General features: G+C 44.0%; 78 protein-coding genes (1 of these 78 running past the window's edge). 59 read left to right on the top strand and 19 right to left on the bottom strand.

The genetic code is table 11. The annotated features are described in order from the left end of the window. Positions 1-199: 199 nt before the first annotated feature. Positions 200-1,345 (top strand): histidinol-phosphate transaminase, encoded by a 1,146-nt coding sequence (locus MR764_RS02825; RefSeq protein WP_247977874.1) that lies wholly within the window; start codon positions 200-202, stop codon positions 1,343-1,345. 2 nt (positions 1,346-1,347) lie between these two features. Here MR764_RS02825 and MR764_RS02820 read toward each other — a convergent pair whose 3' ends face one another. The 3 genes from MR764_RS02820 to MR764_RS02810 are packed head-to-tail and all read right to left on the bottom strand — an operon-like array spanning position 1,348 to position 4,638. After that, entirely contained in the window at positions 1,348-2,205 is an 858-nt protein-coding gene (locus MR764_RS02820; protein WP_247977873.1) for an HAD-IIA family hydrolase, read from the bottom strand. 5 nt (positions 2,206-2,210) lie between these two features. Continuing rightward, complete coding sequence (locus MR764_RS02815; protein ID WP_247977872.1) at positions 2,211-3,248, bottom strand: hypothetical protein; 1,038 nt, start codon at positions 3,246-3,248, stop codon at positions 2,211-2,213. A 34-nt stretch (positions 3,249-3,282) separates the two neighbouring features. After that, positions 3,283-4,638 carry a glutamine synthetase family protein gene (locus MR764_RS02810; RefSeq protein ID WP_247977871.1) on the bottom strand — a complete coding sequence of 452 codons (1,356 nt, stop codon included), beginning with the start codon at positions 4,636-4,638 and terminating at the stop codon, positions 3,283-3,285. 241 nt (positions 4,639-4,879) lie between these two features. Here MR764_RS02810 and MR764_RS02805 point away from each other — a divergent pair, with 241 nt between their 5' ends. Continuing rightward, the gene (locus tag MR764_RS02805; protein ID WP_247977870.1) at positions 4,880-7,072 is read left to right on the top strand and encodes a glutamine synthetase III; all 2,193 of its coding nucleotides are present in this window, start codon (positions 4,880-4,882) and stop codon (positions 7,070-7,072) included. Between the two features lie 210 nt (positions 7,073-7,282). Here the strand turns inward: MR764_RS02805 and MR764_RS02800 are convergent, their stop codons facing one another. The 7 genes from MR764_RS02800 to MR764_RS02770 form a co-directional block, all read right to left on the bottom strand. Beyond that, a complete protein-coding gene (locus tag MR764_RS02800) occupies positions 7,283-7,834 on the bottom strand; it encodes a DUF1697 domain-containing protein (RefSeq protein WP_247977869.1) in 552 nt (183 codons plus the stop codon). A 50-nt stretch (positions 7,835-7,884) separates the two neighbouring features. Next, on the bottom strand, positions 7,885-9,906 hold the full coding sequence (locus MR764_RS02795; RefSeq protein WP_247977868.1) for an LTA synthase family protein: 2,022 nt from the start codon (positions 9,904-9,906) through the stop codon (positions 7,885-7,887). A 10-nt stretch (positions 9,907-9,916) separates the two neighbouring features. Further along, entirely contained in the window at positions 9,917-11,155 is a 1,239-nt protein-coding gene (locus MR764_RS02790; protein WP_247977867.1) for a YaiO family outer membrane beta-barrel protein, read from the bottom strand. A 3-nt stretch (positions 11,156-11,158) separates the two neighbouring features. Further along, entirely contained in the window at positions 11,159-12,592 is a 1,434-nt protein-coding gene (locus tag MR764_RS02785; RefSeq protein WP_247977866.1) for a glycosyltransferase, read from the bottom strand. A gap of 3 nt (positions 12,593-12,595) precedes the next feature. Next, positions 12,596-13,762, bottom strand: coding sequence for a hypothetical protein (locus MR764_RS02780; RefSeq protein WP_247977865.1), 1,167 nt, complete (start codon positions 13,760-13,762; stop codon positions 12,596-12,598). A 303-nt stretch (positions 13,763-14,065) separates the two neighbouring features. Further along, entirely contained in the window at positions 14,066-14,434 is a 369-nt protein-coding gene (locus MR764_RS02775) for a response regulator transcription factor (RefSeq protein ID WP_247977864.1), read from the bottom strand. A 399-nt stretch (positions 14,435-14,833) separates the two neighbouring features. Further along, positions 14,834-16,351 carry an AbgT family transporter gene (locus MR764_RS02770; RefSeq protein WP_247977863.1) on the bottom strand — a complete coding sequence of 506 codons (1,518 nt, stop codon included), beginning with the start codon at positions 16,349-16,351 and terminating at the stop codon, positions 14,834-14,836. 221 nt (positions 16,352-16,572) lie between these two features. On the opposite strand from MR764_RS02770, the gene MR764_RS02765 reads away from it, so the two are divergent. Both MR764_RS02765 and MR764_RS02760 read left to right on the top strand, forming a co-directional pair. After that, complete coding sequence (locus tag MR764_RS02765) at positions 16,573-16,950, top strand: cobalamin-dependent protein (protein ID WP_247977862.1); 378 nt, start codon at positions 16,573-16,575, stop codon at positions 16,948-16,950. Continuing rightward, entirely contained in the window at positions 16,940-17,911 is a 972-nt protein-coding gene (locus MR764_RS02760) for a radical SAM protein (RefSeq protein ID WP_247977861.1), read from the top strand. Before MR764_RS02765 ends, MR764_RS02760 begins: the two co-directional genes overlap by 11 nt. 21 nt (positions 17,912-17,932) lie before the next feature. Here the strand turns inward: MR764_RS02760 and MR764_RS02755 are convergent, their stop codons facing one another. From MR764_RS02755 to MR764_RS02740, 4 genes are all read right to left on the bottom strand, one after another. Continuing rightward, a complete protein-coding gene (locus tag MR764_RS02755; protein ID WP_247977860.1) occupies positions 17,933-20,467 on the bottom strand; it encodes a TonB-dependent receptor plug domain-containing protein in 2,535 nt (844 codons plus the stop codon). Then, on the bottom strand, positions 20,467-21,330 hold the full coding sequence (locus MR764_RS02750; RefSeq protein WP_247977859.1) for a FecR domain-containing protein: 864 nt from the start codon (positions 21,328-21,330) through the stop codon (positions 20,467-20,469). Before MR764_RS02750 ends, MR764_RS02755 begins: the two co-directional genes overlap by 1 nt. Beyond that, positions 21,323-21,814 (bottom strand): RNA polymerase sigma factor, encoded by a 492-nt coding sequence (locus MR764_RS02745; protein ID WP_247977858.1) that lies wholly within the window; start codon positions 21,812-21,814, stop codon positions 21,323-21,325. The genes MR764_RS02750 and MR764_RS02745 overlap by 8 nt, the downstream gene beginning before the upstream one ends. An 89-nt stretch (positions 21,815-21,903) precedes the next feature. Beyond that, a complete protein-coding gene (locus MR764_RS02740; RefSeq protein WP_247977857.1) occupies positions 21,904-22,824 on the bottom strand; it encodes a hypothetical protein in 921 nt (306 codons plus the stop codon). 215 nt (positions 22,825-23,039) lie between these two features. Between MR764_RS02740 and MR764_RS02735 the strand changes: the two genes are divergently transcribed. Then, positions 23,040-24,677, top strand: a complete 1,638-nt coding sequence (locus tag MR764_RS02735) for an alkaline phosphatase family protein (protein WP_247977856.1) — start codon at positions 23,040-23,042, stop codon at positions 24,675-24,677. Between the two features lie 12 nt (positions 24,678-24,689). Here MR764_RS02735 and MR764_RS02730 read toward each other — a convergent pair whose 3' ends face one another. Further along, entirely contained in the window at positions 24,690-25,094 is a 405-nt protein-coding gene (locus tag MR764_RS02730; protein ID WP_247977855.1) for a carboxypeptidase-like regulatory domain-containing protein, read from the bottom strand. Between the two features lie 413 nt (positions 25,095-25,507). On the opposite strand from MR764_RS02730, the gene MR764_RS02725 reads away from it, so the two are divergent. The 6 genes from MR764_RS02725 (at position 25,508) to MR764_RS02700 (ending at position 31,590) form a co-directional block, all read left to right on the top strand. After that, the gene (locus MR764_RS02725) at positions 25,508-25,999 is read left to right on the top strand and encodes an NAD(P)H-dependent oxidoreductase subunit E (RefSeq protein ID WP_247977854.1); all 492 of its coding nucleotides are present in this window, start codon (positions 25,508-25,510) and stop codon (positions 25,997-25,999) included. Between the two features lie 10 nt (positions 26,000-26,009). Next, entirely contained in the window at positions 26,010-27,194 is a 1,185-nt protein-coding gene (locus MR764_RS02720; RefSeq protein WP_247977853.1) for an NADH-ubiquinone oxidoreductase-F iron-sulfur binding region domain-containing protein, read from the top strand. 18 nt (positions 27,195-27,212) lie between these two features. Next, positions 27,213-29,003 (top strand): NADH-dependent [FeFe] hydrogenase, group A6, encoded by a 1,791-nt coding sequence (locus MR764_RS02715; RefSeq protein ID WP_247977852.1) that lies wholly within the window; start codon positions 27,213-27,215, stop codon positions 29,001-29,003. Positions 29,004-29,063: 60 nt separating this feature from the next. Continuing rightward, positions 29,064-29,552 (top strand): methylated-DNA--[protein]-cysteine S-methyltransferase, encoded by a 489-nt coding sequence (locus tag MR764_RS02710; RefSeq protein WP_247977851.1) that lies wholly within the window; start codon positions 29,064-29,066, stop codon positions 29,550-29,552. Positions 29,553-29,716: 164 nt separating this feature from the next. After that, positions 29,717-30,751, top strand: coding sequence for an alpha/beta hydrolase (locus MR764_RS02705; RefSeq protein WP_247977850.1), 1,035 nt, complete (start codon positions 29,717-29,719; stop codon positions 30,749-30,751). 5 nt (positions 30,752-30,756) lie between these two features. Beyond that, positions 30,757-31,590: an endonuclease/exonuclease/phosphatase family protein gene (locus MR764_RS02700; protein WP_247977849.1), complete on the top strand. Its 834-nt coding sequence runs from the start codon at positions 30,757-30,759 to the stop codon at positions 31,588-31,590. Here the strand turns inward: MR764_RS02700 and MR764_RS02695 are convergent, their stop codons facing one another. Continuing rightward, positions 31,591-31,791, bottom strand: a complete 201-nt coding sequence (locus tag MR764_RS02695; RefSeq protein WP_247977848.1) for a helix-turn-helix transcriptional regulator — start codon at positions 31,789-31,791, stop codon at positions 31,591-31,593. 38 nt (positions 31,792-31,829) lie between these two features. Further along, entirely contained in the window at positions 31,830-32,306 is a 477-nt protein-coding gene (locus tag MR764_RS02690) for a hypothetical protein (protein ID WP_247977847.1), read from the bottom strand. A gap of 117 nt (positions 32,307-32,423) precedes the next feature. On the opposite strand from MR764_RS02690, the gene MR764_RS02685 reads away from it, so the two are divergent. The 7 genes from MR764_RS02685 (at position 32,424) to MR764_RS02655 (ending at position 38,558) form a co-directional block, all read left to right on the top strand. Beyond that, a complete protein-coding gene (locus tag MR764_RS02685) occupies positions 32,424-33,797 on the top strand; it encodes an alanine/glycine:cation symporter family protein (protein WP_247977846.1) in 1,374 nt (457 codons plus the stop codon). Between the two features lie 105 nt (positions 33,798-33,902). Continuing rightward, the gene (locus tag MR764_RS02680; RefSeq protein ID WP_247977845.1) at positions 33,903-34,532 is read left to right on the top strand and encodes a YkgJ family cysteine cluster protein; all 630 of its coding nucleotides are present in this window, start codon (positions 33,903-33,905) and stop codon (positions 34,530-34,532) included. 45 nt (positions 34,533-34,577) lie between these two features. Continuing rightward, entirely contained in the window at positions 34,578-35,183 is a 606-nt protein-coding gene (locus MR764_RS02675) for a hypothetical protein (RefSeq protein WP_247977844.1), read from the top strand. Between the two features lie 114 nt (positions 35,184-35,297). Then, positions 35,298-36,185: a LysR family transcriptional regulator gene (locus tag MR764_RS02670; protein ID WP_247977843.1), complete on the top strand. Its 888-nt coding sequence runs from the start codon at positions 35,298-35,300 to the stop codon at positions 36,183-36,185. 75 nt (positions 36,186-36,260) lie between these two features. Continuing rightward, positions 36,261-37,184, top strand: a complete 924-nt coding sequence (locus tag MR764_RS02665) for a putative sulfate exporter family transporter (protein WP_247977842.1) — start codon at positions 36,261-36,263, stop codon at positions 37,182-37,184. An 18-nt stretch (positions 37,185-37,202) separates the two neighbouring features. Continuing rightward, complete coding sequence (locus MR764_RS02660) at positions 37,203-37,913, top strand: sulfite exporter TauE/SafE family protein (RefSeq protein WP_247977841.1); 711 nt, start codon at positions 37,203-37,205, stop codon at positions 37,911-37,913. A 93-nt stretch (positions 37,914-38,006) separates the two neighbouring features. Then, positions 38,007-38,558: a DUF5362 family protein gene (locus tag MR764_RS02655; protein WP_247977840.1), complete on the top strand. Its 552-nt coding sequence runs from the start codon at positions 38,007-38,009 to the stop codon at positions 38,556-38,558. 25 nt (positions 38,559-38,583) lie between these two features. Here MR764_RS02655 and MR764_RS02650 read toward each other — a convergent pair whose 3' ends face one another. Continuing rightward, the gene (locus tag MR764_RS02650) at positions 38,584-39,930 is read right to left on the bottom strand and encodes a saccharopine dehydrogenase C-terminal domain-containing protein (protein WP_348773067.1); all 1,347 of its coding nucleotides are present in this window, start codon (positions 39,928-39,930) and stop codon (positions 38,584-38,586) included. 423 nt (positions 39,931-40,353) lie between these two features. On the opposite strand from MR764_RS02650, the gene MR764_RS02645 reads away from it, so the two are divergent. The 7 genes from MR764_RS02645 (at position 40,354) to MR764_RS02615 (ending at position 49,179) form a co-directional block, all read left to right on the top strand. Beyond that, positions 40,354-41,940, top strand: coding sequence for a hypothetical protein (locus MR764_RS02645; protein ID WP_247977838.1), 1,587 nt, complete (start codon positions 40,354-40,356; stop codon positions 41,938-41,940). After that, complete coding sequence (locus MR764_RS02640; RefSeq protein WP_247977837.1) at positions 41,930-42,646, top strand: 3-oxoacid CoA-transferase subunit A; 717 nt, start codon at positions 41,930-41,932, stop codon at positions 42,644-42,646. Before MR764_RS02645 ends, MR764_RS02640 begins: the two co-directional genes overlap by 11 nt. After that, positions 42,637-43,323, top strand: a complete 687-nt coding sequence (locus tag MR764_RS02635; RefSeq protein ID WP_247977836.1) for a 3-oxoacid CoA-transferase subunit B — start codon at positions 42,637-42,639, stop codon at positions 43,321-43,323. Before MR764_RS02640 ends, MR764_RS02635 begins: the two co-directional genes overlap by 10 nt. Continuing rightward, positions 43,307-44,650, top strand: a complete 1,344-nt coding sequence (locus tag MR764_RS02630) for an aspartate aminotransferase family protein (RefSeq protein WP_247977835.1) — start codon at positions 43,307-43,309, stop codon at positions 44,648-44,650. Before MR764_RS02635 ends, MR764_RS02630 begins: the two co-directional genes overlap by 17 nt. Before the next feature lie 41 nt (positions 44,651-44,691). After that, positions 44,692-45,894, top strand: coding sequence for a 3-oxoadipyl-CoA thiolase (gene pcaF, locus MR764_RS02625; protein WP_247977834.1), 1,203 nt, complete (start codon positions 44,692-44,694; stop codon positions 45,892-45,894). A gap of 166 nt (positions 45,895-46,060) precedes the next feature. Further along, positions 46,061-47,608 carry an aldehyde dehydrogenase family protein gene (locus MR764_RS02620; RefSeq protein ID WP_247977833.1) on the top strand — a complete coding sequence of 516 codons (1,548 nt, stop codon included), beginning with the start codon at positions 46,061-46,063 and terminating at the stop codon, positions 47,606-47,608. 221 nt (positions 47,609-47,829) lie between these two features. Next, the gene (locus MR764_RS02615) at positions 47,830-49,179 is read left to right on the top strand and encodes a saccharopine dehydrogenase C-terminal domain-containing protein (RefSeq protein ID WP_247977832.1); all 1,350 of its coding nucleotides are present in this window, start codon (positions 47,830-47,832) and stop codon (positions 49,177-49,179) included. Positions 49,180-49,344: 165 nt separating this feature from the next. Here the strand turns inward: MR764_RS02615 and MR764_RS02610 are convergent, their stop codons facing one another. Beyond that, positions 49,345-50,145, bottom strand: a complete 801-nt coding sequence (locus MR764_RS02610) for an endonuclease/exonuclease/phosphatase family protein (protein ID WP_247977831.1) — start codon at positions 50,143-50,145, stop codon at positions 49,345-49,347. A 97-nt stretch (positions 50,146-50,242) separates the two neighbouring features. On the opposite strand from MR764_RS02610, the gene MR764_RS02605 reads away from it, so the two are divergent. From MR764_RS02605 to fabD, 34 genes are all read left to right on the top strand, one after another. After that, positions 50,243-51,514 (top strand): PQQ-binding-like beta-propeller repeat protein, encoded by a 1,272-nt coding sequence (locus MR764_RS02605; RefSeq protein ID WP_247977830.1) that lies wholly within the window; start codon positions 50,243-50,245, stop codon positions 51,512-51,514. Positions 51,515-51,628: 114 nt separating this feature from the next. Further along, positions 51,629-52,003 carry a BlaI/MecI/CopY family transcriptional regulator gene (locus tag MR764_RS02600; protein WP_167605427.1) on the top strand — a complete coding sequence of 125 codons (375 nt, stop codon included), beginning with the start codon at positions 51,629-51,631 and terminating at the stop codon, positions 52,001-52,003. A 3-nt stretch (positions 52,004-52,006) separates the two neighbouring features. Next, positions 52,007-56,122 carry a M56 family metallopeptidase gene (locus MR764_RS02595; RefSeq protein ID WP_247977829.1) on the top strand — a complete coding sequence of 1,372 codons (4,116 nt, stop codon included), beginning with the start codon at positions 52,007-52,009 and terminating at the stop codon, positions 56,120-56,122. A 539-nt stretch (positions 56,123-56,661) separates the two neighbouring features. Then, the gene (locus MR764_RS02590; protein ID WP_247977828.1) at positions 56,662-58,353 is read left to right on the top strand and encodes a hypothetical protein; all 1,692 of its coding nucleotides are present in this window, start codon (positions 56,662-56,664) and stop codon (positions 58,351-58,353) included. Between the two features lie 27 nt (positions 58,354-58,380). Further along, the gene (locus MR764_RS02585; protein WP_247977827.1) at positions 58,381-59,244 is read left to right on the top strand and encodes a 4Fe-4S dicluster domain-containing protein; all 864 of its coding nucleotides are present in this window, start codon (positions 58,381-58,383) and stop codon (positions 59,242-59,244) included. Beyond that, on the top strand, positions 59,237-60,463 hold the full coding sequence (nrfD, locus tag MR764_RS02580; protein ID WP_247977826.1) for an NrfD/PsrC family molybdoenzyme membrane anchor subunit: 1,227 nt from the start codon (positions 59,237-59,239) through the stop codon (positions 60,461-60,463). The genes MR764_RS02585 and nrfD overlap by 8 nt, the downstream gene beginning before the upstream one ends. Before the next feature lie 30 nt (positions 60,464-60,493). Next, the gene (locus MR764_RS02575; RefSeq protein ID WP_247977825.1) at positions 60,494-61,210 is read left to right on the top strand and encodes a hypothetical protein; all 717 of its coding nucleotides are present in this window, start codon (positions 60,494-60,496) and stop codon (positions 61,208-61,210) included. An 83-nt stretch (positions 61,211-61,293) separates the two neighbouring features. Next, positions 61,294-62,994 carry an ATP-binding protein gene (locus MR764_RS02570; protein WP_247977824.1) on the top strand — a complete coding sequence of 567 codons (1,701 nt, stop codon included), beginning with the start codon at positions 61,294-61,296 and terminating at the stop codon, positions 62,992-62,994. 1 nt (position 62,995) lies between these two features. Further along, positions 62,996-64,339, top strand: coding sequence for a sigma-54 dependent transcriptional regulator (locus MR764_RS02565; protein ID WP_247977823.1), 1,344 nt, complete (start codon positions 62,996-62,998; stop codon positions 64,337-64,339). A gap of 63 nt (positions 64,340-64,402) precedes the next feature. Then, entirely contained in the window at positions 64,403-64,948 is a 546-nt protein-coding gene (locus MR764_RS02560) for an archaemetzincin family Zn-dependent metalloprotease (RefSeq protein ID WP_247977822.1), read from the top strand. Positions 64,949-65,445: 497 nt separating this feature from the next. Continuing rightward, complete coding sequence (typA, locus tag MR764_RS02555) at positions 65,446-67,257, top strand: translational GTPase TypA (RefSeq protein ID WP_247977821.1); 1,812 nt, start codon at positions 65,446-65,448, stop codon at positions 67,255-67,257. Positions 67,258-67,569: 312 nt separating this feature from the next. Next, a complete protein-coding gene (locus MR764_RS02550) occupies positions 67,570-69,297 on the top strand; it encodes a nucleoside-triphosphatase (protein WP_247977820.1) in 1,728 nt (575 codons plus the stop codon). A 118-nt stretch (positions 69,298-69,415) separates the two neighbouring features. Continuing rightward, a complete protein-coding gene (locus MR764_RS02545) occupies positions 69,416-70,627 on the top strand; it encodes a PQQ-binding-like beta-propeller repeat protein (protein ID WP_247977819.1) in 1,212 nt (403 codons plus the stop codon). 123 nt (positions 70,628-70,750) lie between these two features. Next, positions 70,751-71,989 (top strand): PQQ-binding-like beta-propeller repeat protein, encoded by a 1,239-nt coding sequence (locus MR764_RS02540; RefSeq protein ID WP_247977818.1) that lies wholly within the window; start codon positions 70,751-70,753, stop codon positions 71,987-71,989. Continuing rightward, positions 71,990-73,240, top strand: coding sequence for a PQQ-binding-like beta-propeller repeat protein (locus tag MR764_RS02535; protein WP_247977817.1), 1,251 nt, complete (start codon positions 71,990-71,992; stop codon positions 73,238-73,240). A 9-nt stretch (positions 73,241-73,249) separates the two neighbouring features. Beyond that, the gene (locus MR764_RS02530) at positions 73,250-74,674 is read left to right on the top strand and encodes a PQQ-binding-like beta-propeller repeat protein (protein WP_247977816.1); all 1,425 of its coding nucleotides are present in this window, start codon (positions 73,250-73,252) and stop codon (positions 74,672-74,674) included. A gap of 229 nt (positions 74,675-74,903) precedes the next feature. Continuing rightward, entirely contained in the window at positions 74,904-75,875 is a 972-nt protein-coding gene (locus MR764_RS02525) for a hypothetical protein (protein ID WP_247977815.1), read from the top strand. A gap of 310 nt (positions 75,876-76,185) precedes the next feature. Then, on the top strand, positions 76,186-76,758 hold the full coding sequence (locus MR764_RS02520) for a hypothetical protein (protein ID WP_247977814.1): 573 nt from the start codon (positions 76,186-76,188) through the stop codon (positions 76,756-76,758). A gap of 12 nt (positions 76,759-76,770) precedes the next feature. Then, a complete protein-coding gene (locus MR764_RS02515) occupies positions 76,771-78,156 on the top strand; it encodes a 4Fe-4S binding protein (RefSeq protein WP_247977813.1) in 1,386 nt (461 codons plus the stop codon). A gap of 275 nt (positions 78,157-78,431) precedes the next feature. Next, positions 78,432-80,306, top strand: coding sequence for a PQQ-binding-like beta-propeller repeat protein (locus tag MR764_RS02510; protein ID WP_247977812.1), 1,875 nt, complete (start codon positions 78,432-78,434; stop codon positions 80,304-80,306). Positions 80,307-80,458: 152 nt separating this feature from the next. Further along, positions 80,459-82,822, top strand: coding sequence for an NAD(P)H-dependent oxidoreductase subunit E (locus tag MR764_RS02505; protein ID WP_247977811.1), 2,364 nt, complete (start codon positions 80,459-80,461; stop codon positions 82,820-82,822). Between the two features lie 18 nt (positions 82,823-82,840). Beyond that, a complete protein-coding gene (locus tag MR764_RS02500; protein WP_247977810.1) occupies positions 82,841-83,917 on the top strand; it encodes an SGNH/GDSL hydrolase family protein in 1,077 nt (358 codons plus the stop codon). A gap of 109 nt (positions 83,918-84,026) precedes the next feature. Next, positions 84,027-85,580 carry a 2Fe-2S iron-sulfur cluster-binding protein gene (locus tag MR764_RS02495; RefSeq protein ID WP_247977809.1) on the top strand — a complete coding sequence of 518 codons (1,554 nt, stop codon included), beginning with the start codon at positions 84,027-84,029 and terminating at the stop codon, positions 85,578-85,580. A 43-nt stretch (positions 85,581-85,623) separates the two neighbouring features. Beyond that, entirely contained in the window at positions 85,624-86,733 is a 1,110-nt protein-coding gene (locus tag MR764_RS02490; RefSeq protein WP_247977808.1) for a PQQ-binding-like beta-propeller repeat protein, read from the top strand. Between the two features lie 53 nt (positions 86,734-86,786). Beyond that, complete coding sequence (locus MR764_RS02485) at positions 86,787-88,073, top strand: glycosyltransferase family 4 protein (RefSeq protein ID WP_247977807.1); 1,287 nt, start codon at positions 86,787-86,789, stop codon at positions 88,071-88,073. Positions 88,074-88,161: 88 nt separating this feature from the next. Next, positions 88,162-88,839, top strand: coding sequence for an ABC transporter ATP-binding protein (locus MR764_RS02480; protein ID WP_247977806.1), 678 nt, complete (start codon positions 88,162-88,164; stop codon positions 88,837-88,839). Between the two features lie 93 nt (positions 88,840-88,932). Continuing rightward, positions 88,933-92,199, top strand: coding sequence for an FtsX-like permease family protein (locus tag MR764_RS02475; protein WP_247977805.1), 3,267 nt, complete (start codon positions 88,933-88,935; stop codon positions 92,197-92,199). A 132-nt stretch (positions 92,200-92,331) separates the two neighbouring features. Next, complete coding sequence (locus MR764_RS02470; RefSeq protein WP_247977804.1) at positions 92,332-93,624, top strand: NAD(P)/FAD-dependent oxidoreductase; 1,293 nt, start codon at positions 92,332-92,334, stop codon at positions 93,622-93,624. Positions 93,625-93,707: 83 nt separating this feature from the next. Further along, a complete protein-coding gene (locus tag MR764_RS02465; protein WP_282189108.1) occupies positions 93,708-94,184 on the top strand; it encodes a nucleoside deaminase in 477 nt (158 codons plus the stop codon). A gap of 150 nt (positions 94,185-94,334) precedes the next feature. Beyond that, positions 94,335-95,315, top strand: a complete 981-nt coding sequence (locus MR764_RS02460) for a PAS domain S-box protein (RefSeq protein WP_247977803.1) — start codon at positions 94,335-94,337, stop codon at positions 95,313-95,315. Positions 95,316-95,621: 306 nt separating this feature from the next. After that, positions 95,622-97,643, top strand: a complete 2,022-nt coding sequence (locus tag MR764_RS02455; protein WP_247977802.1) for a DUF4954 family protein — start codon at positions 95,622-95,624, stop codon at positions 97,641-97,643. 107 nt (positions 97,644-97,750) lie between these two features. After that, positions 97,751-99,589 carry a glutamine--fructose-6-phosphate transaminase (isomerizing) gene (gene glmS / locus MR764_RS02450; RefSeq protein ID WP_247977801.1) on the top strand — a complete coding sequence of 613 codons (1,839 nt, stop codon included), beginning with the start codon at positions 97,751-97,753 and terminating at the stop codon, positions 99,587-99,589. A 200-nt stretch (positions 99,590-99,789) separates the two neighbouring features. After that, positions 99,790-100,344, top strand: coding sequence for a VTT domain-containing protein (locus tag MR764_RS02445; RefSeq protein ID WP_247977800.1), 555 nt, complete (start codon positions 99,790-99,792; stop codon positions 100,342-100,344). Positions 100,345-101,138: 794 nt separating this feature from the next. Continuing rightward, a protein-coding gene (gene fabD / locus MR764_RS02440) for an ACP S-malonyltransferase (RefSeq protein ID WP_247977799.1) crosses the window boundary here: on the top strand, positions 101,139-101,643 show its 5' portion. It continues 383 nt past the right edge of the window; the window shows 505 of its 888 coding nt (coding positions 1-505); its start codon is at positions 101,139-101,141; its stop codon lies beyond the right edge, outside the window.

Below are 101,643 nucleotides of genomic sequence, written 5' to 3'. Positions count from 1 at the left end.
CTATCTCAGTGACAACTTGCAATTTAAAGGACATCGAATAGTCCTTCTGTGTACGCTTAACGTACTGTGAATGATTGATTTCTTTCATAACGCTACTTTTTGTGTAACGCTATTTCAGGACGAGACAATTGCAAAATAAAGAAGGCTGTTCCGTACGCGGGACAGCTTTTTTTGTATTCTTTTGTGCCCCGAAAGAGCTATGATCAGAAATAAAATACAAATAAACCAGCATCTGTTTTACGAAACCTCGCATTCTCCTTCGTTGGTTGATATTGTGGGTGAGGAGATGCTGGACCGTGTGGTGGATTTTTGTTTTATTGAAAATCCGTATTACCCGGGAAAGGCATTGTTGCGAAAAATTCAGCGGAAACTTCCGGTTGTCATTAAATCGTATCCTTCGAGCAATCCAATATTGGCGCAGAAAGACCTGGCTTCGGTGGTTCATGCCCGGCCCGAGCATTTGTTAATCGGAAACGGGGCGACCGAGCTAATTACGATTATTCAGAATCAGCTGGTGGCCGAGATGGGAATTCCGATTCCTACTTTTAGCGAATACATCGAAAAATTGCAGCATTCGGGGAAAGTAAAGCTTTTTCAGTTGCCTGCCGGAAATCAGTATCAGCTTGACCTTGATGATTATGCAGAATGGCTGGAAAATGAAAAACTGGATACTGCGCTGATCATCAATCCCGGGAATCCGACCGGTCAGTTTATTTCGTTGGAAAAAATGCTGGCTTTTCTGGAACGGATGAAGCATATGAATCTGATTCTGGTAGACGAATCGTTTATTGATTTTTCAGGAGATGCGGTGCCGTCGCTTATTCCGCATGTTGCTTCCTTTTCAAACCTGATCATTGTGCGCAGTATGAGTAAGCATTGCGGCGTTCCGGGCTTGCGCCTTGGGTATTGTTGCACTTCAAATGAGGTTTTTCTGAAAAAGATCAAAAATGTACTTCCAATCTGGAATATTAACACTTTGGCGGAATATTTTTTAACCCAGCTGCACGATACCGATAAAGAGTACCATGCGGCAAGGAAAAAAGTTATTGCCGATGTAAAGCTGCTTTACGATCAGCTCTGCACTATCAAAGGCTTTGAAGTTTATCCTACCGGTAGCAATTTTATTTTGCTGAAAATTAAATTTGGCCCAACAGCCTACGATTTGCAGATGCGCTTACTTCAGGAGTTTGGGGTTTATGTGCGCGATTGCTCCAATAAGGCCGGCCTCGATAAATTTCATATCCGGGTTTCGTCAAAAGGGCGAAAAAAGGACAAGTTGCTGGTGAAAGCACTTCGCAAATTGTCAACAGAGGACTTCCTGAAATTGCCCCGGCAGCGCAGTTGAAATCAAGGTTCTATTACAGCCGATTCGCAAACATAGGTCGGAATTATTCCTGAGCTTCCGATTCGGATGCTGGCCATCTCGGGTAAGGTATTTCCGGAGAGTACCAGTGCAGTATCCAAACCAAATTTATTGCCGCCAATTATATCGGTGAAGAGCGTGTCGCCGACCATCAGTATCTCATCTCTTTTTACACGAATGTCTTGCAGGGCACGTTCGTAGGCCAGTAAAAACATTTGCGCATCGGGTTTTCCAAAGCGAATGAACTTTTTCCCCAGAATTTTTTCAACCAGGTCGGCCAGGCCGCCAATGGCTATCGAAATGTCGTTTTTGTTTACCGGGTAGTTTTTGTCGGTATTGGCAACTACCACGTTCATGTTTTTCTTTCGGAGCAGGTTAATGGCCTTATTAATGTCGACGTTCCAGTCGAAGCCTTCATCGTCCAGAAAAGCAAACGATTGAATGTGATCAATGTTCTTCAAATCGATGTCGCTGATCGGCACGGTTTGCAGTCCGGCAGTTTCGATGTAGTGGGCCGATTCTTTTGTCCCCAGGTAAGCAACCGAATTTCCATCCTGGAGTTTGGTCTTGAAAAACTCCATGGCCAGCATCCCTGAAGACAGGATTTTATCGGTGGTTATGCAGCTCAGTCCTCTTTTTACGTACCAGTTCGAAAGCTCTTCAGGGCTTCGCGACGAGTCGTTGGTGAGCACATAATAATAGATTCCTTTTTCTTCCAGGTATTCAAACGTGTGGTGAATGTCCTGGATCAATCCACTGTGATTTTTAAGTACCCCAAAGGCATCAAAAAATACTGCCTTGTAGTTTTTTACGATGCTTTTAAAACTTTTTGTTCGCAACATACTGCTTATAATTTTAAGGTCTTTAATATTTTTTCAACCCGGTAATTGGCATCCATTACCGGGAAATAGGTGTCATAAGCCTCTTTGATCAGTTTGTTGGAATAGTATTTTCTGAAAAAATAAGGGCCGTCCTTGATTACGTAATTCAGGATAAAAAAGCGATAGGTTTCTTTAATCAGACGGACTTCGGGTTCAGTTAGCGGAAATATGCGGTGGTATTCTTTTAGAAACATCATAAAGCGGTCTTCCATGAGCGGGTCAACCAGGTAGCTGAATACCGTACGATCGCCGACATCGGACACCACACGGGCAAAAAAGTAAAAATCCATTACGCGCGACGACATGCGAAACCAGTCGTAATCCCAGCGCGAATAAAATTTTCCGTCACTGGTTACCGAAAAATTGCCAATGTTCCAATCCACAAAAACCGGAATGGTTTCAATTTCGGTCATGTAATTGGCTTTGTCGGCATTCTCCAGGAAATGATCGGCATGGCGAAGGATCATATCCCGGTGAGCTTCACACATTTTAATTTCGTCCATGTTTATCGAGCGCTTGAGCCGCTGGATGTCCATGATTACATTTTTGGACGAATGAGGTAACTGGTTGGAAACATTCGTACAGGCTTTATGAAAACGGGCGAGTTCGCGCCCCAGCTTTTTAATTTGCTTCTCTTCGAGCCGCCGCGGCAGCTTTTCTTTAATCAGGATCGGGTTGTAGAAAACCACCCAGGCGCTTCTTTCTTCTTCGTGGTAACGGTAAATAAATAATTCGTTGCGTTTTACCAGCGACTGTGCCAAAAACATCTGATACGGAAATTCAAGGTTGTTGGCCAGGTTGTTAATGATGATGTGGTCCTCTTTGAAATCTTCGTAATGTCCGTATTCCGAAAGTTTGGCAAAAACAGGCTCACGCTTGTAAAACGATACTTTGTATACATGGTTGGTCGAAACTTTGGCACTCACGTCAAACACCCCTTTGATTTCGTGTCGGTCGCCATCGAGTTCGCGCCAGGCCAGTTTTATGATTTGCGAATAATCCATTCCTATTTAACCGTTATTTGTCCCCAAAAATAAGCTAAATAATTTCAAAATATCTTTTAAGTTCCCACTTCGGATCATTCTTGTCGATTTGCCGGCATTCCCATTCGCGGGTGGCAGTAAAGTGTTTTACAAAATCGTGCCCAAATAACTCAGCGGCAATTTCTGACTCAGCCATTTTTTTCGTCGCTTCTTCGAGTGTTACCGGAAGTGTGCCGTGCGATTTGTTTTGATAACCGTTTCCCGAAGTTGCTTCATCCAGCGGAAGCTGCTTTTTTATTCCGTACAAACCTGCGGCAAGAGCTGCTGCCATAACAAGGTAAGCATTGGTGTCGGCTCCGGGCACACGGGTCTCTATTCGGGTCGATTTGGGCATTCCGGGAATGGCGCGAATCGAAGTGGTTCGGTTGTCAATTCCCCAGGTGAGGGTGGAGGGAGCCCAGTCGCCGCCGCTCAATCGCTTGTAGCTGTTTGGATTGGGTGCAAACATTGGCAGTATTTCGGGAAGGCAGTGCAATTGCCCGGCAATATAGTGTTTCATCGTGTCGCTCATCTTGTTCGGATCGTTTGCATCGAAAAACAGGTTGTTCCTGTTGTCAGTATCCCAAAGACTTTGGTGCAGGTGGCCGCCGCTTCCGGGAAGATTCAAATTCCATTTGGCCATGAACGTAGCTACAAACTGATGCCGGTAAGCGATTTCCTTTACCGATGTTTTGAATAGAATCGCCTTGTCGGCTGCCTGTAGTACTTCGTCGTGAATTACCGTTGCTTCCATTACTCCGGGGCCGGTTTCGGTGTGCATCCCTTCCAACGGAACATCAAATTGTTCGAGCAGGTCAAATAATTCGTGAAAATAGTCCTGGTTTAACGAGGTGCGTATTACCGAGTACCCAAACATTCCCGGGGTAATTGGAGTCAGTTCCTCGAAATTCGCCGCACTTATTTCGCCGGGTGTTCCGCGGAAATTGAACCACTCAAATTCCTGCGAAAATATGGGGGTGTATCCCATTGTTTTGCATTCTTCTGCAATTCGCATCAACAAACTTCGCGAGCAGACAGTCGCAGCATATTTGGGATCGCCGCTAAAATCGCCCAGAAAAAAAGGAGTGTTTTTTTCCCAGGGGATTTCACGAAACGTAGATAAATCAATTCTGGCTTTTGCATCGGGGTAACCGCTGTGCCAGCCGGTGATTTCTGCATTGTCATAACATTTGTCGTTGCAGTCCCAGCCAAATATCACATCGCAAAAGCCCAGTCCGTTTTCAACTGCATTCAGAAATTTATCGCGGTGAATGTATTTTCCACGTAAAATGCCGTCGATATCTGAGAATGCGATCTTTATTTTTTTTGTATCTGAATTTTGAATTTTATAGAGAATCTCAGCCTTATTCATTCGTTCTTGATTTTAGTGGCAAAATACTGTTTGTTGGAGTAATTTTCAAATCTCACTCCTATTCTTTCCGTGGTCAAAGATCGTTCTTTTTTTAGTGTTTTTTAGAAAGAGGTCCCTTTAAAGATGGTGTGTAATGAAAAATTATAATGAATTTTAATGATTGGTCCCTGTTTGAATGAAAGATTAGTTCGATAAATGTTATTTTTGAATTCAGACATTTATCAGACTTAAACTTCATACAATGGCACAGTTCAGATTTAAAGCACTCGAAGAGATGTTAAACCGCAAACCCGATGAGATTGTCAGGGAAGAGAACCTGGTGTCGGACTATTTCGGAATGCTGGTTTTTGATAAAGCAAAAATGAAAAAGTACCTGTCGCGTGAGGCGTACAAAGCAGTAACCGATGCGATTGAAAATGGTACAACCATCGACCGAAAAATGGCCGATCAGGTGGCACAGGGAATGAAAGCCTGGGCCATAGAAAACGGAGCCACGCATTATACCCACTGGTTTCATCCCTTAACCGACGGAACTGCCGAAAAGCACGACGCTTTTATTGTACACGGCACCGATGGGGGAGTGATTGAATCGTTTTCGGGGAATTTGTTGTCGCAACAGGAACCTGATGCCTCTTCTTTTCCAAGCGGCGGTATCCGGCAAACATTTGAAGCGCGGGGTTACACGGCCTGGGATCCAACCTCTCCGGCTTTTATTAGCGAAACAACGCTAACCATTCCCACGATTTTTATTTCGTACACCGGTGATGCGCTCGACTATAAAACACCACTTTTGCGTGCTTTGCAGGCGGTGAATAAAGCGGCCACCGAAGTATGTCAGTATTTTGATAAAAATGTGACTTCGGTTCAGGCTAACCTGGGCTGGGAACAGGAATATTTTCTGATCGACGAAGCGTTGTTTATGGCGCGTCCTGATTTGATGCTTACCGGCAGAACATTGATGGGGCATGCATCATCCAAAGACCAACAGCTGGCCGATCATTATTTTTCGTCGATTCCGACACGTGCCAACCGCTTTATGCAGGATGTGGAAAACGAGGCCTACAAACTGGGTATTCCGGTAAAAACCCGTCACAACGAGGTGGCGCCGAATCAGTTTGAATTTGCGCCGATATACGAAGAAGCCAACCTGGCCAACGACCACAACCAACTGATGATGGATATTATGCAAAAGATTGCGCGGAAACATAAATTCCGTATTCTTTTTCATGAAAAACCTTTTGCAGGAATAAACGGTTCCGGAAAACACAACAACTGGTCGCTGACCACCAATACGGGCGTAAATGTGTACCAGCCAGGTAAAAATCCGAAGTCGAACCTGCAGTTTTTGACCTTTGTGGTAAACACCATGCAGGCGGTGTACGACGGACAGGATTTGCTTCGGGCGAGTATACTTACGGCATCCAATGCTCACCGCCTTGGAGCCAACGAGGCGCCGCCATCTATTTTATCGGTATTTCTTGGTTCAGAAGTGTCGAACATGCTCGATTTGATGGAGGAAGCTGTGGTGGATCGTAAAATGACACCGGATGAAAAAACGGCGCTCAAACTAAATATCGGACGTATTCCGGAAATTATTCTGGATAACACCGATCGTAACCGGACTTCGCCTTTTGCCTTTACGGGTAACCGTTTCGAATTTCGTGCCATCGGGTCATCTGCGAATAATGCATCGGCTTTGATCGTATTGAATACCCTGGTAGCCAATCAGCTGCAGAAGTTTAAAGTGGCCGTCGATAAGTTGATCGACAACAAAGGGGTGAAAAAAGATGAAGCCATTTTCCAGGTGTTGAAAGAGCTGATCATCAAATCGAAACCCATACGTTTTAACGGAGACGGTTACAGCGAAGAATGGATAAAGGAAGCGAAAAAACGCGGGCTGTCGAACGTAAATAGTGTGCCGGAAGCACTGGAAGCGTACTTGAAACCAGACAGCACAAAACTGTTTGCCAAGCAGGGTGTGCTAAACGAGTCGGAACTTCGCGGACGTGTAGAAGTGGAGTACGAGAAGTTTGTGATGAAGATCCAGATTGAGGCTCGCGTGCTGGCGGATATGGCCATCAATCACATTGTTCCTACTGCGGTGGAGTACCAGACCATGTTGCTGGAGAATGTGAAACACCTGAAAGACATTTTTTCGCCTGAAGAATATGAAGAAATGGCCAGTGGGCGTCTGGAGCTGATTCGTGAAATCGGTCATCATGTTTCTGAGATCAAAGCCAAACGGAAAGCGATGACCGAAACACGTGCACGGGCCAATAAAATTGAGGATGTACATCAGCGGGCCAAAGTATATAACGGAGAAGTGCGTCCGTTCCTTGATGATATTCGTGATCACATCGACAAGCTCGAATTAATAGTTGACAACGAAAAATGGCCGCTACCTAAATACCGGGAGTTGCTGTTTGTAAGATAAACTTTAAAGAAACCGCTCTGAAATGGGCGGTTTTTTTCTGAAAGTTTATCGAAAATCAATAGCAAAATAAGTTTCAATATTGTCTGACTCACCCTGATTGTGCCTGCGACACAATCTTCCCTCTTTAGGCATAGAGAGGGAGCGAGGGAGAGTAAAGTTCATTACTTTCATATCTGTTGGTGATTCCCGAGAATCATGATTGTTTGGTTTTCATAGCCAAACGTTTTTTGCTATTTCCAACAGTTTTAATGTTGTTTTCCAGTTACGGGTGGTAGCCTGAACACCCAGTTTGGCTTCCAGAAAGTTATTGTTTAGTTTGGTACGGCCATAACCATGCGGGCAATACAAGTAAACAGCCCCGGAAGTAATTTGTATTTCTTCTCCGTTCGATAGCCTGGTAAGAATGGCATCCTTGCTCGAAAGTTCCGGAGCGGAAGCCAGAAAAGTTACATGCAAAAATGCCGGATCTTTTGAGCTGTCTTTTGCAAAAGGATTTTGTTCGATGATTTGCTGCCAGCTGTCAACATTTACTACCAATACTGGAATATCATAACCAAAAGTCGACTGTATCTGAAGATGGATTTTTTTTGACAGCTTTTCCTGATCTGTTTCGGAAGATTCAAAAACTACATTTCCACTTTGAATGTAGGTGGTGACTCGTTGAAATCCGAGCGCTTCATACGCCGTTTTTAAATCGGCCATTTTTATGCTGTTCCGGCCACTTACATTTATTCCCCGAAGAATTGAAATACAGGTTTGCATGAAATACGTCTTTCAGGAAAGAACACCTTTACCTGATGAAAGTTTAAAGTCTATTTTTTACTGCCGCTATATTGCATTAAAGAGTCGGGGATGAGTTTGTTGTTGAAGCAGGCATAGTTGTTCTTTAGGATGAAATTATCCAGTTTTGCTTTTATCTCTTCTGTTTTTTGAGAAGCTTTTTCCGGTTCAATATCCATGTTCTTGTAAACCTGGTAAATTATCCCGTTTGCCAGCATCATATCTTCATCAATAAAATCGAGAATCTCATTTTTATTTCGCATTAGCGGATAGGAATTCCGGTTTCGGAAGTCTTTGTGATCGTCCAACCCGTGTCCGATCCAGGCAGCTACTGCAGGGCGCGAAATCATGTTATTGCCATCCAGTAGGGCCACCAGCGAAGGTGTGATGTCGAAATGAGTAACAACCGATGAGAATTTCTCTGCTTTTTTCAGCATCGGAGAGTAAATCACCAGCGGTACATGAAACCTGTCGAGCTGAGTGCTGATCGGGATTTCGGGCATGCGGTGGTCGCCGGTAATTACAAAAATCGTGTTTTCGAACGAGGGGAGTTGACAGTATTCCCGGAAGAAATACCTCAACGCATCGTCGAAATACAACACGGTGGAGAATTGTTTGTCGTAGCCGTGGTTAAAGGTGCGCGTTTTATCATCCAGATTTAGCGCATTTACCCGTTGCTGAAATTCTGCAATGTATTTATCCTGGTCAGGAACATTGAACGGATCGTGCATGGCCAGTGTCATCATTACATCAATCCGGGGTTGTACAGTATCTGTCTGAATTTTGCTGAGGTAGCGCCTGAAAATTTCTCGGTCGCCGAATCCCCAGGTAAAACCGCTGGCGGAAGCCGGAAGTTTTTCATAGTCCGCTCCAAAATTTGAATTGTCGATAATTTCGTCAACGCCCTGACGGTTCAGAAACACATCCATATTATCGAAGTGGGCTTCTCCTCCGTATGTGAAGGAACTTTTGTAAGCCGCTTCGTTTTTGAGCAAACTGATTAAACTGATATGATCGGGCATATTTTCACCCAGTTCCGTAAAACCTTTCTTTCCGAATGGAAGCGATGCCAGTGTCGACGGCAGCACTTCAAATGTTCTTCCCGAAGTGCTGAGACAATTTTCCCAGTAAAGGCTGTGCTGCATCAGCGAATCGAGAAACGGAGTAAAGCTGCCCAAATAAGCATCTTCTCCGCTGTAAGCCCGCCCCAGACTTTCGACCACGATAAAAACCAGGTTGGGAGGCGTTTCTTTCAGCTGAAAATAGGGACTGAGAATATCCGGAGTGGTTTCTGTATGCAAAAACGGATACTCCGCGTCGACGTAAGAAAAAGTACCGTCTTCTGTTACCTCCGAAGTTTTGAAAGTATAGTTTTGCTGATCCAGTTCCCCTTTGTATAAATAATGATTGACGACGCTTTCACCAAAAAAGTTCAACTTATTGGTGGCAGCAAACATGCTGAACTCGTTGTTGTAGTTTGAAGGTTGCTGCTTCAAAAAGGAGAGGGGAAGAAGGGAGGCAATCATTAGAATGCAAAAAACGCCGAGCATCCATGGTTTTAGTTTGTAATATACATGCCGTTGGAAAATACGGATCATGTACAGCAGGAAAAGCGCCATAAAGACAAAGGGTACTATTTTTAGTTCTCCCGATACCTGTATGGTTTGTTTTATCTCTTTCACTGAGTAGCCAAACAGATCGGCGCCCAGTGGTACCATTGAAGCTGAGAAATACTTTAGGAGCAGCATGTCGCCCAACACCAGCAAAACCGAAACGAGGATAAAAAAGTAACGCGCAGCTTTTTGACTGAAATAAGCGATCCCTAAAAAAGGAAGAACCAAAATGGCTGAGATCCGCAGGTAAAGCAAAAGGTCGTATTTTAATCCGACGAGCAAATAAAGAATGGTTCCGGGCGGGTAGTTGAAGTAGTTGGAGGTGACCACCACTTCGTACATGCGAACGACCAGAATCATTGCGGCCAGGATGAAACTTAGGCTTACAAAACGCCGGAACGATCGAATGATCAACTGGATGGAATCAGCAACTTTCGCCATGAATCAACTTTTAAAACAATCTTGAAATCCCGACATCAAAGGTGTAATAACCCGAGTAGTTTCCCGGTTCGCGTTCTTCGCTTCCGGCAACGGCAGCGGCATTAAAAGTCCAAATCTTATTGAAAATATGATTGTACTCAGCCCTGATTGAACGGGTTTTTAGTGTCAGCTTATCCAGGGTTTCGAGTGGATTTCTCCGGTCGTCGGGCGAAATCCCGTAGCCGGCTCTTAGTCCGATATAATTTTCAGAATCTGAGAAATAGCGGCGGACTGACAGGAATCCGGAAACCGAAGTTCCGCCGGAATCGGGTGTTACAAACGAGCGCAACGAAATCCAGTAATTGCCGATGTATTTTCCCAAAGTTGCGGTATAAATATCCACTGTCGAACCTCTAAAGTCGAGCAGGCGAATTCCCAATGAACCTTCGAAAGCATGCGGGAAATTATGGTACCATTCCGCACCGTAGCGGTTTTTGGGAAACAGGGCATTGTCCGAAAAACCATAATTCAGGTAGCCGTAATTGTTCTCACTGATTTTCGGATAGGCATCCAGTTCAAGCTGAAGTCCGTTTTCTTCAAATCGCCTGGCATAGTTAACTCTTCCGATTACGGTTCCCAGTTTTGTATTTCTTCCGTAAGAAACCGCCAGCAACTGCCACGGATCGCGGTTAAAATCATCGTCAAAAAAGTCGAAGGTGTAGATGATTTTGATGTTGTTCTTTAACAGATCCAAGCGGTATTCATTCAGTTTTCGTACGAAGTCGGTTTGCCCGGGATGTTGCCGAAGGAAATCTTCCAGAACGTTCACTGCTTCTTCAAAGCGTTCGCTGCTGTATAAAATCCTCGCTTTTTTTAAGGCGAATGCGTGAGAACCGGGCTCGGTTTTAAGTGCGGCATCGCAATATTCGATGGCTTTTTCGTTGTTATCCGACCAGAATTCCACATCCGAAAGCGCGTCATAGGCTTCGGTGTTTCCGGGGCGCTGTGCCAAAACATTCTGAAGCACCACACGTGCCGAATCGTATTTTCCGTCCCAGGCGTAGGTTCGTCCCATCAAAAGGGCCACATCCGAATTAAATCCCTCTTGCAGAATTGCGCGGCAAATGCTGCGGGCCTTTTCGCGTTCTCCGTTAAAAGCAAATTTTCGGGCTTCCTCAAAAGTCTGTGCTTTTAGGAGGCCTGTAATTCCTCCCAGTTGCAGCAATACGGCAAGCAATATGAAAAACCGGATGTATAGGTTGAGTTTCATCATCTAACGTTTTGTCTTTTTATATTTGGGCATTTCAAAACCCGATCGGGTCATTTTTCCCCACGATTTTTTCTTTTTTATGAAGTAGTCGAAATTGCCTCTCAAACCCCAGTATACAACGAACGGATGGTAGAAGAACGGCTCGATCCAGGCGGTTAAAAGCAATTTGAAAATCATTCGTTTCTTTTTATAGCGGTTGTAGGAAAGGTGGTCGAAAAGGATGGCGTAGTTCGAAAACATAATGGCAAAGAAGTAAACAAAGCCAAGCATCACATAGAAAAACGACCAGCTGGCCCAGCCCATCAGCGCAATGATGATAAAGTATAAAATACCTGAGAACTCGATGATGGGAGCCAGCCACTCGAAAAACACCCAGTAAGGATGCGATACCATTCCCATAAAACCATATTTGCGGTTGAAAAAGATATTTCGGTGAAGCATAATGGTATCGATGGTACCCCGTGTCCAGCGGTTTCGCTGGCTTCCCAAAACTTTCAGGGTAGAGGGCGCTTCGGTCCAGCACAACGGATCGGAAATATATACCACTTTGTATTTCTGGTTGTTGTCGGCCATGTATTTGCGCATCCGCACCACCAGTTCCATGTCTTCGCCTACGGTTTTTGTGTAGTAACCTCCGCAGTTGATCACCACTTCCTTGTCGAAAAGCCCCAGTGCACCCGAGATCAGCAAAAGACCGTCCAATCGGCTCCACGCCAGTCGTCCCATTAAAAACGCACGGCTGTATTCGATTACCTGGCAGCGGGGCAGAAACTTGTCGGGAACATTTACTTCAACCATCTGGCCGTTTTCGATGACACACGAATTGGCGATCTGAATTACTCCTCCGGCTGCAATCACGCGTTTATCCGTTTCTTCAAAAAATGGCTTGATGAGTTTTTTCAACGCATGCGGATCGATAATGGAATCAACGTCAATCGAAATAAAGTAATCTCCTTTGGAAATATTGATCCCGGCGTTCAGAGCATCGGCTTTTCCGCCATTCAGCTTGTCGATAACCGTAAGGTTCGAGAAAGCTTTTACCTTCGACTTGTAGATCCCCCTTATGGGCTGACATTTAATTTTGTAATCTGTGGCAAAGGGAACGAGTTCCATATCGAAAGCCTTGATGGTTTTCTCCAGAGAGTCGTCTTTGCTTCCGTCGTTAATAACGATGATCTCAAAGTTGGGGTAATATAGTCCGAGCAGCGCCCTGATATTATCGACAATAGTGAGCGATTCGTTGTAGGCCGGGGCCAGCACCGAAATTACAGGTGCGAAAGGTGAGGATAACAAGGCATCGAAATTGGTGGTTTTTGCTTCGCGAACATTTTTGATCAGTTCTTTCGCGGAAACGATGGCCAGCCAAAAATAAAAACTTAGAATGCAGACGGTGTACAGCAAAAAAAGTAATTCTATGATCGTTTTTATCGTTGACATAATTTAATTTCTCGGGTCAGTAACATGTGCAATGAGTAGTTTCAGCTCGTCGTTCGACTGGTTGTTTATCTCGAGTAAACGTTCCCTGCTTTTGGGGCTCATAAAATACATCGACCGGCAGGCTTCGGTTTTTAACGACATCGTTCCGTTGGTCATTATAATTTCCAGGAATCCAAAATCATCTTCCGTTCCGATGTTGCGGAGGGCTCTGATAATTTCAAGCTTGTTTTTCTCCGTCTCGTTTTCGAAGCGGTTTTTAATCAAGTCGCGGCTGTCGTACAAACGCAAATTATTAATGGCTTTGTAAGTGAGGAAACGTGTTTTATCAAGCTTGCTATCTACCATTTTCAAAATATCCGGAACATTTTCAAGCTGCTGAAAAAAGGTGATCATCCGAAGACTGAAGTTACGGATGTTGGGGTGGCGAATTGTCAGGAATTGCGCAAAAGAAGGCACCGGAAGCTGGTGAACACGAATCAGGTTGAACACCGACAACTGGGTCCACATCGCGAAAGGTTGTTCCAGCTGGTAAAAGAAATTAAACGGAGTTTCCGGATTTAACTTCACATAAGCTGTTTGCGCTTCGGCGCGCACATAATCGCTCGGATCGTTGATCAGTTTATCGATTATTCCTTTTGCCCCTTCGGGATATAAATGGGTGAGCTCAATAATTCCTGCTACTTTTTTATGGTTGTAACCCGAACGTGCCAGTCGCATAGAATCGTGTTGTAATCCCAAACGCGTATAGATTTCCGGAATCAGACTTTCGAATTCACCCTTGAAATTTGTATTGAAATTCATGAGAACAGAAGTCAGTATTCTTCTGTTTTTAGGTTTGTTTCTTCCCCGCAATTTCAGAAAGGCAGTTTCCCAGTCGATGCTCCCAAAAAGGTAGGACAGCAAAACTTCCTCATACATTTTGCTGTACACTTTCTCAAATTTTTCCTTGTAGCTTTTCTTTCTGATCGTATAATTCAGAATAATAAAAACAAGTAAAATGTTGATAATGAAAAACAGACTGAGTGTCACCAAAAGAAAAATGATCGAGAATTGAAAAGCGTTTTCAACGACCGAAATGTAAAACGACCGCACACCTCGCGGAAAGTGATCGTTTCCGTACGAAATCAGGTTCTTTTTTATCCGGGAAATTTTATCTGTTGAAAAAAACACTCCCAACACCGAATTTCGCTGGGGTTTAGAACGGTTAACCTCAGCGTCGGTTGCTGGAATTTCTGTTTCAGTATTTGAATCGGAGCTTTGATTTAGCGCAATAGAGTCGCTTGCAAATGTGCTGATCTCCTGGGGGCTGTTGCTTGTTGCGGTGCATAGTGCCGCTGCCTGACCGTTTTGTGTCGGGAGCAGAAAGCATAAAAAACAAAGAAGGACATAACAACTCGTTATCAATTTTACAGGTGTAAATTTGATACATCCCATGTAGTCAGATTTAGTAATTGAACCTAAGCTATAAAAATACTATTTTTTAGATGCCAGCAGTCGTTTGACCCTAACATTAAGTTCAATTAAACTAAAGGGCTTTACCATGTAGTCGTCGGCACCCATGTCGAAAGCTTTCAAAACGCTTTCTTCAGCTCCGGCTGCCGAGAGCACCATGATCGGCATTAAGCTTTTGTAGTTGCTGTTTAGTTTCGAAATCACTTCCAAGCCATTGACATTAGGCATGTAAAGGTCAGTGATGAGTAGATCCACCTCGTTGGTTTCGAGTTTGGTCAAACAGTCTTTGCCGTCTTCTGCTTTGATAATGTCGTATCCTTCACGGGATAAACTATGTGCTACCGTCTCCAGAATTAATCTGTTGTCTTCTGCCACTAAAATCCGTTTCATAATCATCTGTTTTAATAAAACATGTAAAAAACGGACTGCAACGATCAGCAATTTTTACAGCGCACTACTCCGGGTTTTTGGATATATGATTGCCTGTAAAGTTCTGCTAATCTAATTTTTACTAAGTTCTTTTAATAATTGCGTCCAAATGCAAAAATAGATTTTTTTTGATATTTCTTACATAATCTTCAGTTTTTTTGAAGCAAATTCATCCTTTTTGAACTGATTTTTAGGATTGTCAATCGAATATGAACCGTTTCCCAAATTCATAATTCATATTTTATGTTAAATATAGGCCGATTACAATTTTCTTATGTAACGCAGAATACAGTATCAAACAATCTCTATTTAGTATTTTTTCGTGATCGTATCTTTATTGTATTCGAATGTGCCGCCTTGTTAGCCAATTCCCTGATAAAAGAGCCCCGAATCCGGTCCGACCGGCCAGCCAAGTAGTAACCACGCCACCAGTAACAAAACCCAGACAATAAAGAAGAAAATTGTGTAGGGCAGCATCGTGGCAATGATTGTTCCGATTCCGGCGCGTTTGTCGTAGCGTTGAAAGAATGCGACAATCAGTGCAAAGTACGACATCATGGGCGAAATTATATTGGTAACCGAGTCCCCGATTCGGTAGGTATTTTGCACCAACTCCGGCGAATAGCCCAGCAGCATGAACATGGGGATGAATGCAGGCGCCAGAATGGCCCATTTGGCCGAGGCACTTCCCATGAACAAGTTGAGTATTCCGACCAAAACAATAAAGGCAATCATTAAAGGGACCGAACCCAGTTCGAGTGACTGGATAAAATGTGCCGATTTGATGGCAAAAATTAACCCGATGTTGGTCCATTTGAAATAGGCAACAAACTGAGCCGCAAAGAAGGTGAGTACAATGTAAATACCCAAGGTTTCCATGGCTTTCCCCATACCTTTCATTACATCGGTGTCGTTTTTATAGGTTTTGGCTCCAATTCCATAGGCAACACCCAATACGGCCGCTGCAATAAAAATGATGGCAACAATTCCCCGGAGAAAAGGAGAGTGAAGCACGTCGCCGTTTTCGCCTCTTAAAAATCCATGTTCAGGCAAAATTCCGATCAGAATGAAAGCCGTTAACGCGAGACCGGCGATTATCGCGAATTTTAGTCCGCGTTTTTCGTATTTATCCAGTTTTCGCAGTTCTTCCGGTTTTTCATCACCTTCGTAAACCCCCAATCGGGGAACGATTATTTTTTCGGTTACCCAGGTTCCGGCAACGGCAATAAAAAAAGTGGAAACAAACATAAAGTAGTAGTTGGCTGCCGGATTTACGAGGTATTCAGGATCAATAATGTGAGCGGCTTCTTCTGAAAGACCCGCCAGCAGCGGATCGATGGTGCCCAATAAGAGGTTGGCGCTGTAACCGCCCGATACACCTGCAAAAGCTGCAGCCATACCCGCCAGCGGATGCCGGCCAACAGCCAGGAAAATAATTGCGCCCAGAGGGACTAGCAATACATAACCCACTTCGCTGGCCGTATTCGATAATATGGCAGAAAATACAATCACAAAGGTGAGCAGACGTTTGGGAGCAGAAGTAACCAGCAAACGCAGCACGGTGGCAATAAAACCACTGCTTTCGGCAATGCCGATACCAAGCATGGCTACCAAAACGGTTCCAAGCGGAGCAAAACCGGTAAAATTGGTCACCATTTCTTCCAGTATCCGGCCTATGCCATGTTTCGACATCAGGTTCACCGGTTCTATCATTTCACCGGTACGGGGATGTAACGCGTGAATATCAAAAAGACTGAGAAATCCTGACAAGAACACCACCAGTAAAGCAAAAAGAGCAAATAGAGTTGCGGGATGCGGAAGGGCATTTCCACCCTTTTCTACGATGTTTAAAAATCTCGCAAGGTATTTGTTATTCATAAAAACGTTTTAAAGAACTGTAATATGCCTTAACTAACCACCAAGCATCCATTTGGTTCAGTATCCCTGTTAAATTGCATCATTATTTTTACACTTTCCGGCCGATTTCATTCTTTAGCTTTTCCGGCCGAATAGCCGTAACTTTAATCATTGGCTCTGCCTACTTCCGAAAAAAAAGGATTTATACGTTTCGTGCGCTGGTAATTCAAAATCAACTTTCGATGGAAACCAAGCCATTAAAATTTGTTCTGATCAATCCAACTTCCCCGTTATGGCGTGTCGGTTCAAACGAAAAGCCTGTTAGTCGCAGTGTTTTTCGCTTTTCCATGTTGCCAAGCCTGTATGTAACGGCAGCCATGCCTTCGCATGTTACTTCGCAAATTATTGATGAAGACGTGGAACCCATCGATTTTGATACCGACGCTGATATTATTGGCGTTTCTTTTATGACGTACAACGCGCCGCGGGCATACGAAATTGGCGATCGTTTCCGCTCGAAGGGGAAGACCGTAATTTTTGGCGGTTATCATCCTTCTTTTATGCCTGATGAAGATTTGTATAGGAGAGGCGGAATACAATGTTCCTTTAATGATAGCTGATTTTCAAAACGGCGGATTAAAGAAATTTTATAAAAGCGAGTTGGTCGATCTGGCCGAATTGCCCAAGCCTGACCGGCATCTGATCCGGAAGAATGCTTACGTAACCCCCAATGCCATGCAGGCTACCCGGGGCTGTGTTCATAGCTGTGCCTTTTGTTCGGTGGCAGCTTTTAATCGTTATAAAATGAGAACACGGCCTGTCGATCATGTTATGGAAGAGCTGAAAACGTTAGGGAAATATGTGTTGTTTATGGATGACAATATCATTCTGGATAATGCCTATGCCCGTGAACTTTTCAGGGCCATGATTCCGCTGAAGAAAAGATGGTTCAGCCAGTGTGGGATAGGAATTGCTGAAGATGAGGAATTACTGGAACTGGCGGCGCAAATTGGATGCAGGGGGCTTTTTATTGGTTTTGAGTCGTTATCGGAACAAACGCTGAGTGCTTATTCCAAGCATTGCAACCGAAAAAGGAATTACAGGGATGTGGTCAAACGAATTCATGAGGCGGGCATTGCGATTTGCGGCGGTTTTGTTTTTGGCAGCGATGAAGACGGGGAGGATGTTTTTGAAAATACACTTCAGTTTCTACTCGAATCAAACATGGATGCCTTGCAATCTACCCGGTTAACTCCATTCCCGGGAACACCTCTTTTTGATGAATTGGATAAAGAAGGACGAATTGTGGACAAAGACTGGAGCCATTATGATTTTTTTCACGTGGTTCATCAGCCCAAACAAATGAGCTGCGAAACGCTGGATAAAGGCACAGCCTGGCTGCAACAGCAGTTTTACAGCTACAGCAATATTACCCGGAGAGTTGGAAAAGCATTCGGTTATTTATCTTCTGAGACCATCTTTAAGGCGATGTTGCCGCTAAACCTGGGGTGGCGGTACAAATTAACCAGTTACGGAGCCTTTAAACTGGGTAACTATTTTCAGAAATCCGGCATCAATTAGGATTCAGGTAGTAAAGGTTTGTCAGAATTCGAGCTTCAGGAAAATGGCCGGAGTAAAGGAAACGGCATCGGCATAAACTCCGATCAAATCCAGATCATCGGTCGAACTTAACCGCAGGTTGGAATATTTTATGTTTTCGGTATTTAATACATTTAAGATAGAGATTCCCGCTTCAGCTTTTACTTTGCCCGGTTTGAATTTGTAAACCAGCGAGGCATCCAGCCGATTGTAGGGTTGATCCAGTTTTTTGCCACTCGCGGTTTCTATGTCAAATCGCTCAAATCCCGATCCGTAAACATAGCTGGTCGAGAAATAAAAGGATTTGTAATTCAGGATTCCGGCAAATTTTATTTCATGTTTTTGTTGCTGGGGAGCGGGTCTGTAATAATCACGCAGGTAAAAAGAGAAATGCTCGTCGGCCTGGCAATACGAATAGGAAATCCATGCCACGTGTCGTTTGTATTCTTTTTTCAGAAAAAGATCCAATCCGTAAGTGCGAGCTTTGCCTTCAAAAAATCCGGCATCAAAACGTACGTTTTGCGCATAATAACGGGTAAGTCCCCCGGTGGTTTTGTAATATCCCTCCAGACTGGCGGTCCAACCTTGATGATTGTATGACCACCCGGCCACTGTGTGCATGGCATTTAATACGGGTATGTTTTGTTCATCGGCATTCATCCAGAAGTTGGTGAAGTTATTTAAGCTGTCAACGACGGTTGTTTTGACTAAAAACTGGTGGTAAATTCCCCATGAAGCATTGAATTTGACGTCTTTTGTAATATTCAGCGAGGTGGAGAAACGAGGGTCGATGTATAATTTGCTGAGGTTGGTGACGTAATTGGCCCGTAATCCGGCATTGATCTTTAAAATACTATTTAGCGGAAATTCATCCTGAACGTAGCCAACTATTCGGGAAAGAGAGCGATCAAAATCGATGGTATTTGTTTCGAGTGTTGTTCGTTGCAGCTGCACGCCATTGCTGATTAATCCAACTGCAGAAACCAGTTTATGTCCGTCATTAAAAGAGAAGGTGTGTTCGGCATTGAGGCTGAGTTCATCCACTTTGTTTTCGCTGTCTACCTCACGGGTAATGCGCGAAATTTCCGTGCGGGTATTGAAAAGCTCGTTTTTTTCAGCGAATTCATGCTGGAAGTAAGAGTAGGCAGCCGTTACGTTTGTGACGTTTCCATTGGCCCACGGGTAGCTGAATTGAGCGGATCCTCCGTATTGCTGATTTTTTTCTCCTTCAGATTGCGTAATGATGTTTCGGACGATTTCGCCTTCCATGTCGTAACTGAAATCGTCGCCACCACCATAAAAACTAAGTGAAAACAGACCATCATCCATAAAACGGTGCGAAAACTTCAGGTTGGCATCCCGGAATACATAATCGGGCTGAACATTAAAATCGACAAGGGTTGAAGTAGTGTTTTGCCCCAGGCCACCTCCCGGTGCAGCATTGTTTCTGCGAGAAAACAGCGACAGGCTCGACGGATCGTACAACGGATAATACGTTTGCCGGTAAGCAGCAATTACCGACGATCTTTCGCCTATGGGCGCTTGAACCATGGTGTTTACCGTATTCGAATTGATGTTCAGGATTATACCGGGCTTGAACATGGAGCCATCTTTTGCGGCTATATCCACAATGCCACCCACACGATCGCCATAGCGGGCTTCGTATCCTCCTTTCATCACTTCAATGTTTTTTACCATGAAAGGATTGACAACGCTGATGTTGTCGTTGAAATTCTTTAATCCGAAAACCGTAAAACCATCAAACTGAATTTTACTTTGGCCTTCGTAAGCACCCCAAATGAGCAGGTTATTCGATTGCTCGCCTGCTGCCAGCACACCGGGCATCAGTCGCAATAAATTAAATACAGAATTGTCTCCGTGTCCCGGAAGAATGGGGGCTATCTGGAGGTTGATTTTCATGTAACCCGCCTTGTCGCCAATCAGAGTGGATTTTTCAATGGGATTGCCGCTAACTCTCACTTCCTGAATACTTTCAATACGCGGCATCAGGAAAAACTTACGGTTTAAGCTGTTGGTAACAATCGTGTCATAAACAAAATACCCCAGGTGCGATATTCTTAATGCAAAAGTTGAATCGGTGGAGGCTATAAAATTGAAGTTTCCGTTTTGGTCGGTTTGCACCGGAGTCCGGTTAACCGACACATAAGAAAAGGGGAGTGGTTCGCTGGTAAGCGATTCAAGTACCTGTCCCGAGATTTGTGTTTCAGCGGTTTTTGTTGGGGCTTGCCGGGGGAGGATTAGAAAAACATCGTCCGATTTTTCCAGTTCCAGCGGAAGGTTTTTGATTAAAAAACGAAGTGTTTCTTCTGCCGATTTGAATTCGCGGTTTGCTGAAACCGGATAGTTGGAGAGAAGATCGGCATCGAAGGCAAACTGAAAGCCATAGTTTTCTTTTAAATCAAGCAAAACCTGATTTAGCGGGGTTTTTCGGGCAGTTACTTTTATTTTTTCGGGAGTTTGCGCTGTCAGTTGAAAAACGAGGAGCAGCAACATTCCCAGGCAACTTAATTTTACCATTAACTTTTTTCAACGATCCGGTAAACGTTTTCCGATTGTTTGACAAACTTCAGATTCATGGGTTTACAAACAAAATCCAACACATCTTCAACGTTGGTCTTTTTTGAAAAATTGCTTCCAAAGTTACGATTATTTAACTGTGGATCGAGCTGTATGGTAACGGCATATTGTCGTTCAATTTCGTCGATTACTTCTTTTAACGGGCGGCCTGCAAAAAAGAACTGATTGTTTTTCCAGCCGATGGCTCTTTCCGGATCAAACATCTTTTTCACGACCAGCTTACCTTCTTTGAGTTCAACATGATTATTGGGTAACAGTATCACTTTTTCTCCGGCAGCAGCGCTAACGGCCACTTTCCCGGTTAGGCAGGTAACGCGGTAATTTTCGTTGCGGGCATAAATATTAAAAGAAGTTCCGAGTACCTGCGTTGTCCCGTTATTCGATTGAACCATGAATTTCTTACCCTTCATTACATTAAAAAATCCTTCTCCCTCAAAAGTGAGTTTTCGTTGGAGTTTCCAGGTTAGCGGATGATACCTCAGCGTTGAGCCGGCATTTAATTCTACTTTGGAACCGTCGGGCAATAGCGCAGCGAGGTGCTCTCCGGACAGGCTTTCAATGGTTTTGGTGTAAAAAGTTGCGATTCCGGCCAGCCCGACAAGAATTAAAACCATGGCTGCGACTGACCAGCTAACGATTTGCGGGCGTAATTTCACCGATTTGCCAGCTGGGCGGGCAGAGATTTTCTTTTCCAGTTCTGCCCAAACCTCTGTTTCCGATTTTTCCCAGGTAATCTTTCCCTTTCCCAAAACAGAAGTTTCGCCGTTCAAAATATCTTCGCTATGTCTCTTATTATTATTCATTTGTTTTCAGATTCACCTGAAGGTGTTCAAGTGCTTTTTTCATTCGTTTCTCTACTGCTTTTACGCTGATCCTGCACATTTCTGCAATTTCAGTGTATTTCAGATTTTCGACGCGGCTCATTAAAAATACGGTTCGCTGGAGCTCCGGCATGGCTTGCAAAGCCTTGTCGTATCGGCTTTTTAATTGTTCAAATGCCAGCTCGTCTTCCGGCGACCGACTTTCGTTCCCGGGCCGATAATGTTTAAAAAACTGGAAAGAACGCTGCTCTTTGCGGTAGTAAGAAATAAAAAGATCGTTGGCGATTTTAAAAAGCAGGCTTTTTATCCGGTCAGCATTCAAAGAACCATTCTTTTCCCACACTTTCATAAAAGTTTCCTGGGCGATGTCGGTCGCAATTTCGGTATCTCCCGAACGGTAGAAAACATAATTGCGAACCCGGGCAAAATGCAAGTCGAATAGCTCTTTAAATTCCTGTTGCGTCAAAATGGTATGCTTTGTGGCTATCAAAGATAAAGCAGAATTCAGAATAAAGCACCCGGAAATAGGTTCTTTCCGGGCACTCTTTATTAACTTTATTTACCGGATTGATGCATGTTCCTAAACTGGTGTCTTGCAAGATCTATTTCCCTTACATTCCCTTCGCTGTCTGTCATTGTTGCAATATCGTCGCATTCTCCGTCGCCATAATCCAATGTACTCACTACCGTGCCGTTAAGTGTAATGGAGATGGTGCCTTCCACAATGTAACGGCAGTCGTATATTTTCTTGAGCGGATTGATAATTTCTTTGGAGTAGGTGTCGCTGACTCCGTCTTTAGTCATCGTTGCGCTCGCTCCGCCTGTAATAATAAACACATCGTCGCTTTGGTCGTCTTCAGTATCCATACCGGCGAGCCATTGCCATACCCGTTCCGAAGATCGTTCGATTACCGTTCCATCGGCCAGGGTAAACGTAAGGTCCGAAGTGTGCTGACGGAACAGCGTATCCACTTTGTCGATGATGATGGTGGAAAAGCCGTTAATGGTGATAGAATCAACCGAAAAATTGTTGTAGGTAACGGTTTTTTCAAAATCCTGGCTGTAACGCGGCGCAGAAAAGTAGATCTCTATGACTCCACTCAGAACTTTTCCGTTTCTTAAAAGCGTACTGTCGCCATAATCCAGCGTAATTGTTTTGGGATATTCGTCGTTACCTTCGCTGGCGATTGCAATATTCGGGCAGTGACTGGCTGTGTACCTGAGTTTTGGGTTCCACTGAAAGTGATGGCCAAAACGATACCAGCGGGAAAGCTGACCTTCCATATTGGCAAAAAATTCGACTTCGTATTCCGACTCGGTGGTGGCTGCTTCCACTTTTACTTCGTTCAACGTAACCTGTGCCGATTTTTCTGAAAGTAGTTCATCGTTTACGCTTGGTGTGTCAACTTCTTCGTTATTGCACGCGAACATAACCATTGCAAGTGCAAATACTGATAGTCCAATAATTCTTTTCATGACATTTAAAAATTAAAGTGTTTTGTTAGTAAACCGCAGCCCGAAACGTTTACCCTACCGACACGATACTTTTTTTTGCGAATATTTTTCTTTTGCTCCTGAAACGATTGATACCCAAAAAAATATATTTTCCGAAAATTTTTTAAACAGGGGGATTCATTTTTGTGTGAACCATTTCATTTCGTATTTTTGGTCGCTTAACGGTTGAAAAAGGTATGAGAATTAAGATATTTATTCTGGGTGTATTTATCCAGTTCGTTTTTACATCAGTAGGTTTTACTCAGCAAATTTTTCAGGAAACGCGCCCCAAGGTGGTTGTTGGCATTGTGGTCGAGAACATGCGTCCTGATTATGTTCAACGTTTTTGGAACAAATTTCAGGATGGAGGTTTTAAAAAGCTTTATTCGAACGGAGCAGTTTGCACCAATGTAAAACTTACCCTGCATTCTCATAATTATGCCAGTGGAATGGCAACCTTGTATACCGGAGTAACTCCTTCCATTCACGGGATTGTAAACAATACCTGGTACGATCGTCTCAGAAAAAAAGAAGTTGATTGTACCGAAGATGATTATTACATGACAGTGGGTGCCGATACCAAAGAGGGCAATGCTTCTCCGGTTCAGTTGTTGTCGAATACCATCACCAACAGCCTGAAACTTTTTACGATGGGTAAAGCAAAGGTATTTAGCGTTGGACTGAACCGCGAATCGGCTATTTTCAGCGCCGGGCACACAGCTGATGCGGCTTACTGGTTTGATATTGTTTCGGGGCGAATGATTTCGAGCTCTTTTTACGTAAGCAACTTTCCCGACTGGGTGCGCCTGTTTAACAGTGAAAACTATGCGGCGCGGTACGGTTACCGAAACTGGGTGACGTTGTTACCTGAAATTGAATACACCGAATCGACTCGCGATGATTACTTGCTGGAAAGAGGATATTTTGGAGAGTTCAATACTTTCCCGCATGCCGTGAATAAATACCTCAAAACAACGGAGAATTTCAGGCCGTTTAAAACCACTCCTTCCGCCAATCTGATGATCAAGGATTTTGCCTTGCAGTTGATGGATAACGAAGCGATTGGCGACGATGATGTTACCGATTTTGTAAGCGTAGTTTTCTCGTCGATGGATTACGAGAACGGTTCATTTGGCCCGGCTTCGCTCGAAATGGAAGACTCTTACCTGTATCTTGATCAGTACCTGGCAGAATTTATTGAAGGTGTTGAAAAAAAGTATGGGAAAGAAAATGTATTGTTTTATCTGACATCGAATAACTCGGCTTCCTATCCGGTTGAATACCTGAAAGACGAGTTTCACTTCCCGGTTGATTATTTCAACATTGAACGTGCTGTAGCATTGCTTACCCTGTATTTGAACAATACCTACGGTTCGGAAGAATGGATCGAATATACCAGCGATCTTCAAATTTACCTCGATCACGAGTTGATAAAAAAGAAAGGTTTGGATGTGAATGAGATCAGTGAATCAGCGGCCAATTTCATTAACCAGTTCGAGGGAGTTCAGTTATCCTTGCCCGCGCATCAGTTGGAGCAGGGGAGTTCGGCCAACGGTTTACTTCAGCCCTTGTATACGTCGTACTACAAAAACCGCTCTGGAGATTTTCTCTATCTCTTAAAGGAAGGCTGGCAGCCCGGTTATAAATTCAAACGTGTTAATTACAACGACCAGTCGCATATTCCGCTAGTATTTTACGGAAATGGAATAAAGCATCAGGTCATTCGCACCAAATACGAAGGAGTTGATCTTGTGCCTACACTATCTCAGTTATTGGGCATACCCGTTCCGGATAAATGCCAGGGAAAGATCATTAAAGAAATGATTTCGAACTAAGCGGGAGGACTCTCAAAAAGGACTCCAATTTTGCTGATCCGTCGATTTTTTTTCCGGTTTTGCTTCGGCATGAATTTCGCCCGCTTTTTTCTGCCGGCGTTTATCGTCAGCTTTGGGTACAAGTTTTACAACAAGTGTGGTATCGGCGCTTAGCGAAAGCTGTTTGCTGAAATCTTTAAAACCATCGTTTGAGATTTTCAGGTCAATGTCTTTTCCTTTTAGAACAAGCCGGTAAAATCCATTTTGATTCGAGATAGTGCCGACTCCCGAGTTGGCTTCAAGGATACTTACATTTTCAATCGCTTTTCCGCTAATGCTGTTATTAATATACCCTGAAATGGTAATCACCTGTGCCCATCCCGGGCCTGGTAGCATCCACAAAATAAAAATGACATGGGTGAGGATAACTGTTTTCATGTTAAAATTGTTTTCTCGTTTTCTGGCTCTATAAATTTAAACAAAAAAAATGGAAAGGGGTTGCAATTTTTCTGTTTAAAGGATTAAGAAATCTTTAATTATTGAAGCTGTTCTTCAGGCATAGTTAAATCAATCTCCGAAAAGCTATTGTATAACATATGTTCACATGACAAATGTTAGGTAATTGAAGAAAAAATTCTTCATTTATTCTGTAAATGGCGAAAGGTGCTGAATAACATTATATTATAATGTAAATCTTCTGTTTTTTTTGTTTTTGCCTACTTATTTTTGTTAGTGACTGATTGCGATATTTTGTAATAAATTCAACCAGAATTCAACGACCGATCCGGCCCGCAGGGCGCTCTGTTTCTCAATAACAACTAATAACCATTTTACAACCAAAAAATTCACTCATGGATCCGATCCAAACTTTAATCAAAGATCTGGCTGATATCCACGGTAGGAAAAGGGAAAGTCTGTTGCCGATTATGCAGGGAGTGGTGGAGAGGGAAAAATACCTCTCTGAGTTGTCGATGATAGAAATTGCCCGGGAAATGGATATTCCCGCTGCCGATGTTTACGGAACGGCCACTTTCTATTCCTTTCTTGAAACCAAATCAACCGGAAAGTACACCATTCGGGTGTGTAAAACCATTACCTGTGCCATGAAGGGGAAAAACCAGGTATTGTTTGCCATCCAGGACATGCTCAAAATTAAGTTGGGCGAAACTACTCCCGATCATTTGTTTACACTTCTGGAAACCAATTGTTTGGGGTGGTGTCATAAAGCTCCGGCAATGCTCATAAACGATGACGTTTATACTGAGCTTACTCCCGAAAAAGTACGTGAAATACTTTCGGTGTACTTGAAACAGAACGGCAGTAACGGTAACGGGTACCACTAAAATTAAATCCATGGCAAATTCACACCAATTAAAACGTGTCGATTTCATTTTCAGAAATGAGAACGATTGGGAGAAAGTACTTTCCAACACGATAAAAAAAACTCCCCAGGACCTGATCAACGAACTTATCAGCTCGGAATTGAAGGGGCGGGGTGGAGCTGGTTTTCCTACCGGTTTGAAATGGAAACTTACGGCAGAGGCCGAATCAGATGAAAAGTATGTGATTTGTAATGCAGATGAAGGAGAACCGGGAACGTTCAAAGACCGCGAGATTCTTTCGCGCGTTCCGTATAAGGTTTTTACCGCAATGGCCATTTGCGGATACATCACAGGCGCCCGCGAAGGCTACATTTACTTGCGTGGTGAATACAAGTTTTTAAAGGAAGAGCTTGAAAAAGTGCTCGATGAATTTGATTACTACTGCAACGAAATAAAACTCGATTTTAAGATCAGGGTTTTTATGGGCAGTGGCGCTTACATTTGCGGCGAAGAAACCGCGTTGATGGAATCGATGGAAGGAAAACGCGGAGAGCCGCGTAATAAACCGCCATTTCCAACCCAATCGGGTTACCGCGGAAAACCAACGGTGATCAACAACGTGGAGACACTAGTTCATACGTTTACCATATTTAAATACGGAGCTAAGAAATTTTATGACCTGGGGGTGCAATATTCCCGCGGGACAAAACTGTTCTCGGTTTCGGGAGACACTCCCAAACCAGGAATTTATGAATTGGAACTGGGTATGAGTCTTCAGGATTTTGTGTATGAATTCGGAGACGGAGATACCAAAGCAGTTCAGGTTGGTGGAGCATCGGGATTTCTGGTGCCCCGTAAAAAATTCAAAGATGCGGCTATTGGTTTTAAAGGGAAACTTACCGGAATTTCACTCCCGACCGGAGGTTCCATGATGCTTTTTAATAGTTCGCGTTCGATGTTCAATGTGCTGGATAATTACCTGGAATTCTTCCGGGAAGAATCTTGCGGGCAATGTACGCCTTGCCGGGTGGGTTGTCAGCAGCTTTTGCTGGGAATTAAAGCGGTAAAACGGGGCGACAAACCGGCCGCTTATCTCGATAAATTGTTGCGTTTGACTGAAACCATGCAGTACACTGCCAAGTGTGGCCTGGGACAATCAGTCGCTAATTCATTCTCTTCGATTGTGGAGAATTTCCGGGAAGAAATGATCTATTAACCAAAACGGAACATTAAAATGAGTAAAAAAGTCAATATAACCATCAATGGATATCCCGTTGAAATATTTGCGGGAAAAACGATATTGGAAGCCGCTGAATCACAGGGGATAAAAGTTCCTACTTTGTGTTATCACAAAGATTTGTGCGTGGCCGGAAATTGCCGGGTATGTGTGGTCGAGGTGGTGGGGCAGAAACGATTGTCGGCGGCTTGCGCCACGCCATGCGAAGAAGGGATGGAGATCCTGACCAACAGCCTGAAAGTTCGAAATTCAAGGAAACAAATCATTGAGCTTTTGCTGGCGGAGCATAATGCAGATTGTACCAAATGTTACCGAAACGGAAATTGTGAACTTCAAACACTGGCGTCGGAATACAAAATCATGACACAGGAATTTATCGAATTGGTTCCGCTCAAGAAGTTTTCGATCGATATGTACTCGCCGTCGATTATTAAAGATGACAGCAAGTGCATCCGCTGCCAGCGTTGTGTGCGCACCTGTGCTGAGCTGCAGGGCGTAAATGCGCTGACTGTGGCCCACAAAGGTGATCAAATGAAGATCACTACTTTCTTTGAAAAAGCGATGCGCGATGTGGTTTGCACCAATTGCGGGCAATGTGTGAACCATTGTCCTACCGGTGCGCTGGTCGAAAAGAACTACATTGAGGAAGTATGGGAAGCCATTGCCAATCCCAATCTTCATGTTATTGTTCAGACTGCTCCTGCGGTGCGGGTTGGTTTGGGAGAAGAATTGGGCATGCCTCCCGGCGAAAGCGTGACGGGAAAGATGGTCGCTGCATTAAAGCGATTGGGATTCGACTCGGTACTCGATACCGATTTTACCGCCGACCTCACCATTATGGAGGAAGGAACCGAGCTGTTGACCCGTTTGAAAAAAGCGTTGGTGGATAAAGATGAAACAGTGAAACTACCGATGGCTACTTCCTGTTCGCCCGGATGGATCAAATACATCGAGCATATGTATCCCGATCATCTGAAACATTTGTCGACCTGTAAATCGCCGCAACAGATGTTTGGTGCACTGGCAAAAACCTATTATGCCAAAGCCAGAAACCTGGAGCCGGATAAAATAGTGTCGGTTTCAATAATGCCGTGTACCGCAAAAAAGTATGAGGCTTTTCGCCCTGAAATGCACGACAGCGGTTATCGCGATGTGGATTATGTATTGACCACCCGCGAACTGGCCATTCTGATCAAACAAGCCGGTTTAGACTTTAAAAAGCTGGAGCCGGCAAAATATGATCGTTTAATGGGAGAGTCAAGCGGTGCAGCAGTGATTTTTGGAGCAACCGGCGGAGTAATGGAAGCAGCGCTAAGGACTGCTTACGAGATTGTTACCGGCAGAGAAGTGCCGTTCGAAAATTTGAATATTATTCCAGTGCGAGGGATGGACGGTGTTCGTGAAGCTTCTGTGAAAATTGAGAAGCCATTGGAAGACTGGGCTTTCCTGGATGGGGTTGAGCTAAAATGTGCGGTTGCTCATGGCCTGATCAATGCAAAAAGTGTTATGGATTCGGTGAAGAACGGAAGTGCCGATTACCATTTTATTGAATTTATGGCCTGTCCGGGTGGATGCCTGGGAGGAGGAGGGCAACCAATTCCAACCAATGCCGAAATCAGGCAAAAACGTGCTGAAGCTATTTACGCCGAAGACAGCGGGCTTCCAATACGGAAATCTCACGAAAACCCGGAGGTTCACAAACTCTATAAAGATTTCTTGAAAGAGCCGTTGGGAGAAGTGTCGCATCACTTATTACACACGAAATATACCAAACGCGAACGTTATTAGTGGGTAAACATCAAAAAACAGAGAAATCCGGTATCTTCGTGGTACCGGATTTTTCAGGTTATGCCAGAAACTTTTGATCAATACATTTTTTCTCCGGTGGGCTGGCTCAAAATCAGCACCACTCAGAAAGCGCTTGTTTCCATTTCTTTTGTCGAAGAAGAAGGGAAATCTTCAACGTCGCAACCTGCAGTAATGGAGGAAGTGATCCTTCAGCTAAATGAATATTTTGACGGAACACGTTTGGTCTTTGATATTCCTTTAGATCCCGAAGGGACTGATTTTCAGAAAAAAGTTTGGCAGCTGGTTTCAATAGTTCCGTTTGGGGAAACCGTTTCTTACCTGGATATCGCCATTCTGTCGGGTTCGGAGAAAAATACACGTGCCGTTGGTCTGGCAAACGGCAAAAATCCCATTCCCGTTATTATTCCCTGTCACCGCATTATCGGGTCCAATGGAAAGTTGACCGGGTATGCCGGAGGATTGGATAAAAAGCGGTGGTTGCTGCAGCACGAACTTCGTTACGGCGGCAAGAATAGTCTTCTGTTTTAGTCCCATATCGAGACTGCGAAACCCAGTATGAACATCATTTTTAAACAATGTACTTTCTAGTTTGCTATAAATCAGAGGTTTTGTGGTTTTGGTTCAGCGTTTGTTTTAATGGAACACGAAATCAGGAAGATAAAAAGATAAGAAATAGGGACCTCCCTGGAAAAATGGAATCTAAAACGGATTCCATTTTTCATTTGCACTCCTTCGCACGAAATGATTATATTCACCAGAAAAAAGACATGAGAAGATACTGGTTGGTAAGTTTTGTCTTCATTGCACTCTCAATTCTTACACATGCACAGGGCAGGTACCAAAGTGTTGCGTTCGATGAAATATCGACTGAAACCGTAACCTATGCCACCAAAGACGGAGAAAACCTGGATTTGGATATTTATCTGCCGCAAGGTGATGCAGAAACAGAACGTGCGACAATTATTTTTGTGCACGGTGGTGGTTTTTCAGGAGGAACACGGAACTCGGAAAAAGTCGTGAATTTTTGCAATGAGATGGCCAGTCACGGATATGTTGTCGCTTCCATTTCGTATCGTCTTTTGCGAAAAGGAACACCCGAAGGTTTTGGCTGTCTATGTCCGGCAAATGTGAAGTTGAATACTATTGATGCTGCGGTTGAAGATCTTCAGGATGCGACTTTCTTTTTGATTGAAAACCGGGAACAATATGCCATCGATCCTCAACGAATAATACTGGCGGGGAGCAGTGCCGGTGCCGAAACGGTGCTGGCGGCAGCCTATAAGCCTCCTTACTGCTATGGTCTTGATTCCGGCCCGGTGTCGTTTGCCGGAGTAATCAGTATGGCTGGTGCAATTGCTGATACTACCGTTCTCTATGATGAATCGGCCGTGCCTTCGCTTTTATTTCACGGAACCGACGACAATCTTGTTCCCTATGCTACGGCTCCTCATCGCTACTGTGGTCAAGATGATCCGGGCTACCTCATGATGAACGGATCATACACTATCGCGGAGAAGCTGGAGAAGCTGGGAGTTCCATTCTGGCTGCACACAAGTTGTGGCGCCGCTCACGAAATCGCCAATAAGCCCATGACTGATTATGTGGATGAAGTCGTCGATTTTTGTTATGATTTCGTAATTAAAGGAGTGCAGGAATCCAGACGTACAATTGTACCTGGAGTTCAAAAAGATCCGAAATACGAGCAGTTTGATTTTTGCGAGGATTAATTTTTATGAAGAAAGCATTTGCATTCATTTTTCTGCTGATTCCGTTTACTCTTTTAGCTCAGGAAATGAATATCATGACTTTTAACATACGGTTAAACACTCCGGCTGACGGAGAAAATGCCTGGCCCAACAGGGTTACCATGGTAAACGGATTGCTGGACTATTACGATGCAGACATCTTTGGTTTGCAGGAAGCTTTTATCGGACAGATTAAGGATGTTGAAGGCGGTTTACCCGGTTTTGAATGGATCGGTGTTGGCCGCGACGACGGTGACAAAGCAGGCGAATTTTCACCCCTTTTTTTTAATACTGCAAAATTTATTCTTTTGGATAACGGCCATTTCTGGCTTTCGGAAAACTGCGATAAGCCCGGATTGGGTTGGGATGCCGCCTGTAACCGCATTGTCATCTGGGGGAAATTTCAATCGAAGGTGAGCGGAAAGAAATTCTTTGTTTTTAATACGCATTTCGATCATCAGGGAGTGGAAGCGCGCAAAAATTCAGCCTTACTGATTCGCGATAAAATAAAGGAAATAGCAAGGAATAGTGGTTTTCCGGTGATTCTGATGGGCGATTTTAACCTGACACCCGAAAGTGAACCTATCGCAATGATCAAAAAATACATGGCCGATAGCCGCGAACTAAGCGAAGAACCACCATTTGGCCCGATTGGAACTTTCCAGGGATTTAAAATGGATGCGCCGATGAAAGACCGGATCGACTATGTGTTTGTAAACAGCAAGGTGAAAGTGTTGAAATACGGAGTGCTGGCTGATTTTAAAGATCATCGTTTTCCTTCTGATCATTTTCCGGTGTTGGTAAAAATCGTTTTGAAGTAATTAATCAGAATCCTCCAATTCAAAAATTTCATTTACTGTCTTTTCAAATATCTCTGAGATTTTCAGTGCTAAAACAGTAGATGGAACATATCGACCGGTTTCAATTGAGTTAATAGTTTGTCGGGAAACACGTATTAGTTTAGCCAAGTCGTCTTGGGTGAGGTTTTTTACAGCACGTTCTGTTTTTATCCTATTTTTCAATTTTGCTTGTTTTGGCAGAGTAAAGTACTTCGGAATAATCAGACCTTTCTTGACTTGTAAACTGTAATGTTAAAATAAATCAATGCCATAAGCATAGATGTACCAATAAGTATACTGAGCAAAAAATTATTCAAAAAAAAGTTGTCATCTTTACTAGCAAGCCCCAAAGAACTGAAAGCTCCAATCATTCCAACAAATGATACAAAGGAATAAGTAAAGGATTTAAATCGAATCTGCTCTGTGAATTCATCTTCTGTTTTCTGTCTCGAAAAAAGGAAAATAAATAGGGCAAGGTTGATTGTTGCTACCAAATATTCTAAAGCTTTGTCTGCAGTCCTGTTTGAAACAAAAGCGATAATTGCGGAAATAATAATAGTCAATGAAATCAGTTTACTCCAATATGGAAGCAAGTTGAATTTTATCTGAAGGAGGTCAAATTCAAAAGCAGACTTGGGAATGATGGCGATAATTAATATCAGATAAGAGAAAAAAATAAGAAGAGTAAACCAAGTCATTGTTGTATATTTTGTTTTAATATGTTAAACATACTTTACATTTCTTTATTAGTCAAGTTTTCTTTACATTTTCTTGCGTAATTTGTTTTTTAACATGTTTTCTTCTTTCTTAGTGAGATGTTTGAAAAACTCGGTCAGCTCATTATATCTGTTTCAGATGGAATTTGGGGAGCACCCATTTTAATACTGCTTTTGGGCGGTGGTTTTTATTTTCTTATTTATTCGCGGCTGGCCCCTTTGCGATACCTTGGTCATGCACTAAAAATTCTCACCGGAAAATACGACGACCCTGATGAACCCGGGCAATTGCGTCATTACCAGGCCTTATCAACTGCGCTGGCCGGAACAGTGGGGATGGGAAATGTTAGCGGAGTTGCGGTTGCCATTACCATGGGAGGTCCGGGAGCTATTTTCTGGATGTGGGTTTCCGCTTTGTTGGGGGTCAGTACCAAGTTTTTTACCTGTTCGCTGGCCGTAATGTTTCGGGGTAAAGATTCTGCCGGAGAAATTCAGGGAGGCCCGATGTATTACATTACCGAAGGTCTTGGGAAAAACTGGAAACCGGTGGCCATTTTCTTTGCCCTAATGGCAATGATTGGCGTTTCTCCTTTGTTTCAGGCCAACCAGCTCACCCAGATGATTGGCGATGTGTTGCTGGCTCCGAATAATATTCCGGTTTCATTTACCACTAACCTGATCATCGGAATTATAATTTCAGTTATTGTCGGGCTGGTGGTTATTGGTGGTATTAAACGAATTGGCAGTGTTACCGGTAGCCTGGTGCCAACCATGGTGGTGGTGTATACCGTAACTGTTTTGTATATCATTTTTTCTAATCCAACGCATATTATTCCGGCGTTCCAAACTATTTTAGAGGATGCCTTTTCGGGAAAGGCGGTTATGGGAGGAGCAATGGGCGCAGTGATTATAACCGGCGTTCGGCGGGCAGCTTTTTCCAACGAAGCCGGACTGGGAACTGCACCAATGGCACATGGAGCTGCCAAAACCAATGAACCCATTCGCGAAGGACTGGTGGCTATGCTGGGCCCGATCATCGATACCATCATTGTATGTACCATGACCGCACTGGCGCTGATTATTACAGATACCTGGCTGGTGAGCGATGCCGACGGAATTACCCTGACTGCTCAGGCTTTTGATTCGGCCATTCCCGTGTTTGGAAAATACATCCTGATCATTTCTGTGATTTTCTTTTCCATGTCAACCATGTTTGCGTTTCCATACTATGGCGTAAAATGTTTGGGATTTGTAGCCGGTGTAAAATACCAACATCTGTATAATTATGTGTTCGTCGCGGTAATCATTATTGGTGCGGTTTCCGATCTTCGGGTGATCATCGGGTTAATCGATATTGCTTTTGCATTGATGGCTTTCCCCAATGTAATTGCCACGGTTCTGCTTTCGCCTCATGTTAAAAGGGCATCAAAAGACTATTTTGCCCGGTTGAAACTGGAAAAAGTCAGAAGATAACCCCGGATTTTCACGCATTTATTTTTGAAATAATGTTGGGCGAATTCATTGAATATAATTCAAAAATGATCTATTTTGCCGGCAAAATCCTTTAACAAAAACAGCGTGAGCACATCATCCGGAAATTTCGAAAAAGCATTTTATCACGACGGTTATCAACTGGGAATGAAAGCCTGTAAAGATCAGTCTTCGGACGAGAATTTATCTGCCGCCCTGGCTGAAATGTACCGGAATATTGACGAGCTGACGGATAATCTTTTTGTGTACGCCAGGCAACAGGGAAAGTCGATCGAATGCAAAAAAGGTTGTCACTGGTGTTGTCATCAGCCGGTTTTTGCCATGGATTACGAATTAAAATACCTGCGAAACTTCATCGCAGGCAACTTTGCACTTCAGGAACAAACCGCCATAAAGCGCCGTGCCGGAGAGAAAAATGAGCGGTTAAAACCGCTAAAAGGAAACGATCTTTTAAATGCGAAACATCCGTGCCCGCTTCTGATGAACGGAGCTTGCATGGCTTATGAAGCGCGTCCGGTGGCCTGTCGCATCTATCTTTCATCGAGTGTAAATTCATGTCAAAAATTTTATAAGTCGCCCGATGATAAAAACAACTATCCGGCTTTACTCGATTTTCCCATGCGTTTGGGGAGAATGATGAACGAGGGTTTTAAAGCCGCTTTAAAAGCCAATGGAATTATTGCCAGGGAATTTCGGATCGAAGAAAAATTAATGTAAATTCATCGTTGACAAACTGGTTAATCACTCCATATCATTTTTCCTATGGGATTCGGCGGTTCAGTTCTGGCAATGATTCAGTCGCTTCGGGCCAATGCGAGGCCCAAACACAAAGCTTATCAGGATTGGACAAAAACTGAAAACAGGCGTTATTCCAACAATCCTCAGGTATTCTTTAAAAAAGTTTCTGCCGAAAAGCTGGCCGAAATAAAAGCACAGAACAAGCTCGAAACAGAACGGGAACAAAGAAGAAGCTACCGGGCAGTTATTTTATCGGTCGTTGTGATTCTTCCGGTTGTAACCCTGATTTTGTTTGAGTTTTTCTTTAATCCTGATCGAATTAATGGTAGTCCTAAAAAGGCAGAGGTCGTGGAGGCAACACTTTCTGCTGAACAGATCGATTATTTGCTAAATTCAGGTTATAGTTGGCTGAACAAGGATCATTACAAAAACGCACGTTTCCAGTTTGAACGGGTGCTTGAAGTTCGGCCACAAAATAAAATGGCAGTTTACGGAATGGCGGCCAGTTATGTTTACGAGTGCAAAAAATTAGGGAAGAATTGCCAGGAAGCACAAAAGAGGCTGAGTGAATACATCAAAAAGTATGGCGAAGATTCTTCAACTGACCACCTAAAGTTAATGCTGCCATAGTAACTGAATTATACATTACAAATGTCTGCGAATTTTATATTCTCTCGCTTCTCAAAGCCATAAACAGTATCTTTATGGTGGTCGATTAAGGTCTTCCCGGGAAAAAATGTAGAAATGGATTACAGAGACACTGTTTTTATAGCTGTTGCAGAAAACCTGAGCTTTTCAAAGGCTGCCGAAGAGTTGCACATTAGTCAGCCGGCTGTAACCAAACATATTAAAGAGCTGGAAAGCAAATACAACATTAGCTTGTTTGAGCGGAAAGGAAATAAGGTTTACCTCACGCGAGCCGGGAAAACGGTGTACAATTCACTCAAAAAAATCGAACAGCTTTACCGCGATCTCACTTTTGAAATCGGGCAGATGAACAACACGGTTTCCGGAGAATTTGTCATCGGCGCAAGTTCTACCATTTCGCAATATGTTATTCCAAAAGTTATTGCTTCGTTTCATAAGCGCTATCCGAAAATCATGATCCACCTGGTAAATGGCAACTCGTTTGAGATGGAACAATTACTGCTGGAGAACAAGGTTGATCTGGCATTGGTGGAGAACGAATCGGCACAGGCAGGAATCCGGTACAAGAGTTTTCTTGACGACGAACTAATTGTTGTCACGGGTGCGAAAAGCGTGTATGCCAAGCGGAAAAATATCAGTGTTGAGGATTTTACAAAGTTTCCGATTGTACTTCGCGAACACGGTTCGGGTACATTGGAAGTGGTAAAACGCACACTCGAAAAGCAAAATGTTGATTTTGACGGATTAAACACACTCATACATCTGGGCAGCACCGAATCCATCAAAAGTTTCCTGCAGGATTTTGACGGAATAGCGGTTATTTCTGAAAAGGCAGCTACCACCGAACTGTATCTGAACAGCCTGATAAAACTCAACGTAACGGGCATTTCCATTCCCCGAAAATTCAGAATTGCACTTCGCCAGGGATACGAAAGTAAACAGGTGGAATTATTTGAAAGCTTCCTGCTTTCGTATAACTTTTAGTTATTCAGTATAGTTATTTAGTATTTGACTTGATTATGATGTGAAGATACCTTTGTCGCATCAAATGAAGTTGGTATGAATATCGAAGTCAAAAAATTAAATGGGTTATACCGTGTTCTCATTTTTGTTTGCTTTTTGCCTTTTGTTTCGCCTGTAATGGCACTCGGAACAGGCATTGTGCTTTCGCTGTTGGGAATAAAATCGGATAGTGCGCACAAGTACACAGCCAGGGTTTTGCAGATTTCCATTGTGCTGATGGGCTTTGGAATGAACCTCGGGGAAGTGATCACGGCTTCGAAAAGTGGTTTTGTAGAAACAGCAATTTCCGTAACGCTGGTGATGGCAACCGGGCTTTTGCTGGGAAAACTATTCAAAGTGGAGAAAAACATTACCGTGCTGATTGCTGCCGGTACTGCCATTTGTGGCGGAAGTGCCATCGCCGCTATCAGTCCGATATTGAACAGCAAAGATTATCAGAACTCATTTGCGCTGATTGTTGTATTTGTTTTGAATGGACTGGCTTTGATGCTGTTTCCGTTTATCGGATGGAAACTTGGACTGAGCCAGGAAACGTTTGGAAACTGGGCGGCCATTGCCATTCACGACACCAGTTCTGTGGTAGGAGCGGGCGCAACTTATGGCGAAAAGGCACTGCAAATTGCCACCACTGTAAAACTCATCCGGGCGCTTTGGATCATCCCGCTTTCCATTGTTGTCGCGGTGTTGAATAAAAACAGCACCCGAAAATCGATTCAGTTTCCCTGGTTCATCCTGTTTTTTGTGCTGGCCATTGTTTTTGCCAACGTATTTCCCGGATTTAGTCCAAGCTACTCACATTTTAGCTGGTTGGGAAAACGCGGAATGATGGTCGCCCTTTTTCTGATCGGTTCCAATATTTCGATACAGGAGATGAAACAATCGGGAGTCAGAAGCTTTGCATTGGGAATTTCGCTGTGGGTAATAACCGCTGTTTCTTCCTTGTGGGTTCTAAATTTTTAAATCTTCAAAATTGATGGTATGAATATTTGGGTTATTCTGGTTATTATTTTTTCAAGTTTGCTAAAGGGAGTAACCGGTTTTGGGTTTGCGTTGATATCGTTTCCCATCCTTTTGATGTGGTATTCGCCCCGCGAGATTATTCCGGTATTAATGATCTGTAACCTGATCGCTTCTCTCTTCATCGTTATGCAAAAGAAACAACACATACTGGTCAGTGGTCCGTATAAGTCGCTAATCATTAGTGGCGGACTGTTTACGATTTTAGGTGTTGTAACGCTCAAAACCGTTTCGGAACAGATGCTGGTACATATTACCGGGGCGGTTTTTATTGTTCTAACTCTTTTTTCGTGGCGAAAACTTCCCGAAGTGAAATTACCACCCATTGCTTTTTCTCTGGCAGGGGCAGTTATCGGTTTTATAACCGGTGCTATTTCGGTAAGTGGCCCGCCGCTGGCTTTATTCCTGAATATTTCAAAAGTAGATAACCGCGAGTTTCGCGAGATATTTGCCTGGTTTAGTATTGTTACTGCAGTTATTGCCATCGCAGGTTATAGTCAAACCGGCTTGCTGACACTGCAGTCTTTAAAAATGGCTTTGGTTTTTGTTCCCATTCTTTTGCTGGGAACCATTTTAGGGAAGCGCCTGAATACTTCGATCTCGGTTCATACTTTCCGAAAAATCAATATTGCAGTCACACTGCTTGCCAGCTTTTTATTGCTGGTGTCTTAAAATTATTGAGAAGAACCTTTATAAATTGCCGCAGGTTTCCGGATGATCTCCAATAAATGCTACATTTAAAAACGAATTGTAAACCACATGTCAATGAACACTGAAAATCAAGAGGCCTTAAATCCACAGAACGAAGATCAAAATCAGGAGCAACAGGTTCCTCAACCCGAAAACAAAATAAATCAGCCGGAAGTAAAAAATCTGGAAATCACAGGCGATATCAACGTTCACCTGACGGATGCCGGAAAGTGGGCGAGTTTCCTGTCCGTTCTTGGATTTATATTCATTGGACTGATCGTAATGGGTGGATTTGTAATGAGCCTGGTGTTTGCTTTTATTCCATCTTCTGCATTTGGCGGCCACAGTATATTTCCATTTCCAATGTTTTTGATAGGTTTTCTTTACCTGATCATTGGTGCTGTATATTTTTTCCCGATTCTTTATCTATTCCGGTTTTCATCCAGAATAAAACAAGCTTTACGATTTAAGGATCAGGAAAAACTATCTTCTGCGTTTATGAATTTAAAAGCGCATTACCGTTTCATCGGTATTATGATGATCGTTGGCCTGGCGCTTTATGCCATGATGTTTGTAGTGATGCTGTTTGCCGGCATGGCAGCAGGATTCCTTGGAACACCGGCTTAGCTTTCACTCCGGAGGATCGATTTTATTACAACATTTCACTTTCGGGTAGGCCCCATTGTTCTTTCATCGCAATTCCAAGCTTTTGTAGTTCGTTGAGAACAGGCTCGTAAATGCTTTTGGTATTTGGGATATGAACTCCGGTTTCGCTGAATTTTCCATCGAGGATCATTTTTACGGCAATCCCGGCCGGAAGTCCAACGGTACGTGCAATCGAAGTGTCTTCTTTTGTAGCAAAATCAAGCAGACTGGATTTGACAACCTGTTTGCTTCCGTCGGCATTTTCAACCCCAAAAGCATGTAACATAATTACCATGTCACGGGCTCCGTCCGGAAGCATCATTTTTTCAAGCATCAGGTCGGTGGTCAGATCAAAATTGGAGCCTTCGTTCATCCGAACCAGATCGTCGCTAAACAGGCCGAGCCACTCCATGGCAACAATGGCCGGACTTTCGGCTTCGAGTCCCAGACGTTCTGCAACTTTTTCCTTGATATTCGCCGGATAAACCTGAAGCCGGCGCGCCATTATTTTGCGGTAGGTCTTTCCTTCAAAGCTTTTCCGGTCGTAGCTCAGCATATCCAGCGCTTTTAATGCATTCATTATTTCGCACCAGTTTTTATAACGAAAAGTACCCCGGTACATGGTTTCAATACCTGCAAGACCATATTTGTTGATGTACGACAATGAATCGCGGTTGGGATATACTTCCATTTCACCCACTTCGGGGAAATCGATAATTAACGGATTTTTAAACAAATCGTCGGATGAAATCTCTACCGTTGCACCGTTTTTTAAATATTTGGCGCTGTTGTTACCAGCCATGATAACGCCCCGTGGCGACCAGGTAAATTTGTAATGAAAAGGATTGTCTGCTTCTTCCGGAGCAGCCAATGCGCCACACAACGAATAAAATTGCTTTACTTTTCCCCCCTCTGCCTGCACTTTATCAATAATACGCATGGCTGTCATGTGGTCAAAACCCGGATCTACTCCAATCTCGTTTAGTAAAAGAACTCCAGCTTCGCGGGCTGCTTTATCCAGCGCTTTCATCTTATCCGAAACATACGAGGTAGTTACCATATTTTTTTTGTGCTTTACACACAGCTTGCCCACTGCAACATGATAAGTGTAGGGAAGCAGACTAACCACCAGATCATGGTCGGCAATCAGCATACTCAATGCCTGCATGTCGTCTACGGTCCACGAAACAGCTTTTCCGTGGCTTCGGTCTTTAATCAGTTTTACTGCCTTTGCTACCGTTCGGGTGGCTATGGTTAATTCAATTTGATTGTCTAATAAATAGTCGACCAAAGGTTTGGCTACCATTCCGGCGCCCAGTAACAATACTTTCTTCATTTTAAATTTCCTTGTCACATCACTAGTCAACCAGTTGTTCGGTTTTACCAGGAGTAGTTGTCAGCTTTCTGCTTTAAAGGTGGTGAAAATTTTTGATTTGTATAGATGTTATGAAATATGTTTGTTGTCAGAATTTGTCTCAATCACATTTGTTAACTTTAAGGCTATGGTACAATCGTATTATTGTCCGGTGTTTTTTTATCCCGGGATGCCAGAGTGTCTCGACGACGATTCGGTTTCACATTAGCTGCAGCCGCAGCTACTACATTTATTCTGCTTTAATCAACTTCCGGTTTTTGAATGCCGGTGTCATTTCCTGATAGTTTCTGATTGATTCATGAACGGGATCGCCGGATTCGGTAACCGGGGTTTACATAACCTGCGGGTGGTAGTCGCCTGCCATTATTCAGCATATAAATCATAATCAGAACTTAAATCTGCATGAACGTAAAGGAATTTAAAACAAAGGTTGAACCGTCTGATATTCAGCAAATGATGAAAAGGTATCAGCTCGGTTCCGAGTCTGTTCGTACCATTGAAAACGAAAAGTTATTACCTCCGGGACTAATTCAGAGACTTCATAACAATTACCCGAAGTATTCCGGTTTTTTTTATGAAGACGAGGTTATTTTTAACGATAAACAGCATTATTCGGGATTAAACGGATTTCGTGAAATTGTTCAGAAATTGAAGCAACAAGGAGTTGAATTGAGCCATCTGAAAGACCGTGAGTTTTTTATCGAAGTCTACCGGTTTATGGCTACCCGCTACGTGCTGAATACCATCGATTGGAAGAATTATGAGACCGACTCCAATTACCAGTTGGTTTTCCCGCAGCCGGGAATGATTTCATCCGAAGAAGTAAAGAAATATGCCGATGCTCCTGATGAGGAAGCAAGAAAACGTGTGGTGGAGGCTTACATGCAAAAAACCAATCCGCACGACGGAAAACAAAAGCTGAACAAACCCTGGTACATCAACGACGAGGGACATCTGGAAATTCTGGAAGGCAGCCAGCACAAATATCCGCCAGTAAAGCTTATTTTGGACAAGACCACGCAAACCTGTTTTTCGTTTTGTACCTATTGTTTCCGGCATGCACAGGTGCGCGGCGACGAAGATATGTTTGTACAGCGCGAAGTTTCGCAGGTGCACGAATACCTGAAACGCCATAAGGAAGTGAGCGATATTCTGATAACAGGCGGCGACGGCGGTTATATTCCTTACGAAAGATTGCTGGAGTATGTGCAGCCTTTGATCGACGATCCCGAACTGATGCACATTCGCACGGTGCGGATAGGTTCTCGGGCCATCAACTTTCATCCCGAATGGTTGCTGACCGATGCCTTTAAGCGGATTCTCGAATTGCTGCAAAAACTTACGGAAAACGGAATTCAGGCCGTTTGGGTGGCACACATTTCCACACCTCACGATGTGATGAATCCTGCTTCTGTGGCAGCCATCCGGCGTTTAAAAAAATACGGAGTGGCGGTAAAGAGCCAAAGTCCGATCATGAATCACATCAGCTTGTTTTACGACGAAAACGGGAAAGTAGACATTGACCGATCGGCCCAAAACTGGATTGACTTGGGGAATGTGCTGGCTATGCTGGGCATCGGTTTTCACTCGATGTACTGCGCTCGGCCAACCGGAGAACACCATTATTTTACAGCGCCGCTGGCTGATATTTCAAAGATATTCAATAAAGTATACCGGAGCCTGGCTTCGATCAACAGGCCTTCACGTTACATTACGATGACTTCTTCGGCGGGAAAAACTTCGTTGATGGGAACTGCCGAGATTAATGGCGAAAAGGTTTTTGCGCTGAAATTCAATGAAGCACGAAACATGGAGTGGATGGACACAACATTCTTCGCCAAATACGACGAACAGGAAAATACGATCGAAAAGTTGGTTCCGTATGGAAGCGACAGGTATTTCTACGAAGATGAACTGGTAAAAATTGAAGAGCAGCTTTCGAAAGCTTTGGAGAAAGAAATGAAATTGGCAGCAGATCATGATCAATAAAATCGTTGAATCGGCAGCAGAAGCCGTGGCAGGTATTTTTGACGGGGCCACGGTAATGATCAGCGGATTTGGGGAGGCCGGTAGTCCGGTAGAGCTGATTCATGCTTTGGTGGATCAGAGGGCAAAAAATCTCACCGTTGTCAGCAATAATGCAGGTAGCGGACATGTGGGACTTGCAGCTTTGATTGAAAACCGCCAGGTAAGCAAAATCATCTGTTCTTTTCCCCGAACGACCATTTCTGTGGTTTTTCCGGAAATGTACCGCCGGGGTGAAATCGAACTCGAGCTGGTGCCGCAAGGCACATTGGCCGAACGTATTCGTGCAGGCGGTGCCGGAATTCCTGCTTTTTATACACCAACTTCGGTGAATACGCCGCTGGCGGAAGGAAAAGAAGTCCGGAGATTTAATGGCCGCGATTATGTGTTGGAACATGCCATAAAAGCCGATTTCTCATTGGTGAAATGTCATATGGCGGATAAATACGGGAACCTGGTTTACAATAAAACCGCCCGCAATTTCGGACCGGTGATGTGTATGGCGGCCAAAACCACGATCGTTCAGGCACGTAAAATAGTGGAGTTGGGAGAGATTGATCCCGAATGTGTGGTTACACCCGGCATTTTTGTGCACCGGATTGTGGAAGTTTCCAATCCGGCTGACGAATCAAAACTGGTAGCCGAAGAAAGGAGGTATCCATGGAATTAGCAGCACAAAAAGAGGGGTGGAGCCTTACGGAAATGGCTCAGAATGTAGCCCGAGATATTCACGACGGCGCTTATGTGAATTTGGGAATTGGAATGCCTGAAATGGTGGCCGGCTTTATTCCTGAAGGCCGCGAGGTAATTTATCACACCGAAAACGGGCTGCTTGGAATGGGCGCGGTGGCTGCATCGGGAAGTGAGGATCCCGAACTGGTGAATGCAGGTAAAAAATACGTTACTGCCATTCCGGGAGCTGCCTATTTTCATCATGCCGATAGTTTTGCGATGATCCGCGGCGGGCACATCGATATTTGTGTACTTGGGGCTTACCAGGTTTCGCAGGAAGGTGATCTTGCGAACTGGTCGACCGGTAATCCGGAGGATATTCCGGCAGTGGGTGGCGCGATGGACCTGGTGGCCGGAGTGCCTTCAGTTTTTGTGATCACAAAGCATTGCACCAAATCGGGCGAGGCAAAAATTGTTAAGGAATGCAATTATCCTTTAACGGGGAAAAAGGTAGTAAGCCGCATTTATACCGATCTGGCGATTATCGATGTTCAAAATGAAAAATTATTTGTAAGAGAGATGGCACCGGGGGTGACATTCGAATCGCTGCAACAGCAAACCGGCGCAGAAATTCATCTAATTCAAGAAATGGAAGGTCATGACAAAAAAGAGTAACAGCGAAAAACTGTATAAACAGGCGCAGAAGGTTCTGGCTGGCGGTGTAAGCCGGAATACGGTTTACCACGAGCCTTTCCCGAATTACGCCAATGTAGCTTCGGGATGTTACATTACCGATATTGAGGGAACCGCACGAATTGACTTTGCCAACAATATGGCAGCCTTGATTCACGGGCATTCTTTTCCACCGGTGATCGATGCCGTCATCGAACAGTTGAAAAAGGGAACAGCTTATACGCTGGCTTCCGAAATTGAAGTGGCTTATGCGAAACACATGATCAAACGGGTGGAAAGCTTTGAACGCATTCGTTTTGTAAATTCCGGAACCGAGGCGGTAATGGCGATGATTAAAGCATCGAGGGCATTTACCGGGCGGTCAAAGATTGCCAAAGCTGAGGGAACCTACCACGGAACCTATGATTTTGCAGAAGTAAGCCAGACGGCCAATCCCACCAATTGGGGCGACATTAATCATCCGGCCAGTGTTTTGCTGGCACACGGAACACCGAAAAGTGTATCGCGCGATGTGATCATTTTCCCTTATAACGATGCGGAGCGAACACTCACAATTCTTGACCGGCATGCCGATGAAATCGCCTGTGTGATAATCGATCCGGTTCCACACCGCGTTGGATTGATGCGCGGAGCCAATGATTTTATTGAAGCCATTTACAACTGGACGCGAAAAAACGATGCTTTGCTGGTGTTTGATGAGGTGATCACTTTCCGGGTAAACTATGGCGGTGCACAGGAAGATTATTCCGTAAAGCCCGATCTTACTTCGCTCGGGAAGATCATTGGCGGAGGTTTTCCGGTGGGTGCGGTAGCCGGAAGAGCAGATGTGATGAAGGTTTTTGATCCGCACGAAAAGAATCTGTTGTTGCCGCATTCCGGAACTTTTTCTGCCAATCCGATTACCATGACTGCCGGCTACAAGGCCATGCAGTATTTCGACAAAAAAGCGGTGATAAGACTGAATGCACTGACTCAAAAAGCAGTCGGTCAGATACGCGAAGCCATTCAACTGGCCGATGTGCCGGTATCGGTAACAGGCGCCGGATCTATGTTTCGAATGCATTTGCGTTCAACTTCTCCGAACACTTATCGTGAAGCTTATCTGTCGAAAGAAGCTGGCAGCGTCGTGAAAGAGCTGCTCGACTACATGTATTATGAGGAAAAGATTTTAATGATCAATACTTTTTCGTGCATGCTTTCCACAGTTATGGCGCAAAAGGAGATTGATCGTTTGACAGAAGGTTTGTTAAGGGCTTTCAAAGCCTTCAAACCAAAAATTGATAAACTGAATACTATAAATAAAAATTGAGCTTGAAGCTAGTGGCTCGGGGCTCGTAGCTAATTAAAAAAATGAAAGAAGTTTTTATATGCGATGCCATTCGTACTCCGGTTGGTAAATACGGAGGAGCTTTATCATCGGTACGTGCCGACGATCTTGCAGCAATTCCTTTAAAAGCCATTTTGGAGCGAAATCCAAACCTGGATAAATCGGCGATCGACGATGTGATTTTTGGATGCGCCAATCAGGCGGGAGAAGACAACCGCAATGTAGCTCGAATGGGACTTCTGCTGGCCGGATTTCCGGAATCGGTGCCCGGAGTAACCGTAAACCGCTTGTGTGGCTCGGGAATGGAAGCGGTGGCTATGGCAGCTCGTGCTATCCGGGCAGGTGAGGCAGAACTGGTGATAGCTGGCGGCGTGGAAAGCATGTCGCGTTCACCTTTTGTGATGCCCAAACCCACCAGCGCGTTTTCACGGGATGCCGAGATTTTCGACTCAACTATCGGCTGGCGTTTTATCAACCCGGAATTTCAGAAACAATTTGGAACCGATGCGCTGATTTGCACGGCTGAAAACCTGGCCGAAGAATTCAAGATAAGCCGGGAGGATCAGGACCGTTTTGCGCATCACAGTCAGCAAAAAGCCGACGATGCACAAAAGAACGGTGCGTTGGCTCACGAGATTGTTCCGGTTGTTATTCCGCAGCAAAAAGGCGATCCCATTGTCGTGAATACAGACGAACATCCAAGACTGACTTCGCCTGAGAAACTGGCTTCGCTAAAACCGGTGATGGGGGCAGACGGAACGGTAACTGCAGGAAATGCCTCGGGAATAAACGACGGAGCAGCGGCCTTGATTATTGCTTCAGCAGAAGCTGTTAAGCGTTTCAACCTGGTTCCGAAAGCGCGAATTTTGGGAGCCCAGTCGGCTGGGGTACCTCCAAGGATCATGGGAATTGGGCCTGTTCCCGCAACCGAAAAACTGTTCAAACTACTGAGTTTGTCAATGGGGCAAATGGATATTATTGAGCTGAATGAGGCATTTGCCGCGCAATCGCTGGCCTGTATCCGTCAGTGGGGACTGGATGATCTCGATCCGCGAATCAATCCCTTGGGTGGAGCGATCGCATTGGGGCATCCGCTGGGTATGTCGGGGGCACGACTGGTAACTACCGCGTTTCATCAACTTCAGCACACTCGTTCAAAATATGCGCTTTGCACCATGTGCATTGGAGTTGGACAAGGAATCTCAATGGTCATCGAAAAAGTTTAAGATATAGAGAAAAAATAATGAAGAATGCCTTTGGATTTAACAATCTGACCCCTCTTTATCTCCCCAGAGGGGAGAAAAGGTCTCCCTTTGGGGGAGTTAGGGGTAATTTGGGTTTAACTCATTATTTGAGGTTTTGAAATAGAAAATCAATCAAAAAAATAGAAAAATGACACAGGAAATAGATTTTAAAACAGTATTAAAAGAACTTGGAATTGAGTCGGTGAACCCGGGAGTTTGCACGGGAACAAAGTGGAAATCAACCACGGGGAAATTTATGGAATCGTATTCGCCTTCTGACGGAAAACTGATTGCCGGAGTGCAGCAATGCGGCATTGAAGATTACCAGGAAGTGATTGAAACCGCCAAAGAGGCCTTTAAAACATGGCGGATGGTTCCGGCACCTAAACGAGGTGAAATTGTCCGGCAAATAGGATTGGAGCTAAGGAAATACAAAGAACCGCTGGGTAAACTGGTGTCGTACGAAATGGGTAAAATCCTTCAGGAAGGTTTGGGCGAAGTACAGGAAATGATCGATATCTGCGACTTTGCAGTGGGTCAATCGCGGCAGTTGTATGGCTTCACCATGCATTCCGAAAGAGCCCGGCATCGCATGTACGATCAGTATCATCCACTTGGAATTGTAGGGGTGGTTTCTGCATTTAACTTTCCGGTGGCAGTGTGGGCATGGAATGCCATGATTGCACTGATAGCTGGTGATGTGGTGGTTTGGAAGCCCTCTTCGAAAGTGTATTTGTGCGCGGTGGCTGTCCATAAAATTGTAGCCAATGTGCTAAAAGAAAACGATGTGCCGGAAGGTGTACTGAGCCTGGTGGCAGCCGAGTCAAAAGTGCTTGGCGATACCATGTTTTCCGACCGGAATATTCCGCTGGTTTCGTTTACCGGTTCTACGCGGATCGGGCAGAAAGTCGGGCGTTTGGTGGGCGAGCGCCTAGGACGTTCGATTCTGGAACTGGGCGGAAACAATGCCATCATCATCACGCCGGATGCCGATATGGAAATGGCACTTCGTGCAGTGGTTTTTGGTGCGGTTGGAACCTGCGGACAACGTTGTACTTCTACCCGGCGAATTATTTTGCACGAGTCGGTTTATGAAGAGTTCAAACAAAAGCTGGTGGCTATTTATCAGAAACTGCCGATCGGTCATGCGCTGGATTCTAAAACGCTGGTTGGCCCGCTGGTAGATAAATGGGCGGTTAAGAATTTTCTGAATTCGGTTGAACGTGTGAAACACGAAGGTGGAAAAATTATTACAGGCGGCGACGTGTTGGAAGTAGAAGGTTTCAGCACCGGAACTTATGTAAAACCATGTATTGCTGAGGTTGAAAATCATTACGAAATTGTACAGGAAGAAACCTTTGCGCCGCTCCTTTATTTAATCAAATACAAAACACTGGAAGAAGCAATTCAAATTCATAACGATGTGCCACAGGGATTGTCTTCGGCCATCTTCTCGCGGAACATTCTGGAAACCGAAAAATTTCTGTCGCATGAAGGCTCTGATTGTGGAATTGCCAATGTGAACATCGGTACTTCGGGCGCCGAAATTGGCGGCGCTTTTGGTGGCGAAAAAGATACGGGTGGCGGTCGAGAATCGGGTTCCGACGCCTGGAAAGCGTACATGCGCCGTCAAACAAACACCATTAATTATAGTACAGAGCTACCCCTGGCACAAGGGATCGAGTTTAATGTATAAAGAGATCAGTTTAAAGTTCAGGGTTCAGAGTTCAACGGATTGAACAAGAAAGTGATAGTTGGCATGATGGACCCCTGTAAGCCCAAGGTTTTAACCCGGGGTAGAAAGCGCGAATGAAAATAGGCGCACCGGAAAAGGCCGTTTGAAAATCCGGCCTGTTTTGCGCCGAAATGCGCTGAAGTTGATCGTTGAGACGAAAATATAAACCAGAGAATTAAGGAATGAAGAACATTTTGATTTTCGGAGCCGGCAGATCCAGTATCTTTCTGCTCACTTATTTGGCTGAAAATGCATTGAAATACAGTTGGCGGATTAAAGTTGCCGATACCCAGGAAAGCGAACTGGTGCACTCGCTTGGTTTGGCTTTTGCCCTGCTGGATGTACACGATGAGTTTGCCCGCGAAGCTGAAGTTAAAGAAGCCGATCTGGTGATTTCGCTGCTCCCGGCAAGGTTTCATAAATATGTGGCACAGTCGTGTGTGAAATTTTCAAAAAATCTGCTTACCGCATCTTATGAAACGGCAGACCTGAAAGCCTTTGAGGCTGAAGTAAACGAAAAAGGCTTGTTCTTTCTAAACGAATGCGGACTTGATCCGGGGCTCGATCACATGTCGGCTATGAAAATTATCAACCAGTTAAAAAACGACGGCTGTGTGATGGAGTGCTTCGAATCGTTCACCGGCGGTTTGGTGGCGCCCGAATCGGACGATAACCCGTGGAATTACAAATTCAGCTGGAATCCGCGAAATGTGGTGTTGGCCGGACAGGGAGGCCCGGCTCGTTTTATTCAGAATGGTAAAATCAAATACATTCCTTATAACCGTTTGTTTCGGCGAACAGAAATGATTGATCTCGGAAAATTCGGGATGTTTGAAGGTTATGCCAACCGCGATTCGCTGTACTATATTCAGAAATACAACCTTCAGGAAATTCCGACTATTTATCGCGGAACTCTCCGAAGACCCGGATTCAGCAAGGCCTGGAATGTTTTTGTTCAGCTTGGCGCTACCGACGATTCCTATTATCTTGAAAACGTCGAGAATATGACGTACCGGGAATTCATCAACTCATTTCTGCCTTATCATCCAACCGATTCGGTGGAACTGAAGCTTTTTCATTATCTGAATATTCCGCAGGATTCGGAGATCGTTTACAAACTAAAATGGATGGGCATTTTTGATAAAACGCCGATTGGTTTAAAAAAAGCGACACCCGCGCAGGTGCTCGAACATATTCTGAAACAAAAGTGGCAGTTGCAAGCCGACGACAAAGACATGATCGTGATGTGGCACAAATTTGTCTATCGAAAAGAGCCTGATGGTGAGTTGTATCGGAAAACCAGTTCGCTGGTGGTTACCGGTGAAAACGCAACCAAAACGGCTATGGCGAAAACAGTTGGTTTGCCGCTTGCCGTTGCTGCAAAACTGGTACTTACCGGGCAGCTAAACCTGAAAGGCATGTATATTCCAATTATTCCTGAAATCTATGAACCGATTTTAAAAGAACTGGAGGATTTTGAAATCACTTTTCAGGAGGCAGAATCGTTGGAAACAGAGCTCGTTTATTATTAGTTTCGGTCAGATCCTCAGAAGTTAAATTCATACTTGAATTGCTTTTAAAAAGGAGAGGATTTGTGTTTGGGATCGACCCTAGAACAAATCCTCTTATACTAAAACTTGAAAATATCTTATTCGCTTTATCCCTTTTATTGGAAGGGAGAGTACCGACTTTGCTGATTAGTTTTCTGTTAATCGCAGAACGGAAAGAACAGCACAGTGATCGGAGGCGATGCTGTCGCAGATCGCTCGGCTTTCGATGACCTCCCAACTCTTGGCCGGACTATACGTGATGTAATCGATCTTACGATTTGGCGCATGCGATGGAAACGTGAGAAACGAAGTTGCAGCTGAACTGTCTTTCCAGTATTCTTTCAGCGTAGAAATGGCTTTACTTTCGGGAGTGTCGTTTAAATCACCCGCCAGAATGGTTGGAAAGCGGTCGTTTGCAAATTCTGCATTGATAGTATTGATCTGATCAATGCGGTCAGTCGAATTTTTACTGTGCTCAAGGTGAGTGGCAACAAAACGGATTGTATCGCCTGAGTTAAGTTGAATTAACACCGAAAGCGCTGTCCGGGGTTCGCTGTTGGCGGAATGCGGAAGAGCCAGGTTTTTACTTTCCAGTATAGGCATTTTGCAGAGTATTCCATCGCCATATGCACCGCCGTTGAAGGGCATGGCAATACCAAAAATAGGGGCCATTTTTGTGCGCCAGCCTAGTTCAGTTGCCAAATCGTATCCCTTTGCCCGCGTTGTTTTGTAGTCTACTTCCTGCATGGCAACAATATCTGCGTCAGCGTCTTTTATTACCGCTGCCAGCTTGTCCAGATCAAAATCTCCTTTTGTGGTGGCTCCATGTAAGAGGTTGAAAGTAAGTACGCGAACGGTGTTTGCTTTTTGTCCGTATTCCTGCGCATTGCCCAAAAGACAGACCAATAAAAAAATAGAAATTAAGGTTGTAGTTGTAAAAGTTCTCACAGCATATAATTTTTAAATGAGCACCAAATGTAGCGATTTCATTCTCAAATTCCTTTTTTCGATTAACTTTGAGACAGATCAACTTAAACCTTATCCAATGAAGCGTTTCTTAATTGCCATTCCTTTTGTGATTGTTTTCCTGATTCTTTTTTCTTGTAGTTCGAATACGCAGAACTGGACACATTTTAGAGGTTCGGATATGAACGGGCACGCCAACGTAGAAAAAGCTCCACTTCATTGGAGTGACACTGAAAATGTAGTTTGGAAGGTTCCGGTAAAAGGCGTAGGTTGGTCTTCTCCGGTAGTTTTCGGTAATCAGGTTTGGCTGACTTCGGCCGAAGAAGATGGTACAAAGTTTTACACCTTTTGTTTTGACTTAAAAACGGGTAAACTTTTGGACGAGAAAATCCTTTTCACCGCTGAAGATCCTCAGCGTATTCACAGCACCAACTCGTATGCAACGCCAACTCCGTGTATTGAAAAGGGACGTGTTTACGTGCATTACGGAACTTTTGGAACGGCTTGTATCGATACTAAAAATTTTGAACTGATCTGGAAACGTGAAGATCTGCCGTGCGATCATATGCAGGGGCCGGCTTCTTCACCGATTATTTACAAGAATATGCTGATCGTTCATCTGGAAGGTACTAAAGATCCGTATGTGGTGGCGCTGGATAAAGCCACAGGCGAAACGATATGGAAAAGTGTGCGGCCCAAAGAAATTTATGATCCGCTGGAGCCCGTTTACCGGAAATCGTACCAGACTCCGATTGTGATAAGTGCGGATGGGAAAGAGTTGCTGATCAGTAATTCTGCTTACATGTGTTTTGCCCACGATGTAAATACTGGCGAAGTGATCTGGACTTTTACCTACGGATATGACTCAACCGTTAGCCAGCCTTTGTACTGGAATGGGCTGGTGTTTGTGAATTCGGGTTGGATTTTCCTGGACAACACACCGTTTTTTACCCGTCAGTATGCTATTAATCCAACCGGAAAAGGCGATGTAACGAACTCCAAAATGGTGTGGATGTGTGAGGATGAAGTTCCGCAAATTCCAACTCCTGTTATTGTTGATGGCAAGATGTACATGGTTCATGATCGCGGCATGGTAACCTGTTTGGATGCGATGACAGGAAAGCCGGTGTGGAAAGAAAAACTAAAAGGCAACTTCAACGCTTCGCCCATTTATGCAGCCGGAAATATCTACTTCATTAATGTGAAAGGCGACTGCACCATCATTAAGCCCGGTGAAACCTTTCAAAAAGTGGCAGAAAACAGCATTAACGAAACCGTTAAAGCCATACCTGCTTTTGTGGGCGATCAAATGATATTACGCACAAAAGACAATCTTTACCTGATAAAATAACTCATGTATTGCCATAGATATATTTCTTGTTTTTAAAATAAAAACTACAAATGTAGTATTTAGTTAAATTATTTGATATATTTGATTCGTAATTGAAATTAATACAGCGTAGTTATGCAGGAAATAACCAAAGCTCAGGAAGAAATCTTAAAGGCCCTCTGGACAATAGAAAGAGGTGCCGTAAGTGACATTCTTAATGCACTGCCCGATCCCAAACCGGCATATAACACGGTTGCGACAGTTATTAAAGTGCTGGAGAAAAAGAAATACGTTTCCTATAATAAATACGGAAAAACCTTTGTGTACTACCCGTTAATCAGTCAAAAAGAGTACGGGAAACAAATTTTTACCAGTACGCTAAAAAACCTTTACAACAATTCACTCACCCAAATGGTATCTCATTTTATGAAAAGCAAAAAGGTGAGTCTCGATGAATTGGAAGCCCTGAAAGCTTCGATTGAAGATGAAATCAAAAAACAAAAACCGTAATCGATGGATACCCCAACTAATTACCTAATCGCCACGTCCGTTTGTCTGGCATTTGCCTATCTTATTTATCTCCTGTTTTTCAGAAAAGAAACCAATTTCAGGCAGCGCCGCTTCTTCCTTATTTTTGCGGCAATTTTTTCCTTGCTTCTCCCAACGGGGAGTTATTATATTCTTTTGCCTTTAACTACGAAAGCAGAAGAACAAACAGAAGTTCTCGCGCCGCCTCCGGTTTTGGAAAGACCAACTCAACAAGTCTCTACAACCGACTTTTATCCTGTTAACCCGATGTTCGTTCCTGATATAGAGCCCTTAAAAAAGAGGAGTTCAATCAATCTGTTACAGGTTTTACCCTACCTGTATTTTGCCGGACTTGCTGTTCTGCTACTGCGTTTTATTGTGCAGCTTGTAACCATTAATGTTTGGTACAACAGGTCGCGAAAAGTAAAACAACCCCTGTTTACGCTTTTGTTTCACGAACGTTTTTCCACTCCCTTTTCTTTTTTTAGTTGGATTTTTCTGACAGATAAAAAGCTGCCTGAAACCGATTTGGGAAAAATTATTGCACACGAAAGCGTACATGTGAAACAAAGGCACTCTTTCGACGCTGTATTTTTTGAACTACTCTGCATTTTTATGTGGTTCAACCCGATTGTGTGGATGATGCGTCGCTCCATCAATCTAACGCACGAATTTCTGGCCGATGAGGGCGCCATTCAGTCGGGGATTGACAGTTTGCACTACCAGGCCTTGATGGTTAATCAGGTTGCAGAGGCAAACATTGTTAGCGTAACCTCGCATTTTAATAAGTCGATGTTAAGCCAGCGCATAAAAATGATTGCTAACAGCCGTTTGTATAAAAAGGCGAAGTACAAGATTTTGGTGTTAGCTCCGGTGGCTCTTGTTTTGTTTTTATTTATTGCAGGAGTTAATGGACTGAACCAGCGAAAGGTTCTGTACCGTAATCTCAAAAAGGATCCTGTAATCAGCAAAGTATTTTCAAAAGACGAAATAAAAGATTTGGTAGAACTGCGGTTGATGACTGATGATATGGTGGTGAATACAACCGGCGAGTCTGACACAAAGATTGCCTATCAGAAGTTTAATGAATTGCTGTCGTCGAGAAACACAGGGGAAGAAGTTAAGGAGAAGATAACCCTGCCTCATGATTCATTGGTTACTTTGGCGAAATCCAATCCTGCGCTTTTGCAAATTTACGAAGTTTCTAATGCTCCAACTATGAATTTCTCGCTGAACCTCGAAGGAAAAGTAATGCAGTTTTTACAGGAATTATCGAAAGAAAGTGAATTCTACAAGAAAGTTCTCGAGGGGATTGAAATCGCCGGGGATATTTCACCTTCAAATATTTCATCGTTTATAAAGGAACCGGGCAAATACAATATGGAAAGCGAAGCTGAACGGCTTTATGCTTCGATGATTTACGGTTTTTTGAGTAATAAGATAATTGGCAGGAATGAGACAACATACGATTCAAAAGCAGTTGAATTAAACAAAAGTGGCGCCGCAATGATACTAAACGATCCAGAGGGGGCTTTGGATCTATTCAACCAGGCTTTGGAAATTCAACCCGATTTGCCAACGGCTTTAATGAATTCCGCAAATATCTATATCAAATTACATGAATTTGAAAAAGCAAAACAGCAGTTACAAAAGCTGACAGAACTTCGTCCTGAAGAACCTGAATATTGGCGGGTATTAGGATTGGTTTATGATCTGGAAGGCGATACTCAAAACGCCATGAAAATGTACGAAAAGAGCTTTCATATTTATGATAAAATGTTGAATTCAAACGACAATGATGAATTATATATAGCGAAAATAAATCTGGCTTCATTGTATATTCTTATGGGTAATGTTGAAAAGGGCACGAAACTGTACGATGTCTTAAAAAAAGAATACCCTGATCGGTCGAAGCTTATTGAAGGAGCTAAGAATTACACGAGAGAAAAAGCGTTATTTGATTTGCGGAATCAGAATATAAACGATCTATTCCACCGTAATGTAGAGATTATTGTACAACACCCGGAAGAGTATTCAAAGAACTTTTTGAAAGGGATCTATAATACATCTCCATATTATAGAAGGATTGAACTAAAAGGTAACCAGCTTATTTTAAACGATACCGAAATTTATTCACTGCCTGATTATATTGATTTGGATAAAAAGTATCAAATGGTAGGGGAAGATGATAATGTTCAGGTTGATGTTACATTTACTCGAAATACATACAGCAGTATTAAATTTCTGGTTAATGTGAAGCAAAAAGGAGAACCTAAAAAACAGTACACAGGGGAAGCTGAAATGTTATCATCATTTTTCTTCGGAAAAGAATGGGTGAAAGATGATCGGAAAAATGAAACATTTGCTGCTGAGCAGTTTCTTAACGATAAAGAAGGGGAGTGGATCAATATTAAGATTGGGGAAGACGGTCCCGGAAAATTAAGAGGTACAATTGAGACCGGAAATTTTAAATGTCCGGTTTTAAGAACAGAAACCACAACCGGGCAGGAAAAGGATAATCAGCAAGATACGGGAAAGGAAAACAACAGTGGTTCAGGAAATGCAGAAGTAATAGTTCATGGTCCGGATGACTATTCCTCAAATTTCATTGCCGGGTTATATAATTTACCGGAAGAGTATAAAAAGATAGAGCTAAGAGGAGAGATCCTTATTTTGAACGATACGATTTTCGAGATATTACCTGAATATCTTGGTTCGGGTAAAACGTATCAGATGGAGGGAAAGGATGATAAAATGCAGGTAGAGCTTTCATTTACACAAAATACATACAGCAGCATTGATTATGTTGTTCAGGTAAGTCAAAATGGTGAGCCTCAGAAACAATATACGGGTATAGCTGAATTGCAAGCTTCTTTTTTTCTAGAAGGTAAAACGGAAATAGACAATGAAAAAAATGAAGCGTTTACAACTTTGCAGTTGGTTGATAATAGCAATGAAATTCCATTGTTTGTAAATATTGGAAAAGACGGGTTATTTCAGTTAAGATGCCGAGTAGAAAATGATGACTTCAAAAGTCCTGTTTTAAGATCGAAAAACAATGAAATCCCCAATCAGCCGCCGCTGAGTAAAAACCATGTTGGCGACTTGCGTAAAATGAATGTACAAACGCTTTTTGCGCGCCTGCGTTTTAAGCAACCTGCAAATTTTATGGCCGATCCGGATGAAGAAAAATTTATTACTTATGGAGAAATTTACGGTAACGATTTAACAAGTGGAATAAGACTCGATGTCCGAAAATGGCTATCGTACAACGACCTCAAATTTTTAATGAGTAACCTGGAATCTCAGGAGCCTTGTAAGAGTATGATGAATGTCTTTTCCAGTCAGAGACCAGATGTGGAAAGTACAATCGGTGGCTTTGCTGCCATGTTTCTGGATTATTACAGGAAAAATCAACTTTTTCATCCTTTGGCTGCCGTTTCAACTAACAACCCCGACCTGGTTCAGGAGTTAAAAGAATGGTGGGAAAATTACAAAAATGAAAACACACGATATTTTGAAATTGGGGATGTGTTGGTAAAAGTTTATCAGTTAAATAACTCGGGCTGGAGAATGGGTAATGACTTCCTGTGCCGTGGTAGGATAGTCAGTTACAAAAATAACCTGCCTGTTGATAGTTTAAATTTTAACGATATGGAGGCAGTGGGCGACCGCTACGGATTGAATTTTAGTTCGCAACCGGTTAACGGAATGGTAATCGGTACAAAGTTTGGCGATTACGAAGGCCGCTTAATCCTGATCGACGAAACAGGCAAAATTCAAAACCACCGGGGAGGTTTCTTCTTCATTACCAAAGATCAGCGTTACATTGTTTCGCCATGGCATTCCGATCTGGCAGGAATTACCATCTACGATTTGAAAGACAGAAAAGTGAAAATGGATAAGGAAACGGAAATACGTCCTGTCAATTGGTATTACTTAAATAGGGAATACTACATTTCCAAAGATTCGTCCGTGAATGAAATCTATCGTCTCGATTTAACAAATGCGAAACTTCTGAAAACCGATCTTAAATTGAGCGATGTTCAGCAAGGGGAGTTGGTGCAGTTTTACAATTCTGAATTTTGCGATTGCAATTAGTTATTCATTTCATTAGGTCTGGAACAGTATAGAGAAGACTATCTTCAATAAAGACAGTTGAATTTAGTCCTCGCAAAGAAAGGAAGAAGCGCAAAGGCCGCAAAGATTTACTGTGAGTTTTTGTTTTTGCGTTCTTTTGGGTAAAACTTAGCGTACTTTGCGTGAAGAATATTTTTTGAAGGACCTCCTGTTTTATTATTACTCCAAATACCGATATTCAATTATTTTCAAAAAGAATAGGCTCCAATTTCCTTGTAGCTCAGTTCTTACTTCGGTGAGTGTTGAAAAATGCAACAGCTGTATAAATATTCAACACAATGGTAAGTTGTAGAAAATCAGCCAATTGGATCGATTGTGGAAATAAGTGTAAAGATATTCAACACTTTAATTGTTTGAATATTAGTCAGTTTGTTGTGTAAGTTGCAGTTAGTCAGTGCGTTGTGAGTGTGGCATCAAAGTTGGATTAGATATATCGGGCTGAAAAGGAATCCGGAATTTGGATTCAGAGCCCGGAAAAAAACGTTTAAATCAATTCAACAATGAAAACCAGGATTTTAATGACAGTAGTGCTGCTCCTGCTGGTATTTGGCGGAGTGAGCAGCCAAAATGCCGGAACTCCGGCTGTAAGCGATGAACCAGTAAAAATTTTTACGACACCGGAAACACGTGATCTGGTTGATTCGTGGATTTCGGAATACCTGAAAAGCAACGCCGGGATGAAATACGAAATTTCTTCCATTGGCATGGCTGAAATCAACAGTGAAATCGTGGGCGAGCGCTCTGTCGGATTTGTGATGCAACGGCCCGGCATTTCGATGTCTGACGGATCGATGTGGATGATGACGCTTGGGCGCGAAGTGATTGTGGCAGTCTGCAACGAAGAAAATCCGTTTACAAAAGAGTTATTTGAAAAAGGTGTTTCTGCGGAGGAACTGGCAACTGTTCTGAACAGGAAACACAAAAACTGGGGAACTCTTGCCGGAAATGAAAACCGCGAGTCAGTAGATGTTTATATATTGGATGAACCGGAAGTAAAGTTTTCGGTAGCAAAGTTCCTGGAAACCGATCCTTCAATAATAGCCGGTCAAAAGGCGGTAAACAAAGAGGAGTTTTTGGCTTCGGTAAGCAAAGACAAGTATGCGGTAGGATTTTGCTGTTTGTCCACAATCCTGAATTCAGAAACACAAACTTTTGCTGAAAAAATCAAGTTACTTCCGATTGACAGAAATGGCAACGGACGTTTGGATTACAGCGAAAATTTTTATGCCAGTGCCGAGCAGTTTGAACGCTCTGTCTGGATTGGAAAATACCCGCGTGCGTTGGTACACAGCATTTATGCCGTAGCTCCTGCTTTCCTCGAAAACAGTGAGTTGAGTGATTTTCTGAGCTGGCTTACCACTTCAGGGCAAACAACAGTTGAAGAAAGCGGTTTTACAGATTTGGTGTATGGCGAGAAACAATCGAACCTTGAAAAACTTATTCCCCCCGTGTTGTTGGCTGAGAATCAGACAGGCGAAAATACGCGGTCGGCAGTGCTGCTTTGGGCAATATTGACCGTACTTGCACTTGGTTTGTTGGTGGCGGTAGTGGTTTTTACCAGTCGAAGAAGAAAGGCAAAAGCGCCTTTATTGAGTAAAACGAGGCTTGTTAAGCTTTTCAGTGAACAGGCACTTACCTTTCCGAACGGTTTGTATTTTGATAAATCGCACACCTGGGTTTTTATGGAAAAAGGTGGCCGTGTCCGTTTGGGGGTCGATGATTTTATTTCCAACGTTACCGGCGATTATACCCGGGTGATCATGAAAAGTCCGGGAGAAAAGGTAAAACGTATGGAGCCGGTGGTTACCCTGATTCGAAAAGGAAAGCAGATTACGCTGAATTCTCCGGTTTCAGGCACCATCAAAGAAATTAATGAAAGCCTGGTGGCCGATCCGTTTAATATCAATAATGAGCCTTATGGAGAAGGGTGGGTGTATAAAATTGAACCATCGAACTGGCTGCGCGAGATCCAGTTCTTCAAAATGGGAGATAGCTACCGGCAGTGGATCAGTGGAGAATTTATCCGTTTGAAAGATTTTCTGGCCTGTTCGTTAAATATTAAGAACATGGAGGAGGGAAAACTGGCCTTTCAGGAAGGTGGTGAACTCATGCTTCATCCCTTGAAAGATCTTGAACCAAAAGTTTGGGAAGATTTTCAAAACTACTTCATCAATACAGCCGACATGTATTGAAGCGTGCAACCATAAAACCAAAGAACCATGAGTATCAATAGGAGAAATTTCTTCAAAGTGCTTGGAGTTACCGGGGCAACAATTGCCTTGGGACAGGAAGCACAGGCTAAATCCGCCAGCGAAGAAGTGACGGAGTTTAAAGCCATCTTGTACGATTCGACCCGTTGTGTAGGTTGCCAAACCTGCGAGTTCTCGTGTGCAGAAGCACATAATTTACCTGCACCGGAAGACTTTCCGGAAGTGGGAGTTATCCGGAAGACCAGTGAAAAACGCCGCACGGTAGTGAATGCTTATGATACATCGGCAGGAGAAGTGTATGTAAAACGCCAGTGTATGCATTGTAATCATCCGGCTTGCGGGGCAGCTTGTTTAACACAGGCGATGCAGAAAACCAAGGAAGGGCCGGTGATCTGGCGCGAAGACAAATGTATGGGCTGCCGGTATTGCATGATTTCCTGTCCGTTTGATGTTCCAAAGTTCGAATACAACAGCCCGAATCCGAAGATCACAAAATGCAACATGTGTTTTGAACGGCAGCAAGAAGGAAAGTTGCCGGCTTGTGTGGAAAACTGTCCGGGAGAAGCATTAGTGTTTGGAACCCGCCGCGAATTAATTGCGGAGGCACGCCGCAGAATCGTTGAAAACCCGGATGCCTACTACCCTCATATTTACGGTGAAAACGAAGCTGGAGGAACATCTTTTCTGTATTTGTCGCCGGTTCCTTTTGAGGAAATTGGATTTAGTACAACTATTCAGAATGCCTCTTATCCGGCTCTTACAAAAGGATTTTTATACAGTGTACCTGCAGTTTTTGTTCTCGTGCCTTCTGTTCTCTTAGGTATACATAAAGCAACCAAGTCTAACCTCGATAAAAACAATCAACATGACTAGCTCAGCATTTCCTTTAAAAAAAGAAAAGAGGTCCGTTTGGCGCTTTTTACTAAGCGAGTTAAAGCCCCGCGGCAAATGGATAACACCGTTTAATGTTATTTCAATTCCGGTAATGCTGGTTGGAGCGGCAATTATTATCATCCGTTTTATCAACGGCATTGGCGCTGTTTCCAACGTCAATCAAGATATTCCGTGGGGAGTGTGGAAAGGATTTAATGTGATTACAGGGGTTGCATTCGCCGGTGGCGCTTATATCCTCACTTTTGTGGTGTATGTGCTAAAAGTCGAAAAATTTCATTCAATAGTAAGGGTGACCGTGTTGAATGGTTTTTTGGCCTATGTGTTTTATGCCGGTGCTTTGGTGCTCGACCTTGGGAAACCCTGGAATATTTTTAACCCGATTATCGGAAATAATTTTGGGGCAAATTCGGTGTTGTTTCTGGTTGCCTGGCATTTTTTATTGTACATCATAGCGCAGGCTATTGAGTTCTCGCCTGCCGTTGCAGAGTGGCTAAATGCCCGCCGGGCGCATAAAATTTTATCCGGATTAACACTGGGGGCTGTTATTTTTGGCATTACCCTGTCAACTTTACATCAATCTGGACTGGGGGCGCTTTTCCTGATGGCTAAAGAGAAAATTCACCCGTTGTGGTATTCCGAATTTATTCCTCTGTTATTTCTGATGTCCAGCGTCTTTGCCGGTTTGTCGATGGTGATTTTTGAAGGATCGATCAGCGAACGGGTTTTTGCCGACCAGATCACCAGCGAAAATAAAAAACAGCGAAAAGATATCATTCTGATCCTTTCCCGGGTCTGTGCGTTCAGCATGTTTGTGTACCTGTTTATGCAGATTCTTGTTTTTGCCCATGGTCATCGCTGGGAATACATAAATACACCGATGGGGTATTGGTTTTTAATCGAAATATTTGGTTTTGTTGTGCTTCCCATGTTGCTGTTTCTTTTGAGTTTTAAAAGGGCGAACATTATGTTGGCAAAGGTCGCTGCGGTTTTTACTATTTTGGGAATAATCCTGAACCGGCTAAATGTGTCCATTATTGCTTTTCGATGGGATGCAGCCGTACATTATGTTCCGTCGTGGATGGAAATAGTGGTTGCGGTTTCAATCATATTTGTCGAAATCTGGATTTTCCGTTGGGTAATCAATCGTTTGCCGGTATTGCGCGAGTCGCCGTCGTGGGCAAAAAATAAGCACGCGTAAAGAATTGTATCATCATTAAAAAAGAAAAAAATGGAAGGATTTACATATACAAACCTGTTCGAAACAAAAGGAATTGAATACATTATCGTGATCCTGTTTCTTTTGTTGCTGATTCCTTTTTGGCTGCTGGTAACCGGAAAAGGTACTGCGGTTCAGCATATTCAGCAAGGCATTCGGATACTTGCTTCCCATTTTCTGCGTGTTCCGAAGGGGCTGTTTTATAGCCGTAATCACACCTGGCTTTACCTTGAAAAATCAGGACAGGCCAAAATCGGATTGGACGATTTTCTTCAGAATGTATTGGGTGAAATAACTGTACAGCCACTAAAAACGGCTGGCGATACGGTAAAAAAAGGAGAAGTGCTGGCGCTGATCGGGCAGGGAGAAAAACAATTGCGTCTTCACTCACCACTTTCAGGAGAAATTGTAGCTTTTAATACCTCTGATTTGGAAACCGAAAATAGCCGTTCAACTGAGCTTGAAGAGGATTGGCTGTATTCAATAGTTCCTGCCAGTTGGCAAAAGGATACTTCTGGTTTTTTACTGGGAGTGGATGCTGCCAAATGGTTTTCAGATGAAATTATCCGGCTAAAGGATTTCCTTAATGTCCACCTGGCCCGCCAGGCAGGAGTTTCAACTGCTTTGGCCTTTCAGGAAGGTGGTGAGTTGGTGGTTAATCCGCTTGCTGAACTCGATGCCGGTGTGTGGAACGAGTTCCAAAATGAATTTTTGGAGCAAAACAGCTAATTAGAAACAGTCTTTGTTAACCCCTTTGTTCTTTTTTGTACATTACGGTGCCTTTAAAAAAAACACCGATTGACTGACTCGTAATGAAAAAAAACGATGACAACAGAAGAACTGCGTCCGAACGAAAGCAGCGTAATTCATTCACCCAATTTATCAGGCATTACCTTAGTTTTCGTTCTTCCATTTATGCCCGGGTAGTATATATTATCGGCATACTGTCGCTGTTTTTATTTATTTCATACAGTCTGATCTTCAAGTCGGTTTATGAGGGTTATCTTCGAACAGCGATTCGTCAGCAGGGAGATAATATCGGATCGATAGTGGAAGGATCGCTTTATCATTCAATGTTAAAGAACGATAAAAGTGCGCTGCAGAGCACTCTCGACATCATTAATGCGATGCCGGGAATTGATGAGGTAAACATGTACGATAGCCGCGACAGTCTGGTGTATTCGACTTCATTTTCGGCTGACTCTCTTCTGAAAAACGGACCCAATTGCGCCAGTTGTCACACGAATTTCTCCGAATTGTTTCCCACCAAGCAAAAAGCATATCGGATCATCGATTTCAAAAGTCCCTGTAACCTGGATCAAAAAGATATGGGACACCGGCAGTTGTTGGTGCGGACTCCTATTTTAAACGAACGCTCGTGTTATGTCAGCGCTTGTCATGCGCATAGCGAGGACGAAGAGATACTGGGATCGTTGATCATAAAAGTTCCACTTTCGGAGCTCGATTCAGCTGTAACAAAGTCGTCAACCGAGTTCTTTTTACTGGCAATTGTTGTGACGATTATTCTGATGTCGGTGCTGATCTTTTTCACAAAGAATAAAATTCAGAAACCGCTGAACGAAATTATCGTTGCCAGTGAGGCCGTGTCGAAAGGCGACCGAAGCCGCCGCCTTGAAATTAAACCGTATTTATTGGAAGACATGCGCTCGGTATCGCTCGCTATTAACAACATGCTCGATAACCTGGATGCCGCCAACCGCGAACTGGAAAACTGGTCGCATCAGCTGGAATACAAAGTGCAGCGGAAATCGGAAGAACTGGCAGAAATTCAGAACGAACTCATTCATATCGAACGGATCACTTCGCTGGGGAAATTATCATCGTCGGTAGCCCACGAAATCAATAATCCGCTTTCCGGAATTCTGACCTACAGTAAGTTGGTGGCCAAGCAACTGACTAAACTGGATATGCCCGAAACATCAAAAGCTTCGATGCTGAAATATCTGAAAGTGATTGAGTCGGAATCGAAACGATGCGGAAACATTGTAAGGGGCTTGCTTGATTTTTCCAGAAAAGACCAGGAAAATTTTGAACAGCATCATCTGAATCAGGTACTCAAGGAGTCGTACAGTTTGATGGCACACCAGATGCACATTGCCGGCGTTCATTTTTATACTGATTTTACTGCCACGGCAGACCTGGTTTATTGCAACGACAACCAGATTAAACAGGTGTGTGTGGCTTTGCTGGTGAATGCCATGGAAGCCATTACAAGTAATGGAGAGATTCTGATCAAAACCTCGAATCCGGATGAAGAACACATAAGAATGGACATTAGCGACAACGGAGTTGGCATTGCTGCCGAAGACATTTCCCGCATTTTTCAGCCTTTCTATTCGGCCAAACAGCGGGCCAGCGGAATCGGTCTGGGGCTGGCCATTGTTCACGGAATTGTTCAAAGTCATAAAGCAAAAATAGAAGTGGTTTCTGAACAGGGAAAGGGAACGACCATGTCGGTGTTGTTTAATTTGATAACAAAAGAAGATCAATAATATGAAGACGACGATTTCCATATTAATCGTTGACGATGAAGAATCGGTCAGAGATTCGTTGTACAACTGGTTTATTGAAGACGGTTACGAAGTGGATTGCGCAGCCAACGCCAAAGAAGCGCTGGTCAAAATCGAATCGGGGAAATTCGACATCATTCTGGCAGATATAAAAATGCCCGGGATGGACGGACTGGAAATGCATCGCCGCATTAAGGCATTCGACAGCTCGGCGATCGTAATTGTAATGACGGCTTTTGCATCGGTCGAAACCGCGGTTCAGGCACTGAAAGACGGTGCGTTCGATTACATTACCAAGCCTTTCGATCCGGATGATCTGACCCATCTGATCCGAAATGCAGCCCGTCAAATTTCTCTTCGCGATGAAAATGAAACATTAAAAAATAAGATTGTTACGCTCGAAAATATTGAGGATATAGTTGGAAACAGTGATGGAATGATCCGTGTGCTGAAGGAAGTGGAGAATGTGGCGCCAACACAGTCGTCGGTAATTATTACAGGCGAAAGCGGAACCGGAAAGGAGTTGATTGCGAGGGCAATTCATTCCAATTCTCCGCGTAAGTTTTTTCCGCTGGTAACGGTTCATTGTGGCGCTTTGTCGGAAGATTTGCTGGAGAGTGAGTTGTTCGGGCACGAAAAGGGAGCATTTACCGGAGCCATGTTTAACCGCAAAGGGCGTTTCGAAATGGCGGATGGCGGTACGGTTTTTCTGGATGAAATTGCGACCATTTCAATGAAAATGCAGATCGAACTTTTGCGGGTGCTCGAATCGAAAAGCTTTACGCGGGTGGGGGGAAACAAAGAGATAAAATCGGATTTCAGGATCATTTGTGCTACCAATAAGGATCTGAAAAAAATGGTGGCCGATGGTTCTTTCCGCGAGGATCTTTACTACCGACTGAATGTGGTGAACATCAATATTCCACCGCTTCGCGACCGAAAAGAAGACATTCCGATGCTGGTTACTTATTTCATTAAAAAGTACTGTACTTCGATGAGCCGCGACTTGATTACCATCGATCAGGCAGCTTTGAAACGAATCGAAGAGTACCACTTTCCGGGAAATGTGCGCGAACTCGAAAACATGATTGAACGTGCCATTGTGGTTGGAAACGGGAAAGAAATCAGGATGAAAGATCTTCCGCTGGAAACCGATATGGTAGCCGATTCGAACGACAGTCTGACGGAGCTGGAAAAAAAATACATTCAGAAAACCCTGGAGAAGTACGACTGGAACATCAGTCGCTCGGCCAAGGCGCTTCAGATCGATCGGGTTACATTGTATAACAAAATTAAGAAACATCAGCTTCGTTCACCTGGAAAATAAGGTGATGGAGTACTTTCATCAATGCGTGTAGCCCACAGCTTCGCGTGCAAAAAACATTGATTTTTGAAAGAAAAAGGGATAACACTGGTTGTTCAGGGCAGGTTTGAAAAAACGTTTATCGATCAAATTGCCCGCGATGTAGAAACCGCCTTTGAGTGGCCGGTTTCGGTGGTTCCTTTAACCCACGATATCGTTCCCTATTTCGATGCTGCCCGGAAACAATACGATGCCAACCGTTTGCTGCAACTCGTGCATGCCGAATACTCTGCAAACTCGTTAAAAACCATTGGACTTTTTCAGGTCGATCTGTTTATCCCCATTCTCACCTATATTTTTGGGCAGGCACAATACAACGGAAGTACAGGGATTGCTTCGGTGTACCGTTTACGAAACGAACAATACGGCATGGCAGGAAACGAGCGGCTTTTGCGTGAGCGGTTCCGAAAGGTGATTATCCATGAACTGGGGCATGCTTTTGGGCTGATTCACTGTCACGTCCCGATTTGTGTGATGCGTCCAGGAACGTATGTGGAAGACATCGACCAGAAAAAACATCAGTTTTGCAATAAATGCTATGCCGAGTTGGAGGCAGCGCTCAAGCAATATTGAATTCAACTATTGAATAAGCTTCAATCATTAGCCTATATGACAGCATTGCGAACGAAGGGCACTATGAGAGAATATTTTCAAATATTCTATTAACATGAAACACCTGTCAGGACTTCCCCTTTTCTCCTTATTTCGATAAATAAACAGGACTAGGTCCTATGCTTTTATCTTGTGGGATGTCGTCCTTTTCTATTTCTATTAGTCCAGCTTTTGTCATCCTTAATGGGCTCTGTCTTTTTGTTTGAGGAAGTTCGATTAAAGGAAGATTTTGGAGCATTGTTATTTTCCGAAAAGCGCAGACAGCAAAGTTTGGCTTCCCGATATTAAATTACGTCACAATATTCGTTTAATTCGTAGCTGCCATCATGTTACACCGCAAAACTTTCTTACTTTTGCGCGCCAATTCCCAAGGAAGGTGTTTTTTCGAAGGTAAATTATTGACAACGAAAACTTTTCACTCATTTGGCTGTTGGTTGAATGGATTATAAAAATAGAAAATGGCAGAAATCAGAAATATTGCGATCATCGCGCACGTTGACCACGGAAAAACTACGCTGGTTGACCGCATTCTACATCAGGTAAAACTGTTTCGCGAGAACCAGGAAGTTCAGGAGTTGTTGCTCGATAACAACGATCTGGAAAGGGAACGCGGAATTACCATTCTTTCGAAAAACGTATCAGTACGTTACAAAGACACCAAAATCAACATCATCGATACTCCCGGGCACAGCGACTTTGGGGGCGAAGTGGAACGTGTGTTAAATATGGCCGATGGTGTTTTGCTCATCGTTGACGCGTTTGAGGGCCCGATGCCACAAACCCGTTTTGTGTTGCAGAAAGCCATTGAGCTTGGGCTGAAACCGATTGTGGTGGTTAATAAAGTAGACAAGGAAAACTGTACTCCTGATATTGCTCAGGAAAAAGTTTTCGACCTGATGTTTAGCCTGGATGCCACCGAAGACCAGCTTGATTTCCCAACTGTTTACGGATCTGCCAAAGCCGGCTGGATGGGACCTGACTGGCAAACACCTACAGAAGATTTTATTTACCTGCTCGATACCATTCTGGAACACATTCCGGCAGCCTCACACAAAGAAGGAACCGTACAAATGCGTATTACTTCGCTCGATTATTCTTCCTACACGGGAAGGATTGCCGTGGGAAAAATAAGCCGCGGACAATTGATTCCGGGGGCTCCTGTTTCGCTGGTAAAACGCGATGGAACTGTTGTGAAATCAGTGGCAAAGGAAATCTATTTGTTTGAAGGTCTGGGCAAGGAAAAAACAAAAGAACCGGTACCGTCGGGTGAAATTTGTGCGGTGCTTGGTTTGGAAGGTTTTGATATTGGCGATACGATTGCCGATATCGAAAATCCCGAAGGATTAAAAGCAATTCAGATCGACGAGCCTACCATGAGCATGATGTTTGTGGCCAACAATTCGCCCTTCTTCGGAAAAGACGGAAAGTTTGTTACCTCACGTCAGTTGCGCGACCGCTTGTACAAAGAGACCGAAAAAAACCTGGCTTTGCGGGTGGAAGAAACCAACTCTGCCGACTCGTTTTTGGTGTACGGCCGCGGTATTCTTCACTTGTCGATTTTGGTGGAAACCATGCGCCGCGAGGGCTACGAAATACAATTGGGACAGCCCAAAGTAATCATCAAAGAGATTGACGGTGTGAAATGTGAGCCGGTGGAAGCACTTACGGTTCAGGTACCCGAAGTATTCTCTGGAAAAGTAATTGAACTGGTAACAGCCCGCAAAGGTGAAATTGCCAACATCGAAGTAAACGATGAGCGCTCGCACCTCGAGTTTTTCATTCCGTCGCGCGGATTGATCGGTTTGCGTAACCAGATGTTGACTGCCACCGAAGGAGAAGCCATTATGGCTCACCGTCTGAAAGGTTACGAACCCTGGAAAGGCGACCTGGGAATCAAACGTAACGGGGCATTGATTTCGTTGGAAACAGGAACTGCAATTGCTTATTCCATTGACAAAATGCAGGATCGCGGACGTTTCTTTGTGGATCCGGGCGAAGACGTTTATATGGGACAAGTAGTTGGTGAGAATACCCGTTTGGATGATTTGACACTGAATATCGTTAAAACAAAGAAATTGACCAACATGCGTGCTTCGGGTTCAGATGACAAAACAAGCATTGCACCCGCCATTAAGTTTTCACTTGAAGAAGCGATGGAGTACATCCGCAACGACGAATACATTGAAGTTACTCCGAATCACATGCGTATCCGCAAGATCTATTTGAATGAACACGACCGGAAACGTATGGCAAAATCGGTTGGAGAATAGCTATACAATCAACATAAAATACAGAAAGCTTCATCTTTTGATGAGGCTTTTTTATTTTGCTGAAAATCATGCTGGCCGGGCGTTTATTGAATGATTATAAAAACCTGGCGTATATTTTAAAAAAAGGACACTACGTTTTTATAAAAAGATGCTGTGTTTTTTAAAAAGAGACACTACGTTTTTTTACACTAAAAATTATTGAACCCGATTAAATCCCGAATTTTAGCTAATGCAATGAACAAATAAAGCTAATTATGTGCTTTATACCGATAAAACAGGGGTTGCAAAAACCGGCAGCTTTCATTTTTAGCAATGAATAAAATTACCCAACTTAACAGCAAATGGATTAAAGCTTCGATACTGGGCACCGTTTGGGCATCCTCAGAAATCGTATTAGGGAGCTTTTTGCACAACCTTCGTATTCCTTTCAGCGGAAATATTCTAACTGCCATAGGTATTGTTATTCTTATTTCGGCTAATTACAAGTGGGATGAAAAAGGGCTTTTCTGGCGGGCTGGCCTTATTTGTGCACTGATGAAAACCATGTCGCCCAGTGCTGTGATTTTTGGCCCGATGATCGCCATTTTCAGCGAAGCACTGTTGTTGGAATTTTCCGTTCGAATTCTGGGTCGAACCGTTGCCGGATTTGTTCTTGGGTCGGTGCTGGCGATGAGCTGGAATCTTTTTCAGAAGATTTTCAACTACATTATTTTTTACGGGTACAACATCGTGGAAGTGTATAAAAACCTGATGATTTACGCGGAAAAACAATTGGGGCTCACATTCGATGCTGTGTGGACACCCATTCTCATACTGTTGGCAGTTTATGCGCTGTTTGGAGCATCGTCGGCATTGGTGGGAATCAGAACCGGGCGGAAGTTGAAAAAGCAAAGTGCATTGCCGGTATCGGTATTTAAGGGCGAGGCAAACAACATAGATTTTGGTAGAAAAAAAGGGACATTTCCATATTCCGGTTTATGGCTTTTGCTGGATGTCGTGTTGCTGATCGGCGCTTTATTTTCCATCAACCGGATTCCGTTTGCCATCTGGGTTGCAATGGTGATAATAATCGCAGCAATGTGGGCTTATCGCTACAAACGGGCGTTGCGGCAACTGGTTCGTCCCAAATTCTGGATATTCTTTGTGCTGATTACCCTTGTAACCGCTTTTGTATTTACAAAGCTGTCGTCCGATACAAAAACAATCACAGATGCTTTGCTGATCGGCGTTGAAATGAACCTGCGAGCCATTGTGCTGATCATGGGTTTTGCGGTGCTCGGAACCGAGTTGTACAATCCAAAAATCAGGGAATATTTTGCCAAAAGCTATTTTAAGCAACTTCCCCTGGCACTGGAACTATCGGTGGAAAGCCTGCCGGTAATGATCGCCAATACGCCTGATCTGAAAACCGTTTTCAAAAATCCACTGCTTTTTGTTCAGCAGATAATGGGTTTTGCTGATTACCGCTTGCAGCAATTAAGCTCGCCCGACTCAACAGCAAAAATCATTATCATAACCGGGGCTGTAGGTTCAGGAAAAACAAGCTGTCTTAAAGAACTTCTTGGTGCTTTGCAGAAAAAGAATATTCCGGTTACCGGGTTTTATTCTGAACGATTAATAGAGAATGGAGAAACCACGGGTTACGATCTCGTAAATGTAAGCACGAAAGAGAAAGTTGAATTTCTTCGGACCGCCAAAGAGCCGTCATCGAAAGGTGTCGGTAAATATGCCATTAATACGTCAGCTTTTGAATGGGGAGAAATATTGCTTCAGGGCGCAGATCATCAGCTGGTGGTGCTGGATGAAATTGGAAAGCTCGAAAACAGAGGTGAGGGCTGGTCTGGTTCGCTGGAGGAGCTGATCAGGAAAAGGAACAATCACTTAATTCTATCGTTCAGAAAAGATTTGTTAAATGAGTTGTTGCGGAAATTCGGTTTGGCTGATGCTCGTGTTTTTGATGTTGATAGCCAGTCGTCAGCGGAAGTTTGTGCCGCTATTTTAAACATTTTTTACCCGGATTTATCTTCGGCAAAATGTTAACGAATTCTGAATAAAATGTAAACATAGCTTACTATTTAGATGGTTACTAAATAGACTTAAGCCATTGGTAATATGGCGGATTGATTCTATTTTTAGAGCTCGATCAAAAAGCTGTGTTATGACTAAAAAAGCATTTTCTCTCCTTTTACCTACCTTCTTGTTAACCATAAATTTGCTGGCACAAAATCCAACCATGTGGCGCGGCGACGGAAGTGGCGTTTACCACGAAACCGGGCTGCTGAAAGAATGGCCTGCAAACGGTCCTGAAATCCTGTGGTCGTTCGAAGAACTCGGCGACGGGCATGCATCTCCGGTAGTCGCCAACAATACAATTTATGTGTCGGGAATGGCGGATAGCATAGGCTTTGTTTTTGCTTTGTCGCAGGACGGAAAGTTGAAATGGAAAGCGACTTACGGAAAAGAGTTTGCTGAAAGTTATCCGGGAGCACGCTCGAGTGTAGTGGTAGCCGGCGATCTTTTGTACATGTACAGCGGACTGGGTGAATTGGTTTGTATGAGTTCTGCCAACGGTGAAAAGAAATGGAGCAAAAACGTGCTGAAAGAATTCGATGGCGGAAACATCACCTGGGGAGTTACTGAAACTGTAGTGATTGATGGTGACTTAGTTTATGTAACTCCGGGAGGCAAACAGCATAACGTGGTGGCTTTAAATCGTTTCAGCGGGAATCTGGTTTGGAGTTCGCCCGGTAAAGGCGAATTGTCGGCCTATTGTACACCGCTTTTGGTGGAGCTGCCAACCCGTAAATTATTGGTGACCCACACCGCCGATCATGTAATTGGTATTGATGCAAAAAGCGGTGATCTGTTGTGGAACTATCCGCACACCAATCGCTGGAAAGTACATCCGAATACCCCCGTTTATTCTAACGGAGGACTTTTTTGTTTTAGCGGTTACGGGCAAGGCGGGGTAAAACTCGATTTGAGTGCCGACGGTAGCAGCGTAAGCAAAGCGTGGACAAAAACAGAGCTGGACAGCCGGATGGGAGGTATGGTTGTGTTGGACGGCTACTTGTACGGATCGGGAGATAATGCCCGCGAATGGCGTTGTGTGAACTGGGAAACCGGAGAAGAGACTTATGCAGCCAAAGACATTGCCAAAGGAGTGGTGATTGCCGGTGAGGGAATGTTGTACTGTTACAGCGAGCGGGGAGAATTGGCGCTGGTAAAGGCCGACCCCAAAGAATTTAAGGTAATCAGTCAGACAAAAGTGGAGCTGGGATCGGCTCAGCACTGGGCGCATCCGGTAATCAATGATGGCCGTTTATTAGTGCGTCACGGAAATGCGCTGATTGCTTATAAAATAAGATGAAATTAGCTTAACACCGCATCAACACAGTATTTTCTCTCTGTAGATTGAGTGGTATGTGTGCATGTGCTAAGTTTGAGATATACTTTTTTTGAGAAATAATTAATTAACCAGAACCAAGAAACCATGAAGTTTTTATTTATCCTGCTATTTTCTATTTTGTTGGGAATCGATCTTAGTGCACAGGTCGTTCAGTGGCGAGGTCCTAATCGTGATGGGATTTTTGCTGAAACCGGTCTGTTAAAGCAATGGCCCGAAAATGGCCCCGAGCAACTATTGGAAGTAGAAAATATTGGAAAAGGCTGGTCATCGCCCATTTTTGTTGACGGCATGATTTATACCACCGGAATGATTGATACGCTCGATTATTTAACCGCGATCAATCTGGATGGATCGGTAAAATGGCAGGTTCCTTACGGCCGTTCCTGGAATCAGTCGTTCCCCGATACGCGCAGTACTCCGGTGGTGGAAGCCGATCGGATTTATGTGCAAAGTGGAACAGGCCAGGTTTCCTGTATCAGTAAAGAAGATGGTTCTACAATTTGGGAAGTTGATGTTGACAAAGATTTTCACGGAGAATATCATATTTGGGGAAATTCTGAAACCGTTTTAATCTGCGACGATAAAGTTATTGTATCCCCGGGAGGGAAGGAAACAAGCGTTGTTGCACTCGATAAAATGACCGGAAAAGAAGTGTGGCAAACCAAATCACTTGGAGGGCCGCGTGCTTATGCTTCCGCGACAATTTACGAGTGGAACGGATTACGTTATATCCTCGCAGTTATCGGAACCGACATCATGGCAATTGCACCTGAAACAGGCGAAATCGTATGGAGTTACAGGTATTGGAATCCAAAACATTGGGATCAGAATGGATTGATTTGGACAAATACCCCCGTTTTCAAAGACAACAATATTTTCCTGACTATGGGATACGATTATCCCGCGGTAATGCTTGAAATGGATTCTACCGGAACATCGGTGAGCGAAAAATTTGTGGATCACACTTTTGATAACCATCATCACGGCGTGATTTTGCACGACGGCCATTTATACGGCTCAAACTGGTTTGATAACAAACGCGGGCGTTGGGTTTGCATGAAATGGGATACAGGTGAAATTAAGTACGTTGCCGATTGGGATACCAAAGGTGCGTTGGTAATGGCCGACGGTTTACTTTATGCTTACAATGAACGCGGGAATGTTGGATTGATTCAGCCCGATCCGGATGCTTTTAAGGTGATCAGCGAATTCAAAATAACAAAAGGAGCAGGCCCGCATTGGGCACATCCGTTTATTGCCGATGGAAAACTGTTTATGCGTCACGGCGATGTGTTGATGGTTTACGATATTAAAGCAAAATAATTGAGAACGTTAATTGCCATATTATTTTTTGTTTGCTCGCTTGGAGTTTCAGCTCAGAAAATCGTTGAGTTTCGGGGCGAAAACAGAAGCGGTTGTTATAATGAAAAGAACTTGCTGAAAGAATGGCCGGAAAAAAACGGACCAAAAGTAATCCTCAGGATCGAAGGTATTGGAAAAGGTTATTCTCAGTGTATTCTCGCTGAGTCAAAAATATTCGTGACCGGTATCAAAGATGATACAACTGATGTTCTTTCTGCTTTTGATTTGGATGGCAAGCTTCTTTGGGACGTTCCCTATGGAAGGTCATGGACCGGATCATACATCGATAGCAGAAGTACGCCAACTTACCAGGATGGACGGTTGTACGTAGCAAGCGGAACCGGCCAGTTGAATTGTATTGACGCCAATTCGGGCAACATTTTGTGGCAGGTGGATGCGGTGGAAAAATATGGAGGATCAATCCATACGCATGGCGATGCTGAAGCACCATTGATCGTAAGCGATCTGGTTGTATTCACTACCGGTGGTGAAAAATATACGATGGTTGCTTTCAATAAAATAAGTGGCGAAACGGTGTGGAAAGCCCGAAGTTTAGGAGGGAATAAATCTTACGCTTCTCCAACTCTGATTGAGCAAAACGGCCACCAGATTATACTCACACAAACAGCAGAAAACCTAATCGGGATTGATGCGAAAACAGGAGAGCTATTGTGGAACCATAATCTTATGCAATATCATTTGCATAGCCAGGGAAAAGGTGGAAATACCAATCCTCCGCTGTATCAAAACGGGGAGATTTTTGTATCCAGTGGTTATGAGCACCCGGCTCTCTTGTTCAGTCTTTCGCCTGACGGATCATCTGTTTCCCTGAAATGGAAAAACGACATATTGGATACACATCACGGTGGAGATGTTTTGGTGGATGGCAACATTTACGGCGCCACCTGGACCAACAATTCAAATGGGAAATGGGCCTGTATAAATTGGAATACCGGTGAAACGAAATGGGAACAGGAATGGGAAAACAAAGGCTCAATCATTGCCGCTGATAACATGCTTTATCTTTATGAAGAAAAGCGCGGAAATATTGCCCTTGTTGCGCCTTCAACCGACAGCCTGAAAATAGTAAGTAGTTTTAAATTTGATGAAGGTGCCGGTCCTCATTGGGCGCATCCGGCAGTTTATGATGGAATGTTGTTCGTACGCCACGGAGATGTGCTAAAGGTTTTTGATATAAAAGCAGATAATTGATTCAAAACATTGACAAAAAGAACGATAAATATTATCCTGTTTTCAGTTGGAGTGGTAGGTTTCGTCGCACTGTTCTGGTGGATGAATAATGATCCAACGCGGGATTTTACGGTGAATCTGGAAGGTGCCGATAACAGGGGAGAAGGAAATGCCTTTGTTCAGGATGTGAAAATCGGTGAACTATTCGAAGAGTACGCCACTGATTATACCGAGTTAAAAGAGAGCTGGACCAATTTCAGGGGAGCCGATTACGACAATATTTCAAAATCCCCCGTTAAACTAATTGATAAATTTCCGGCAGAAGGACCAAAAATTTTATGGTCGGTTGAGTTGGGAGAAGGCCATTCGGGAGCTGCCATCTACAAAGGGTTGGCTTACGTAATGGATTACGACGAAGAAGAGCGTGCTGATCGCCTGCGTTGTTTTTCGCTGGTCGATGGCAAAGAGCAGTGGATGCGCGGATACGACGTTGCCGTAAAAAGAAATCATGGAATGTCGCGAACCATTCCGGCAGTAACCGAAGATTATATTGTTACAATTGGCCCCAAATGCCATGTGATGTGTTTAGACCGAAAAACCGGCAGTTTTCGCTGGGGGTTGGATATTGTAAAGGAATACGGAACCGAAATTCCGTTTTGGTACACGGGGCAATGTCCGATTATCGATAATGGCGTGGCTATTCTGGCTGCCGGCGGATCAAAAATGATGGTGGCCGTTGATTGTGCCACCGGCGAAAAGCTTTGGGAAACTCCCAATCCGAATGGATGGCAAATGTCGCATTCTTCGATCATGCCTTTTACTTTTGGCGGGAGAAAAATGTACGTTTACAGTTCCATCAACGGAATTTTGGGAGTTGCTGCCGATGGGCCGGATGCCGGATCAATTTTGTGGGAAACCAATGCGTGGACCCACTCTGTTGTAGCGCCGTCGCCGGTTTGCTTGCCCGATGGGAAAATTTTTATGACGGCCGGCTACGGAGCAGGAAGCATGGTTTTGCAACTCTCAGAAAGTGGCGGCAAATTTAGTATTGCGCCCATTGATGAATACAGTCCGAAGGATGGTTTGGCGTGCGAACAGCAAACTCCCATTTACTGGAACGGCTTCTTGTTTGGTATTTTGCCAAAAGACGGGGGAGCACTGCGCAATCAGCTGATTTGTGTGAATCCGGCGGATACTAAAAAAGTGGTGTGGTCGAGTGGTAAGGAAACACGCTTTGGACTTGGTCCATTTTTTATTGCCGATAACAAGATGTTTATTCTGAACGATGACGGAACACTTACCATAGCACGGCCGAGCACCAAGGAATATATTCAGCTCGATCAGGTGAAAGTGATTGAAGATGCGCACGACGCATGGGCTCCATTTGCATTAGCCGATGGTTATCTGTTAATGCGCGATTCGAAAACAATGGTTTGTATCGATTTGAATATCTAAATATCAAATTGAAGAACCGACAAATTGAGAATTGGATTTGCAGAAGAGACACTGAAAGTGTCAAAAAAATAACTCGGGATTTTAACCCGGGAAACAGGAATAGAAAAAACTCGTCCGGCGACGAAAGTTGACAGAAGCACAAAAGCGATTCCGGACGAAAGAGCTGGAAAGTTAATTTGAAATGAATGAGTTTCATTACTCACATCTCAAAATCTATTAGTCTACAAAAATGAAGAATAAAGGTATTGTCATATTTCTGATCGTGTTGGCAGTGGTAATTATCGCTGTTATGGTGGGAGATTGGATATCGAAACGCCCCGATAAAATGGAGCCGAATAAATTCGAATTCAATGTTGATGCCTTTAAAAATGTTCCGGAAGAAATGGTTTTGTATAAAGAAACCAAGAATTTTAAAGTAGGCTTTGAAACACCTGCCGGAATAACCATCTCTGGCGATACTATTTACCTGGTGGGCGACAAAAATTTAAAGTTGATTGAGCCCTCGGGTAAGCTTTTGCTGGAAATCGGTTTTCAGGATGAACCAACTACCGTGGAAGTAAAAGACAAAATGATTTTTATCGGTTTTCAGAATCATATTCAGGTGTTGAATATGCGTGGAGAACTTCAAAAAGAATGGTCTTTGGCGGGAGAGAATACTTTTATCACGGCTATCGCTGCAGATCAAAACAATGTTTTTGTGGCTGATGCCGGAAATAGAAGAATCGTTAGATATTCAAAAGATGGCGAGTTGATTGGCGAGTTTGAGGGAAAAGCAAGTGCCGACGACCTTCACGGTTTTATTATCCCGAGTCCTTATTTCGATATGGACGTTACGGAGTACGACGAGTTGTGGGTGGTGAATCCGGGATTGCACACATTGGAACAATATACCGAAGACGGTAACCTACGGGAGCACTGGCGTGCAAGCGGTGCCCAAACCGAAAGTTTCAGCGGGTGCTGTAATCCTGCATATTTCTGTTTTTTGCCTGATGGTAGTTTTGTTACCAGTGAAAAAGGATTGGTGCGCGTGAAAATCTACAAACCTTCGGGTGAGTTTTTAGGAGTAGTGGCTCCGCCAACAAAGTTTGATGATAAGCTGGAAGGTGAGGCTCCCGATGTTTCAGTGGATAAGGATGGAAACGTCTATGCACTGGATCTTGACAGAAAGCTGTTAAGGATGTTTGAGAAAAAAACTCTGTAGGAGTTTGATTTTAATAGCCCGGGGTTTTAACCCCGGGGTAATGAGCGAAGCGAGTAAAAGGCGCTAGCGGTAAAGCTGATTGCAAAGCAGGCTAACCAGGCGCCGCACAAACAAAGGCTGATTAGAACAATGGATAGACGAAAATTCATACAAAAAGGAGGCAGACTTCTCTTGTTGGGAGGATTGACCGCAACATCCGGTTACCTGATCCTAAATAAGAAAGTAACCGCCAGCTGTTCGGTTTCTCCAACATGTAAGAATTGCGGAAAGTTTGTGAAATGTGAACTTCCGCAGGCAAAGGAGGTGAGAGATGGAAGAGAAAAATAAAGCACAAAGCCGGCGAAAATTCATTCAAAACGGGGTGAGGGCTTCTTTGCTGCTCTCGCTGGGAGTGGTGAGTGCATCAGCCTTGCGCCGCGTAACTACCGGTGAATATGTTTGGCAGATCGATCCTTTCAAATGTACTCAATGCAGTCGTTGTGCAACCGAGTGTGTGATGTCGCCATCGGCAGTGAAATGTATACATGCTTTTGATCTTTGCGGATATTGCGATCTGTGTGGCGGTTATCTGAAACCCGATTCCAATGCACGGAGTACGGCTGCCGAAAACCAGCTTTGCCCAACAGCAGCCATCGAACGTCGTTTTATTGAAGAACCTTATTTTGAATACCATATCAACGAGGAACTGTGCATCGGTTGCGCCAAGTGTGTGGCCGGATGTACTTCGTTTGGTAATGGTTCGATGCATTTACAAATTATGCATCACATTTGTGTGAATTGTAACGAGTGTTCCATTGCCCGGTTGTGCCCTTCTGATGCCATCAGCCGGGTTCCGGCAAGCGAAGCCTACAAAGTAAAAGGTAGCTGGACAAATCCAGCATAGATTGAAAGACAAATGAATCAAAAAACTGATATAGAGATCAGCTACGAGCCGCGAGCCACGAGTTGCGAGTCATTAGTCAGCAGTCATCAGTCATTAGTGAAAGATACTGAATACTGCGACTGGAAACTTGCCGTATTGAAGTATGCAAAGTTTGCACTGTTCACCTTTGCCTTTTTCCTTTCTACTTTTTCCTTGACGGCACAACAGCAACGCTTTCCAAAGCCTGAGTTCGACAGTGGCTATACACAACCTTCTCCGGTAACACCCGAGCCCCGTGCTTTGTCCCTTGAATATTTTGATGTACTGGTTCTATTACTGGTACTTTCAGCCGCTACCTGGTTTGCATTAAAAAGCCGGTCGCGGCAAGGAATCCTGTGGCTGTCGATTTTTACGCTGGCTTACTTTGGATTTTACCGGAACGGTTGTATTTGCAGTATTGGTTCCATACAAAATGTAACGCTGACACTGTTTGATGCAACCTATGCGATTTCGCTGACTGCACTTTTGTTTTTTCTGTTGCCATTGTTGTTTACACTGTTTTTTGGAAGAACTTTTTGTGCCGGAGCATGTCCCTTGGGAGCCATCCAGGATCTGGTGGTAATGAAACCGATCAGTCTCCCCAAATGGCTGAATAAAACGCTGGGGTTGATTCCTTACCTATATCTCTCGCTGGCAGTATTGTTTGCCGCCACAGGTACCGATTTTATCATCTGTCGTTATGATCCTTTTGTCGGAATTTTCAGGATGGATGCCAAGTTTCATATGGTAGTTTTAGGCGTAGCTTTTTTACTGATGGGAATGTTTGTGGCACGTCCGTATTGTCGCTTTTTATGTCCGTACGGCGTTCTTTTAAGCTGGATGTCACGTTTTTCAAAATGGCATTTAAGCATCACTCCGTCAAAATGTATTCAGTGTAAATTGTGTACCAACTCTTGTCCTTTTGATGCGATCGATTTTCCAACCAACGAGAAGGAAGTAGTGAAGTCGGGTTTAGGACCGAAACGTTTTATTACCTATGCACTGATCATTCCTTTGTGGATGGTACTGGGAGTTTTTGTAGGTGCACAATCACATACCTTTTTGTCAAAAGCCAATCCCACGATTTACCTGGCGGAGCTTATGATTTCAAAACCGGAGATCAAAGAAGATCTCGATAACATAGATGTGCAGACTTTCCGTGCTTCCGGAAAATCAATGGAGCAGCTCGTGGAAGAAGCAGAAGTCATCCGCGATAAGTTTTATATAGGAAGCATGATCGCCGGTGGTTTTATGGGATTGGTAATTGGCATGACTTTATTAAACACGGTGGTTTTCCGTAAACGGCAGGATTACGAGCCTCACCGAGGAAATTGTTTTAGCTGTGCACGGTGTGTGGATTACTGTCCGGTGGAAAAATGAAGAATGGATAAATGATCAAATTGAAAAAGATTTGAAATGAAATAAAAACTCCGTAGGAGTTGGATCCGTCAACTGACGGATAACCCCCGGTTTTAACCGGGCGGAAATGAGCAAAGCGAATAAAAGGCGCATTCACGACCGAAGCATTGAAACAGAAAGATGTATGCGCCGCAAAAGAGGAGCAAGATTGAAACGCAAATAAAAAAGATGCCAGGCAGCTATGAAATTCGGACACAAACTTCCGACTTCGTACTCCCTGCTTCAAACCAAAAAATATGACCAATAACGACAAATTAAAATTAGCACAAAACATCGCGTTGATTGCCGGAATATTCTGCACGGCAGTGGCCATCCTTTTGTTGCTGAACTTCTGGCAGGTATCCAAAAGCGATCCCATTGAAAGCAAGGCTCTCGAAGCACTTGTGCAAAGGTTGAAACAGGAGCCCAACAACGAAGAATTAAAAGCGGAGATCCGTGCTTTTGATCTCCTGGCCAGAAAGGCATATTTCAACAGTCAGTGGCAGGTGAAAACCGGTGCGTATCTGATTCTGTTCGGCGCTGTTGTTCTGGTGTTTGCTCTGCGGGTTTACTATTCCGCCAAAAGTAAAATAGAAGAACCGGATGCAAAACTGGAAAATGAAATCGCCAGCCGTATTTTGGCTCAAAAAGGGATTATCATTGTTGGCGTACTTGTGATGGCGCTGGCAGTTGTGGCCGGTTTTGCCACGGTAAATCATCTCAAAGATTACGACGCTGTCAGTTTGGTGGCTGAAAATGAAACCAATCAGCCGGAAGAGCAGATCGAAGTAATTGAAGTCGGTCAAAATCCCGTGACTGAAAGTGAGCCATCAGAACCTGAAGCCGAACCAGCCGCAGAGCCGGTGAAACAATCTGAAACGACACCCGCAGCAGAGACAGAGCAGAAAGCGGAAGCGCAGAAGGAAACGGTGGAAACAAAAGCACCTGAAAGAACTGCTCCGGCATCTTCCGGATTGACGTTGACGGCATTAAAAGCAAATCATAATTCATTACGAGGACCGCTCGGACAGGGAGTTAGTTACGCCAAAAATATCCCGACCGAATGGGATGCATCTGCCGGAACCAATGTTTTGTGGAAATCTCCGATTCCAAAACCGGGATTCAATTCGCCGATCATTTGGGGTGACAAGATTTTTATCGCCGGCGCTGATAACAATGCACGCGAAGTATATTGTTACGACCGGAACACCGGTAAACTCCTTTGGACAGGCGTTGCCAATAATATTCAGGGATCGCCAGCTGCAATGCCCAAGGTTACACCCGATACGGGGCTTTCAGCTCCTTCGTTAACTACCGATGGGAAAGCCGTTTTTGCCATTTTTGCCAGCGGCGACGTAATCGCTTTTGATATGAACGGTAAACGTTTGTGGGCGCGAAACCTGGGCGTTCCGAACAACCATTACGGACATTCCTCGTCGCTGATTACTTGGGGTGGAAAACTCTTTGTTCAGTACGATACCAACAGCGGAGGACGCTTACTGGCATTAAATACCGCTACGGGTGAAACGGTTTGGGATAAACAGCGTGAATCGAAAATTTCATGGGCAAGCCCTGTTTTGGCAGAAATTAACGGAAAATACGAGGTTATACTAACCGCAGATCCGATTGTGGCCGGTTACGATGTTGAATCAGGCGATGAGCTCTGGAAAGTTGAATGTATGATGGGCGAAGTCGGGCCTTCGGTGGCTTTTTCCGACGGATTGATTTTTGCTGCCAATGAATACGCCCGTCTGGTGGCGATTGATCCAAAAACAGCATCGGTTGTATGGGAAAACGATGAGTATCTTCCCGAAGCTTCCAGTCCGCTGGCATACAATGGATTGTTGTTTGTTGCCACAAGTTATGGCGTGCTGGTTTGCTACGATACTAAAACCGGAGAACAATATTGGGAGGACGATCTGGGGACAACTTTGTATTCATCGCCGGTAACGGCTGATGGCAAGCTGTTTATGATGGATAACGACGGTGTAATGCACGTGTACGAATTTGGCAAGGAATTGAAAAAGATCAGTGATAACAAATTGGGCGAACATTCGGGGCCAACTCCGGCATTTGCCGACGGCAGAATTTATATCCGGGGAGACAAGAATTTGTACTGTATCGGAAAATAACTTCGGAGGAGTTAAATCCGTCAGCTGACGGATAACCACGGGTTTTAACCCGGGGATTGAAACTAGCAGAAAGGCGTATCCACATTCGAAACATTGAAAAAGAAAGTTCTATACGCCGCAAAACTGAAAGTAGATTGAAAAAATATAGCATCTTGGCGACTTTGCGAGAAAATATGACAGAATACAATCAATATATTGACCACCTGATTACAGAAAAAGGCGCTTCAAAAAAGAGTCTGATTCCGATTTTGCAGGCTATTCAGAAGGAGTATAACTATCTTCCGGAAGAGGCATTGCGTTACCTGGCTGAAAAGTCGGAGATCACCGCAGCAGAGATAATCGGGGTGGCAAGTTTTTACTCGCAGTTTCGACTGCACCCGGTTGGCGAGCACATGATCAAGGTTTGTGTGGGTACTGCTTGCCATGTAAAAGGTGCAGTTCAGGTGTACGATGCTTTTCGGAGGGAATTAAAATTAGCTGATGGAATTAATACCGATTCTGTTGGAAAATATACAATTGAAAAAGTGGCCTGTCTTGGCTGTTGTACGCTGGCTCCCGTTGTTCAGATCGATGGAACGACTTACGGTCATGTGGCATCCGATCAGGTGGGGCAGATCATTGAAGATTTTGAAAGCATAAAGGGAAAGCGCGACCTGAAGAAGGCACGAAAAGCCGACGGCACTGAAATTCAGGGCGAAATTCGGATCGGACTGGGTTCATGCTGTGTAGCCAGTGGCAGTAAAGAGATTCAGGAGGAAGTAGAGCATGTGGTCAACGAAAGTGGGCTGCGTGTGAATCTGAAACACGTCGGTTGCGTGGGGATGTGTCACCAGGTGCCTTTGGTGGAAGTGGTCCCGAATGAAGGCGAACCAACTTTATACGCCAAGGTAAAACCTGAAGATGTAAAAGGTATTGTAGAAAATCACTTTGATGCACCGGGGCTGCTCACCCGCTTAAAAAATAAACTGATTCACACTGTTGAAACCATCCAGACCGACCGTAACTGGGAAGGGGTGCAGCGCTACGAAATTAGCATGCGTGAGAAACCGGTGGCGTCGTTTCTTGGAAATCAGTTGCCCATTGCAACCGAATACCGGGGAATGATCAATCCGCTGGATATAAATGAGTACAAAAAGCGGGGTGGTTTTTCAGCTCTGCAAAAGGTTTTCGATACCTTGTCGCCAGACGATGTCGTGGATCAGATTAAGAAAAGTGGCATCCGAGGTCGTGGTGGCGGCGGTTTTCCCAGTGGTATAAAATGGGAGGCCGTAAAAAAACAGAAAAGTGAGATTAAATACCTGATTTGTAATGGCGACGAGGGTGACCCCGGCGCCTTTATGGATCGGATGCTGCTCGAATCCTATCCTTACCGAATCATCGAAGGAATGGCCATCGCGGCTTATGCTACGGGTATTCACCACGGCTACTTTTACATTCGGGCTGAGTATCCGCTGGCAGTTACCCGTATTCGCGAAGCATTAAAAATCTGCAAAGAGAATAATCTGCTGGGCGAAAATATACTGGGGACTTCGTTTAGTCTTGATCTTCAGATTTATGAAGGTGCCGGAGCATTTGTGTGTGGCGAAGAAACGGCATTGATTGCATCGATTGAGGGAAGCCGCGGTTTCCCGAGGATTCGTCCGCCATTTCCGGCTGAAAGTGGTTTGTTCGGAAAGCCAACTCTTGTCAACAATACCGAGACTTTTGCCCAGATTGCCTATATTTTACGCGAAGGATGGGAGAAATTTGCCGAGATCGGCACTGCCCGAAGTACCGGAACAAAGGTTTTTGCGCTGGCTGGTAAAGTGGCACGCGGCGGATTGATCGAGGTGCCGATGGGAATAACCATTCGTGAAGTGATTGAGGAGATTGGCGGTGGAATTGCCAACGGCAAAAAGTTTAAGGCCGTTCAAATCGGCGGACCGTCCGGCGGTTGTATTCCGGCTGAATATGCGGAAACCCCGATCAATTTTGAGTCGCTGCAGGAAATGGGAGCGATGATGGGATCGGGTGGATTGGTGGTGCTCGACGAAACCGATTGTATGGTTGATATTGCCCGCTATTTCCTGTCGTTTACACAGGAAGAATCATGCGGAAAATGTACTTTTTGCCGGGTGGGTACGCGCCGAATGCTGGATATCCTCGAAAACATCACGAAAGGAAAAGGGAAACAAGGCGATATTGAAGAGCTGGAAAAACTGGCAGAGTGGACTAAAAAAGGAAGTTTGTGCGGTTTGGGAAGAACAGCCCCGAATCCGGTGTTGAGTACATTGAAATATTTCCGCGACGAATACGAAGCGCATATCAACGGTGTTTGTCCGACCGGGAAATGTGCCGATTTGATCACCTATTCGGTCAACGATAATTGTATCGGATGTACCAAATGTGTGCAGAAATGCCCGGTTGACGCGATTCCGTTCACCCCGCACGAAAAGCACAGCATCAATACCGAACTGTGTATTAAATGCGATGCTTGCAGAGCCGCCTGTCCGGTTGATGCAATTGACGTGAAATAAAATTTTTAAAAGTATAACATGAGACATTTATTGATATTTCTGATAGTAGTTTTCCCCATGGCTGCAATGGCCATTACCGCCGACAGCCTGAAATACGTGGACGCTTCCACTTTGCCAGTTATTGGAAAGGGATTTGAAGATACCCAAAACCGTTACGAGCGCTTACCTGCCACTTTGCAGGATGTAACCCGTCCTCCGGTTTGGAATTTATCTAAAAACAGCAGTGGACTGGCGATTCGTTTCCGGACCAACTCAACGGCAATTGGTGCCAAATGGGAAGTTACCGGAGATGTGGTTATGAATCATTTTACGATGACGGGAATCAAGGGACTTGATTTGTATTGCCTGGAAAACGGCAAGTGGCAGTTTGTGAATTCTGCTCGTCCTACCGGGAAAACCTCGCAGGTAGTGATCATTCAAAATATGCCGGAAGGTGAAAAAGAGTATATGTTGTACCTTCCGTTGTACGATGGCCTTGCCCAATTGGAGATTGGAGTGCTTCCTTCAGCAAATATAAAAGTGCCGGAGGTGAATTCGCCTCAAACGGGGAAGCCGGTTGTGTTTTACGGAACCAGCATTACACAGGGAGGATGCGCTTCACGGGCCGGAATGTCCTATCCAAATATTTTGTCCCGCATGCTGGATCGCGAGATCATCAATCTTGGTTTTAGCGGAAACGGCAAACTCGATTACGAGGTAGCTGAAGCAATGGCAACCATCGATGCATCGTGTTTTGTCATTGACTGTTTGCCCAATGTTACTGCCGATTTAATGAAGGAAAAGTATGTCCGGTTCCTGGAAATCATAAGAGAGAAAAAGCCGGCAACACCCATAATTATGGTTGAGAATATATTGTATCCGCACATGTATTTCGATCAAAGCGTGCATCAGGCAGTAGTGGATAAGAACATTACCCTGAAACAAATCTTCGATGCACAGAAAAAGAAAGGCGACCGGAATATCTATTATGTAAAAGCGGATGATCTAATCGGGCACAGTCAGGAAGCAACAGTTGACGGCGTTCACCTGACTGATTTTGGTTTTGTACAGCTGGCGGACCAGCTTTACCCGGTTTTGAAGAAGCATGTGAAATAGTTCAAAGTTGAGAGAACGTCATCCTGATCATAATCGAAGGAAGGTTGAAGTTGAAATACGAAAAAGAGCATAATTAGACTTGGCGGTTTTGCGCCTTTGCGAGAAAAAGATGATCAAACTCAAAATAAATAACAAGGAAATTCAGATTGAAGAAGGCACTTCGGTAATGAAGGCGGCGCAGCAACTGGGCATCGATATACCTAATTTGTGCTGGCACGATGAGCTGGAGCATTTTACATCGTGCATGTTGTGCATGGTGAAAGACCGCTCAACCGGGAGATTACTGCCTTCGTGCTCGGTAAAGGCGCTGGAGGGAATGGACATTGTTACCGATGAGGAAGAGGTGTCTGAATCGCGGAAAATGGCGCTTGAACTTTTGTTAAGCGAGCATACCGGCGATTGTGAAGCTCCTTGTCAGGTGGCGTGTCCCGCGCACATGAATATTCCTTTGATGAATCGTTTGATAGCCGCAGGGAAGTTTGACGAGTCGCTGGAAATAGTGAAACGCGACATTGTTCTGCCGGCCGTTTTGGGCCGGATTTGTCCGGCGCCTTGCGAGGGAGCCTGTCATCGTAAAACGGTGGATCAACCGGTTTCTATTTGTCTGTTGAAACGTTTTGTCGGCGATGAAGGCATTCAACCTAAAATTATTCCTGTTAAAAAAACAGGAAAGAAAGTTGCCGTAATTGGTGCAGGTCCTGCAGGATTGGCTGCAGCGTACTACCTTCAGCTAAAGGGCGTTCAGATTAGTTTGTTTGATAAGAATGAAAAAGCAGGAGGATTGCTCCGGACTGAGATTAACGACGAAGTTCTTCCAAAAGAAGTACTGGATAAGGAAATTGAAGCGATTCTGAATACGGGTGTTGAGTTTTTGGGCGGAAAGGAGATCAACGCTGAAATGTTCGAGACGTTGAAAACTGATTTTGATGCGATTGTTTTGGCAAGCGGAACGGTTTCTGAATCCTCTGAAAAATTCAATTTGAATGCAACACCCAAAGGAATTGTTGCCAACAAAGATTCTTATCAGACTTCCGACGAAAAAGTATTCGCTATTGGAAATGTTTTACGCTCGTCGCGTTTGGCGGTTCGTTCTGTTGGTCAGGGAAAGGAAGTGGCATTTTCGGTGTTGCAGTATTTAAACGGTGAGTCGCCTAAAGGAGAGCCGCGCTTGTTTAATTCCAGAGTTGGAAAGCTGGTAGCCGCCGAATATGCTGAGTATTTAAAAGAATCGGTGGAAGGGAAAAGAACATTTCCGGAGAAAGGTGGTTATTCGGGTTTTTCAAAGGAGGAAGCGATAGCAGAAGCAAAGCGTTGTCTGCATTGCGATTGCCGCGCGATTGATGATTGCAAGCTAAGGATTTATTCAGACCAGTATAAGGCCGATCAAAAACGGTTTAAAACCAGCGAGCGCCGCAGCATGACAAAGCTGATGAATCACGGATCGGTGGTTTATGAGGCACAAAAGTGTATCAAGTGTGGAATTTGTGTTCGCCTTACTGAGAAATATACCGAGAGATTCGGATTCACATACATTGGCCGCGGTTTTGATGTGGAAATTGGTGTTCCGTTCAATGAAGAACTTGAAAAAGGGTTAACAGAAACCGCCGAAAAAGTAGCTGCTGGTTGTCCAACAGGAGCGATCAGTTTGAAAAACTCTCGGTGAAACTCAGTGTCTTCTCTGTGTTTTCAGTGGTAAAAAGAAAAGCATGAAAAAAATACTATTTCTAAATATTATTCTTTTGTTCGTAGTGCGGGCAATCGCCCAACCTTCTGATTCGTGGCCAATTTTCCGTGGCGAGACACACCTAACAGGTGTTTCGAAGACTTCTGTTCCCGATTCGCCCAAATTATTATGGACTTTCCAAACCGGCGATAATATAAAATCCTCTCCTGTAGTCGCCGATGGGAAAGTGGTGGTTGGTTCTACCGACGGTTTTGTGTATTGTCTGGATACAAAAGGAAAACTGTTGTGGAAAGTTGAAACCAGTAATTCGATTGAAGCACCTGCTTTAATTCTTGATAAAACGGTTTATGTAGGCAACCTGGACGGAATGTTGCTGGCTCTGAATCTGGATTCCGGCGAAAAGCTGTGGGAGTACGAATGTGAAAACCAGATCGTTGGATCACCCAACTGGTGGAGCGATGGTAAATCCACGTTTGTTTTTGTAGGAAGCTATGATTTCTTTTTGCATTGTGTTGATGGAAAGACTGGTGAGCTGAAGTGGAAATACGAATCTGATAACTACATTAACGGCGCGGCGGCGAGTGCCAACGGAAAAGCCATGTTTGGCGGCTGCGACGGGTTTCTGCACATTGTGGATGTGGCTACCGGAAAGCTGGATAAAAAGATCGATGTGGCGACCTATGTGGCAGGTTCTGTCGCGGTTGAGGACGGGAAAGCTTACATTGGCGATTACGATGGCCGCTTTTTTCAGGTGGACATTAAAACGGATAAAACCACCTGGGTTTGGAAAGATGATAAAACACACCTGCAATTTATTGCTTCTCCGTCGTTAATTGGCGACAAAGTGTTAACGGCCAACTACAACAAGTTTTTGTATTGTTTCGATAAAAACTCGGGGAAAAAGTTGTGGGAATACAACACCGGCCGACAGGTGGACGCTTCACCCGTAGTGGTAAAAGATAAGGTGATCATTGGAAACATGAGGGGCGACCTGGCCATGGTGAACCTTTCAGACGGCTCGTTGGTTTGGAGTTATGAAATTGGCAGCCAGATCGTCAGTAATCCGGCCGTGGCAGCAGGGAGGATTTTTGTGGGGGCATACGACGGAAATGTATATTGTTTTGGAAAATAATAGTTGACCGGTCAGCTTCCGGCTTCCGACTCCGGTCTTCAAACGCTTAAGAAATGAACATCATTCAGATCATACCTGGTTCGGGAGGAAGTTTTTATTGCGGAAACTGTTTGCGCGACAGCAAATATTTTAACGCGCTGCGTGCCGAAGGCCACAAAGTGACAAAGATTCCCATGTATCTTCCCTTGTTTGCTGATGAGCATGACATTTCGGAAGTTCCGATTTTTTATGGTGCTATCAGCACTTACCTGAAACAGGTGTATCCCATTTTTCGAAAAGCTCCTGCCTGGTTCGATCGCATGCTTAATTCGAAACCCATGATGAAGTTGGCCGCTTCTATGGCCGGCTCAACCAATGCCAAAGGCCTGGAAGACATGACCGTTTCAATGCTTTTGGGTGAAGAAGGTGCGCAAAAAGACGAACTCGACCACATGGTGAACTGGATTGCGGAACATTGTCAGCCCGATATTATTCATATTTCAAATGCTTTGCTTTTGGGACTGGCCCGCCGGCTAAAAGAGAAAATCGGAGTTCCCGTTCTTTGCACGCTTCAGGACGAAGATGTTTGGATTGACCCGATGCAACCGAAATTTCAGAAGAAAATATGGGATCTGATGCACGAGCGGGCAAACGACGTAGATGTGCTGGTTTCGGTAAGCGACTTTTTTGCAGGCGTGATGAAAAAACGAATGAATTTGCCGGATGAAAAAGTAAAAACGATTCATTTGGGGGTGGACGTGGAAGATTACCAATATGTTTCCACGAAAGGCAAAGAAAGAAATGTAGGCTACATTTCCCGCATGTGCTACAAAGACGGTTTTGACATTGTGGTGGATGCCTTTATTGAGCTAAAAAAGAAACCTGGGTTTGAAGATGTAAAGCTGATTGCGACAGGGGGATCGACCGGCGATGATGCCAAATTCAATAAAGAACAAAGGAGGAAATTGAAAGCACATAATCTTCTTGATTCGCTGGAAGTGCTTCCTGATTTCGAGGGCAAAGAAGTAAACGATTTCTTCAAAAGAGTTTCGCTGATCTCGGTGCCGGTGCGCATCGGTGAAGCTTTCGGTATGTACCTGATTGAATCGATGGCTTCAGGAGTACCTGTAGTGCAGCCTGCTCTGGGCGCTTTCCCCGAAATTGTTAAACTCTCAGGTGGCGGGGTGACTTACATGCCCAATACACCGCAAAAGTTAAGTGAAACATGGACCGATCTGTTATCAAACCCTGACAAGCTGGAAGAACTAAGCCGGAAAGGTTACGAGGGAACCCTTAAAAAGTTTAATATTCATAATCACGCCAAAGAAATTATAACTTTATACGAAAGTCTGAAGAAATAATCTCTGTGAAACCTCAGTGTTCTCAGTGGTTTAGAAAGGGAAGTACCACAGAGTACACAGAGAAGGCACAGAGGAACACAAAGATAAAATGCTGCTACAATTACAAAACATAACCAAAGGCTACGGCGAACCGGGTACGCATAGTTACCGGGCCGTGCTGAAAGATTTACACTTTGAATTGAATCAAGGAGAAAAAGTGGCTATTGCTGGGCCGAGTGGATCGGGCAAAACAACGCTGCTTAACCTTATCGGTGCACTTGATCAACCCGAAGCTGGCAAGGTTCTCTTTGAAGGAAAGGACATCACCGGATATTCAAAAAACGAACTGGCAACTTTTCGAAACAAACATTTGGGATTTGTTTTTCAGATGCACCATTTAATGCCTCAGCTGAGTTTGCGGGAGAATGTACTGCTTCCACTTTTGCCTCAGGGAAGTAAAATCACAAAAGAGCAAAAAGACTGGGCGGAATACCTGATCAAAAAAGTAGGGATTTGGGAGCAGCGCCATCAAAAACCATCGGAGATGTCGGGTGGAGAATGCCAGCGGACTGCAGTTGTCCGGGCACTGATCAAAAAACCCAAGCTAATTCTGGCAGATGAACCTACCGGTGCTCTTGATGAAGAAAATGCCGCCGCATTAACCGATTTGCTGAAAAAGTTAAGTGATGATGAGGGTGTTGCTTTGGTTACGGTGACCCACTCGGCTGTTTTGGCAGAGCAGATGGATAAGAAGTTTGTATTAAAGAATGGGCAATTAAGTTCATAAGATTCCCGCTTTCGCGGGAATGACGAAAAAAGAATTGGAAAAAGAATATTCTCCCCTCTTTGAGGGGAGTGCGGCGAAGCCGGAGGGGTGAACATGACACGACTGCAATACATAATAAAAACGTTTTTACACTATTTCAAAGCCAACCTGCTGGTGGCGCTGGGAGTAGTGGTGAGTACCATGGTTTTAACCGGCTCGCTGGTGATTGGCGACTCGGTGCGTTACAGTCTGGAGCAGGCCACCTTTTACCGGCTGGGTGAAACCACGCACCTGGTTTCGGTGGTGGAACGTTATTTCAGGCAGGAAATGGCTTCAGAATTGGAAGCTGACAACGCTCAGATTCAGGCAGCACCTGTGTTGTTGCTCGAAGGTGTTGCCGTAGCCGATGGCGGTCAACGGCGTGCCAACAAGGTGCAGGTGATAGGTGTTGACCAATCTTTTGAGAAGATATCAAATACAAAGATCTTTTCCGAATTGCAAAATAATGAAATCGCTATCAGCAAAAATCTGGCTGAACGGCTGGCTGTAAAAGAAGGTGAAAATTTGCTGGTGCGCATCAAAAAAGCCAGTTTGATTCCGTTGAACGCGCCGTTTATTTCTGCTGAAGAGACAAGCGTTTCGTTGCGTGCGACCATTAAAAATATTGTTCAAAAGGAAGAGCTGGGGCGGTTTAGTCTGAAAAACTCACAAACAGCACCCTATAATATTTTTCTTTCCATCGACCGTTTAAATCGCCTGATGGAATTCCACGGGAAAACCAACCAGATACTGATAACTACCGATCTGGGAACAGACGAGGTTTTGAAGTCGGTAAAACATTGTCTGACACCCGCCGATGCAGGACTTCAGCTAAAAAATATTGAAGCAACTGATGAGGTGGAGATATCAACCGAACGTGTTTTTATGGAAGACAAGGTGGCTGAAACTTTACAGAAACTTCCGAGCGCACAACCGATGTTGACGTATTTTGTAAATGAAATTTCAAAGTATGAAGCCCATAGTATGAAGTCCGTAGTTGGCATCCCATATTCTTTCGTTTCCACTTTAGTCGATGGACTTGATGAAAATGGCATCATTTTCAATCAATGGGCAGCCGATGATTTGGGCGCAGAAATTGGTGATTCGATTCGCCTAAAATACTGGCAAATTGGCCCTTTACGCAAATTGGTTGAAAAAGAATCAGATTTTGTTCTGACAAAGATTGTCCCGATGGTGCCGGGATGGGCCGATGAAACCCGAATGCCCAACCTGCCCGGTCTTTCGGATGCCGGGCATTGCCGTGAGTGGGAAGCCGGCGTACCGATTAATCTGGATGCCATTCGAGATAAAGATGAACTTTACTGGGATGAATACAAAGGGGCTCCGAAAGCTTATATCTCGTTAAACAAGGCGCTGGAAATGTGGTCGAACCGTTTTGGAAATTATACGGCTGTGCGCTATTCTGCAAACGTTTTTGATGAGGCGACATACAAACAGGTATTTGCCGAGAATATTACACCTGCCGATTTGGGAATGTCGGTTGAACCGATTCGTGAAAAAGGGGTGAGTGCAGCAAAAAACGGTACTGATTTTAGCGGACTCTTTATTGGTCTGAGTTTCTTCCTGTTGATTGCCGGAATAGTTTTGACTTCGCTGTTGTTTCGTCTAAACCTTGAAAATCGCTCTGCACAAGTTGGGCTGTTAGATGCGCTGGGCTTCAGACAAAAACAGGTGCGTGGTTTTTATTTGTGGGAAGGTTTTGCAGTTGCATTGTTAGGTGGAATTCTGGGAACGGTGATCTCGATTTTCTATACAAAGCTGGTTTTTAGGATCCTCAATACCTTGTGGTACGACATTGTCAGAACCGACGTTTTGCTGATAAAGATTTACCCGGCTACGGTGGTTCTGGGACTTGTAATTAGTTTACTGGTGTCGCTTGCTGCGATTTATATATCGGTTTCCCGTTTTCAGAAACAGAAAACAGCTGAACTCCAGAAACAAACGTCAGCTTCCAAAAGTCGGATAAAAGAACTGGGATGGAATGTTTTGATGATCGTTTCGTTGCTTGCTTCGGTCGCTCTTTTCATTTACCAGGTATTTGTATCGCCGCAAATGAATGCTTCGCTGTTTTTTGCTGTCGGAGGATTGCTGCTGATTGGCTTGCTTTTATTATTCGGAAGTTTTATTAAAGGATTGGAAAAACGCCGAAAGAACGAACTCTGGCTGGGACGCTTGGCGCAACTTAATCTTTCCCGAAACAAGGCCCGGTCGTTAACTGTTGTGATTTTATTTGCACTTGGAACTTTTATCGTGGTATCAACCGGTTCAAACAAGCTCGATCTGTTTGCCAACGCTCAGAATAAGACAAGCGGAACGGGAGGATTCCTGTATTTTGCCGAAACAACCATGCCCGTTTTGTTCGATATCAACAATCCGGAGAAAAGGGCAGAAGAAGGCATTTTTGAGGAGTTTACTGCTGTTCAACTGCGAAAAGTAGAGGGCGACGATGCCAGTTGTCTGAACCTGAACCGTATTTCGCAACCCGCTATTTTGGGGCTTGACGCGGAAGTTCTGCAGGGGCGTTTTTCATTTGCTGCCAAATTGAAGGAGCTGGGAGAGAAAGATCCGTGGATGGCGTTGAATGAAACTTTTGATGACGGTACCATTCCTGCCATTGCCGATCAAACCGTTATTCAGTGGGGGCTTGGAAAGAAAGTTGGCGACGTTTTACTGTATCAAAATGAGTTGGGCGATACACTCAAACTAAAACTGATTGCTGGAACTACTCCTTCCATATTTCAGGGCTACGTGTTGATCTCCAATCCAAACTTTCTAAAAAACTACCCCAGTAACAGCGGCTCGCATAATTTCCTGATTGACGGGAAAACGGAAGATCAGCAAAAAATCGGCGATGAGCTGCAGTCTGTTTTTCGCGATTACGGCTGGGAAATGGAATCCACCGCTAAACGCCTGGTGGAGTTTTATTCGGTAACGAATACCTACTTGTCGATATTTCTGGCACTGGGAGCACTTGGATTGATCCTGGGTACCATCGGTTTGGCTGTGATTTTGGCGCGTACCCTGTTGGAACGTCGTCGCGAAATTTCGGTAATGCAGGCCATTGGTTTCAGCAACCGGCCCATTTTCAGAATAATCACTTCTGAGTATTTGATTTTGCTGTTTACCGGAGTTCTGATCGGTTTTATCACCGCAGTGGTGGCTACACTTCCATCGTTTTTATCCACCCATTCCGATGCATCGTTTAGCACGGTTGCACTGGTCACAGGAATGATCTTGCTGAACGGAATCGTTTGGATTTTTGGACTTAGCTGGTTTTCGCTGCAAAAGAAAACGCTGGTGACAGGGTTAAGGGATGAGTGATTGCTTTTCGGGTAATAACATTTTTGGTAAAACAGCCAATTATATTGGGGTAATGTGAAGAAATTGTTGTTTCCACATTGCCGGGCAAACATTCAGGAAAAGGGATTGTTTTGAGGGTAAAATGATTTATCAATGCCAGTTAATATACCAAGAACAGAGCAGCCTAGAGTAGTGATTATTGGTGCAGGATTTGCCGGTTTACGCCTGGCGCGGAAACTGTATAAACAGAATTTCCAGGTGGTGTTATTCGACCGGAATAACTATCATCAGTTTCAACCTTTGTTTTACCAGGTGGCGACTTCGGGTTTGGAGCCCAGTTCCATATCTTTCCCGCTACGAAAGGTTTTCCAGAATGTAAAAAACGTTTTTATCCGTGTGGCCGAAGTAAATAAAATTCGGACGGAAGAAAAAATGCTGGAAACCAGTTTGGGAACCGTAATGTACGATTACCTGGTGATTGCTACAGGCGCTACGACCAATTTCTTTGGGATGCAAAGCTTTGCCAAAAACAGTCTTCCCATGAAGTCGGTGTCCGAAGCGCTTTTTCTGCGAAATACCATACTCAGTAATTTTGAAAAAGCGGTGACGCTTAGTGATGAGGAAGAGCGAAAACGCATGCTGAACGTGGTGGTAGTAGGTGGCGGACCAACGGGTGTTGAGGTATGCGGTGCACTGGCCGAAATGAAAAATTTTGTGCTTCCCAAAGATTATCCCGAAATGGATTTCAGACAGATGACCATTACGCTGGTTGAGGCCAGTCATCAGCTGTTGAATGGGATGAGCGCCAAAGCCGGCGAAAAGGCATTTAATTACCTTGCCGAATTGGGTGTTGAAGTAAAACTGGAGCATAAAGTTCTAAACTACGACGGGAAACAGGTTGATCTGGAAGACAAGGAAAGTTTTCAGGCCAATACTTTGATTTGGGCGGCAGGAGTAAAAGGTCAGATGCCCGAAGGAATCAACCCCGACCTGATTGTTCGTGGGAACCGGATCAAGGTGAACGATTTTAACCAGGTGGACGATGCTGACGATATTTTTGCCATAGGTGATATTGCTTATATGGAAACTGAAGCGTATCCGAACGGGCATCCGCAGGTGGCGCAGGTGGCGCTCCAACAGGCTTCTTTGTTGGCTCAAAACCTCGTGAATCTTCATAATAAAACGGAATTGACAGGATTTCGATATCACGACAAAGGCTCGATGGCGACTGTTGGTCGAAACCGAGCGGTAGTTGACCTTCCCAAATTGCGGTTTTCGGGTTTTGTGGCCTGGATGGTGTGGATGTTTGTGCACCTGATGTCGATTGTGGGGGTAAAAAACCGGCTGGTTATTTTTATCAACTGGCTCTGGAGTTACATGACGTACGACCAGTCGCTGCGTTTGATTATTCGCCAGGTTCCCAGAGGCCGGGACAAATCGGAGTAAGCTTTCCGAAGAAATCCATTGCATTTGTATTTTCATTTCCTGAATGTTACTTTTGAAAGCTTTGCTGGAAAATAGGAAGAACTATGAGTGAAACACACAAAAAGTTTATGCGGGCTGCCATTTTGTTGGCAGAAAAGGGAATGAAAACCAATTCCGGGGGTCCTTTTGGAGCAGTGGTTGTTAAAGATGGAGAAATTATTGCCGAAGGTTTTAATCGGGTTACTTCGGATAACGATCCGACGGCGCATGCTGAGATTATAGCCATTCGTGAGGCCTGTAAAAAACTGAAATCGTTTCAACTCGATGATTGTGTGATTTACACTTCCTGCGAGCCTTGCCCGATGTGTTTAGGGGCTATTTATTGGGCGCGGCCCCAAAAAGTATTTTACGCCTGTAACCGCGAAGACGCCGCTTCAGCTAATTTCGATGATCAGTTTATTTACGATGAACTCGAACTTAAGATCGATGATCGCAAAGTCGATTTCGAGAACATTATTAGGGACGAAGGCCTTCACGTATTTGAGCATTGGAAAGCTAAAAATGATAAGACGGAGTATTAGGCTGGGTCAGAAGACAAGAAAACAATTCCACTTTTTACCTCTACATATCTCAGTGTTGGTGTTAGGTGCAAAAACCTAACATAGAATGTTTGTTTTTCCTGTTTGGGCGTAGTATTTTTAATCCGGCATTGATCACTAAATCACATCGCCTTGGATAAAAAGCAAAATACCGCTCGTTTGAAAACTCTGGAAAATGAACTTTCAGATTTGAAGATTCAATTGGAAGATACGCATCTTCAGCTTCAGGATGAAAAGGAGAAAAGGCAGTTTTACCAGCAAATTTCTGATTTTGCATTTGCCTGGGAATTATGGTTCGAACCCGACGGGGCAATCAAGTATTCTTCTCCTTCGTGCTACGATCTCACCGGTTTTACTTCCAACGAAATTATCCAGTCTGAAGGAATTAGCACCATGTTGGTTTATGAGCCCGATCGTGAAAAATATCAGCATTTTCTCTCAGGAGCGTTAAATCAGTCATTGGTTAATCCTTCGCTCGAATTCCGGATTTTGACAAGAACCAAACAGTTGCGCTGGTGTGTGATCAATGTTCGGGGAGTGTATGATAAGCTGGGAAAGTATCTTGGTATTCGGGCATCGGTGCAGGACATTACGCGTTTAAAACGTGCGATGGGGCATATTTCTGACCTGGAGCGCGGAAAGGAATTTGATCAGCGAAATAAACAACGTTTGCAAAGCCAGCTCGATCTGAAAGACAGGGAACTGGTTTCTTTTCTGTTGCAGCTGTCGCAAAAAAATGAGTTGCTAAACAAAGCGCGAAATATTCTTCAAAAAGCGAATAAAGAAGACACCGATAATCTTCAGCACTATTTGATAGAGTTGCTCGGAATGCTGGATGAAAATGCCAGAGAAAAGATTGACTGGAATACCATCGAAAACCAGGTGGAAAAAGTTCATCCCGGGTTTATGGAGCGATTGCAGGCAAGGCATTCCAATATTTCGATGAAAGACAAACGCTTGTGTTCGTATGTTCGCTTGGGCCTTTCAAGTAAGGAAATTGCCGGATTACTTAACCTTACACCCAAGAGCGTAGAAATAGCGCGCGTTCGGCTTCGCAAAAAATTAAAGCTGGGTACTTCTGTTCGTTTGTCGAATTATCTTCTGCAGCTTTGATTCTGGTCTTAACGTCAATATTCGGGTGTCATTTGGGAAAACGTTTCAACTGGTTTTAGATTGAAATGATTGAATGCTGGAGGAGATTGAACTAATCTGCCTCAATCTTTTATGCGCATCTATATTAGGGTTAATCTTATTTTGTATGATTAAATGTCGTGTATTTATTTTGTGTAATGCATTAATAATTAATTTAATGTAATATATGTGTTATGTTTTTGTGTTTTTTAGTTGTGGATGTGTTAGGTTTTTGTTGTTGGGTAGAAATCATAAGGTTTAACTTTGACCGGCAATAAAGTCAACCTTATGATTCAGGACACCAAAACAAAATTCAGAAACTTACTCGACGAAGAAATTGGACAGTTGGTGCATCAGGGATGTTCGTCTACCGACTGGAGTCTAATAAAGGTCGCTGAAGATTTTATTCCCAATTGTATTGAGAATACCAAGTTTACAGGTCGGATCCGGTTAAACAGTTTTACGGGATCGGTGAAATTATTTGGAGGTATCACCTTTAAAACCGGTATTTACAATGCGTGGTTGCATAACTGCGAGGTGGGTAAAAATGCGCTTATCCACAATGTTCGAAGTTACATTGCCAATTACCGTATCGGCGAAAATGTTATTATTCATAATATTACCACGCTGGCTGTCGACGGAAGGTCGTCGTTTGGAAACGGAACCGTAGTCGAAGCCATCAATGAAGGCGGCGGGCGCGAAATTCCGATTTATGATTATTTGTCGGCGCATGTGGCCTATATGATGGCTTTGTACCGGCATCGCCCTGCATTGGTGAACTCGCTAAAAAGGATGGTGGAAAACTATACCGAATTTGTCAGTGATGAAATGGGGGTGATTGGCGCGCATTCAAAATTACTGAACAGCAATACCATTCTGAATGTAAAAACCGGAACGGCCACCGTGATCGATGGCGCCAAAAAGCTAAAAAACGGAAGCGTCAACAGTAACTTTGAGGCTCCGGTTGTGATTGGCGAAGGCGTGATCATGGAAGACTTTATTGTCAGTTCCGGATCGCGGGTTACCGACGCTACACTGGTTTCGAAATGTTTTATCGGACAGGGATGTGTACTCGACAAGCATTATTCCGCCGAGAATTCATTGTTTTTTGCCAATTGTCAGGGCTTTCATGGCGAGGCATGTTCCATTTTTGCGGGGCCATACACGGTTACCCATCACAAATCGACCTTGCTCATTGCTGGTATGTTTTCTTTTCTGAATGCAGGAAGTGGCTCGAACCAAAGTAATCACATGTACAAACTGGGGCCGATCCATCAGGGAATACTGGAGCGGGGAGGCAAAACCACCAGCGATTCTTATTTGCTGTGGCCGTCGCATATCGGAGCTTTTTCGCTGGTAATGGGGCGTCATTACAAACATTGTGATACCACCGAATTTCCTTTTTCGTACCTGATCGAAAGCAAGGACGAGAGTATTCTGGTACCCGGAATCAACCTGAAAAGTATCGGTACGATTCGCGATACGCAGAAATGGCCAAAGCGAGACAAGCGAACCGATTCGAACCTGCTCGATTTTATCAATTTCAATTTGCTCAGTCCTTACACGGTGCGAAAAATGATTGTTGGCAGGGAGAAGCTTTTGGATATTCGGCAATCAGGAGGAGATGAGGCTTCGTATCGCTATCAACGAATGAAGATTGAAAAGCATGCACTTGATCGCGGAATTGAGTTGTATGAAATGGCTATCTGGAAATTCTTAGGGAATTCATTAATAACGCGTTTAAAGGGAAACAAACTAAAAGATAACAACGATATCAGAAAGGCATTACAGCCCGATACCCGTTATGGACAGGGATATTGGGTGGATCTATCAGGAATGCTGTGTCCGTTTGAGGCCCTCGATCAGTTGCTTACAAATGTGGAACTGGGAGTTATTCAGTCGCTCGAAGAAGTAAATGCCGCACTGGCCGGGCTTCATAAAAACTATTATAACTACGAGTGGACGTGGGCTGCCGATGTGCTCGATAAGTTTTATGGAAAAGCCGTTGATCTTTTCGACGCTGACGATGTGATTGCGGTAGTTGAAAAATGGAAGAGCAGTGTGTTGGGAATTGATCAGTATCTCTATGAAGATGCAAAAAAGGAGTTCTCGATGTCGAAAATGACAGGCTTCGGAGTAGATGGACAAAACGGAGCACGCGAACTTGATTTTGCTGAAGTGCGTGGCGAATTCGAAAGCAATAATACGGTGCAGGCCATTCGTCAGCACATGGAGAAAAAGGAGGCGCTCGGCAAGGAGATGATGGATATGATGAGCAAACTTACGGTTAAAGAAGGACAGAGGGATTGAAGGAAGGAATGCGAAATTGCTTTAATGCCTGAATGCTTAAATGATAGAAACCTGAAAACTGCGACTAATACTGAAAACTCTGAACATTAAACTTTAAACTCAGGAACATGTGTGGAATCGTTGGATATATTGGAAATCGTGAGGCATTTCCTATACTGATAAAAGGATTAAAGCAGCTCGAATACAGAGGCTATGATTCTGCGGGGATTGCACTTCTGAACGGAACGCTGGAGAACTTCAAAAAGAAAGGGAAAGTTGCCGATCTGGAGGAGTTTGTGGCGGAGGAAAGCCGGCTGGGGAACGTGGGGATTGGACACACCCGCTGGGCAACCCACGGCGAGCCAAACGACGTTAATGCACATCCGCATACCTCAATGAATGGCTTGTTTTCTTTGGTGCACAATGGAATTATCGAAAACTATGCGAAACTCAAAAGCGATTTGTCGGAACATGGTTATGTGTTCAAAAGTGAAACCGATACGGAAGTACTCGCCAACCTGATCGAGTATTTTTACAGTCAGGATGACAGAATGACTTCAGAGGCTGCCGTGCAGCTGGCGCTTTCAAAAGTGGTGGGAGCGTACGGAATTGCCGTTTTGTGTACCAACGAAAAATGCAAAATTGTGGTGGCGCGAAAGGGGAGTCCGCTGGTAGTTGGACTTGGTGCAAACGAGTATTTTATAGCCAGCGACGCTTCGCCGATTGCTGAATACACCAGCCAGGTGATTTACCTGAACGATGAAGATATTGCGATTTTGCAGAGCGATGGATTTACACTAAAGAATGTCCAAAATAACCCCGTTTCACTAAAGATATCAAATCTCGATCTTGAAATAGGTAATCTCGACAAAGGTGAGTTCGAACATTTTATGTTGAAGGAAATTTACGAGCAGCCGCTTACCATTGAAGAAACTTTTCGGGGACGACTGCGCGATGATTATTCTGAGATTGTGTTGGGTGGTTTGCTGGAAGTGTTTCCAAAACTGGAGCAGGCCGACCGCATCATCATCATCGGATGCGGAACATCGTGGCACGCCGCACTCATCGGCGAATACCTGATCGAGGAATATGCGCAGGTGCCGGTGGAAGTGGAATATGCCTCTGAATTTCGCTACCGCAAACCAATTATTCGCGAAAAAGATGTGGTGATTCTGATCAGCCAAAGCGGGGAGACTGCCGATACATTGGCGGCGCTTCGTCTGGCAAAAGAAAAGAGAGCCACCGTTCTTGGTATTTGTAACGTGGTAGGCTCGTCGCTGGCGCGCGAAACCGATGCCGGTGTTTATACGCATGCAGGAGCCGAAATTGGAGTGGCATCAACAAAAGCATTTACAGCACAGGTTACTGTTTTGACGATGATCGCATTAAAGCTGGCACAACAAAAGGGAACCGTCGGTCCGAAGGAATACCGGCAACTGGTGAAAGAATTAGCTCAGATACCCGGGAAAGGGAGAGTTATTCTCGAAAGCAATGAGAAAATAAAAGCCATTGCAGAGAAATATTACGAAGCGGTGAATGCGCTTTACCTCGGTCGTGGTTATCTTTTTCCTGTGGCGTTGGAAGGTGCGCTCAAACTAAAGGAAATCTCTTATGTTCATGCTGAAGGGTATGCGGCCGGCGAAATGAAACACGGTCCGATTGCATTGGTCGACGACAACCTGCCGGTGGTTGTGGTTGCCCCGCAGGATGCTTATTACGAAAAAGTGGTGAGCAATATCCAGGAAGTAAAAGCCCGGAAAGGGAATGTCGTCGCCATTGTAACGGAAGGCGACACCGGTCTCAAGTCGTTGGCCAACGATGTAATTGAGATTCCCAAATCGCATCCGGCACTGGCTCCTTTGCTGGCGGTAATTCCGCTGCAATTGCTGGCTTATCATATTGCTTTGCTAAAAGGCTGTAATGTGGATCAGCCCCGAAACCTGGCGAAGAGCGTTACCGTAGAGTAGCTGATTCTGTCCCTCGTTTGTAACGAGGGGCCAATGATACTGACATTTGTAATGTCATTTTCACGATCGTTGTAATCGACAGGAAAGCACCCCCACGCTTTATGCAAGGGGTAGGTGGAGTCGCTTACTTCGAACCTCCAAAAATATCCTTCTCTTTTTACTACATCTTTTGGTCTTTATCGTAAAAAATGTAGAAAAGCTTGAAACTGGTTTTCGAAATGTGCACAGAGCGGAAAATAGACAAGAAGAAAGGGATTCGGATGGTGTTGTTGCTTTTAACGTCACTGACAGCCATTCTGATTGTTTCCTTTACTCTTGGGAAAGAATGGTATGAAGGGAAAAGTCAGAGCTTGCTTTCTTTTGCACTCATTCATTTCTCTGGCTATCTGTTCTTTTTATTGATGCCGGTTGAGGTTGCCTTCATTTATTACCTGAAGTTTTTTAACTTATGGGAGATGATTACCATAGCGATCGGTACGGCTATCAGTGCGCAAATCGTCGACTATCTGATCGGGGTATCAGTCAGTTCTGCAGTGATTAATAATCTTGTAGGTGAAAAGCGAATTTTAAAGGCTGAAAAATACATTTTGAAATATGGTAACCTCACCATCTTCATTTTTAATTTGTTTCCGCTCTCATCATCTGTTATTTCGGTGGCTGCCGGCATGTTGAAATACCGCTTCCGGAATTTTTTTATGTATAGTTTGTTGGGTCTTATGCTAAAATATTTTATGCTCAGTTTGTTTTTCCAATGAGTCCGGTGTTTTATTCCCGAACCGAAAACCCGGGAATCGAAATTCGTTTCTGTTTTTTTGAAGAATTATGTTTCGGTACGCCGGATCTTCATTAACCACAATGCGTTCGGTCTATAAATATTTCGCAGCGTTGCTACCAAAGAAATTGCATTCATTGAAAGGAGCAGCGCCTAAAATATTTGTAGCCTGAATATCACATCACAGGAAATGGTGCAGCGCATCAAGAATATTTGTAGTTTGATAAATAGGAAAACACAAACTCAGGTGCAGCGCACCGCTGATATTATCGTTTATAAGAAGAACAGGCCTGGGACAAATAGCAAAATCCCGGCGGGATTAAATGTCTGTAGAAAAAATGCGTTTGTTCTATGTTCGACTCCGGCCGGAGTCGGATGTTCGTTGGGCGAATTTTTCAGCTACACACATTTGAATCCTCTGGATTCTTAAAAATGCAAAATAATGTTTAACGACCAACATCACGGTGCGAAACACCTTTGTTTTCCACAATGCTTTCGGTCTATAAATATTTCGCAGCGCTGTTGCTAAAGAAATTGCATTCATTGAAAGGTGCAGCACCTAAAATATTTGTAGCCTGAATATCACATCACAGGAAATGGTGCAGCGCACCGCTGATATTTGGTTTTTAGATGCTGGTTTCATAACAATCGAACCGTTCAACACAATTTTCGAAAAACTAACCTAATTTTTTATCAAATCTGGTTGAATAAGTGTCATTTAAAACGCGTTCTTTGATTTTCGATTAAATTTGCGCCGGAATTAATAAACTCAAAATTATGAAAGCATATGTTTTTCCCGGACAGGGAGCTCAGTACCCGGGAATGGGAAAGGATTTGTACGAGAATTCTGCTGAAGCAAAAGCCCTGTTTGAAAAAGCGAACGATATTCTGGGATTCGATATTACCAAAATTATGTTTGAAGGCGATGTGGAAGACCTGAAACAAACCAAGGTTACACAACCTGCCATTTTCCTGCATTCGGTTTTGTTGGCTAAATCGATGAAAGATTTTGCGCCCGATATGGTGGCAGGTCACTCATTGGGAGAGTTCTCAGCACTGGTTGCCAACGGAACACTGACTTTTGAAGATGGTTTGAAACTGGTTTCCCAGCGTGCTATGGCGATGCAGAAAGCCTGTGAACTGGAGCCGTCGACAATGGCTGCTATTGTAGGTCTGGAAGATGCTGTTGTGGAAGAAGTTTGTGCTTCGATCGACGATGTGGTGGTTCCGGCTAACTACAACTGTCCCGGTCAGCTGGTTATTTCCGGTTCGGAAGAAGGTA

This window comes from Maribellus sp. YY47 (genome assembly GCF_023111095.1).
Lineage (GTDB): Bacteria > Bacteroidota > Bacteroidia > Bacteroidales > Prolixibacteraceae > Draconibacterium.
This window is presented reverse-complemented; position numbering and strand designations above follow the sequence as displayed.

Bases quoted from the DNA above. Each gene is read 5' to 3' on its own strand.
- MR764_RS02825 (WP_247977874.1), top strand. From the start codon at position 200: ATGATCAGAAATAAAATACAAATAAACCAGCATCTGTTTTACGAAACC.
- MR764_RS02820 (WP_247977873.1), bottom strand. From the start codon at position 2,205: ATGTTGCGAACAAAAAGTTTTAAAAGCATCGTAAAAAACTACAAGGCA.
- MR764_RS02815 (WP_247977872.1), bottom strand. From the start codon at position 3,248: ATGGATTATTCGCAAATCATAAAACTGGCCTGGCGCGAACTCGATGGC.
- MR764_RS02810 (WP_247977871.1), bottom strand. From the start codon at position 4,638: ATGAATAAGGCTGAGATTCTCTATAAAATTCAAAATTCAGATACAAAA.
- MR764_RS02805 (WP_247977870.1), top strand. From the start codon at position 4,880: ATGGCACAGTTCAGATTTAAAGCACTCGAAGAGATGTTAAACCGCAAA.
- MR764_RS02800 (WP_247977869.1), bottom strand. From the start codon at position 7,834: ATGCAAACCTGTATTTCAATTCTTCGGGGAATAAATGTAAGTGGCCGG.
- MR764_RS02795 (WP_247977868.1), bottom strand. From the start codon at position 9,906: ATGGCGAAAGTTGCTGATTCCATCCAGTTGATCATTCGATCGTTCCGG.
- MR764_RS02790 (WP_247977867.1), bottom strand. From the start codon at position 11,155: ATGAAACTCAACCTATACATCCGGTTTTTCATATTGCTTGCCGTATTG.
- MR764_RS02785 (WP_247977866.1), bottom strand. From the start codon at position 12,592: ATGTCAACGATAAAAACGATCATAGAATTACTTTTTTTGCTGTACACC.
- MR764_RS02775 (WP_247977864.1), bottom strand. From the start codon at position 14,434: ATGAAACGGATTTTAGTGGCAGAAGACAACAGATTAATTCTGGAGACG.
- MR764_RS02770 (WP_247977863.1), bottom strand. From the start codon at position 16,351: ATGAATAACAAATACCTTGCGAGATTTTTAAACATCGTAGAAAAGGGT.
- MR764_RS02765 (WP_247977862.1), top strand. From the start codon at position 16,573: ATGGAAACCAAGCCATTAAAATTTGTTCTGATCAATCCAACTTCCCCG.
- MR764_RS02760 (WP_247977861.1), top strand. From the start codon at position 16,940: ATGATAGCTGATTTTCAAAACGGCGGATTAAAGAAATTTTATAAAAGC.
- MR764_RS02755 (WP_247977860.1), bottom strand. From the start codon at position 20,467: ATGGTAAAATTAAGTTGCCTGGGAATGTTGCTGCTCCTCGTTTTTCAA.
- MR764_RS02750 (WP_247977859.1), bottom strand. From the start codon at position 21,330: ATGAATAATAATAAGAGACATAGCGAAGATATTTTGAACGGCGAAACT.
- MR764_RS02740 (WP_247977857.1), bottom strand. From the start codon at position 22,824: ATGAAAAGAATTATTGGACTATCAGTATTTGCACTTGCAATGGTTATG.
- MR764_RS02735 (WP_247977856.1), top strand. From the start codon at position 23,040: ATGAGAATTAAGATATTTATTCTGGGTGTATTTATCCAGTTCGTTTTT.
- MR764_RS02730 (WP_247977855.1), bottom strand. From the start codon at position 25,094: ATGAAAACAGTTATCCTCACCCATGTCATTTTTATTTTGTGGATGCTA.
- MR764_RS02725 (WP_247977854.1), top strand. From the start codon at position 25,508: ATGGATCCGATCCAAACTTTAATCAAAGATCTGGCTGATATCCACGGT.
- MR764_RS02720 (WP_247977853.1), top strand. From the start codon at position 26,010: ATGGCAAATTCACACCAATTAAAACGTGTCGATTTCATTTTCAGAAAT.
- MR764_RS02715 (WP_247977852.1), top strand. From the start codon at position 27,213: ATGAGTAAAAAAGTCAATATAACCATCAATGGATATCCCGTTGAAATA.
- MR764_RS02710 (WP_247977851.1), top strand. From the start codon at position 29,064: ATGCCAGAAACTTTTGATCAATACATTTTTTCTCCGGTGGGCTGGCTC.
- MR764_RS02705 (WP_247977850.1), top strand. From the start codon at position 29,717: ATGGAATCTAAAACGGATTCCATTTTTCATTTGCACTCCTTCGCACGA.
- MR764_RS02700 (WP_247977849.1), top strand. From the start codon at position 30,757: ATGAAGAAAGCATTTGCATTCATTTTTCTGCTGATTCCGTTTACTCTT.
- MR764_RS02690 (WP_247977847.1), bottom strand. From the start codon at position 32,306: ATGACTTGGTTTACTCTTCTTATTTTTTTCTCTTATCTGATATTAATT.
- MR764_RS02685 (WP_247977846.1), top strand. From the start codon at position 32,424: ATGTTTGAAAAACTCGGTCAGCTCATTATATCTGTTTCAGATGGAATT.
- MR764_RS02675 (WP_247977844.1), top strand. From the start codon at position 34,578: ATGGGATTCGGCGGTTCAGTTCTGGCAATGATTCAGTCGCTTCGGGCC.
- MR764_RS02670 (WP_247977843.1), top strand. From the start codon at position 35,298: ATGGATTACAGAGACACTGTTTTTATAGCTGTTGCAGAAAACCTGAGC.
- MR764_RS02665 (WP_247977842.1), top strand. From the start codon at position 36,261: ATGAATATCGAAGTCAAAAAATTAAATGGGTTATACCGTGTTCTCATT.
- MR764_RS02660 (WP_247977841.1), top strand. From the start codon at position 37,203: ATGAATATTTGGGTTATTCTGGTTATTATTTTTTCAAGTTTGCTAAAG.
- MR764_RS02655 (WP_247977840.1), top strand. From the start codon at position 38,007: ATGAACACTGAAAATCAAGAGGCCTTAAATCCACAGAACGAAGATCAA.
- MR764_RS02645 (WP_247977838.1), top strand. From the start codon at position 40,354: ATGAACGTAAAGGAATTTAAAACAAAGGTTGAACCGTCTGATATTCAG.
- MR764_RS02640 (WP_247977837.1), top strand. From the start codon at position 41,930: ATGATCAATAAAATCGTTGAATCGGCAGCAGAAGCCGTGGCAGGTATT.
- MR764_RS02635 (WP_247977836.1), top strand. From the start codon at position 42,637: ATGGAATTAGCAGCACAAAAAGAGGGGTGGAGCCTTACGGAAATGGCT.
- MR764_RS02630 (WP_247977835.1), top strand. From the start codon at position 43,307: ATGACAAAAAAGAGTAACAGCGAAAAACTGTATAAACAGGCGCAGAAG.
- pcaF (WP_247977834.1), top strand. From the start codon at position 44,692: ATGAAAGAAGTTTTTATATGCGATGCCATTCGTACTCCGGTTGGTAAA.
- MR764_RS02620 (WP_247977833.1), top strand. From the start codon at position 46,061: ATGACACAGGAAATAGATTTTAAAACAGTATTAAAAGAACTTGGAATT.
- MR764_RS02615 (WP_247977832.1), top strand. From the start codon at position 47,830: ATGAAGAACATTTTGATTTTCGGAGCCGGCAGATCCAGTATCTTTCTG.
- MR764_RS02605 (WP_247977830.1), top strand. From the start codon at position 50,243: ATGAAGCGTTTCTTAATTGCCATTCCTTTTGTGATTGTTTTCCTGATT.
- MR764_RS02600 (WP_167605427.1), top strand. From the start codon at position 51,629: ATGCAGGAAATAACCAAAGCTCAGGAAGAAATCTTAAAGGCCCTCTGG.
- MR764_RS02595 (WP_247977829.1), top strand. From the start codon at position 52,007: ATGGATACCCCAACTAATTACCTAATCGCCACGTCCGTTTGTCTGGCA.
- MR764_RS02590 (WP_247977828.1), top strand. From the start codon at position 56,662: ATGAAAACCAGGATTTTAATGACAGTAGTGCTGCTCCTGCTGGTATTT.
- MR764_RS02585 (WP_247977827.1), top strand. From the start codon at position 58,381: ATGAGTATCAATAGGAGAAATTTCTTCAAAGTGCTTGGAGTTACCGGG.
- nrfD (WP_247977826.1), top strand. From the start codon at position 59,237: ATGACTAGCTCAGCATTTCCTTTAAAAAAAGAAAAGAGGTCCGTTTGG.
- MR764_RS02575 (WP_247977825.1), top strand. From the start codon at position 60,494: ATGGAAGGATTTACATATACAAACCTGTTCGAAACAAAAGGAATTGAA.
- MR764_RS02570 (WP_247977824.1), top strand. From the start codon at position 61,294: ATGAAAAAAAACGATGACAACAGAAGAACTGCGTCCGAACGAAAGCAG.
- MR764_RS02565 (WP_247977823.1), top strand. From the start codon at position 62,996: ATGAAGACGACGATTTCCATATTAATCGTTGACGATGAAGAATCGGTC.
- typA (WP_247977821.1), top strand. From the start codon at position 65,446: ATGGCAGAAATCAGAAATATTGCGATCATCGCGCACGTTGACCACGGA.
- MR764_RS02550 (WP_247977820.1), top strand. From the start codon at position 67,570: ATGAATAAAATTACCCAACTTAACAGCAAATGGATTAAAGCTTCGATA.
- MR764_RS02545 (WP_247977819.1), top strand. From the start codon at position 69,416: ATGACTAAAAAAGCATTTTCTCTCCTTTTACCTACCTTCTTGTTAACC.
- MR764_RS02540 (WP_247977818.1), top strand. From the start codon at position 70,751: ATGAAGTTTTTATTTATCCTGCTATTTTCTATTTTGTTGGGAATCGAT.
- MR764_RS02525 (WP_247977815.1), top strand. From the start codon at position 74,904: ATGAAGAATAAAGGTATTGTCATATTTCTGATCGTGTTGGCAGTGGTA.
- MR764_RS02520 (WP_247977814.1), top strand. From the start codon at position 76,186: ATGGAAGAGAAAAATAAAGCACAAAGCCGGCGAAAATTCATTCAAAAC.
- MR764_RS02515 (WP_247977813.1), top strand. From the start codon at position 76,771: ATGAATCAAAAAACTGATATAGAGATCAGCTACGAGCCGCGAGCCACG.
- MR764_RS02510 (WP_247977812.1), top strand. From the start codon at position 78,432: ATGACCAATAACGACAAATTAAAATTAGCACAAAACATCGCGTTGATT.
- MR764_RS02500 (WP_247977810.1), top strand. From the start codon at position 82,841: ATGAGACATTTATTGATATTTCTGATAGTAGTTTTCCCCATGGCTGCA.
- MR764_RS02495 (WP_247977809.1), top strand. From the start codon at position 84,027: ATGATCAAACTCAAAATAAATAACAAGGAAATTCAGATTGAAGAAGGC.
- MR764_RS02490 (WP_247977808.1), top strand. From the start codon at position 85,624: ATGAAAAAAATACTATTTCTAAATATTATTCTTTTGTTCGTAGTGCGG.
- MR764_RS02485 (WP_247977807.1), top strand. From the start codon at position 86,787: ATGAACATCATTCAGATCATACCTGGTTCGGGAGGAAGTTTTTATTGC.
- MR764_RS02480 (WP_247977806.1), top strand. From the start codon at position 88,162: ATGCTGCTACAATTACAAAACATAACCAAAGGCTACGGCGAACCGGGT.
- MR764_RS02475 (WP_247977805.1), top strand. From the start codon at position 88,933: ATGACACGACTGCAATACATAATAAAAACGTTTTTACACTATTTCAAA.
- MR764_RS02470 (WP_247977804.1), top strand. From the start codon at position 92,332: ATGCCAGTTAATATACCAAGAACAGAGCAGCCTAGAGTAGTGATTATT.
- MR764_RS02465 (WP_282189108.1), top strand. From the start codon at position 93,708: ATGAGTGAAACACACAAAAAGTTTATGCGGGCTGCCATTTTGTTGGCA.
- MR764_RS02455 (WP_247977802.1), top strand. From the start codon at position 95,622: ATGATTCAGGACACCAAAACAAAATTCAGAAACTTACTCGACGAAGAA.
- glmS (WP_247977801.1), top strand. From the start codon at position 97,751: ATGTGTGGAATCGTTGGATATATTGGAAATCGTGAGGCATTTCCTATA.